Origin of the sequence: Marinobacterium sp. xm-a-127, assembly GCF_013283425.1 — a bacterium.
Lineage (GTDB): Bacteria > Pseudomonadota > Gammaproteobacteria > Pseudomonadales > Balneatricaceae > Marinobacterium_E.
Genome location: NZ_WBYH01000005.1, coordinates 1 through 115343, shown reverse-complemented (window position 1 = coordinate 115343; position 115343 = coordinate 1). Strand labels below are relative to the sequence as shown.

Annotated in this window: 106 protein-coding genes, 5 tRNA genes and 1 other RNA gene (1 of these 112 running past the window's edge); 80 read left to right on the top strand and 32 right to left on the bottom strand. The window is 49.3% G+C overall.

What is annotated here, in order from left to right; genetic code table 11:
- The 11 genes from XMA127_RS10155 to XMA127_RS10105 all read left to right on the top strand — a co-directional run.
- Nucleotides 1–142, top strand: the 3' end of a protein-coding gene (locus XMA127_RS10155) for a 3-hydroxyacyl-CoA dehydrogenase family protein (protein ID WP_217362098.1). Its footprint begins 698 nt before the window's first position; 142 of the gene's 840 nt are visible here — the last part of the coding sequence; the start codon falls outside the window, past its left edge; it ends in the stop codon at nucleotides 140–142.
- Nucleotides 143–249: 107 nt separating this feature from the next.
- Nucleotides 250–1878 (top strand): acyl-CoA synthetase, encoded by a 1629-nt coding sequence (locus XMA127_RS10150; protein WP_217362097.1) that lies wholly within the window; start codon nucleotides 250–252, stop codon nucleotides 1876–1878.
- A gap of 48 nt (nucleotides 1879–1926) precedes the next feature.
- Nucleotides 1927–2676, top strand: coding sequence for an electron transfer flavoprotein subunit beta/FixA family protein (locus XMA127_RS10145; protein WP_173482581.1), 750 nt, complete (start codon nucleotides 1927–1929; stop codon nucleotides 2674–2676).
- 13 nt (nucleotides 2677–2689) lie between these two features.
- Nucleotides 2690–3616, top strand: a complete 927-nt coding sequence (locus XMA127_RS10140; protein WP_173482580.1) for an electron transfer flavoprotein subunit alpha/FixB family protein — start codon at nucleotides 2690–2692, stop codon at nucleotides 3614–3616.
- A 74-nt stretch (nucleotides 3617–3690) separates the two neighbouring features.
- A complete protein-coding gene (locus tag XMA127_RS10135) occupies nucleotides 3691–5460 on the top strand; it encodes an acyl-CoA dehydrogenase (protein WP_173482579.1) in 1770 nt (589 codons plus the stop codon).
- A gap of 38 nt (nucleotides 5461–5498) precedes the next feature.
- A complete protein-coding gene (locus tag XMA127_RS10130) occupies nucleotides 5499–7127 on the top strand; it encodes an electron transfer flavoprotein-ubiquinone oxidoreductase (RefSeq protein WP_173495334.1) in 1629 nt (542 codons plus the stop codon).
- A gap of 250 nt (nucleotides 7128–7377) precedes the next feature.
- On the top strand, nucleotides 7378–7809 hold the full coding sequence (locus XMA127_RS10125) for a rubrerythrin family protein (RefSeq protein WP_173481720.1): 432 nt from the start codon (nucleotides 7378–7380) through the stop codon (nucleotides 7807–7809).
- Nucleotides 7810–7868: 59 nt separating this feature from the next.
- Nucleotides 7869–9209 (top strand): heterodisulfide reductase-related iron-sulfur binding cluster, encoded by a 1341-nt coding sequence (locus tag XMA127_RS10120; RefSeq protein ID WP_173494626.1) that lies wholly within the window; start codon nucleotides 7869–7871, stop codon nucleotides 9207–9209.
- Nucleotides 9210–9219: 10 nt separating this feature from the next.
- On the top strand, nucleotides 9220–9804 hold the full coding sequence (locus XMA127_RS10115; RefSeq protein ID WP_173494627.1) for a DUF3501 family protein: 585 nt from the start codon (nucleotides 9220–9222) through the stop codon (nucleotides 9802–9804).
- 127 nt (nucleotides 9805–9931) lie between these two features.
- Entirely contained in the window at nucleotides 9932–10930 is a 999-nt protein-coding gene (locus tag XMA127_RS10110; RefSeq protein ID WP_173494628.1) for an efflux RND transporter periplasmic adaptor subunit, read from the top strand.
- A gap of 1 nt (nucleotide 10931) precedes the next feature.
- Complete coding sequence (locus XMA127_RS10105) at nucleotides 10932–14012, top strand: efflux RND transporter permease subunit (protein WP_173494629.1); 3081 nt, start codon at nucleotides 10932–10934, stop codon at nucleotides 14010–14012.
- Nucleotides 14013–14092: 80 nt separating this feature from the next.
- Here XMA127_RS10105 and XMA127_RS10100 read toward each other — a convergent pair whose 3' ends face one another.
- The 3 genes from XMA127_RS10100 to xylB form a co-directional block, all read right to left on the bottom strand.
- Nucleotides 14093–14821, bottom strand: a complete 729-nt coding sequence (locus XMA127_RS10100; protein WP_173481725.1) for an SDR family oxidoreductase — start codon at nucleotides 14819–14821, stop codon at nucleotides 14093–14095.
- 42 nt (nucleotides 14822–14863) lie between these two features.
- Nucleotides 14864–15916 carry an aldo/keto reductase gene (locus XMA127_RS10095; protein ID WP_173482574.1) on the bottom strand — a complete coding sequence of 351 codons (1053 nt, stop codon included), beginning with the start codon at nucleotides 15914–15916 and terminating at the stop codon, nucleotides 14864–14866.
- A gap of 66 nt (nucleotides 15917–15982) precedes the next feature.
- Nucleotides 15983–17437, bottom strand: coding sequence for a xylulokinase (gene xylB / locus XMA127_RS10090; RefSeq protein ID WP_173482573.1), 1455 nt, complete (start codon nucleotides 17435–17437; stop codon nucleotides 15983–15985).
- A 272-nt stretch (nucleotides 17438–17709) separates the two neighbouring features.
- On the opposite strand from xylB, the gene XMA127_RS10085 reads away from it, so the two are divergent.
- From XMA127_RS10085 to spoT, 9 genes are all read left to right on the top strand, one after another.
- Entirely contained in the window at nucleotides 17710–19026 is a 1317-nt protein-coding gene (locus tag XMA127_RS10085) for a sugar ABC transporter substrate-binding protein (protein WP_173482572.1), read from the top strand.
- A gap of 101 nt (nucleotides 19027–19127) precedes the next feature.
- Nucleotides 19128–20006, top strand: coding sequence for a carbohydrate ABC transporter permease (locus XMA127_RS10080; protein WP_173482571.1), 879 nt, complete (start codon nucleotides 19128–19130; stop codon nucleotides 20004–20006).
- 1 nt (nucleotide 20007) lies between these two features.
- Nucleotides 20008–20841: a carbohydrate ABC transporter permease gene (locus XMA127_RS10075; protein WP_173482570.1), complete on the top strand. Its 834-nt coding sequence runs from the start codon at nucleotides 20008–20010 to the stop codon at nucleotides 20839–20841.
- Nucleotides 20842–20860: 19 nt separating this feature from the next.
- Nucleotides 20861–21874: an ABC transporter ATP-binding protein gene (locus XMA127_RS10070; RefSeq protein WP_173482569.1), complete on the top strand. Its 1014-nt coding sequence runs from the start codon at nucleotides 20861–20863 to the stop codon at nucleotides 21872–21874.
- A 9-nt stretch (nucleotides 21875–21883) separates the two neighbouring features.
- The gene (gene dalD / locus XMA127_RS10065; protein ID WP_173482568.1) at nucleotides 21884–23275 is read left to right on the top strand and encodes a D-arabinitol 4-dehydrogenase; all 1392 of its coding nucleotides are present in this window, start codon (nucleotides 21884–21886) and stop codon (nucleotides 23273–23275) included.
- Between the two features lie 33 nt (nucleotides 23276–23308).
- Nucleotides 23309–24232 (top strand): AraC family transcriptional regulator, encoded by a 924-nt coding sequence (locus XMA127_RS10060; RefSeq protein ID WP_173482567.1) that lies wholly within the window; start codon nucleotides 23309–23311, stop codon nucleotides 24230–24232.
- 65 nt (nucleotides 24233–24297) lie between these two features.
- Complete coding sequence (gmk, locus tag XMA127_RS10055) at nucleotides 24298–24915, top strand: guanylate kinase (protein ID WP_173494630.1); 618 nt, start codon at nucleotides 24298–24300, stop codon at nucleotides 24913–24915.
- A 65-nt stretch (nucleotides 24916–24980) separates the two neighbouring features.
- Nucleotides 24981–25193, top strand: a complete 213-nt coding sequence (rpoZ, locus tag XMA127_RS10050) for a DNA-directed RNA polymerase subunit omega (protein WP_173481728.1) — start codon at nucleotides 24981–24983, stop codon at nucleotides 25191–25193.
- 63 nt (nucleotides 25194–25256) lie between these two features.
- Nucleotides 25257–27383 carry a bifunctional GTP diphosphokinase/guanosine-3',5'-bis pyrophosphate 3'-pyrophosphohydrolase gene (spoT, locus tag XMA127_RS10045; RefSeq protein WP_173481729.1) on the top strand — a complete coding sequence of 709 codons (2127 nt, stop codon included), beginning with the start codon at nucleotides 25257–25259 and terminating at the stop codon, nucleotides 27381–27383.
- A 1-nt stretch (nucleotide 27384) separates the two neighbouring features.
- Here the strand turns inward: spoT and XMA127_RS10040 are convergent, their stop codons facing one another.
- On the bottom strand, nucleotides 27385–29292 hold the full coding sequence (locus XMA127_RS10040) for an ATP-binding cassette domain-containing protein (protein WP_173481730.1): 1908 nt from the start codon (nucleotides 29290–29292) through the stop codon (nucleotides 27385–27387).
- 67 nt (nucleotides 29293–29359) lie between these two features.
- Between XMA127_RS10040 and XMA127_RS10035 the strand changes: the two genes are divergently transcribed.
- Both XMA127_RS10035 and XMA127_RS10030 read left to right on the top strand, forming a co-directional pair.
- Nucleotides 29360–29827, top strand: coding sequence for a TIGR02444 family protein (locus XMA127_RS10035; protein ID WP_173481731.1), 468 nt, complete (start codon nucleotides 29360–29362; stop codon nucleotides 29825–29827).
- A gap of 93 nt (nucleotides 29828–29920) precedes the next feature.
- Nucleotides 29921–30613: an FKBP-type peptidyl-prolyl cis-trans isomerase gene (locus XMA127_RS10030; RefSeq protein WP_173482565.1), complete on the top strand. Its 693-nt coding sequence runs from the start codon at nucleotides 29921–29923 to the stop codon at nucleotides 30611–30613.
- 63 nt (nucleotides 30614–30676) lie between these two features.
- Here XMA127_RS10030 and rsd read toward each other — a convergent pair whose 3' ends face one another.
- Entirely contained in the window at nucleotides 30677–31144 is a 468-nt protein-coding gene (gene rsd / locus XMA127_RS10025) for a sigma D regulator (RefSeq protein ID WP_173481733.1), read from the bottom strand.
- Between the two features lie 72 nt (nucleotides 31145–31216).
- On the bottom strand, nucleotides 31217–32782 hold the full coding sequence (gshA, locus tag XMA127_RS10020; protein WP_173499168.1) for a glutamate--cysteine ligase: 1566 nt from the start codon (nucleotides 32780–32782) through the stop codon (nucleotides 31217–31219).
- Nucleotides 32783–32947: 165 nt separating this feature from the next.
- On the opposite strand from gshA, the gene XMA127_RS10015 reads away from it, so the two are divergent.
- The 3 genes from XMA127_RS10015 (at nucleotide 32948) to XMA127_RS10005 (ending at nucleotide 37155) form a co-directional block, all read left to right on the top strand.
- Nucleotides 32948–35218: an ATP-binding protein gene (locus XMA127_RS10015; protein WP_173499167.1), complete on the top strand. Its 2271-nt coding sequence runs from the start codon at nucleotides 32948–32950 to the stop codon at nucleotides 35216–35218.
- Nucleotides 35215–36576, top strand: a complete 1362-nt coding sequence (locus XMA127_RS10010; RefSeq protein ID WP_173488788.1) for a sigma-54 dependent transcriptional regulator — start codon at nucleotides 35215–35217, stop codon at nucleotides 36574–36576. The genes XMA127_RS10015 and XMA127_RS10010 overlap by 4 nt, the downstream gene beginning before the upstream one ends.
- A gap of 69 nt (nucleotides 36577–36645) precedes the next feature.
- Entirely contained in the window at nucleotides 36646–37155 is a 510-nt protein-coding gene (locus tag XMA127_RS10005; protein ID WP_173499166.1) for a hypothetical protein, read from the top strand.
- Nucleotides 37156–37165: 10 nt separating this feature from the next.
- Here the strand turns inward: XMA127_RS10005 and ilvA are convergent, their stop codons facing one another.
- Nucleotides 37166–38680 (bottom strand): threonine ammonia-lyase, biosynthetic, encoded by a 1515-nt coding sequence (gene ilvA / locus XMA127_RS10000; protein WP_173481738.1) that lies wholly within the window; start codon nucleotides 38678–38680, stop codon nucleotides 37166–37168.
- A gap of 127 nt (nucleotides 38681–38807) precedes the next feature.
- On the opposite strand from ilvA, the gene rpiA reads away from it, so the two are divergent.
- A complete protein-coding gene (gene rpiA, locus XMA127_RS09995) occupies nucleotides 38808–39479 on the top strand; it encodes a ribose-5-phosphate isomerase RpiA (protein WP_173482564.1) in 672 nt (223 codons plus the stop codon).
- A 60-nt stretch (nucleotides 39480–39539) separates the two neighbouring features.
- On the opposite strand, the gene XMA127_RS11980 is transcribed toward rpiA, so the two are convergent.
- The 3 genes from XMA127_RS11980 to XMA127_RS09985 form a co-directional block, all read right to left on the bottom strand.
- Nucleotides 39540–39662, bottom strand: coding sequence for a hypothetical protein (locus tag XMA127_RS11980; RefSeq protein ID WP_256368141.1), 123 nt, complete (start codon nucleotides 39660–39662; stop codon nucleotides 39540–39542).
- Between the two features lie 105 nt (nucleotides 39663–39767).
- Nucleotides 39768–42245, bottom strand: coding sequence for an ABC transporter permease (locus XMA127_RS09990; protein ID WP_173482563.1), 2478 nt, complete (start codon nucleotides 42243–42245; stop codon nucleotides 39768–39770).
- Entirely contained in the window at nucleotides 42242–42925 is a 684-nt protein-coding gene (locus XMA127_RS09985; protein ID WP_173482562.1) for an ABC transporter ATP-binding protein, read from the bottom strand. Before XMA127_RS09985 ends, XMA127_RS09990 begins: the two co-directional genes overlap by 4 nt.
- A 94-nt stretch (nucleotides 42926–43019) precedes the next feature.
- Between XMA127_RS09985 and XMA127_RS09980 the strand changes: the two genes are divergently transcribed.
- Nucleotides 43020–43628, top strand: a complete 609-nt coding sequence (locus XMA127_RS09980; RefSeq protein WP_254443080.1) for an arylesterase — start codon at nucleotides 43020–43022, stop codon at nucleotides 43626–43628.
- Nucleotides 43629–43676: 48 nt separating this feature from the next.
- Here XMA127_RS09980 and XMA127_RS09975 read toward each other — a convergent pair whose 3' ends face one another.
- Entirely contained in the window at nucleotides 43677–44261 is a 585-nt protein-coding gene (locus XMA127_RS09975) for a superoxide dismutase (RefSeq protein ID WP_173481742.1), read from the bottom strand.
- Between the two features lie 214 nt (nucleotides 44262–44475).
- Between XMA127_RS09975 and XMA127_RS09970 the strand changes: the two genes are divergently transcribed.
- On the top strand, nucleotides 44476–44760 hold the full coding sequence (locus tag XMA127_RS09970) for a hypothetical protein (protein WP_173499165.1): 285 nt from the start codon (nucleotides 44476–44478) through the stop codon (nucleotides 44758–44760).
- On the opposite strand, the gene nudE is transcribed toward XMA127_RS09970, so the two are convergent.
- Nucleotides 44761–45306, bottom strand: a complete 546-nt coding sequence (gene nudE, locus XMA127_RS09965) for an ADP compounds hydrolase NudE (RefSeq protein ID WP_173481744.1) — start codon at nucleotides 45304–45306, stop codon at nucleotides 44761–44763.
- Nucleotides 45307–45346: 40 nt separating this feature from the next.
- Between nudE and yrfG the strand changes: the two genes are divergently transcribed.
- The 7 genes from yrfG (at nucleotide 45347) to zapE (ending at nucleotide 51635) form a co-directional block, all read left to right on the top strand.
- Nucleotides 45347–46009, top strand: a complete 663-nt coding sequence (gene yrfG / locus XMA127_RS09960; protein ID WP_173499164.1) for a GMP/IMP nucleotidase — start codon at nucleotides 45347–45349, stop codon at nucleotides 46007–46009.
- Entirely contained in the window at nucleotides 46006–46386 is a 381-nt protein-coding gene (hslR, locus tag XMA127_RS09955; protein WP_173481746.1) for a ribosome-associated heat shock protein Hsp15, read from the top strand. The genes yrfG and hslR overlap by 4 nt, the downstream gene beginning before the upstream one ends.
- A 67-nt stretch (nucleotides 46387–46453) precedes the next feature.
- Nucleotides 46454–47332 carry an Hsp33 family molecular chaperone HslO gene (hslO, locus tag XMA127_RS09950; RefSeq protein ID WP_173481747.1) on the top strand — a complete coding sequence of 293 codons (879 nt, stop codon included), beginning with the start codon at nucleotides 46454–46456 and terminating at the stop codon, nucleotides 47330–47332.
- 186 nt (nucleotides 47333–47518) lie between these two features.
- The gene (locus XMA127_RS09945) at nucleotides 47519–49066 is read left to right on the top strand and encodes a phosphoenolpyruvate carboxykinase (RefSeq protein ID WP_173481748.1); all 1548 of its coding nucleotides are present in this window, start codon (nucleotides 47519–47521) and stop codon (nucleotides 49064–49066) included.
- 175 nt (nucleotides 49067–49241) lie between these two features.
- A complete protein-coding gene (locus tag XMA127_RS09940; protein ID WP_173481749.1) occupies nucleotides 49242–49523 on the top strand; it encodes a hypothetical protein in 282 nt (93 codons plus the stop codon).
- 34 nt (nucleotides 49524–49557) lie between these two features.
- On the top strand, nucleotides 49558–50040 hold the full coding sequence (locus tag XMA127_RS09935) for an Ivy family c-type lysozyme inhibitor (protein ID WP_173481750.1): 483 nt from the start codon (nucleotides 49558–49560) through the stop codon (nucleotides 50038–50040).
- 200 nt (nucleotides 50041–50240) lie between these two features.
- On the top strand, nucleotides 50241–51635 hold the full coding sequence (gene zapE, locus XMA127_RS09930; RefSeq protein ID WP_217362096.1) for a cell division protein ZapE: 1395 nt from the start codon (nucleotides 50241–50243) through the stop codon (nucleotides 51633–51635).
- A gap of 39 nt (nucleotides 51636–51674) precedes the next feature.
- On the opposite strand, the gene XMA127_RS09925 is transcribed toward zapE, so the two are convergent.
- A complete protein-coding gene (locus XMA127_RS09925) occupies nucleotides 51675–52631 on the bottom strand; it encodes a hypothetical protein (RefSeq protein WP_254443081.1) in 957 nt (318 codons plus the stop codon).
- A 137-nt stretch (nucleotides 52632–52768) separates the two neighbouring features.
- Between XMA127_RS09925 and trxA the strand changes: the two genes are divergently transcribed.
- The 5 genes from trxA to ybaK all read left to right on the top strand — a co-directional run bounded on the left by trxA (nucleotide 52769) and on the right by ybaK (nucleotide 57404).
- Nucleotides 52769–53095: a thioredoxin TrxA gene (gene trxA, locus XMA127_RS09920; RefSeq protein ID WP_173481753.1), complete on the top strand. Its 327-nt coding sequence runs from the start codon at nucleotides 52769–52771 to the stop codon at nucleotides 53093–53095.
- 180 nt (nucleotides 53096–53275) lie between these two features.
- Nucleotides 53276–54535: a transcription termination factor Rho gene (gene rho, locus XMA127_RS09915; RefSeq protein ID WP_173481811.1), complete on the top strand. Its 1260-nt coding sequence runs from the start codon at nucleotides 53276–53278 to the stop codon at nucleotides 54533–54535.
- 83 nt (nucleotides 54536–54618) lie between these two features.
- On the top strand, nucleotides 54619–56097 hold the full coding sequence (gene ubiD / locus XMA127_RS09910; RefSeq protein WP_173494634.1) for a 4-hydroxy-3-polyprenylbenzoate decarboxylase: 1479 nt from the start codon (nucleotides 54619–54621) through the stop codon (nucleotides 56095–56097).
- 77 nt (nucleotides 56098–56174) lie between these two features.
- On the top strand, nucleotides 56175–56909 hold the full coding sequence (locus tag XMA127_RS09905) for an NAD(P)H-flavin reductase (RefSeq protein WP_371731531.1): 735 nt from the start codon (nucleotides 56175–56177) through the stop codon (nucleotides 56907–56909).
- 15 nt (nucleotides 56910–56924) lie between these two features.
- Nucleotides 56925–57404 carry a Cys-tRNA(Pro) deacylase gene (gene ybaK, locus XMA127_RS09900; protein ID WP_173481756.1) on the top strand — a complete coding sequence of 160 codons (480 nt, stop codon included), beginning with the start codon at nucleotides 56925–56927 and terminating at the stop codon, nucleotides 57402–57404.
- A 22-nt stretch (nucleotides 57405–57426) separates the two neighbouring features.
- Here the strand turns inward: ybaK and XMA127_RS09895 are convergent, their stop codons facing one another.
- Entirely contained in the window at nucleotides 57427–59367 is a 1941-nt protein-coding gene (locus tag XMA127_RS09895) for an acetoacetate--CoA ligase (protein WP_173499163.1), read from the bottom strand.
- Between the two features lie 149 nt (nucleotides 59368–59516).
- Nucleotides 59517–61436: an FAD-dependent monooxygenase gene (locus XMA127_RS09890; RefSeq protein WP_173481758.1), complete on the bottom strand. Its 1920-nt coding sequence runs from the start codon at nucleotides 61434–61436 to the stop codon at nucleotides 59517–59519.
- A 180-nt stretch (nucleotides 61437–61616) separates the two neighbouring features.
- Between XMA127_RS09890 and XMA127_RS09885 the strand changes: the two genes are divergently transcribed.
- A complete protein-coding gene (locus XMA127_RS09885) occupies nucleotides 61617–62033 on the top strand; it encodes a MarR family winged helix-turn-helix transcriptional regulator (protein ID WP_254442855.1) in 417 nt (138 codons plus the stop codon).
- A gap of 58 nt (nucleotides 62034–62091) precedes the next feature.
- Here the strand turns inward: XMA127_RS09885 and XMA127_RS09880 are convergent, their stop codons facing one another.
- The 7 genes from XMA127_RS09880 to hemC all read right to left on the bottom strand — a co-directional run bounded on the left by XMA127_RS09880 (nucleotide 62092) and on the right by hemC (nucleotide 69599).
- Entirely contained in the window at nucleotides 62092–63870 is a 1779-nt protein-coding gene (locus XMA127_RS09880; protein ID WP_173499162.1) for a hypothetical protein, read from the bottom strand.
- Between the two features lie 166 nt (nucleotides 63871–64036).
- The gene (folD, locus tag XMA127_RS09875; RefSeq protein WP_173482549.1) at nucleotides 64037–64885 is read right to left on the bottom strand and encodes a bifunctional methylenetetrahydrofolate dehydrogenase/methenyltetrahydrofolate cyclohydrolase FolD; all 849 of its coding nucleotides are present in this window, start codon (nucleotides 64883–64885) and stop codon (nucleotides 64037–64039) included.
- An 81-nt stretch (nucleotides 64886–64966) separates the two neighbouring features.
- Nucleotides 64967–65467 (bottom strand): TIGR00645 family protein, encoded by a 501-nt coding sequence (locus tag XMA127_RS09870; RefSeq protein ID WP_173481764.1) that lies wholly within the window; start codon nucleotides 65465–65467, stop codon nucleotides 64967–64969.
- A gap of 10 nt (nucleotides 65468–65477) precedes the next feature.
- Nucleotides 65478–66707, bottom strand: coding sequence for a heme biosynthesis HemY N-terminal domain-containing protein (locus XMA127_RS09865; protein ID WP_173481765.1), 1230 nt, complete (start codon nucleotides 66705–66707; stop codon nucleotides 65478–65480).
- Nucleotides 66707–67906, bottom strand: a complete 1200-nt coding sequence (locus tag XMA127_RS09860) for a uroporphyrinogen-III C-methyltransferase (RefSeq protein ID WP_173482548.1) — start codon at nucleotides 67904–67906, stop codon at nucleotides 66707–66709. Before XMA127_RS09860 ends, XMA127_RS09865 begins: the two co-directional genes overlap by 1 nt.
- Nucleotides 67907–67918: 12 nt before the next feature.
- Nucleotides 67919–68683 carry a uroporphyrinogen-III synthase gene (locus XMA127_RS09855; protein WP_173481767.1) on the bottom strand — a complete coding sequence of 255 codons (765 nt, stop codon included), beginning with the start codon at nucleotides 68681–68683 and terminating at the stop codon, nucleotides 67919–67921.
- Complete coding sequence (gene hemC / locus XMA127_RS09850) at nucleotides 68667–69599, bottom strand: hydroxymethylbilane synthase (protein WP_173481768.1); 933 nt, start codon at nucleotides 69597–69599, stop codon at nucleotides 68667–68669. The genes XMA127_RS09855 and hemC overlap by 17 nt, the downstream gene beginning before the upstream one ends.
- A gap of 165 nt (nucleotides 69600–69764) precedes the next feature.
- On the opposite strand from hemC, the gene argH reads away from it, so the two are divergent.
- Nucleotides 69765–71162, top strand: coding sequence for an argininosuccinate lyase (gene argH / locus XMA127_RS09845; protein WP_173481769.1), 1398 nt, complete (start codon nucleotides 69765–69767; stop codon nucleotides 71160–71162).
- Nucleotides 71163–71223: 61 nt separating this feature from the next.
- On the opposite strand, the gene XMA127_RS09840 is transcribed toward argH, so the two are convergent.
- The gene (locus tag XMA127_RS09840) at nucleotides 71224–71736 is read right to left on the bottom strand and encodes a glycine cleavage system protein R (protein WP_173482547.1); all 513 of its coding nucleotides are present in this window, start codon (nucleotides 71734–71736) and stop codon (nucleotides 71224–71226) included.
- A gap of 93 nt (nucleotides 71737–71829) precedes the next feature.
- Between XMA127_RS09840 and XMA127_RS09835 the strand changes: the two genes are divergently transcribed.
- Nucleotides 71830–72747: an AEC family transporter gene (locus tag XMA127_RS09835; RefSeq protein WP_173482546.1), complete on the top strand. Its 918-nt coding sequence runs from the start codon at nucleotides 71830–71832 to the stop codon at nucleotides 72745–72747.
- 197 nt (nucleotides 72748–72944) lie between these two features.
- Here XMA127_RS09835 and XMA127_RS09830 read toward each other — a convergent pair whose 3' ends face one another.
- The 4 genes from XMA127_RS09830 to XMA127_RS09815 all read right to left on the bottom strand — a co-directional run bounded on the left by XMA127_RS09830 (nucleotide 72945) and on the right by XMA127_RS09815 (nucleotide 74261).
- Nucleotides 72945–73538 (bottom strand): 5-formyltetrahydrofolate cyclo-ligase, encoded by a 594-nt coding sequence (locus XMA127_RS09830; RefSeq protein WP_173482545.1) that lies wholly within the window; start codon nucleotides 73536–73538, stop codon nucleotides 72945–72947.
- Between the two features lie 5 nt (nucleotides 73539–73543).
- Nucleotides 73544–73722: non-coding RNA, 6S RNA (gene ssrS, locus XMA127_RS09825), on the bottom strand.
- Between the two features lie 51 nt (nucleotides 73723–73773).
- Nucleotides 73774–74055, bottom strand: coding sequence for a cell division protein ZapA (locus tag XMA127_RS09820; RefSeq protein ID WP_173482544.1), 282 nt, complete (start codon nucleotides 74053–74055; stop codon nucleotides 73774–73776).
- Nucleotides 74052–74261 carry a TIGR02449 family protein gene (locus XMA127_RS09815; protein ID WP_173482543.1) on the bottom strand — a complete coding sequence of 70 codons (210 nt, stop codon included), beginning with the start codon at nucleotides 74259–74261 and terminating at the stop codon, nucleotides 74052–74054. The genes XMA127_RS09820 and XMA127_RS09815 overlap by 4 nt, the downstream gene beginning before the upstream one ends.
- A gap of 187 nt (nucleotides 74262–74448) precedes the next feature.
- Here XMA127_RS09815 and XMA127_RS09810 point away from each other — a divergent pair, with 187 nt between their 5' ends.
- The 8 genes from XMA127_RS09810 to XMA127_RS09775 all read left to right on the top strand — a co-directional run bounded on the left by XMA127_RS09810 (nucleotide 74449) and on the right by XMA127_RS09775 (nucleotide 82291).
- Nucleotides 74449–75012, top strand: a complete 564-nt coding sequence (locus tag XMA127_RS09810) for a UPF0149 family protein (protein ID WP_173481775.1) — start codon at nucleotides 74449–74451, stop codon at nucleotides 75010–75012.
- Nucleotides 75012–76325, top strand: a complete 1314-nt coding sequence (gene pepP, locus XMA127_RS09805; protein ID WP_173482542.1) for a Xaa-Pro aminopeptidase — start codon at nucleotides 75012–75014, stop codon at nucleotides 76323–76325. Before XMA127_RS09810 ends, pepP begins: the two co-directional genes overlap by 1 nt.
- Entirely contained in the window at nucleotides 76318–77574 is a 1257-nt protein-coding gene (gene ubiH / locus XMA127_RS09800; RefSeq protein WP_371731530.1) for a 2-octaprenyl-6-methoxyphenyl hydroxylase, read from the top strand. The genes pepP and ubiH overlap by 8 nt, the downstream gene beginning before the upstream one ends.
- Entirely contained in the window at nucleotides 77567–78859 is a 1293-nt protein-coding gene (locus tag XMA127_RS09795; protein ID WP_173482541.1) for a UbiH/UbiF/VisC/COQ6 family ubiquinone biosynthesis hydroxylase, read from the top strand. The genes ubiH and XMA127_RS09795 overlap by 8 nt, the downstream gene beginning before the upstream one ends.
- A gap of 82 nt (nucleotides 78860–78941) precedes the next feature.
- Complete coding sequence (gene gcvT / locus XMA127_RS09790; protein WP_173482540.1) at nucleotides 78942–80045, top strand: glycine cleavage system aminomethyltransferase GcvT; 1104 nt, start codon at nucleotides 78942–78944, stop codon at nucleotides 80043–80045.
- 19 nt (nucleotides 80046–80064) lie between these two features.
- Nucleotides 80065–80454, top strand: coding sequence for a glycine cleavage system protein GcvH (gcvH, locus tag XMA127_RS09785; protein ID WP_173481779.1), 390 nt, complete (start codon nucleotides 80065–80067; stop codon nucleotides 80452–80454).
- A 77-nt stretch (nucleotides 80455–80531) separates the two neighbouring features.
- On the top strand, nucleotides 80532–81728 hold the full coding sequence (locus tag XMA127_RS09780; protein WP_173482539.1) for a class I SAM-dependent rRNA methyltransferase: 1197 nt from the start codon (nucleotides 80532–80534) through the stop codon (nucleotides 81726–81728).
- A gap of 146 nt (nucleotides 81729–81874) precedes the next feature.
- Nucleotides 81875–82291: a CBS domain-containing protein gene (locus XMA127_RS09775; protein WP_173481781.1), complete on the top strand. Its 417-nt coding sequence runs from the start codon at nucleotides 81875–81877 to the stop codon at nucleotides 82289–82291.
- A 15-nt stretch (nucleotides 82292–82306) separates the two neighbouring features.
- On the opposite strand, the gene XMA127_RS09770 is transcribed toward XMA127_RS09775, so the two are convergent.
- Entirely contained in the window at nucleotides 82307–82966 is a 660-nt protein-coding gene (locus XMA127_RS09770) for an HAD family phosphatase (protein WP_173481815.1), read from the bottom strand.
- 140 nt (nucleotides 82967–83106) lie between these two features.
- Here XMA127_RS09770 and rppH point away from each other — a divergent pair, with 140 nt between their 5' ends.
- From rppH to fusA, 25 genes are all read left to right on the top strand, one after another.
- Nucleotides 83107–83592, top strand: a complete 486-nt coding sequence (gene rppH / locus XMA127_RS09765; RefSeq protein WP_173481782.1) for an RNA pyrophosphohydrolase — start codon at nucleotides 83107–83109, stop codon at nucleotides 83590–83592.
- A 33-nt stretch (nucleotides 83593–83625) separates the two neighbouring features.
- Nucleotides 83626–85920, top strand: coding sequence for a phosphoenolpyruvate--protein phosphotransferase (ptsP, locus tag XMA127_RS09760; protein ID WP_173482654.1), 2295 nt, complete (start codon nucleotides 83626–83628; stop codon nucleotides 85918–85920).
- Nucleotides 85921–86730 carry a sulfite exporter TauE/SafE family protein gene (locus tag XMA127_RS09755; protein WP_173481783.1) on the top strand — a complete coding sequence of 270 codons (810 nt, stop codon included), beginning with the start codon at nucleotides 85921–85923 and terminating at the stop codon, nucleotides 86728–86730.
- Nucleotides 86730–87509: a prolipoprotein diacylglyceryl transferase gene (gene lgt, locus XMA127_RS09750; RefSeq protein ID WP_173481817.1), complete on the top strand. Its 780-nt coding sequence runs from the start codon at nucleotides 86730–86732 to the stop codon at nucleotides 87507–87509. The genes XMA127_RS09755 and lgt overlap by 1 nt, the downstream gene beginning before the upstream one ends.
- Before the next feature lie 14 nt (nucleotides 87510–87523).
- Nucleotides 87524–88375: a thymidylate synthase gene (locus tag XMA127_RS09745; RefSeq protein WP_173481784.1), complete on the top strand. Its 852-nt coding sequence runs from the start codon at nucleotides 87524–87526 to the stop codon at nucleotides 88373–88375.
- Between the two features lie 12 nt (nucleotides 88376–88387).
- Nucleotides 88388–88900: a dihydrofolate reductase gene (locus XMA127_RS09740; RefSeq protein ID WP_173482538.1), complete on the top strand. Its 513-nt coding sequence runs from the start codon at nucleotides 88388–88390 to the stop codon at nucleotides 88898–88900.
- Nucleotides 88901–88902: 2 nt separating this feature from the next.
- Nucleotides 88903–89868, top strand: a complete 966-nt coding sequence (birA, locus tag XMA127_RS09735; protein ID WP_173481786.1) for a bifunctional biotin--[acetyl-CoA-carboxylase] ligase/biotin operon repressor BirA — start codon at nucleotides 88903–88905, stop codon at nucleotides 89866–89868.
- Nucleotides 89858–90580: a type III pantothenate kinase gene (locus XMA127_RS09730; protein ID WP_173482537.1), complete on the top strand. Its 723-nt coding sequence runs from the start codon at nucleotides 89858–89860 to the stop codon at nucleotides 90578–90580. The genes birA and XMA127_RS09730 overlap by 11 nt, the downstream gene beginning before the upstream one ends.
- Nucleotides 90580–91221, top strand: coding sequence for a hypothetical protein (locus XMA127_RS09725; protein ID WP_173481788.1), 642 nt, complete (start codon nucleotides 90580–90582; stop codon nucleotides 91219–91221). Before XMA127_RS09730 ends, XMA127_RS09725 begins: the two co-directional genes overlap by 1 nt.
- Nucleotides 91222–91244: 23 nt before the next feature.
- Nucleotides 91245–91320, top strand: a tRNA-Thr gene (locus XMA127_RS09720).
- A gap of 17 nt (nucleotides 91321–91337) precedes the next feature.
- Nucleotides 91338–91421 (top strand) — tRNA-Tyr (locus XMA127_RS09715).
- Between the two features lie 17 nt (nucleotides 91422–91438).
- Nucleotides 91439–91513: transfer RNA gene (locus XMA127_RS09710), tRNA-Gly, on the top strand.
- Nucleotides 91514–91526: 13 nt separating this feature from the next.
- Nucleotides 91527–91601: transfer RNA gene (locus tag XMA127_RS09705), tRNA-Thr, on the top strand.
- Nucleotides 91602–91766: 165 nt separating this feature from the next.
- Nucleotides 91767–91842, top strand: a tRNA-Trp gene (locus tag XMA127_RS09700).
- Between the two features lie 62 nt (nucleotides 91843–91904).
- Nucleotides 91905–92273, top strand: a complete 369-nt coding sequence (gene secE, locus XMA127_RS09695; RefSeq protein ID WP_173481789.1) for a preprotein translocase subunit SecE — start codon at nucleotides 91905–91907, stop codon at nucleotides 92271–92273.
- 9 nt (nucleotides 92274–92282) lie between these two features.
- Entirely contained in the window at nucleotides 92283–92825 is a 543-nt protein-coding gene (gene nusG, locus XMA127_RS09690) for a transcription termination/antitermination protein NusG (RefSeq protein WP_173481790.1), read from the top strand.
- A 95-nt stretch (nucleotides 92826–92920) separates the two neighbouring features.
- Nucleotides 92921–93355: a 50S ribosomal protein L11 gene (gene rplK / locus XMA127_RS09685; RefSeq protein WP_173481791.1), complete on the top strand. Its 435-nt coding sequence runs from the start codon at nucleotides 92921–92923 to the stop codon at nucleotides 93353–93355.
- Nucleotides 93355–94050 carry a 50S ribosomal protein L1 gene (rplA, locus tag XMA127_RS09680; protein WP_173481792.1) on the top strand — a complete coding sequence of 232 codons (696 nt, stop codon included), beginning with the start codon at nucleotides 93355–93357 and terminating at the stop codon, nucleotides 94048–94050. Before rplK ends, rplA begins: the two co-directional genes overlap by 1 nt.
- A gap of 216 nt (nucleotides 94051–94266) precedes the next feature.
- Nucleotides 94267–94761: a 50S ribosomal protein L10 gene (gene rplJ, locus XMA127_RS09675; protein WP_173481793.1), complete on the top strand. Its 495-nt coding sequence runs from the start codon at nucleotides 94267–94269 to the stop codon at nucleotides 94759–94761.
- Nucleotides 94762–94803: 42 nt separating this feature from the next.
- Nucleotides 94804–95175 carry a 50S ribosomal protein L7/L12 gene (gene rplL, locus XMA127_RS09670; protein WP_173481794.1) on the top strand — a complete coding sequence of 124 codons (372 nt, stop codon included), beginning with the start codon at nucleotides 94804–94806 and terminating at the stop codon, nucleotides 95173–95175.
- A 178-nt stretch (nucleotides 95176–95353) separates the two neighbouring features.
- Nucleotides 95354–99454, top strand: a complete 4101-nt coding sequence (rpoB, locus tag XMA127_RS09665) for a DNA-directed RNA polymerase subunit beta (RefSeq protein WP_173481795.1) — start codon at nucleotides 95354–95356, stop codon at nucleotides 99452–99454.
- A 66-nt stretch (nucleotides 99455–99520) separates the two neighbouring features.
- Nucleotides 99521–103747: a DNA-directed RNA polymerase subunit beta' gene (rpoC, locus tag XMA127_RS09660; RefSeq protein ID WP_173481796.1), complete on the top strand. Its 4227-nt coding sequence runs from the start codon at nucleotides 99521–99523 to the stop codon at nucleotides 103745–103747.
- A gap of 112 nt (nucleotides 103748–103859) precedes the next feature.
- On the top strand, nucleotides 103860–104234 hold the full coding sequence (rpsL, locus tag XMA127_RS09655; RefSeq protein ID WP_173481797.1) for a 30S ribosomal protein S12: 375 nt from the start codon (nucleotides 103860–103862) through the stop codon (nucleotides 104232–104234).
- Between the two features lie 147 nt (nucleotides 104235–104381).
- Nucleotides 104382–104852 carry a 30S ribosomal protein S7 gene (gene rpsG / locus XMA127_RS09650; RefSeq protein WP_173481798.1) on the top strand — a complete coding sequence of 157 codons (471 nt, stop codon included), beginning with the start codon at nucleotides 104382–104384 and terminating at the stop codon, nucleotides 104850–104852.
- 106 nt (nucleotides 104853–104958) lie between these two features.
- Nucleotides 104959–107052, top strand: coding sequence for an elongation factor G (gene fusA / locus XMA127_RS09645; protein WP_173481799.1), 2094 nt, complete (start codon nucleotides 104959–104961; stop codon nucleotides 107050–107052).
- A gap of 48 nt (nucleotides 107053–107100) precedes the next feature.
- Here fusA and XMA127_RS09640 read toward each other — a convergent pair whose 3' ends face one another.
- Complete coding sequence (locus XMA127_RS09640) at nucleotides 107101–107685, bottom strand: hypothetical protein (RefSeq protein WP_173481800.1); 585 nt, start codon at nucleotides 107683–107685, stop codon at nucleotides 107101–107103.
- A gap of 6 nt (nucleotides 107686–107691) precedes the next feature.
- Complete coding sequence (gene hemL, locus XMA127_RS09635) at nucleotides 107692–108975, bottom strand: glutamate-1-semialdehyde 2,1-aminomutase (protein ID WP_173481801.1); 1284 nt, start codon at nucleotides 108973–108975, stop codon at nucleotides 107692–107694.
- A 180-nt stretch (nucleotides 108976–109155) separates the two neighbouring features.
- Between hemL and argC the strand changes: the two genes are divergently transcribed.
- The 3 genes from argC to XMA127_RS09620 all read left to right on the top strand — a co-directional run bounded on the left by argC (nucleotide 109156) and on the right by XMA127_RS09620 (nucleotide 111098).
- Nucleotides 109156–110190 (top strand): N-acetyl-gamma-glutamyl-phosphate reductase, encoded by a 1035-nt coding sequence (argC, locus tag XMA127_RS09630; RefSeq protein ID WP_173481818.1) that lies wholly within the window; start codon nucleotides 109156–109158, stop codon nucleotides 110188–110190.
- Between the two features lie 66 nt (nucleotides 110191–110256).
- Nucleotides 110257–110595: an iron-sulfur cluster insertion protein ErpA gene (gene erpA, locus XMA127_RS09625; protein ID WP_173481802.1), complete on the top strand. Its 339-nt coding sequence runs from the start codon at nucleotides 110257–110259 to the stop codon at nucleotides 110593–110595.
- Between the two features lie 62 nt (nucleotides 110596–110657).
- Nucleotides 110658–111098 (top strand): YtoQ family protein, encoded by a 441-nt coding sequence (locus XMA127_RS09620; RefSeq protein WP_173481803.1) that lies wholly within the window; start codon nucleotides 110658–110660, stop codon nucleotides 111096–111098.
- On the opposite strand, the gene XMA127_RS09615 is transcribed toward XMA127_RS09620, so the two are convergent.
- Together XMA127_RS09615 and XMA127_RS09610 are read right to left on the bottom strand one after the other, a co-directional pair.
- Nucleotides 111095–112180 carry an anhydro-N-acetylmuramic acid kinase gene (locus XMA127_RS09615; RefSeq protein ID WP_173481804.1) on the bottom strand — a complete coding sequence of 362 codons (1086 nt, stop codon included), beginning with the start codon at nucleotides 112178–112180 and terminating at the stop codon, nucleotides 111095–111097. The genes XMA127_RS09620 and XMA127_RS09615 overlap by 4 nt on opposite strands.
- A 1-nt stretch (nucleotide 112181) precedes the next feature.
- Nucleotides 112182–113555 carry an OapA family protein gene (locus tag XMA127_RS09610; protein WP_254442858.1) on the bottom strand — a complete coding sequence of 458 codons (1374 nt, stop codon included), beginning with the start codon at nucleotides 113553–113555 and terminating at the stop codon, nucleotides 112182–112184.
- Between the two features lie 205 nt (nucleotides 113556–113760).
- On the opposite strand from XMA127_RS09610, the gene tyrS reads away from it, so the two are divergent.
- A complete protein-coding gene (gene tyrS, locus XMA127_RS09605; protein WP_173481805.1) occupies nucleotides 113761–115056 on the top strand; it encodes a tyrosine--tRNA ligase in 1296 nt (431 codons plus the stop codon).
- The last annotated feature ends 287 nt before the right edge of the window (nucleotides 115057–115343 follow it).

Here is a 115343-nt window from a genome sequence, read left to right as displayed (position 1 = left end):
TTTGGACACCTGTCTAAGTATTTTGGATTTGATGTTTGTTGAGCTTAAAGATGCTCGATATCTACCTGCGCCTCTTTTGCGAGAAAAAGTGGTTGAGGGAGAGCTAGGTAAGAAAAGCGGAAAAGGTTTTTATACCTACTAAATTTAGGGAATTAACGCTGTTTAAGCTGCTCAAAGCGGTTTAAGCTGTGACGATAAACAGAATAAACGAGTGATAAAACTCGCATAAAATAAATGAGGGATAATCAGATGCACAACTCACCCTTTGAGACCAACCTTGATCAATGCTCTGCAAACTATGCAGCATTAACACCTATCAGCTTCCTTGAGCGTTCTGCGTTCATCTACCCTGATCGAACTGCAACAGTGAATGGCGCTGTTCGTCGTACTTGGTTAGAGACTCTCACACGTTGTAAGCAGTTAGCGAGCGCCCTCAATAAAGCGGGTGTTAAAAAGGGTGAGGCCGTATCAATCATTGCATCTAACCTTCCAGAGCATTTTGAATCGCACTTCGGTGTGCCGATGGCTGGAGCTGTTCTTAACTCGATTAACACGCGTCTGGATGCGGCAGCTGTTGCGTTTATCCTTCAGCACGCTGAAGCAAAAGTATTCCTAGTCGATAAAGAGTTTGGTGAATTGGCTACGGCTGCACTAGGCATGCTAGACAACAAACCGCTTGTGATTGGTATTGATGATGCTAGCTATGATGGCGGTGTGATGATCGGTGAGATGGACTACGAAGCGTTTATCGCTGGTGGTGATCCGGAATACGATTTCCCGCGCGTTACTGATGAGTGGAATGCGATCTCATTAAACTACACTTCAGGTACTACAGGTGATCCGAAAGGGGTTGTTTACCACCACCGTGGTGCTTACCTGAATGCTGCAAGCAATGCGTTATCTTGGGGTATGGAAATTCACGCATCGTACCTTTGGACTCTACCAATGTTCCACTGTAACGGCTGGTGTTTCCCTTGGACCATTGCCGCACAAGCGGGCGTCAGTGTGAGCTTGCGTCATGTCCGTGCCGATAAGATTTTTGAACTGATCAAAGAAGAAGAGGTTGGCTACTTCTGTGGTGCGCCAATCGTTCTTAATATGCTGAACTCATCTCCTGCTGAGATGAAAGCGGGCATCAACCACAAAGTTAAAGTAATGACCGCGGGTGCTGCTCCTCCAGCTCCAGTTATCGCTGGTATGGAAGCAATTGGTTTTGAGGTAACTCATGTCTACGGTCTAACTGAGACCTATGGTCCATGTGCTGTTTGTGCATGGAAAGATGAGTGGAATGAAAAATCACCTGCAGAAAAATCTGTGCTTAAAGCTCGCCAAGGTGTGCGTTCGCCAATGATGGAAGGCATGGTGGTTATGGATCCAGAGACCATGGAACTTGTGCCTAAAGATGGTGAGACCATGGGTGAGATCTTCATGCGAGGTAACCTTGTCATGAAGGGCTATCTGAAGAACCCATCAACTACTGAGAAGTCATTCAAAGGCGGCTGGTTCGCATCGGGTGATTTGGCGGTATGGCATGCAGATGGCTACGTGCAGATTAAAGACCGTTCGAAAGATGTCATCATCTCGGGTGGTGAGAACATCTCTAGTATCGAAGTTGAAGGTGTTCTTTATTCTCACCCTCACATTCAAGAGGCTGCAGTTGTAGCGAAGAATGATGAGAAGTGGGGCGAAACACCGTGTGCATTCGTCACTCTAAAAGAGGGTGCGCCAGAGGTAAGTGAAGCGGATGTGATCGAGTTCTGTCGTGAGCACCTAGCACGTTTCAAAGTACCTAAGAATGTTGTTTTCGGTCCGCTACCAAAAACGTCGACCGGTAAGATTCAGAAGTTCGTACTGCGCGATCAAGCAAACGCGCTGTAATAGAGTTTATGTAGAGTGGCCTTAGTGGCCATGTTTTGAGGAGTTAACATGAAAGCATTAGTCGCAGTAAAACGCGTTATTGACTACAACGTTAAGGTTCGCGTTAAAGCGGATAACAGCGATGTAGATTTGGCAAATACTAAAATGTCGATCAACCCATTCTGTGAGATTGCAGTTGAAGAGGCTGTGCGTCTTAAAGAAGCGGGCGTTGTTTCTGAGATCGTTGTTGTATCGATCGGCGACAAGTCTTGCCAAGAGCAGATGCGTTACGCAATGGCGCTAGGTGCTGACCGTGGTATCCAGGTTGAAGCGGAAGGCAAGCTTAACTCGCTAGACGTTGCGCGTATCCTTGCAAAAGTGAACGAGTCTGAGAACGCTGAGATTCTTCTTCTAGGTAAACAGGCGATCGACTCTGACAACAACCAGACTGGTCAGATGCTTGCAGCACTTCTAGATGTGCCTCAGGCAACCTTCGCATCTGAAGTGAAAATCGCTGACGGTAAAGCACAGGTAACACGTGAAGTGGATGGTGGTCTTGTCACTGTTGAGATGGATCTCCCAGCGGTTATTACGACTGACCTACGTCTAAACGAGCCACGCTTCGCGGCACTGCCAAAAATCATGCAGGCAAAGCGTAAGCCTCTAGATGTTAAAACGCTTGCAGATCTTGGCGTTGAGCTAACAAACAGCGTAGAGCTTATCTCTGTTGAGACTCCAGCAGAGCGTAGTGGCGGTATCAAAGTGGATTCTGTTGATGCGCTGCTCGACAAACTACGTAACGAAGCACAGGTTATCTAAGGGAGAGTTGATGATGAAAACGTTGATTATTGCTGAACACGACGGTCAGTCACTTAAAGGTGCAACTCTTTCTGCAGTGACAGCTGCAACTAAACTAGGCGCTCCTGTTGATGTGCTAGTGGTTGGTTCTTCTGTATCGGCAGCGGCTACTCAGGCGGCTTCAGTTGCGGGTGTGGATCGCGTCCTTACCTTTGAAGATGCAGCGCTTGAGCACACGCTTGCTGAATTCGTAGCACCTATCGCTAAACAGCTAGCGGGTGATTACACACACATCATTTTAGGTGCGAGCACTTTTGGTAAAGATTTGGCACCACGTGTTGCTGCACTTTGCGGTGTGAATCAGCTATCTGAAGTTATCGAAGTGATCGATGCAGATACGTTCAAGCGTCCAATCTACGCTGGTAACGCTATCGCGACTGTGAAGAGCAGCGACGCGCTTAAAGTGATGACTGTTCGTGGTACTGCATTTGCTGCTGCTGGTAATGGCGGTTCAGCTGCTGTTGAAGCGGCATCAGTGACTGTCCCAGCTGCGAAAGTACGTTTCGTAGGTGCAGAGGTGAGCGAATCAGATCGTCCAGAACTTGAATCTGCAGATATCGTTGTTTCAGGTGGTCGTGGTGTAGGTTCTAAAGAGGACTTCGCTAAGGTATTCGAACTTGCAGATAAGCTTGGTGCTGCAGTGGGCGCATCACGTGCTGCGGTCGACAGCGGCTTTGTGCCAAACGATATGCAGGTTGGCCAGACAGGTAAGATGGTAGCGCCTAAGCTATACATTGCTGTAGGTATCTCAGGCGCTATCCAGCACCTTGCAGGTATGAAAGAGTCAGGCACTATCGTTGCTATTAACAAAGATGAAGAAGCGCCAATCTTCGGCATTGCAGACTACGGTCTAGTGGGTGATCTACACGAGATCCTTCCAGAGCTAGTATCGAAAATCTAAATCAAACAAGGGCAGCCTAGCTGCCCTCTGTTTTTAAGAGCTTTCCAACGCTTTCCAAATCGGGAATCTATTCTATGAGTATCTATAACGCGCCTGCACAGGACACCGCTTTTGTATTGGATCAATTGGTTGAATTCGATCAACTTTGCCAGGCGATGGGCCTGGATGAAGTTAATCTTGAACTGGCCAATGTCGTCGTTGAAGAGGCGGGTAAGCTCGCATCTGAAGTACTGGCTCCGCTCAATGCAGTGGGTGACCAAAATGGCGCACGCCTTGAGGGTGACAAGGTTATTGAGACTCCGGGATTCTCTGATGCTTATCAACAATATATGGAAAACGGTTGGGCAACTCTGACAGCTCCTGAAGCGTTTGGCGGCCAGGGCTTGCCAAATGTTGTAGGTACGGCAGTCAATGAGTTGTGGCACTCGGCCAATATGGCGTTTGCACTCTGCCCGATGTTGACTCAGGGTTCGATTGAAGCACTGATCGCTCACGGCAGTGATGAGCTAAAAGATCAGTACCTATCGCGCTTAGTCAGCGGTGAGTGGACCGGCACCATGAATCTGACTGAACCTAACGCGGGTTCAGATTTAGCAGCCGTTTCAACCAAAGCGGTACCGAATGGCGATCACTACCTGATCTCAGGCCAGAAGATCTACATCACTTGGGGCGATCATCAGATGACCCCGAACATTGTGCATTTAGTCTTGGCGCGACTTCCAGATGCACCGGCCGGTGTAAAAGGGATTTCGCTGTTTATCGTGCCTAAGTTCTTGCTGGATGAGAACGGAGAGCCTGCAGAGCTAAACGATGCAAAATGCATCTCTCTAGAGCACAAATTGGGCATTCATGGTTCGCCAACCTGTACGATGAGTTTTGGCGATAATGGCGGTGCAGTAGGCTACCTGGTCGGTGAAGAGAACAAAGGCTTGGCTTACATGTTCACCATGATGAACCATGCACGTCAGTCGGTGGGTCTGCAGGGTTTGTCGATCTCTGAACGTGCTTATCAGCAAGCGGTTGCCTACGCGAAAGAGCGCACACAGGGCAGTCGTAAAGATGGTTCGAAAATCCCTATTATTGAGCATCCCGATGTGCGTCGCATGTTGATGGCGATGCGCTCGGGCTGTGAATCGATGCGTGCATTGGCCCTAGTTGCTGCTGCTGAGATTGATCGTTCGCACATCGAGGGTGATCAAACGGCGGCTAAAGCGCGTGTTGAACTGTTAACGCCGATCGTGAAGGGCTGGATGACAGAGATGGCCAATGAACTGACCTCTCTGAATATTCAGGTTCATGGTGGCATGGGCTTTATCGAAGAGGCTGGCGCGGCTCAGCACTACCGTGACGCCCGTATCTTAGCCATTTATGAAGGTACTAACGGCATTCAGGCACTGGATCTGATTGGTCGTAAAACCTTGAGCGATAACGGTGCAGCGTTAGCGGATCTGCTTGATGAAATGGCGGCTATTGAAGCCGATCTTCGAGCGTGCGGACTTGATAAGATGGCCAATCGTTTTGTGGCATCCGTGGCCCGCGCACGAGAGATTCGAGAGTTTATTCTTGATCGTGCTGCTGCCGATCGCAGCTTAATGGGTGCGGTCGCATTCGATTTCTTAATGCAGATGGGCTATCTCACCGGCGCCTACCTAATGGCAAAAGAGGCCATTCGAGCTAAAGCCTTAAGCGGAGCAGGTTCTGCTTACTCGGATGAGTTTTTGGCCGCTAAAGTTGCCACCGTGCGCTTTTATGCAGAGCACTACTTGCCACGAGCAGAAGCTCATGCACAAACGATTATGACGGGCCTTGATGCCGCATTTGTGCTGAGTGACGAACAGTTTTAATTTACATTTCAGTGATTGAGTCGTTTTAGGAGAGATCAATGGATTATGAAGTAATGGACTTTGATGTCCTAATTGTAGGTGCAGGCCCTGCGGGACTTGCAGCTGCTTGTAAGATCAAACAACTCAATGCTGATCTGATGGTCTGTGTTGTTGAGAAAGCGGCTGAGGTGGGTGGTCATATCCTGTCAGGCGCGGTGGTCGATCCTAAAGCGTTAACTGAACTCTTCCCAGATTGGAAAGAGCAGGGCGCACCCCTGGTCACTGAAGCGAAAACAGACGAAATCGTCCTTCTGAAAAACGAGATAAAATCGATTACAGTGCCTAACTTTGTGGCACCTAAAACGATGCACAACCACGGCTGTTACATCGCCTCTGTTGGCAATCTGTCACGTTGGTTGTCAGAACAGGCTGAAGCCTTGGGTGTTGAGGTGTTTCCTGGCTTCCCTGCGGCTGAAGTTCTTTATAACGAAGACGGCAGTGTCAAAGGTGTTCTCACCGGTGCGATGGGCATTGGCGAAAACGGTGAAGAGAAAGATAGCTACGTGCCGAGCATGGCGCTGCAGGCTAAGTTCACACTCTTTGCCGAAGGCTGTCGCGGTCATTTAGGTAAAGAGCTGATCAGTCAGTTCAACTTGGATGAGGGCAAAGATCCTCAGCACTACGGTCTTGGTATTAAAGAGCTATGGGATATCGATCCTGCGCAACATAAAGAGGGCTTGGTGATTCATGGCTCTGGTTGGCCATTGAGTGACGGTACAAGTGGTGGCTTCTTCCTTTACCATGCTGAGAATAATCAGGTCGTTGTGGGCCTAATCGTCGATTTGAACTACTCAAACCCTTGGGTCAGTCCTTTTGATGAATTCCAACGTATGAAGCACCACCCGAAAATCGCGCAGTACTTAGAGGGCGGTACTCGTGTCTCTTACGGTGCACGTGCCATTGCTAAGGGTGGTTACAACTGTCTTCCAGAGATGACCTTCCCTGGTGGTCTATTGATCGGTTGTGATGCCGGTACCTTGAACTTCTCGCGCATCAAAGGTGTTCACACGGCAATGAAGTCGGGCATGTTGGCGGCCGAAGCGGTAGTCTCTGCTATTGCTGAAGAGTCAAACACGGCAACCACATTTAATGATCTCTACAAAAACTCTTGGTTGTACCAAGAGTTGTACAGCTCACGTAACTTTGGCCCAGCTCTACATAAGTTTGGTCCAATTCTTGGTGGCGCTTTCAATACGCTGGATCAGAACATCTTTGGTGGTCGTATCCCAGTGACACTGCACGATACTCACGTCGACCATGAGATGCTGCGTCCAGCAAGCGAGTGTACGAAGATCGATTACCCTAAACCAGACGGAAAGCTATCATTCGATAAGCTTTCGTCAGTGTTTATTTCGAACACCGTGCATGAGGAGGATCAGCCTTGTCACCTACAGCTGAAGGATAGCAGTGTTCCTATCACCGTTAACTTTGCTCTGTATGCCGAGCCAGCACAGCGTTACTGCCCAGCCGGTGTATATGAAGTGCTTGAAGATGAAGCCGAACCACGCCTTCAGATTAACGCAGCCAACTGCCTGCACTGTAAGACCTGTGACATCAAAGACCCCACGCAGAATATTCGTTGGGTGGCACCAGAGGGTGGCGGTGGCCCTAACTACCCGAACATGTAAATCAGGCATTGGTTTAGCGGCCTGGTGAATTACTAATTAAAGAGAGCTTTTTAGCTCTCTTTTTCGTTTCTTAAAGAGACCGCTTTATGTTGCCAGCTTTAGGGTTGAAAGGTGAATAGGAAAGATCTATCAGCACCATAGAAAATTAAAATTAAGCCAATTTTGAGATCCTGGCGTATTTTTAAGTGAGACAAGAAATTTTCTTGTCCAAGCTCTGTTTAGTTAGCTAACAAAAATAGGAGAGAACATCATGGATCTCAAAGGTACTAAAACAGAAGAGAATCTAAAGGCAGCATTCGCTGGCGAATCAAAAGCAAACCGTCGTTACCTATATTTTGCCAACATGGCAGACATCGAGGGTGCTCCAGAAGTAGCCAACGTATTCCGTAATACGGCTGAAGGTGAAACTGGTCACGCGCACGGCCACATGGAATACCTAATCGATGGTGGTTCAGGTGACCCTGAAACTGGTCTAGCTGCAGGTAATGTGGCGGAAGCACTGGAATCTGCGATTGCAGGTGAAACTCACGAGTACACTGACATGTACCCAGGCATGGCGAAAGCAGCTCGTGAAGAGGGCTTTGACGAGATTGCTGATTGGTTCGAGACGCTTGCAAAAGCAGAACGCAGTCACGCTAATAAGTTCCAGAAAACTCTGGAAGCTTACAAAGCGGAAGCGTAATCAGCCTACGATAGGTCGGGCAAGCTGTTCGACCTATCGATCTTTGCCTGGAGAGTGTTATGAGTACAAAAAAAGAGGGCAACCTAGAAGCCCCAACACGCCATCCTCTGGATTGGAAAAATCCAACTTTTTACGACAAAGATGACCTTCACCAAGAGATGGAGCGCGTCTTTGATATCTGTCACGGTTGCCGTCGTTGCCTGAGTTTATGTGACGCCTTCCCAACGCTGTTTGATCTGATTGATGAAAGCGAAACTATGGAAGTCGATGGTGTTGCTAAAGAGGACTACAAGAAGGTTGTTGATCAGTGCTACCTCTGTGACATGTGTTACATGGCGAAGTGCCCTTACGTACCTCCACACCCGTTTGATTTAGATTTTCCGCATCTTATGCTGCGCGCTAAAGCGGTTGAGACCAAAGAGAAGGGTCTCCCCATGCGCGACAAGATTTTATCCAGCACTGACACCACCGGTAAGCTAGCCGGTATCCCCATTGTCAGTGAGACGATTAATACGGTTAACCATTGGAAGCCGACACGCAAAGCACTCTCTGCGACCTTAGGCGTTGACGAAGAGGCATGGTTACCTCCATTTGCAAGCAAGAAGTTACGCAGCAAAGCCAAGCCGAATGAGACTTTTGACGTTGTAGCGGGTGAACGCACACCCGGAAAAGTGGCACTGTTTGCGACCTGCTACATCAATTACAACGAGCCGGGTATTGGTGAAGATTTTATTGCCGTACTAGAGCACAACGACATTCCCTGGACCTTTGCTCAGAAAGAGGTCTGCTGTGGCATGCCGAAGCTAGAGCAGGGCGATCTTGAAGGGGTGGACTCGCTAAAACGTATCAATATCCCGCAACTGGCTAAGTTAGCCAAAGAGGGTTATGCGCTGACGTCGGCTGTGCCAAGTTGTACCTTGATGTTTAAACAAGAGCTGCCACTAATGTACCCGGATGACGAAGAGGTTAAGTTGGTCCAGGAAGCATTTTGGGATCCGTTTGAATACCTGATCGCACGTCAAAAAGATGGTCTATTGAAAGCGGAGTTTGAACAAGGACTAGGTAAAGTCTCTTACCATGTTCCCTGTCACGGTCGCGTGCAAAACGTCGGTAAGAAAACCGAAGAGATGTTGAAGCAGATTCCTGATACCGAACTAAAAACAGTAGAGCGATGCAGTGGTCACGCTGGCACCTACGGTGTTAAGAAAGAGTTTCATGAAAAAGCGATGAAGATAGGTAAGCCGGTATTCCGTCAGATGGCTGATTTTGATCCGGATTATATTTCGAGTGACTGCCCATTGGGAGGAGCTCACATCGCACAAGGTATCGATAAAAATCACGATAAGCAGCCAGAAAAGTCACACCCAATATCACTATTGCGCAAGGCTTATGGCATTTAAGGAGTAGAGTATGACCCAATTAGTACGCGACTCGTTAATGTCGCTGGAAACCTACCACAAAGAACGTCCTGAATTTCGTAAAAAGGCACTGGAGCACCGCCGTCGAAGAACGGTCTTTATTGGTCCCAACGTCACGCTTCAGTTTGAAGATGAGTTGACCATCCGCTACCAGATCCAAGAGATGCTTCGTATCGAGAAAACCTTCGATGAAGAGGGTATTCAAGATGAGTTGGATGCCTACAACCCGCTGATTCCTGATGGGACCAACCTGAAGTGTACACAGCTCATTGAATTTGCCGATCCAGACGAGCGCAAAGTGGCACTGGGTAAGTTGGTCGGGCTTGAACACAAAACCTATGTTCAGGTATTCGGCCATGAAAAGGTGTTTGCGATAGCCGATGAAGATTTAGAACGCAGTACTGAAGAGAAGACCAGTGCCGTCCACTTCATGCGTTTTGAATTAACTGATGAGATGATTGCGACACTTAAAGCGGGCGCGGCCCTTGCCGTTGGTGTGGATCACCCCAACTATCAGCACCATATAGATGAAGTAGACCCTGAAACTCAGGTTACTTTAACCGCTGATCTTAAATAGTTCTGATCCCTGAAGAGAGGGTGCAGTCGGCTACCCTCTCACTCTTTTATTTTGCAATGCACCATTCCTCGCTAGACTGCGTAGATATCGGTCTAGATCTTTAGACCATCCGTCACAATCGAGGTTAATGATGCGCTCCCTTCTTTTTGCTTTAGTGTTTGGCCTATCTAACAGTGTTCACGCAGCACCTGTGGTGTCGACCCAGTCTTTAGCGGACTTGGTCTACTACCCAACATTCTCAGCACCTGCTGAAGTGATCAGTGCCAATGATGCAGCGCTGAGTGCTGAACTCTCCGCACGTATTGTGAAGATTAATGTTGAGGTGGGTGATCGAGTGAAGCAGGGCGACTCACTGGTGAATTTAGATTGCCGTACCTACGAGAGTCAGTTGGCGACGCAAAAAGCGGTTTTGAGTGAGTTGCGCTCACAACGCCCACTTTTGAGTGATCAATACGAACGTGCCAAGACTCTGAACAAACGAGGCAATCTAGGTGACGATGCTCTGCAACAGCGTGAAACGGCGCTTACCTCATTGGATGCCCGCATCGATGTGCAAAACCGTCAGATTGAACTGGCTGGTATTGCGACTGAAAATTGTTCGCTGGTTGCTCCATTCGATGGAGTCATTGCAGCACGAATGGCTCAGCTAGGTGCCTTAGCCGCTCCCGGTATGCCTCTGCTTCAGTTGGTTCAAACGGATGGGGCAGAACTAGAAGCCAAAGTCGCCCCTGGAAAAGGGGTTGCTGAGAGCAAGGTGTGGTTTGAAAGCAACGGCCAATCTTTCGCGGTTGAGTTAAGAGCTAAATTGCCCATTATTGATCGTCGCGAACGCACGCAGACCTACCGTTTTATTTTTACTGAAGCGACGCCCGAGATTGGTGCAACGGGTCGTTTAACCTGGACCGCCAATCAACCGCACGTCTCCTCTGAACTGTTGGTTCGCCGTAAAGTGGATGGCGAATGGAAGCTTGGTCTGTTGCTTGAAAAGCAGGGTGTCGCACAATTCTTCGTAGTCGACAGTGCCATAGAGGGTCAGCCTGCGGCGGTTGATCTTCCCAAGGGGTCACAGGTCATTACCGAGGGTCGATTGCTCGCAGTCGAGGGCGAAGCGGTAGAGGTGCGCTGATATGTGGCAACGCTTCATTACTAACCATGTGCTAGCTAACCTGACCTTCTTGCTAGTACTGGCGGTCGGTCTGTTGAGTTATCAAGGACTGCCCCGTCAGCAAGATCCAACCATCAACTTCAACTGGATCATCGTCACCACACCGCTACCGGGTGCTACGGCACTTGATGTCGAGAGTAAGGTGACGGATCCGCTTGAAGATGCGTTACGTTCACTGGCCGATGTAAAGTTTGTTTCGAGTAATTCACGCGAAGGGATCTCTAGCATCCTAGTGCGCTTTGAGGACATCGATGATCGTACCTTCGATAAACGCTTAGCCGATCTGCGTCGTGAAATACAAAACACTGAATCTGAACTGCCGGATGCTGCGTTAGATTCACTGATTCTGGAGATCACCAGCTCCAATGCCTTCCCTGCCGCAACGGTGGCGGTGACCAGCTTGGCGGATGACGAGAACCTGCGTCTGCAAGCGACTCGTATCGACAAAGATCTGTCCCAGCTTAAAGGCGTTTCTCGCATCGACCCTGTGGCACTGCCTGACCCAGAACTGCAGGTCAATCTGGATGTCTCTGAACTGGAAGCCCTAGGCATTACCCCACAACAGGTTGCCAACACCGTTACTGCCTTCTTCCAAGATGAGGCGGCTGGTAACTTGGTACAAGGCGATCGTAACTGGTTGGTGCGTGTTGTCGGTACGGCCGCTGACCCAAGCTATCTGGCCAATCGACCGGTATTGGGGGCATCGGGAGAAGTGCCACTGTCACGTGTCGCCAGTGTCGAGCGCGCTCGTGAAGATTCTAGTTTCTTAGTACGTGTCGATGATAAACCGGCTGTGCTGTTGGCGGTAATGAAGAAAGAGGGTGCCAACACCCTGGAATTGGTTGAGCGTGTTCAGACCTACATGGATGAGCGAAATGCTCTATCGGTTGAGACCGGTGTCGAGATGGTCTTGATTGATGATCAGACCATTGCGACGCGCAAGTCGATCCAAATCATGGAGAACAATGCACTGATCGGTCTGATCCTGGTGTTGGTTGTGGCTTGGCTCTTCTTAGGTACACGCATCGCACTGCTCACAGCGATCGGCATCCCCTTTATTTTGGCAGCCACCTTCTGGGTACTGGCGGGACTGGGCGAAACGTTGAACGTCACCGTGCTGTTGGGTGTGGTGATTGTATTGGGTATGTTGGTTGATGACGCCGTCGTTGTGGTCGAATCGATCTACTATCGGCTACAGCGAGGATTTACTGGGATTGCCGCCGTTCAGGGTTCGTTGAAAGAGGTAGCGGCTCCCGTCACAGCGGCGGTACTGACCACCATCGCCGCTTTTTTACCGCTGATGCTACTGCCCGGTATTTTGGGCAAGTTCATGAAGGTTATTCCTATGGTGGTGTCGATCGCCCTAGCGATCAGTCTGATTGAAGCCTTTTGGATGCTGCCTGCCCACATTTTGGCGGCTAAGGTTGGGTTTGATAAACCGAGTCGAATTCAGCGTCTGCGTGAAACCATGACCCACCGCGTGCAGATCACCTATGTTCGTCTGTTGATCAAAGCGCTGCGCCGTCCGGTTCTCTCACTGATTGTCGCCGTATTGCCACTGATAGGCGCGGTCGGTGCCCTAGGCAACGGCTACATTAAGATGGATTTCTTTGCGGCCGATCCTGTCCGCCTATTCTATGTGAACGTTGAAATGCCGGCAGCGACGCCTGTCGCGAAAACGATGGAGGTGGTCTCACGTGTGGAAGAGCGTGTCCGTCAAAATGTGCGTGACGGGGAAGTGCGCGCCATCGCAAGCTATGCCGGTCAGATGTTTACCGAGACAGAGCCGCGTATTGGCGAGCAGTACGGCCAGATTCTTGTCGGTCTAAACCCTAAAACACCTGAACTGCGCACAGTTGAAGAGATGACCGATGCGGTGCGTGAAGATTTGGGTGACATTGCCGGTCCGATTCGCATCTCATTCTTGCGCCTATCGGGTGGTCCGCCTGCCTCTAAACCGATCTCGGTCAAGGTACGTGGTGATGATTACCAAGAGATTCGCGACGCTACCAACATTCTGATTGAAATTCTGAACAGTCACGAAGATTTCGTGGATGTTGAAGACGATGCGGCTCGTGGTCGTTATGAGTTGAGTCTGGAGTTAGACAGTGATGCGATCAATCGTACAGGTTTGAACCCTGCGGATGTTCGTCGCACCCTGCGCCTATTGGTCGACGGTGAAGTTGTCGCGAGTATGCGAGATGCCGGTGAACGCCTGGATGTTCGTGTTCGTGCTAATCCTGAGTCGCTACCCTCTCTTGAGCGTCTGCTTAGCTACCGTATTCCTGTTCCCGCGGGCGGTGCTATTCCTCTGTCGGAGTTGGTAATAGAGGAGCGTAAACAGTCGTTGGGTAACATTCGTCACTACAACTTCCGTCGTGCAATCACCTTAGAGGCTGACCTTCGCTCTGGCGGTATGGATACCGTACAAGCCAACGCCTTCTTGCTAGAGCGCTGGAAGGAGTACGAAGCGCAATATCCTGCCATCGATCTCGACTTCTCGGGTGAGTTGGATGATATCCAAGAGAGTATGGATTCGATTGCGATTCTCTTCTTGGTCGGCGTCGGCTTGATGTACCTAATATTGGGCACGCAGTTCCGCAGTTACTGGCAGCCATTAATGATCTTGGCGACAGTGCCACTGGCGTTTACCGGTGTTGTATTGGGCTTGATCGTGACGCAAAACCCGCTCAGTCTCTACACTATGTACGGTGTCGTGGCCTTAGCCGGTATTGCCGTGAATGCCGCGATCGTACTGATATCGGCCGCCAATGACCGAATTGGCAATGGCATGAGCCTGATGCATGCGACGCTTTATGCTTCGCGTCGACGGGTCATTCCGGTATTGATTACTACCCTGACCACCATGGCGGGTCTATTTTCGCTTGCAGCGGGTCTGGGTGGTAAGTCACTGATCTGGGGCCCAGTCGCCACCTCGATCGTATGGGGCTTGGGCTTCTCGTCTGTGCTAACGCTGTTTGTGATTCCGCTTCTTTATCGTCTGTCGATGCGAAGAGCGGTTAAGCGAATTTCTGAAAGCTGAAGTAGTTTTAACGCTAGCTCCAAGGTATGAAACCTGCCTTAGGAGCTAGCACTCGGTGCGAAGCGAAAATTACTCGCCCATCAGAGATCAAAATTCGTTGGAATGATGACCATGTCACGCACAGTCATATGACGTGGCCTAGTCAACATAAACAGCAACGCCTCTGCGATCTCTTCTGGCTCGATTAGGCTGCCATTGGCACGAGCCTCTTTTAATTTACCTTCCGGCCAGTCCGAGAGTAATCCCGTTGCCACAGGCCCAGGTGATACCGATCCAATACGAATGCCGTGCTTAAACATCTGACGTCGAGTCGTCTGAACAAAACAGTCGATCGCCCATTTTGATGAGGCATAAATAGGTTCCCATGGCGTCGGGTAGTGGGCTGCTAGCGAGCTGGTCACCAAAATGTCACCGGTCTCTCGCTCAATCATATGCGCTAACACAGCTTGTACGTTTTTCATCACCACATTGATATTTAAATTCAGCATTCGATCAATCTGGTCAGCGTCAGACTCCATGAGATCTCCGCCGACATAGAGCCCAGCGTTGGCGTGAAAGATATCCAGATGCCCAGTCATCTCCAGAATGCGTGGCACCATCTCTTTGCACTGTTCCGGATCGAGCAGGTCAATGACCAGTGGTAGAGCCTTATCCCCAAGACGACTGCAGATATCAGACAGCGCAGACTCGTTTCGATCGATAAAGATAACTGTGGCACCTTCATCCAGCATCGCTTTGGCACTGGCGAAACCAATGCCTGACGCAGAGCCTGTAACCGCGGCAATTTTGCCTTTTAATTGTTCGCTCATATCAATCTCTTATTTTGCATCGGCTATCAGGATAGCCGCCTCTTAAAAGGGTTGAGGGTAGCGCTTAAAGACAGCCGCTAACTCAGTTTGTAGCTCTTCAGACAGTAGCATATCAAAAGCGGCGATGTCCTCTTTTAGTTGATCCATTGAGGTCGCCCCAATAATGGTAGAGGTTACGCCATCAACCTGATCACACCATGCGAGTGCAAGCTGTGACGGGGTGTAACCAAACTGTTTGGCTAACTTGACGTACTCTGCAACAGCTTCATGAGCCTGGGGTGTATTCCGATGCAGGGCAGCGGGGTTTGAGATGCTCCAGCGGCTTCCTTTCGGCATTGCTCCATCAGCGTATTTGCCAGAGAGTAATCCTGATGCCAACGGTGACCAAGGAAGATAGGCGATCTCTTCGTGAACGCAGTTCTCGATCAAGTAGGGCCAATCTTTCGCATGCAACAGACTAAACTCATTCTGAATCGAGACCGGTTTGGGTAGGTCATGCTGTCGGCTCAGTTTTAGATAGGTGTTGATGCCCCAGGTAGTATCATCTGAGAGGCCGAAATGACGGATTTTTCCGTCACTTATGCATTGCGCTAAACCTTTAAGGATATCCAACATTTGAGCTTCATGTTCAGCCGCTTTAATGTCGCTAAACTTGAAGAAGTTCGGAGTATGCTTGCCAAAGTGAGGTGAAGTTCTGTTTGGCCAGTGTAGTTGATAGAGATCGATGTAGTCAGTCTGCAGGCGCTTCAATGAATTATCGACCGCCTCAATCACTGCCTTGCCTGTAATTGGGCCGCCGCTTCTTACCCAAGGTAACCCGATACCTGCGATTTTGGTGGCAATGATCATCTCGCTGCGACGGGATGGGTTTCGAGCAAGCCAGTTACCAATGATCTCTTCTGTTTTACCGTAGGTCTCTGCTGTTGGCGGCACTGCGTACATTTCGGCTGTATCAAAAAAGTTAATACCAACTGATAAGGCGTGTTCGATCTGTTCGTCGGCCTCCGCTTGGGTGTTCTGCTTACCCCAGGTCATTGTGCCCAAACAGATTCTTGAAACGCTTAATCCACTGGTTCCTAAACGGCTGAACTGCATGCTAACCCCTTCTAAGTTTTCGTTAATTCTAGATTGGTAAAGCCAAGCTTTACGCTAACATACTCTTTATAGATTCAGTGACTTAATTGCTGGGTAAAGAGAGCGGTAACGTTGATAGGCTGCTTCATATTGATTCAACAGAGTTGCATCTGGCTCAATGCGAGCTTCAATCTTAGGTTGAGTCAGTAGTGATTCAGGGCTAGCTTTCCGGTGAGCCAGCATTGCTAGACGTGCCGCACCGTAGGCGGCACCAAAATCCCCATCGGATGGAAGCAGCAGAGTTCTGTTCAGAATATTAGCCAGCGTCTGTAACCAAAACGTTGACCCTGAGCCGCCTCCTACCGCAATGATCTCGTTGACGCATGAGCCTGCAGCAATAAGAGCTTCAAGATTATCGCGAATAGCAAAAGCGACCCCTTCCATAACGGCTTGAGTCAGTAGCTTCTGGTCAGAACTGTGATCTAAGCCGATGAACATCCCCCTTACCTGCGCATCGTTATGGGGCGTTCGTTCACCCGAAAGATAGGGCAGAAAAGTGACGCTAGCAGGCCCCTTAGGCTCGGCCTCCAGTGCGGCATCAAGTTCTATTGCTGACTTGCCCGTTAGCCTGGCATACCAATTCAGTGCGTCGGTAGCAGAGAGTATGACCCCCATCTGGTGCCAAGTATTTGGGATGGCATGACAGAAGGCATGAACAGCGCTCTCTGGAAGTGGTTTAAAACCATTGGTCGCTGCAAATAGGACGCCGGAAGTGCCTAATGAGAGGAAGGCTTGGCCCTCATCAATAACGCCCATGCCGATAGCCGAAGCTGCGTTGTCACCTGCACCGCCGCCAATGATTACGTCGTTGCTCAAACCCCATCTGCTGGCTAACTCAGTACGTAACCTTCCTGCCGCTTCAGATCCCTCAACAAGACGAGGCATCTGATCAAGCGTCATTCCACTCAATGATAAAAGCTCTTCTGACCAACAGCGATTCTTAACATCTAGCCAGCTTGTTCCGGCCGCATCGGACATTTCAGAAATGTATTCGCCACTTAACCAATAGGCAATGTAGTCTTTGGGTAAAAGGACCTTGGCTACTTTGTTAAAAATCTCGGGTTCATTTTTTGCTACCCATACGAGTTTGGGTGCCGTAAAACCTGGGAAGACGATATTACCGGATATTGCTCGGAACTCCGGCATGGCATCTAGTTCAGCGGCCTCTTTGTAGCTGCGAGTGTCGTTCCAAAGAATAGATGGACGAAGTACTTCGCCCTCAGCATCCAGCAGTGTGGCACCGTGCATCTGGCCTGAAAATGATATAGCACGCGTTGCAGCAAGCTCTTCTGGGTGATGACTTTTCAGTTTAGTAATCGCTTCTTCACAGGCCGCAATCCAGTCGGCAGGGTCCTGTTCTGACCAACCCGGGTGAGGTCTTGAGACAGTGATCGAAGCAGTTTCGCTGCCCACAACCTGCTGTGAGTCATCCATTAACAGGGCTTTAACCCCAGAGGTTCCTAGGTCGAGTCCTAAATACATTTCAACTACCTACTATTTTTATTCCAAAAAATGCATTGGCTATATTCAACGTCGAAACTTTGCATTATTTGACGTATTTATAAACTATATTGCACTGGTTAACGCATATGCGAAATAGAATTGCAATAAAATACAATCATTGAGTTTTTTTGTATAAGTGTTTGAAAAAATCTAATGCTACTGTGTTGATCAGATGCTAAGGGTTATATTCGAATTTGCGAATAAAAGTACATTTAGTGTCAAAACAAGAAAAAAATCGACAGGAGTACGTCATGAAAGTAAAAATGCTCTCGGCTGCCGTTGCAGGTGCCGTAATGCTATCAACTCAAGCGTTCGCTGGATCACACGGCGGCACTGAGCTAGTAATCGCTACTGTAAACAACGGTCACATGATCGAGATGCAGAAGCTAACGCCTAAGTTCGAAGAAGAGACTGGTATCAAAGTTAAGTGGGTAACTCTTGAAGAGGGTGTTCTTCGTCAACGTGTTACGACTGACATCGCAACTAAAGGTGGTCAGTTCGATATCATGACTATTGGTATGTATGAAGCGCCTATCTGGGGTGAGAAAGGGTGGCTAGAGCCTCTAAATTTCTCTGCTGAGTACAACGTAGACGATATCCTACCAGCGATGCGCGGTGGTCTATCTCACGAAGGTAACCTATACGCTGCTCCGTTCTACGGTGAGTCGTCTATGGTTATGTACCGTAAAGACCTACTAGATAAAGCAGGTATCACTCTTCCATACAACCCAACTTGGGCAGATATGGAGCAGGCAATCGCTGCAATGCATGACCCAGAAAATGGTGTGTACGGTACTTGTCTTCGTGGTAAGCCAGGTTGGGGTGACAATGCTGCATTCATCACAACGATTGCTAACACTTTCGGTGCGCGTTGGTTTGATGAGAACTGGAAGCCACAGCTAGACTCTGCTGAGTGGAATGCTGCTATTAACTTCTATGTCGACCTAATGACTAAGTACGGCCCTCCAGGTTCAACAGCTAACAGCTTCAACGAAATCCTTGCTCTAATGAACGAAGGTAAGTGTGGCTCTTGGGTTGACGCAACAATCGCTGCATCTTTCGTATCTGATCCAGCCCAGTCAAAAGTAGCTGACTCAATTGCTTATGCACAGGCTCCAGTTCAGAAAACTAAACGTGGTGCAAACTGGCTATGGGCTTGGGCTCTAGGTATCCCAGCCTCTTCTGAGAAGAAAGATGCTGCAATGAAGTTCCTAGAGTGGTCTACATCTGCTGACTACATCAACCTAGTTGGTGAGACTAACGGTTGGGGCCGTGTTCCAACTGGTACTCGTGCATCGACTTACGCTAACGAGAAATTCCAGGCAGCTGCTAACTTCGCAAGCGCTGAGATGGATGCTATCAACAGCGCAAATCCATACGACTCTACCTTCGAGAAAACACCATACACAGGTGTTCAATTTGCTGCGATTCCTGAGTTCCAGGCTATCGGTACAGCGGCTGGTCAGCAGTTCGCTGCTGCTCTTGCAGGTGAGAAAAGTGTAGAAGAGGCGTTGGCTGCAGCACAGGCTTACGCTGACCGCGAAATGCGTAAAGCTCGCTACTACTAAGCAAGCTGTAATTTAGGGTTTCAGTATTCTTTTACCCTAAAAAGCCCCCAGCTAATCTTTAGCTGGGGGCACTTTTTCTGATCTATTTACGGTAATTTATTATGTCTTCGCAATCTCGAAGCAGTCGCTTAATGCCTCGGTTACTACTAAGTCCAGCTGTGATCACACTGTTGATCTGGATGGTCGTGCCACTGGCTTTGACGATCTATTTTTCGTCGATTTTCTATAACTTGATGCAACCAGATAGCACCGGTTTTGCTGGGTGGATGAACTACGAGTTCATGATCACCAACCCTGCATTCAGTGATGCCATTATCAATACCTTGGTTCTGCTTGCTTCGACAGTTGCTATTACTGTGATTGGTGGATTAGCGATAGCGCTTCTCATCAATGAAACATTCCCCGGGCGAGGTATTGTTCGTCTGCTACTTATTTCTCCGTTCTTTGTCATGCCAACCGTCAATGCACTTTTGTGGAAACACATGATGATGAACCCTATTTATGGTGTGTTGGCTCAAGTTTGGACATTTTTTGGGCTAACCCCGATCAACTGGCTTCAAGATCTGCCACTTTTTTCAGTCATCATAATGATCAGCTGGCAGTGGCTCCCTTTTGCCTGTTTGATTTTTATGACCTCACTGCAATCGATGGATCGCGAGCAGCTTGAAGCAGCTGAAATGGACGGTGCCAATTACTGGCAGAAATTCCGTTACATGTATCTACCTCACTTAGCTCGTCCGATCTCTGTTGTCATCATGATTGAAGTGATCTTCTTACTGTCTGTCTTTGCAGAGATCTTCACAACCACGAACGGTGGTCCAGGTACACAGAGTACCAACCTTGCTTACTTGATTTTCAATGAGGCTTTGCAGGCATTCGATATTGGTGTTGCATCAGCTGGCGCGGTCTTTGCCATCATCCTAGCGAATATCGTTGCGATCTTTTTGATCCGTATCATCGGCAAAAATCTGGAGAAGTAAGATGAGTACTAAAAAATCTAAATGGACTCCAGCCCTTATTGCTAGAACGGCAGCAGCTTGGGGTATTGCGTTGCTGCTCTTCTTTCCACTTATATTTATGGGCTTTACAGCGTTCAAAACAGAGCTGCAGGCTATCGCTGTTCCTAGTCTTTGGGCCTTTGAGCCGACACTGGAGAACTTCCATGTCGTTAACGAGCGCTCTGACTACGTCCAGTTTGCCTGGAACTCTGTGGTCACTTCGGTTGTTTCAACTGTCTTAGGTCTACTGATTGCTGCACCTGCTGCTTACAGTATGGCGTTTTCGCCTACCAAGGGCACTAATGGTCTGTTGTTGTGGATGCTATCAACTAAGTTTATGCCTGCAGTCGGTGCGTTGCTTCCGATCTATGTCATCTTCCAACAACTCGGTCTGTTAGATACCAAGACGGCTTTGGTCATCATCTTCACCATGATGAACCTGCCTATTATGGTTTGGATGCTCTACACCTACTTTAAAGATATTCCACACGAAATCTTAGAAGCTGCGCGTATGGACGGTGCTTCGGTTTGGCAGGAGTTTCGCCATGTGTTGCTTCCACTGGGTATTGGTGGTCTAGCCTCTACTGGCCTCTTATGTCTGGTACTGGCGTGGAATGAAGCATTTTGGGCGCTAAACCTCGGGGCAGCAGATGCTGGTACGTTGGCAACCATGATGGTCAGTTACTCAAGCCCTGAAGGCCTGTTTTGGGCGAAGCTCTCTGCAGCGTCCCTAATGGCTATTGCACCAATCGTTGTGATCGGTTGGTTCTCACAGAAACAGTTGGTTCAAGGCCTGACTTTCGGCGCCGTGAAGTAAGTATTTGGAGTTTTTACACATGTCATATTTAGAATTAAAAAACGTCGATAAGTACTACGGCGATGTACACGCGATCAAAGGGGTTAACCTTACCATCAACAAAGGCGAATTCATTGTATTCGTAGGTCCATCCGGTTGTGGTAAATCCACGCTGCTTCGCATGATTGCCGGTCTAGAAGAGATCAACGATGGCGATCTAGTGTTAGATGGCAATGAGATCACTCACCAGGCTCCATCTAAGCGTGATTTGGCGATGGTTTTCCAGTCATACGCTCTCTACCCACACATGACGGTTGAAGAGAATATGTCGTTCGCTCTGCGTATCAAAGGTGAAGAACAGTCGATTATTGATCAAAAGGTCGCTAAGGCTGCAGAGACGCTGAACCTAACGCCCTACTTGAAGCGCACTCCTAAGGAACTTTCAGGTGGTCAGCGTCAGCGTGTCGCGATCGGTCGTGCGATTGTTCGTTCGCCAAAAGTATTCCTGTTCGATGAGCCGCTATCAAACCTTGATGCTGCTCTTCGTGGTCAAACACGTGTAGAGATTGCAGAGCTACACCGTGATTTGAACGCGACTAGCATCTACGTAACACACGATCAGGTCGAAGCAATGACACTGGCTGATCGAGTGGTTGTCCTTCAGGGTGGTGTGATTGAGCAGGTCGGTACGCCGATGGAACTATACGAAGCACCTGCAAACAAGTTTGTTGCTCAATTTATTGGTCAGCCTCAGATGAACCTACTCTCTGCGAGTTACTTCAGCGGTATCTCTGCCGATGCGGTCGATGTGGGTGTGCGCCCAGAGCATTTCTCTATTGTGGATGCGGGACAAGGTGCTATTTCCGGTCAGGTTGAATTGATCGAAGCCCTGGGTAACGAAACACTGATTCATGTTTGCCTTGAAGGTAGTGGCGAGAAATTGATTGTTCGCCAGTATGAGCAGCCAAGCATCAAAGTTCGTGACTCTGTCTCAATCAATTACGACGCTTCTCACCTGCATCAATTTGATGCGAAGGGTGAGGCGATTCGCTGAGGTCTCGGTATGAGTAATACACAACCTAATATTAACCTGCATTTAGGCTTGGGCTCTTTTCATCGAGCCCACCAAGCGCTCTATTTGCAGTGGTTACATGATCTGGGTGATCAATCTTGGGTTCTAGCCGGGGGTAATATTCGTCCTGACATGGCCGATACGATTGCAGCCCTTCAAGCCTCGTCAGGTGCTTACACGCTTGAGACAGTGACGCCTCAGGGTGAGCGTGACTATAAGCGTATTGAGGCGATTAAACAGATCATTCCATTCGATGCTGAGCTCAATGGTCTGACAGAGGTCGCTGTGGATGAGAAGACAAAGATCATCTCATTTACCGTTACTGAAGCGGGATACTACCTAGACTCACAAGATCAGCTGGATCAAAGCTATGCAGACCTGGTCACTGACCTTAAAGGTGAGACAGTTGTTACGCTTTACGGCGCTTTGGCGCGTTTGTTAAAGGCTCGTTTAGCGGCGGGTGCAGGTCCTGTTACTCTAATGAACTGCGACAACCTTCGTTCGAATGGTGATCGCTTCATGAAAGGTTTCCTACAGTTTTTAGATCTGCGTAACGAGACAGAGCTAAAAGCTTGGGTCGAAAACAATACCTCAGCGCCCAATGCGATGGTGGATCGAATTACACCGCGCCCAACCGCTGATGTGGTAGAGCGTGTCAAAGCTGCGACGGGTATAGATGACAAATCTGCTCTGATGGGTGAGTCATTTATTCAATGGGTTATTGAAGATCACTTTATTGCAGGGCGTCCCGCTTGGGAGAAAGTCGGCGTAGAGATGGTTGAGGACGTAGGCCCCTACGAAGAGGCTAAAATACGCTGTCTAAACGCGACGCATAGCTGTATCGCTTGGGCGGGTACATTAGCCGGTATGGACTATATCCATGAAGGTACGCAGGATAAAGAGATCTGTCAGTTGGGTTATAATTATGTAACCGACAATGTCATTCCAGCGTTGCCAGACTGCCCGTTGGATTTGGCAAAATATCGTGATGTGGTGTTGGATAGATTCTCTAATCCGAACATTCAAGATACCAACGCACGAGTTGCCATGGACGGTTTTTCGAAGATCCCCGGTTTCATTCTGCCAACCATTCGAGATGGTTTAGAGCGTGGATTAGATCTAAAATCGGTCTCTATTCTTCCGGCTCTATTTTTAGCTTTCTTGATTCGTGAGCGTCGAGGGGATATCCCTTACACTTACGAAGATCAGCTAATGGATGCTGCAGTGGCTGACGCGATTGTTGGTGCAGAAGATCCGGTAAATGCTTTTGTTGCTGAGCGCCTGCTATTCAATGAGTTGGCAGGCAATGAGATTTTGTTGGCCGCAATGAGAAGCGCTTACCAACAGGTGAATGAATTTATTGAACGTCGGGAGGGGCGTTGATAATAAGCTGACGGAGTCAGCATCGAGGTGCATATGCAAACAAATGATTTGAAGGTCATTAGACCGCCAGAAAAAGAGAGTGATTTTCACCGTCATCCTGACCTCGGTTATGAGGAGCAGATTGATGAGGGCTTTATTCGCTTTTTGGAGCATGGTGCACCTCACCAGTTGATTCGTTGGCACTTTCATGAAGAGTATGAACTTCATTTGATCACCGAAACCAAGGGCAAAGTTTTTGTCGGTGATTACATTGGTCACTTCCAGCCGGGTCAGCTTGTCCTGACCGGGCCTCACCTGCCTCATAACTGGATCTCCACGGAATACCCTAACGGCCAAGATCATGTTGAAGTGCGTGACAAGGTATTGCAGTTCCGTCGCGAGCCTCTTGTGCGCAGTGCTGAATTGATTCCCGAAATGCGTTCTTTAATGAATTTCTTGGATCGTGCGGCTAACGGTGTCGAATTCTACGGTATCAGCGCTCAAGTTGAGGCGATGATGGATCGCATAAAAGTCAGCTCAGGTATGGATCGTCTGGCCAATTTCATTGAGTTAATGGCTGTTTTGGCTAAGCATGAAAACTACCGACTGCTCTCGTCTGTACAGTTGCAGAGTCGAGATGATCAACACCATCTCGATGAGATCAGTGAAATTGTTGGCTATGTCTCAGAGCACTACTCAACCAACTTCAACATGGCGGAAGTCGCTGAAAAGTTTGGTATGAGTGAGAGCCGATTCTCTCGCTATTTCCGTAAAGCTACAGGCAATACCTTTACTGACTTTGTCACGCGCATGCGTATCAACAAGGCCAGTCAGCTACTGCTCGATACGGATCAGTACATCTCTACTATCTGTTACAGCGTCGGCTTTAACAACGTCGCAAACTTTAACCGTAGGTTTATGGAAGTGCGCGGCATGACGCCGAGTGAATTCCGTAAAAACGGTAAGCTGCGTTACTGATCTATCCCTAAACAGACGCGCTGAGTTGTTATATTATTCGCGACTCAGTAATCAGGGTTTTTGTTATGCAAGCAGCTCAGGGCTTCCTCTACATCATTTCTGCACCCTCCGGTGCCGGTAAAACCAGTCTCGTTAAAGCACTGTTGGAGCGTGACGAGCGCATTCGTGTGTCGGTATCTCACACTACCCGTGCTGCTCGTCCTGGCGAGGAAGATGGTGTTGCCTACAACTTCGTTGATCTAACGGAATTTGATCGTCTGATCGAAGCGGGACAGTTTCTCGAGTACGCTGAAGTCTTCACCAATAAATACGGTACATCCAAAGGCTGGGTGGAGTCGCAACTGGCTCAGGGTATCGATGTGATTCTCGAGATCGACTGGCAGGGTGCTGAAATCGTTCGTCAAAAGATGCCCGAAGCGCGCTCTATATTCATTTTGCCCCCGAGTCGTGAGGAGCTTCTGCGTCGTTTGACCGGTCGCGGCACCGACAGCGACGAGGTGATTGCCGGTCGTATGGCGCAAGCTGAATCTGAGATGAGCCACTACGGCGACTTTGACTACTTGGTGATTAACGACCAATTCGACACTGCACTGGATCAATTGGCCGCAATATTTACCGCAAATCGTTTAGAAATGGTGGTTCAACAGCAGGCGCAGCAAAGTTTACTCGCTGAACTCTTGTAGAGAGCTGCCTAAACTCTGTACAATCGCCGGTTCGAATTTGTTACTACTCTTTAAAGAGGTTACTCATGGCACGTGTTACTGTAGAAGATTGCCTAGACAATCTTGATAACCGTTTTGAACTTGTAATGGTTGCGTCTAAACGTGCGCGTCAGATCGCTACTGGTGGTCAAGATCCTAAAGTTGAATGGGAAAATGACAAACCAACGGTTGTTGCTCTTCGTGAAATCGCTGAAGGTCATACAACTCGCGCTGTCCTTGACGAGCCAGTTCTAGACTAACTCTTCCAACTCTCTTCAAAGTGGGGCATCATCCTTATCATATTGTTTGTTAAGCGATAACTGATGCCCACTATAGACGCTCTATCTGAACGCCTTACCGAATATTTGGACTCCGATGAGATCCGAAAGGTAAGGCGTGCTTATTTTTACGCGGAACAGGCCCATGATGGTCAGCGTCGTAAAAGTGGTGAGCCCTACGTTACCCATCCCCTAGCCGTTGCCAGTGTTCTTGCTGAGATGCACATGGATCGCGACTGTCTAATAGCAGCCATGTTGCACGATGTCATCGAAGATACTGAGATCGATTTTGACGGTATCTCTGGCCAGTTTGGTGAAACCGTTGCACGAGTTGTTGATGGTGTCTCTAAACTGACGCATCTTGAGTTCGAGAGCAAAGCGGAAGCGCAGGCAGAAAACTTCCAGAAGATGGTCTTAGCGATGGCAGAAGATATTCGCGTCATCATCGTTAAGCTAGCGGATCGTCTTCACAATATGCGTACGTTGGGTGCTATGCGCCCAGATAAACAGCGTCGTATCGCTAAAGAGACTCTGGATATCTACGCACCGATTGCAGCCCGTTTGGGTATGCGTGATGTTCAGGTAGAGCTAGAGGATTTAGCGTTTAAATCTTTCCACCCGATGCGTGCTAAGTACATTCGCCGTGCGGTGGTGCAAGCGCGGGGGCAGCGTAAAGATATTATCTCTGAGATTCAGGAGGCCATTAATCGCCGCTTGAAACAGGAGGAGTTAGTCGGTGAAGTGACCGGCCGTGAGAAACACCTCTACTCAATCTATCGCAAAATGAAGAGCGAAAATCGCAGTTTTGCCAGCATCATGGATGTGTTCGCTTTTCGTATTGTTACGACATCTGTTGATAACTGTTACCGAATTTTAGGCGCAGTACATAACCTGTTTAAACCCGTACCGGGGCGCTTCAAAGATTACATTGCTATCCCAAAAGCAAATGGCTACCAATCGCTGCATACCGATCTGTTTGGTGCACGCGATATTACTATTGAGGTACAGATCAGAACCCATGAGATGGATGCCGTCGCTGCGCAGGGTATTGCCGAACACAGCCACTACAAACAGAGTGGCGATGGCAGCAGTGCCGAAGGCTCTTACAACCGTGCGCGCAAATGGCTACAAGGCCTGCTTGAAATGCAGCAGGCTGCCGGTGACTCGATGGAGTTCATCGACAGCGTTAAGAAAGAGCTGTTCCCAGATGAGGTCTATGTCTTCACTCCGAAGGGACGCATTCTTGAGCTACCGAAAGGGGCAACCCCGGTCGACTTTGCTTATGCGGTTCATACCGACGTGGGTAACTCCTGTATCTCCTGTCGTGTTGATCGACATCTATCGCCGCTGTCAGAGCCGCTGAAAACCGGTCAGACCGTTGAGATCATCACAACCCCACGTGCCCAACCCAATATGGCTTGGCTCAACTTTGTTGTGACCGGTAAAGCAAGGACAGCGATTCGCCACTTCTTGAAGAACCAAAAACAGCATGAGTCGATCGAGTTGGGTCGTCGCCTGTTGAACCAGTACTTGGCTCAATATGAGATCAGTGATCAACAGCTTGATCAGAATAAGCTGGACAAGCTGTTACAAGATTTGAACTTCGAGACTCTCGATGATCTGTTAGAAGATATCGGATTGGGTAATCGAATGGCTTACGTCATCGCTCAGCGTCTACAACCGACGGATGGTGAATCTGACGAACCAGAATCACTTATTGGTACAGACGGTAAACCGATCTCGATTCGGGGTGCAGAAGGCATGGTCATGCACTTTGCTCGCTGTTGTTACCCCATTCCTGGCGACAATATTGTCGGTAATATCTCGGCAGGACGTGGCTTGGTGGTGCACCGCTCTGACTGTCGCAACCTCAACGGTAAGCGTGACGAGACCACCAATCGCAACATCTACATCGAGTGGGGCGAAACAGGTGAGGATGAGTACACCACCGTTTTAGAAGTTCAGGTTGAATCACAACGAGGCATCATCGCACAGCTGGCGATGGCGGTCTCTTCAGTAGGCGGGAACGTCAATCAGCTACTGTCAGGCGAGAAAGATGGTCAGATGAATGCCGTTACCATTGAACTGACAGTGACCAACCGTGTTCATCTGGCGCGGGTTATGAAAAAGCTGCGTGCTATTAAGCAAGTGACCCGAGTGAGTCGAATTTAGCCTAGGCGTGCTCTTGTTCAAGCTCTTCGAGCTGCTCTTGAGTTTCAAACCACTCCAGCTCAACACCCTCTAATTCGCTTTTAGCTTCGGCCTGCTGGCTTAGTAGGGCCTTTAACTCATCTTTGCGTTGATCCGTATACAGATCCGTGTCGGCAAGCTGTGACTCTAGGGCTTCCAACGATTGATTGAGCTTCTCCATTTTCGCATCAAGCTTCTCAAGCGCTTTTCGCAAAGGGCGTAATTTAGAGCGTTTTTCAGCCTCGATGCGTTTCTGCTCTTTCCGATCGGCGGCGCTTTGTGAGCGGCCTTCCGATGCGATGACCGGTGAAGAGTCCTCTTGCCGTTGGGTCGCTAGCCATTTGTGGTAATCATCGAGGTCACCGTCAAACTCGGTCACTTTGCCCTCGGCGACCAGAAGAAACTGATCGACGGTGTTCGCCAGTAGATGGCGATCGTGGGACACCAAGATAATCGAGCCTTCAAAGTCCTGAAGGGCTAGAGTCAGTGCGTGACGAACTTCCAGATCCAGGTGGTTGGTGGGCTCATCGAGCAGCAGCAGATTGGGTTTGTGCCAAGCGATCAATGCTAATGCAAGGCGAGCCTTTTCACCGCCAGAGAAACGTCCAATCGGATCCAGTGCATCATCGCCACTGAAACCAAAAGAACCGGCAAACGAACGCAGTTGAGCTTCGGTTGCCTTAGGAGCAATACGCTGCAGATGCAACAGAACCGAGGCGTTCATATCCAGTGCTTCGAGCTGATGCTGTGCGAAGTAGCCAATCTTTAGATGCTCACCACAGGAGCGCTCGCCACTGATTAGAGGTAGATCTCCGACCAAGCTTTTGACTAGGGTCGATTTACCAGCGCCGTTTCTACCCAGTAGGCCAATTCGCTGACCGGGTACAAGACTAAGTGATACACCGTTAAGAATTTTACTCTGTTCGCTGTAACCCAGTTCCGTGTTGTAGAGATTCAGCAGGGGCGATGAGAGTTTGTCGGAACAGTCGAATCGAAAACTAAACGGTGAATCGATGTGTGCCGCGGAGATCATCTCCATGCGCTCTAGCTCTTTAATGCGGCTCTGCGCCTGTTTGGCTTTGCTCGCCTTGGCTTTAAATCGACGCACAAAGCTTTCGATGTGTGCTATTTGTGCCTGCTGCTTGTCGTAAGCGGCTTGTTGTTGCGCGAGTCGTTCAGCGCGCATGCGTTCAAAAGCGGAGTAGTTGCCTTTATACAGGGTGAGCTGTTGCTGATAGAGGTGTACGACTTGGTTAGCGGTTGCATCGACAAAGGCGCGGTCGTGCGAAATCAGAATCAGGGTGCCTGGGTATTGATTCAACCACTGCTCTAGCCAGATGGTGGCATCCAAATCTAAGTGGTTGGTCGGTTCATCCAGTAGTAGCAGTTCAGATCGGCACATCAATGCCTGAGCAAGGTTAAGACGAATGCGCCAACCACCCGAAAAACTCTGAACGGGTTTGCTAGCGTCATTAGGTGCAAAGCCTAAACCATTGAGTAGAGTGTGGGCGCGGGATTCGGCACGGTAGCCATCAATGGCATCCAGTTGTGCGTAAAGCTCACCTAACTCTGGGCTATGTTCCTGCTCGGCAATGGCCAGTTTGCTCTGCAGCTGGCGCAGCTCTTTATCACCATCGAGCACATAATCCAACGCGCAACGATCACTGCTGGAGACCTCTTGGGCCATATGCGCAATCTTGCCTGGAGCGGGTTTGTGTAGCTCCCCAGTGTCCTGAGATAACTCACCCAGAATTAGCTTAAATAGACTCGATTTACCGACGCCATTGGCACCAATAAGGGCGACCTTCCAACCAAAATGGATGTTTAGGTCGGCGTGGTCAATTAGGCGCTGGGCGCCACGTTGTAAACTGAGCTGTTCAAGTCGTATCATGGGCGGCAAGTCTATCACAGCAAGGGCCGTAATCCTCTCTGTTAGATTCCTTATATTTGGAGATATCGTGGTTCCTTCAGGATTAAAACTCGACAACCCTTTGTGGTCTTTCGCCCTAGAGATCTACCCGTCAGTCGCTAAGCCGATGCTATCGATTCAGTCGAAAGGTGGGCGAGTCAATTTAATGTTGGCCGCGCTCTGGTCGGCTTCTGAGCAGATCGAATGGCCTGATTCGGTTCCCGACGCTATTGAGGCGTGGCATCAAAAAATTTTGCCGATTCGGTCGCAGCGTATGTCGTTAAAACCTCAGCTTAATGACTACCCCGAACTTGAAGCCCTGTATCAGCATTTAAAAGGGGTGGAGCTGAACATGGAGCGCGTCGAGATAGCGATGCTTCATCAGTGGCTTGCGCCCAAGCCTAAAGCGATGAACCTGATAACAGCGCAATCTAATTTGGACAGAGTCTCAGCCGGCGTCAGTGATATTGATCAGGATAAGGATGCCGTTCTTCAACGCCTGAAACCGCAAACCTAATGGGTTTTAATCCTGCGGTGTATAGGTTTTAATGTTTCTTTCATCTCATTCAGAGACACTGGTCTCATTGATAACACGAATAAGGATTTTCCAATGAAAAAAGCGGTATTAGCGCTTGCTCTATCTTCTGCAATGCTAGCGACACCTTCTCAGGCGACTGAACTTACGACCGATGATCAAAAGTTGAGTTACGGCATGGGCTTGGTACTTGGTGAGCGTCTAATGGCTGATTTCGACTCTCTTGACTACGATCTACTGAGTCAGGGTGTTAAGGACATGTTCGAAGGCAACAAGCCGTTGATGACCATGCAGGAGCTGTCTGATGTGATGATGGCATTCCAAGCGAAAAAGCTAGAAGCTGAACAGGCGAAAGAGCAAGCACTAGCGGATGCTAACCTGAAAAATGGCCAAGACTTCATGGCAGAGAATGCTAAGCGTGAAGGTGTTGTCACTACTGATACGGGTCTTCAGGTAGAGATTTTGGAAGAGGGCGCAGGCCCTACACCAACAGCAGAAGATAACGTCAAAGTGCACTACAAAGGTATGCTGATCAATGGCCAAGAGTTCGATAGCTCTTACGGTCGTGGCGAACCAGTGACCTTCCCGCTGTCTGGCGTTATCAAAGGGTGGACTGAAGGTCTGCAGATGATTAAAGAGGGTGGTAAAGGACGTCTAGTGATCCCATCTGATCTGGCTTACGGCCCTGGCGGTGCTGGCGGTATGATCGGACCAAACGCGACGCTAGTGTTCGAAGTTGAACTGCTTGCGATCAATCCGGCTGAGTAAATTGCTCATATATAAAAGAGGCTGCCATTTGGGCAGCCTTTTTTGTTTCAGTGTCCCGCAAATTTAGCTAACGGCTTCGCGATGTGTCTCATGCAGCATGGCGATCATCTGATCCTCTAACTCAAATCGATCAGCCAAGGCTTCGCCCAGTTTAGAGACCTGTTCGCTGAAGTAGCGGATATCTTCAACGGTCGCTGCAGGCAGATCAGAGAAACGGTCGTTAAAATCGAGCGCAAGATCGGTTGAAATCTGAATCTTGGGAAGGAGTGCTTGAGCCTCTGCTAGTTGTGAATCGCTGAAGGCTTCTCCCTCTGCTACCAGCTGTTGGTAAACTTCAAAGTGTCCTGATGAGAGGTAGTCTACCAAGAGTTGGCAAAATTCACCCAGTCGCGCATCCAACTCTTCGCCCACTTGAGTATGGGGAATTTCCATTAGAATTCGAATTAACGCGGCACGTTCATCCAGCCAATGGTCAATAATGGTGCTGACACCGCCCCAGCGTTCACGAGCATCTTTGCAGTTCTCTAACATAACAAAACCTCCAACTGAGATTTCAGTCTATGCCGATCGATAGAGTGCTGGCAAGTGATAACTAAGTTCCACTTAGGAGGCTAGGTAGTGCTGAAGGAATTCATCAAAGGGTGCTTCATCTTGTGATTCAGCATCGCGCTGTTTGGCCAGTGACTGTTCAGCCTCTTCAGTTAGTCGATGTTTAACAGCTGGATCAAGCGGTTCGCGTGACAGGGTCTCGCGGTGCACCTGTCCCATTTTGAGCGTCCACTGTTGGAAGGTGAGTGAGCTCGATTTCAGCTCGCTAATAATTTTAGCTGAAGGAGTCAGCTGCGGATCAGCTACCAGTTCATACTGTTTCTGAACCGCTTGTTGATAGGCATTTCCGCCGTGGATCTGATCGAGTAATTCAGCGACCAGAGTCACCTGATCGAGGATGTCGCGAGCAAACTGCTCACGTGACACTTCGCCCTCAAGAGTCTCAAGCATCAGACCTGGGCGACGCCCTTCAGAGACAATCTTGTCTTTGTTGTGAGCTACCATAGCGCATTCAGTGCTAGTAAGTAGTTGCTCACCTGCAAATAAACAGGTTAACAGGAAGGCGTCCATAAAGAGGCTCTGCTGCAGATCGATACCAATCGGCAGCAGTGGGTTGATATCGGTGTTACGTACTTCGATGTACTGAACCCCTCGTTCCATCAGTGCGTGGACAGGTTTTTCACCGCTGAAGGCAACGCGTTTCGGACGAATGTCACTGTAGTACTCATTCTCAATCTGCAACACATTGGAGTTGAGCTGGCGATACTGGCCATCGACTTTAATACCAATCGCTTCATAGGGTTGGTGCGGTTGGTGTATCGCAGCCTGAAGAGAGTCTGAGTAGGTATCAAGATGGTTGAAGCAGACGTTCAGCCCCTCTTGGGCTCTGTTTGAATAGCCCAGATCACTCATACGCAGTGACGTTGCGTAGGGGAGGTAATAGGTATCATCGTCGAGAGGCTCTAGGTGGTGCTCTACAGAGTGCAAGAAATCTTTGCTGACAGCCGGTGATGCACCGAACAGGTAGAGCAGCAACCAGCTGTAACGACGGAAGTTACGAATCAGTGCAAAGTAACGATCGGAGGCGAAATCTTGGTCGCTAAGTTCCGAGTCGCACACCTGTTTCCACGCTGGCCAGAAGGCTTCCGAAATCGAGAAGTTGTAGTGAATGCCTGCGATGGTCTGCATCATCTTTCCGTAACGATGCTCAAGGCCCACACGATAGATGTACTTCAGTTGTCCAATGTTGGAGCTGCCGTATTCGGCAATGCGTATGTCATCTACCGATTTGATCGCACAGGGCATGCTGGCACACCAGAGCGATTCATGACCTAGTAAAGAGTAGGTGAATTGATGCAGTTCGGTCAGCTCTTTGAGTGAGTCGCGCACATCGGTGCTGACTCCGGTAATGAACTCCATCAGAGCTTCAGAGTAGTCGGTCGTGATCTGTCCATGGGTCAGCGTAGAACCCAGCGCGGCGGGGTGGTCTGTCTTGGCAATATGACCGGCACTGTCGATTCGAAGTGCCTCTTTCTCGATGCCGTGACCTAGATCACGCAACAGATGTTGATGACCGCTTGCAACGAGGCGATCCAGATTCTCTTTAACTGCTTGTAACACCTTGAAGCTTCCTTACTCTTGGTTGGCGAAGTATATCAGAGAGCCTTCAGAAACCACGAGGATTGCAGACGATTTAATTTCATATTCAACATCGGGGTTGTGGGATGCCCTGCAAGGTGGAAAAATCGATATCTGTTTATTTAAAACGCCTATACAGGATAGTCGATGCCCGAGCGTTATACGCCCAAACAGTTCTTACCTTTCCGACCCGAAGTGATTCTAGGTGTGCTTACGCTGTTTGTCGTCTCTTTGATCTACTTGACCCTGTTTACCCGTCAACAGGCATTAGAGGAGCTGCATCAGCAGGCCTCCAGTGAGCTTGATCGTTACCGAGTGTCAGTGGAGCAGAGACTGGATCGTTTTCGTAGCTTGCCCGAACTGTTAGCCGATCATGAATTACTGGCTGATGCGGTCACTGGCGCCGAAGAGGAGCGTGTTGGGCAGGCGAATCTCTATCTGCAACGAGCCGTTGATCTGGTCAATGCATTGGATATCTATGTGATGGACAGTGCGGGCTACACCAGAGCCTCCAGCAACTGGTTTAAAGAGACCAGTTTTATTGGGCGGAACTTCTCATTTAGGCCCTATTTCACCGATGCCATGAAAGGGCAGTCGGGGCGCTATTTTGCTTTGGGCAGTACGACGAATAAACGGGGCTACTACTTCAGTCACCCGATGCACCGCAATGGTGAAATCATTGGGGTTGTCGTCGTTAAGATCGACTTGGATCAGATCGAAGAGCGCTGGAACAACCCGGCCACCGAAGTGATGGTGTCAGATGAGGATGGCGTTATCGTTATCAGTACCGAGCCAGATTGGATGTTTAAGACACTCAGCCCGCTGTCAGATGAGCAGATGAAGCGGATAGCCGAAAGTCTTCGATACGGTGATCAGCCGCTTAATTCTTTGAATATTGCTAAACGCAGTGTGGAGGATGAGCAGTTTGAGATCATTACTGTGCTGCACAATGAGAGTGACAACCCTGCAGCATCGGCCGAGCTCGACACACGACAGTATCTGCTGTTGGCGGACCAGATCTCTAACACTGGTCTGACCGTTCGCCATCTCGCCAATCTGCAAACGGTTGAAGATCGCGTATTGGTGGTGCAGTTGATTACCACGATACTGGGTGTGTTGATCGTTCTGGCCAGTCTTGTGGCCTTTCAGCGACGCCGCATTCGCATTGAGCGTCAGCGCTATACTGAGCGTGAAAGCCGAGTTCGAAAAGAGCAGGAAGCGCGCATTGAAGGCGTGATTAATAATACTCAGGTTGGCCTCTCTCTGATCGATACAGAAGGTAAGATTGAGTACTTTAATCCGGTGCTGGAGAGACTGCTGGGGTATCGCTTGGATCAGATCATCGGCAAGCCGTTTCATGAGCTACTGTCGCCGCAGGATCAGTTACTACTGAAGCGCTATATTGAGTTAGAGGTCGCAACCCGTGAACAGCATCTGAAGCTGGAGGTGGATTGCCTCAACGCTAATGGTAGCGTTATCCCGGTTGAACTGACCCTCAGTAACATGGAGCAGAGTGGCCGTTATCACCTGATTGTCACCTTGGTTGATATCACCGAACGTCGCGAGCATTTACAGGCCTTACAGCGTGCACAAAATGAGCTTGAACGTCGTGTTGCAGAGCGTACTCAGGACCTTCAGGCCGCCAACAAAAAGCTATTGTCCGAGATCGAAAATCACCAGTTAACTCAGAACGAGTTGGTACAGGCGGCTAAGTTGGCGACCATTGGTCAGATGTCAGCCGGTATAAACCACGAGTTGAATCAACCACTGACGGCAATTCGCAATTACGCCGATAACGCCTTGAAGTTTCAGACACTGAATAATGCAGAACGAGTCACGAGCAATCTGCAGCAGATTGCCAATCTGACGCAGCGAATGGCCAACATACTGCACCCCCTGAAAGAGTTCTCGCGTAAGCAAGATCCGCAACAGAGTAGTGTGTCGCTGCGTGATCTGCGCGATGGGGCTATGTCTATCCTTTACGGGCAGTTAGAGCGTCAAAATGTTGAGATCACCTGGCCCGATAACTCGGATCAAATTTGGTTGAAAGCGGATCTTCTGCGTATGGAGCAGGTGATGGTGAATCTGATCAACAACGCTGCTCAAGCGATGGAGCAGAGTGAAGATAAGCAGATTCAGATTCGTACAGAGTTTCTCGGGGAGCAGATCGCCATCTCTGTATGCGATACCGGACCCGGTTTAAGTGATGAGGCGTTAGAGCAGATCTTTACACCATTTTTTACCACAAAAGAGCAGGGGCTTGGTTTGGGGCTTGGTCTCTCTATTTCGCAGCGGATTGTCGAGTCGCTTGGTGGTATGCTTAGCGCCCACAACTTACCCGAGGGTGGCGCCGAGTTTCGTATTCTTCTAAATAGGGCTCAACCACCCAGTGCACAAGCAACTAAGGAGTCCGAGTGACAGAGTCTAGAGCTGACGAGATTCAAGTATTACTGGTAGATGATGACGCCTACATCTTGGATTCGGCTGGGCAAACGCTGGAGCTTGAAGGTTACTCTGTGGTGACCTGTGATCGTGCTGAAAAGGCGTTGGGTATCATCAGTTCAGGTTGGTCGGGGATTGTCGTCACCGATATCAACATGCCGGGTATGACCGGTTTAGAGCTACAGGCTAAGATCAAAGCCATCGATTCTGATATTCCGGTCATCATTATTACCGGTCATGGCGACATCTCTATGGCGGTAACGGCGATCCGTGATGGCGCCTACGATTTCATTGAAAAACCCTTTGCCTCTGAGCTGCTGATTGATGTCGTACGTCGTGCGATCGAAAAGCGCTCGTTAACTCTCGAAAACCGAGCGCTTAAAGAGGAACTAGCCACTCACAACGCGGCAGGCCCTCGTTTAATTGGCGCCAGTCCGCGCATTCAACAGCTGCGTAATATTGTTCGAGCGGTTGCTGATACCCCTGCGGATATTTTGATTCACGGTGAGACCGGAGCGGGTAAAGATCTGCTAGCTCGCTATATCCATGAAAACAGCAGCCGTCGCGGGGCCAACTTTGTCGCCATTAACTGTGGGGCGGTTCCTGAAAACCTAATTGAGAGTGAACTCTTTGGCCATGAGGCGGGCGCCTTTACCGACGCCAAAAATCGTCGAATTGGTAAGTTAGAGCATGCTCAAGGTGGAACACTGTTCTTAGATGAGATCGAAAGCATGTCGATCTCTTTGCAGATTAAACTGCTGCGTGTGTTGGAAGAGCGTGTCATTGAGCGTTTAGGTTCGAACGACCCTATTTCACTGGACTTAAGAGTCATCGCCGCCTCTAAAGTGGACCTGCGTGAGGCTGCCGACCAGGGCGATTTCCGAGAGGATCTCTACTATCGACTCAATGTCGTTCGAGTCGATCTACCCGCCTTACGGGAACGGCGTGAGGATATTCCACTGCTGTTTAAACACTTTGCTCTGGTCGCCTCAGGTCAGTTTGGCCGTGAAGTCGAACCGCTAACACCGGAGCAGATTCAGCAACTTGTCGCCTATGATTGGCCAGGTAACGTGCGCGAACTGCGCAATGTGGCGGAGCGTTTTGTGCTACTCGGTGAGCTCAATTGCGGGGAAGCGGGCGAGTTGGAGAGTAATCAGAACACCGTAATGAGCTTGCCTGATCGCGTTGAGTACTTTGAGAAAACGTTGATTCAAACCGAATTGGCGCGTCATGCTGGCTCAATCAAAGAGACGCTGGCGGCCTTAGGTCTACCCAGAAAAACCCTATCTGACAAAATGCGTAAGTACGGTCTTGATAAAGCGGACTACAAATAACGCACCCGGTTGTCAGGACCAGACTATTCGTTATACTTGCCCGCTTGTTTGAATATAAGGCGACTCTCTATGTTGGGTTCAATTGCAGCTGTTTGGGGTATTGTTGGCGTTGTTGCTCTGTTGAGCAGTGCAATCTATCGCTTAGCACCTATGGCTTTGGAACTTCCGTTTGCTGAATTGAGTTTTGGCCATTGGGTGGCACTGGCTTTCTCGTTGGTCTTTATGGGCTTTGCCGAGGGATATCGCGGCTTCCAGCAAAACTTTTCACCTCGTGCCGCTGCTCGAGCGCGATACCTTCGTCACCATGTGACGCCTGCGCGTTTGGTACTCGCACCGCTCTTTTGCATGGGGTTCTTTCATACCACTAAGAAGCGCAAAATCGTCAGCTATTCACTGACCACTTTTATCATTGTGTTGATTATTGTGGTGCACTCTATCCCGCAACCTTGGCGCGGCATTGTCGATGCCGGTGTTGTACTGGGTCTAACGTGGGGAACCGTTTCGTTGCTGGTCTACGGAATGAAAGCGCTAACCAAAGAGGTGTTCGACGTCTCACCCGAGACACCGGAACACCACTGATGTTTTTCGGTTAACCTAGGAAGAGCTGGTAGGCTGGGTTGGTGGTCTCTTCAAACCAGGTGTAGCCCAACTCGTCTAAATACTTACGCACTTCAGAACGCTCTTTCTTAGGCACTTCCATACCCACTAAAACGCGTCCATAGGCAGCACCGTGGTTGCGGTAATGGAACATTGAGATATTCCAACGCCCACCCAGAGTATTTAGGAACTTCATCAACGCGCCTGGACGCTCTGGAAATTCAAAGCGGAAGAGCGCTTCGTCACCACAGGCATCAGGCTTGTGACCGCCAACCATATAGCGAATATGACTTTTTGCCACCTCGTTATCGGTAAGGTCTGTCACTTCATCTAATGCGTCGTTAAGTTCGGCCAGTAACTCTTCGCGACCATCGTTGTTTTTTCGGATTTGAACACCGGCAAACACCACGGCCGCATCGCTGTCGCTATAGCGGTAGTTGAACTCAGTGATGTTGCGATTCCCCAGCGTTTTACAGAACTGCTTAAAGGCACCTGGTCGCTCTGGGATTTTGGCCGCTATTAATAACTCACGTTTTTCACCGATCTCTGAACGCTCAGCAACATGACGCAGACGATCAAAGTTTACGTTGGCCCCTGAGTTGATGGCGATTAGATTTTTGCCGGTGCACTGCTCGCGCTCGACATAGCGTTTGAGGCCGGCAACCGCTAGGGCACCTGCGGGTTCTGACACCGCACGGGTATCGTCAAAGATATCTTTAATGGCCGCACAGATCTCATCCACGCTGACGGTGATCACTTCATCGACATGATCTTTACATATTTCCCAAGTGTGCTTACCGATCTGAGCTACGGCGACACCGTCCGCAAAGATGCCAACTTGTGGCAGTGTGGCACGACGACCCTTCTCCATAGCCAGTGCAAGACACGCGGACTCATCCGATTCAACGCCAATGATCTTGGTCTCGGGTCGAAGGTATTTTACGTAAGCCGCCACGCCGGCAATTAAGCCGCCACCGCCGACCGGTACAAAGATCGCCTCGATGGGGCCAGTATGCTGGCGCAACATCTCCATCGCAACGGTACCCTGTCCTGCAATGACATCGGGGTCATCGTAGGGCGGGATGTACGTTAAGCCTTTCTCTTGCTCTAGTTTGGCAGCATGCTGGCGCGCATCGTCAAAGGCATCACCGTGCAGAACCGCTTTTCCGCCCAAGCGACGCACGTTGGTGACTTTCACGTCTGGCGTAGTTTTGGGCATGACAATGGTCGCTTTAATACCAAGGTATTTAGCCGCATTTGCAACGCCTTGAGCGTGGTTGCCGGCCGATGCAGTAATAACACCGCGCGCCTTCTCTTCATCGGTCAGCTGGGCCATACGGTTGTAGGCACCACGAATTTTGAACGAGTAGACAGGTTGTTCATCCTCACGTTTTAGTAAGACTTTGTTACCTGTGCGCTCGGACAAACCAGGTGCGTCATCCAGTGCGGTTTCGACGGCTACGTCATAAACGCGCGCTTCGAGAATTTTTCGTATGTATCGCTGCATAGTGATCAAGAGCTGTTTTGCTTAAGAAATATGGATGCAAATGGTATAGACTCACTGCTATTGCGTCTAGATAGCCAGGCAAATGGCTGCTAAAACACCCGAAAATTGACTGTTTAGAGATGGATTGATGACTCAAGACGAAATGAAACAGGCGGTCGCACAAGCGGCACTGGATTATGTATTGCCAAAATTAAAAGCGGATTCGGTGATTGGTATCGGAACCGGCTCTACGGCTAACTGCTTTATTGATGCTTTGGCAGCACACAAAGGTGCATTCGAGTCGGCCGTGGCCAGCTCGGAAGCTTCTGCCGAGCGTCTGCGCTCACATGGCATTGAAGTGGTTGATTTGAACTCAGTATCAGGTATTGAGGTCTACGTCGATGGCGCCGATGAGTTCGATCCACACCTAAACTTAGTCAAAGGTGGCGGTGGTGCGTTGACTCGCGAGAAGATTGTCGCAGCAGCATCCAAAGAGTTTGTCTGTATTGTCGATCAGTCTAAGCAGGTTGATGTATTGGGCGCTTTCCCTCTGCCGGTAGAGGTGATTCCGATGGCTCGTTCTTACGTAGCTCGTGAGTTAGCGAAGCTGGGTGTGCAGCCTGAATACCGCCAGGGCTTTGTGACCGATAATGGCAACATCATCTTGGATGTTCACGATATGGAGATCCTCAATCCAAAAGGGCTAGAGCGAGAGTTGAACGACTTGGTGGGTGTTGTCACCAATGGTCTGTTTGCGCTGCGCCCTGCAGACCTTGTCCTGATGGCAACGCCAGAGGGTGTTGAGACACTGACTGTCTAAGTCGGAAAAGTACAGCCAAAAAAAGGAGCCATTAGGCTCCTTTTTTGTTGGTTGAGTGGCTTACCACTGAACAACCTGAGTCAATGCGATGCTGACTGGCATAGTGATCCAAGCAAGAGCAACTAGGTTGATTGCGATCCAGCCCCAGCCAGATTTGTCACGGAAGTTTTCGTCGTGTGCCATGGTTTTAAACCCTCAAATTTGTTGATGTAGATCAAAATTTGAGCGAATTCTACACATCTTTAATGAAAAATAACACTACTCCAATAGTGGAATTAGCCGTTGTTATTACCCATTGGATTTAAGAATGGCATAGCACTGCTCTATCTTAAGTGGAGCACGCAGCAGACTGGCTATCGCAATAAACGCGAAACTGGCCAGTATTGGCAGAGTGAGCCACAGCTCCCAGTGAGCAGAGAGCGGTATCTTCAACAAAAACTGATTCATGGCTGCCAAGGTGATCTCTGCACTGAACACAGCGAGTGAGCCACACACCAGACCCAAAAGACCAAACTCCAAGAGATCAAGCTGTTTGGTCTCAGTCGCTCTTGCCCCTAATGTTTGCAGCAGTGCCACCTCAGTTTTACGCTGTTCTAATGCTTGGAGCAGGGTGATAGTGACCAGAATAAGGCCAGTCGCCAGCGTCATAATCAACACAAAGGCCGAGCTTTCAGCGAGTCTTTCTAACCAGCCAGCGAGCTGTTTCATCAGTTGATCGATATCGATCAAGGTTAACGACGGGAATTCGCGAAGCAGTTCGTTCGCTTGTGCTTTGCGCTCCTCGGCCAGTTTAAAGCTGGTGATCCATGTGCCCGGATAAGATTGCAGTGCTGCTGGCGAGAAAATGACGTAGAAGTTGGGTTGGAAAGATTCCCACTTCACTTCACGCACACTGGTGATGACACCACTGACGGGTTGGCCACCGACGTCAAAGCCGAGCTTGTCACCCAGTTTAAGCCCTAGATCCTCCAGCATGTCCCGCTCGATTGAGATCTGGTGCTCGCTAGAGTCTGAATCCCACCACTCACCTTGGATGATCTGGTTATGCACCGGTGGTTGCTGGCGCCAGGTCAGGTTTAACTCACGGCGTAGAGAGTTATCCTTTAACTGCTCTTCGTTTAGCTGAGGTCTGATCGGTGCATCGTTAAGGTCCACTAATCGCCCGCGTATCATGGGATAGAGTTCGGTATCAATGTCGCGATCTGCCAAAAACTGATCGACCCCTGGCTTTTGCCACTCCTGGATATTGATTAAGAAGTAGTTCGGCACGTCTTCAGGGAATTGCGCTTGCCACTCTTTGACTAAGTCCTGACGAGCCACCCAGATAACGCTCAACAACATCAGTAACAGTACCATGACACCCGCTTGTAATCGGTGCCATTTACGTTGCTGACGCAAACGCATGATGAGCAAACGCCCAAGGGCAAGACGGTTAGCTAAAAAACGCCCGAGGCTATGCAGAATCAGTTGGGCCAACCAACCGAACAGCAGGCCACTGATACCCAGCATGATCAGTAAAACCGCAGCAGCGGCAGGCGCCGCCAAAAATAGCAGTAATACAGCGCTTAGCAGTACCAGACTGATGAGGTAGAGTCCCCAGCTTGCTTTTTGAGTCGTGTTTGTCTGGTCGCTTCGTAGTAGTTGTGCAACGGGCACCTTGGCCTGCTCCAGGGCTGGAGGCATGCCGAGTAGAAGTAGCATCGCATACCCCAACGCAGGGCCTATTAAGTAACTAGTCCACCGCGCGTTAGGGAGCGCTTGTGGAAGCAGACCGGATAGCCAGATATCGGCTAGGCCAGCGAGAAGAGCGCCAGCCATCCCGCCAATCACTGCGATAAGGGTTGCGGCTATGCCGAGCTGCCAAAAATAGAGCCTTACTAAGGCGTTGGGTGTTAACCCCATGCTTAAGAAGAGCGCGCTGCGACTCTGCTGGGCATGACCGAAGCGACGCAGTGCCAAAAGAATGGTCAGTGATGCGAGCAGTAGGGTCGTCAGTGAACTCAAACGAACATAGGAGAGGCCGTTAGCGAGAGCGTTACCGGTGACCGGTTGATCATTGATCAGTGACAGTATCCGCTCGTGGTTCTCCAGCGTCGGTTTTAGACGTGCCTCGTACGTTTTAAGCTGATCATTGTCACCACTGATCAGTAGACGGAACTCGGCTCTAGAGCCTGGGCCCAGTACCGCGCTCTTCTCAAGATCTTGCTGATTGACCAGAAGATGAGGGTTGAGTGTGTTGAAACCGCTACCTCTGTCGGGGGACTGTTTTAACCTGGCGGTAAGCACTAGATCGGCATAACCGAACTGCAGGGTATCTCCAATCAACAGACCCAGTTGATCAATAATGCGCTCTTCAGCCCATGCGGTTCCAGGCTCAGGTACCGCTACTTGCATAGGTGGATCAGTAATCACCTCTCCCCTGAGCGGGTAGGGATCAGAGATTACTTTGGCTGAGCTTAGGATGAGGTTGTCACCAGCACCGACCATGGTGGGGAATTGAATCACTCGGGTGGTGGTTAGCCCCAGCTCTTCAGCTAGGTCCGTGCGTTGTTCATTAATGGGTCGACTGGATCGAACGACCAGATCGGCCCCTAGCACTGAGGCACTCTCCCTGAGGAGGCCACTCTCTAAACGATCACTGACGATCGATAGAAAGCTGGTCAGTGTCACAGCGAGTAGAGCCGCAAGGATTAATACTCGCCACTCAATGGTGCGCAGTTGCACCCACAGCTGTCGCCTTGCGATGCGGGGAATGGCAGAACTCATGACAGCTCCTCGATAGCCCCATTACTCAGTTGAATTCGACGCTGACAGCGTTTTGCTAGCTCAAGGTCGTGAGTGATCAATATCAGCGTTGTGCCCTGTTGCTCGTTTAATGAGAAGAGCTGTTCAACGATTTGCTGCCCCGTCGCTTCATCGAGGTTGCCGGTAGGCTCATCGGCAAAGAGCAGGGCAGGGTTACCTGCAAAAGCACGCGCTATCGCCACGCGTTGCTGCTCGCCACCGGAGAGTTGTGAAGGATAGTGATCAGTTCGATCACCCAGCCCGACGTTTTGTAGCCATTCCGACGCTGTTGCCTCCGCGTTTTGCTGCTGGCGAATCTCAAGGGGTAGTGCGACGTTGTCCTGTGCTGTTAGCTCGGGCAGTAGGTGAAAGGATTGGAAAATAAAGGCAATTTTATCGGCTCTGAGTTTTGCTCGTTCTGCATCCGACAGTGACTCTAAAGGCTTACCTTCAAATTCGACTGTCCCAGAGGTGGCCGTATCCAACCCCGCAAGCAGACTGAGTAGCGTCGATTTACCGGCGCCAGATTTACCGATGATCGCTATCGTCTCCCCGGCATTAATGGTTAGGTTGAGATTGACGAACAGATCCAGTGTTCCGCTTCCGGTCTTAAACTGTTTTCCCAGCTGTTTTGCTTCAAGTAGAACGGAGCGGCTAGTCATGGTGTCCTCTTAATGATCCAATAGTCTTCTAATACCCTTACGACTATTATTAATTTTGGGTTTGTTACGTCGCTTTTAAAGGTTCGAGGTCGTTTTGTTAAAGAATTTCATACTGCACTTATTCATCGCTTTTTGGTTAGCGCTGCCGGTTAAGGCAGCGGATATTATGGTGTTGGGAGATAGCCTCTCGGCCGGTTATGGATTAACCCCGGGTGAAGGTTGGGTAGAGTTGATGGAACAGCGTTTGGAAAGTTCCGGTCTGACGTTATTAAATGCCAGTGTCAGTGGTGAAACCACAGCCGGGGGGCTGGCGCGACTTCCCGATCTGTTAGAGCTACACGAACCTAAATGGGTCCTGCTTGAGTTAGGAGCCAATGACGGTTTACGCGGTACTCCTCTGAATATTATTCAAACCAATCTTGAAGCTTTGGCCAGTAAGATTACTGAGTCAGGTGCAAAGCTGATTGTGATTGGTATTCAGCTACCGCCCAACTATGGTCCACGATACACCCGCGCTTTTTTTAATCTATTCCCCCAGCTGGCTGAAACATTTGATGCACCACTCGTGCCATTCCTGTTAGAGGGCGTGGCGACCGATTGGGATCTGATGCAGTCAGATGGCCTACACCCTAAAGCGGTCGCTCAGCCGATCATTCTTGAGACCGTGATGAGTGTTGTGGGACCGGAAATAGGCGTGCAGTAGACAATAAAAAAGAGAGCCGAAGCTCTCTTTTCAATGACGGGCTACTGATTAAGCCGCTAGGTTTGCGTTTGCAAAGTCCCAGTTCACAAGTGACCAGTAACCGTTTAGGTAGTCTGGACGTACGTTGCGGTAATCGATGTAGTAAGCGTGTTCCCAAAGGTCTACAGTCAGGATCGCTGTTTGACCGTTAGTCATTGGCGTGCCTGCGTTGCTAGTGTTTACGATCTCTAAAGAACCGTCAGCGTTTTTAACCAACCAAGTCCATGAAGAACCGAAGTTGTTAACCGCTTTGTCGTTTAGCTCTTCTTTGAACTTGTCGAAAGAGCCCCACTGAGCGTTGATCGCGTCAGCAATAGCGCCTGTTGGCTCACCGCCACCGTTTGGTGATAGGCAGTTCCAGTAGAAGGTGTGGTTCCATACCTGTGCTGCGTTGTTGAATACGCCGCCAGCTGGTGCCGTTTTGATGATCTCTTCTAGAGATTTACCTTCAAACTCAGTACCTGGTACTAGGCCGTTTAGCTTAACCACGTAAGTGTTGTGGTGTTTGCCGTGGTGGAATTCTAGAGTTTCAGCAGAGATGTGTGGTTCTAGTGCATCTTTTGCGTATGGCAGTGCTGGAAGTTCAAAGCTCATTTTATGCTCCAATCATTTCAGTTAGTCAGGGCATAAAAACCCTGGCGGTAAGTTAGTGGATGCGATCATATCACCTTTCGCCCGACTATTAATGGCACAAAAAGTAATGTCTTTAGATCACTCGGTTGTTTCGTATCTGCAACTAAAGATAGCTGAAATTATGTTCACCTCTGATTACAATGCGGCCATCTTGATCATTTACAAGGCTTAAAGCATGTCAAAGGTTCTGTTGTGGATCGCCGTTGTTATGGGCGCCATCTACATTGTTCGTGTTAACTACTTTGGATCCAAAACCTACGAACCGTTTATGAACGGTTGTCTGGTGTCAGGTGCCTCTGAAGCGCGCTGCAGCTGTCTAACCGATTATGTCCACGAGCGCTTTGACGACTTGGAAGTCGGTCGCATTCTGCGTAGTGATCGGTCTGATGCTGGTTTTTCTGAGCGCGTGGATGGCGTTATTGCAGCTGGTACGTTGGCCTGTAAGTCTGCGGATCAGTAACTACTGCTCGGCAAGCCATTGCTTGACCAGAAACAGTGCGGCAATGGCTCGGCCTTCATGAAAATCACTCTGCATCGCCAGTGTCTCGATATCCGCCAGTGGGTATTTCACAACTTCCAGAGGCTCTGGTTCATCACCTTCTAAACGACTCTCATAAAGATCCTGCGCCACAACCAGCGTCAGTGAGTTGCCCATGTAGTTGGGCACCGCGCTCATATTCCGGATAACCTGAAGTTGATTGGCAGCAAAACCAGCCTCCTCTTGAAGCTCTCGATTGGCTGCTTGTAGGGCATCTTCGCCGGGATCGATCACGCCTTTGGGTAGTGTTAAGACATAATCATCAAAGCCGGTCGCATACTCTCGAATCAGAACGATGTTCTGTTGGGCATCGATGGCAAGCACCATGACGGCGCCTCGGCCCTTGGATGCCAGACGTTCAAATCGACGCTCCTCACCATTGCTGAAGCGAAGGTCGACCTGCTCGACATGAAACAGTGCACTCTTCTCTGGCTTAGTGACCTTCAAAATTTCCGGTTTGATCGGCATACTGGTATCCAAATAACGTTTCCTAGAGTGTTCCCCGATTATGCTTCAATGGCAAGAGATAGACACCGTCTTCTTAGATATGGACGGCACCCTGTTGGATCTTCACTTCGATTCACACTTCTGGCTTGAGTTTCTGCCTGCTCGTTACGCAGAGATTCACCAAATCGATGTTGAAGAGGCTAAGAAATATATCCTGTCGAACATTATGGAGGAGCAGGGGACATTAAACTGGTACTGCTTTGACTACTGGAGCGAACGCTTTCAGCTTCCGATTGCTGAGTTAAAACATGAGGTGGCCGATAAGATTGGCTATCGCCACTCTGTGCCCGAGTTTCTTGCTTGGCTCAAACAGAGTGGCCGACGTGTGCTGATTGTCACCAATTCGCATCGGGCAGGGGTTGATTTAAAGTTCTCTCGTACCAATTTAGCGGATGAGGTGCAGGGTGTGATCAGTTCACACGACTATGGCTATCCGAAAGAGTCGCAAGCCTTTTGGGAGGCTCTGATGAAGCATGAACCCTTCGACCCTGAACGTACATTGATGGTGGATGACAGTCTACCGGTTCTACAATCCGCACATGATTTCGGCATCAAGCATCTGCTAACGATTGATCAGCCTGATCTGCAGATGCCCCCACGCGACATGAGTGATTGTGACTTTATGTCGATCAATGATTTTAATGAGGTAATGGTAAACGAATGAGTAGCGGTATCCGTCTAGATAAGTGGCTTTGGGCTGCCCGGTTCTACAAGACCCGAGGCATTGCCAAAGAGATGATTGAAGGCGGTAAGGTGCACTACAACGGGCAAAGAGCAAAGTGCAGTAAAGCGGTTGAGATTGGTGCCAAGCTTAAGATTCGTCAGGGCTACGACGAGAAAGAGATCGAGATCGTTGCACTCTCTGATCAACGTCGTGGCGCGCCAGAAGCTCAAAAACTCTACGTTGAGACTCAAGCCAGTATCAATAAGCGCGAAGAGAACGCAGCGATGCGTAAGCAGTTGGGCTCAGGGCCTGATGCACGACCGGATAAAAAGAGCCGTCGTGAGTTGTTGCGGGTTAAAGGTTATTTACGAGATTGATAGCTGAAACCTGCACCAATTCCGCGTAAAATCGCGCCCCAATTGTTAAATTATTATAGGTCTTCTGATGAGCACACCTGATCAAATTCAACGCGTCCTGTTTGATAATGCCGACGTGCGAGGCGTTGTTGTCGGTCTTGAAGAGAGTTTCCAGCAAGCGATTGCTTATGGTGACTACCCGGATGAGATTCGCCACCTGTTGGGCGAGATGTTGGCGGCGGTTGTGCTACTCAGTTCAAACTTGAAGATCGAAGGTCGTTTGTCACTTCAAGCACAGGGCGACAGTGGACTGCGTCTGCTTCTTGCTGAGTGCAACGATAAAGGCCAGGTCCGTGCGATTGCTCGTTTTGACGAAGAGACTCTAAAGCACGGCGAGCGTTTCGATCACTCCTTTGTTAATGGTCGCATGGCGCTGACCATGGAGCCTGAACAGGGTCAGCGTTACCAAGGCATTGTACCGCTTGAAGGGGCGAGCGTTGCCGAGTGTATCGAAGGCTATTTCCGCCAATCAGAGCAGCTACCCACGCAACTGATTCTGACCACCGATGGTCAGCGTGCCGCTGGCATGATGCTGCAAGTGTTACCGGCTGCTGGCAATGGTGATGAGGATTGGAATCACATCTCTACTCTGGCGCAAACCCTGCAAAACGATGAGCTACTCGAGTTGGATAACGAGACACTGTTGTATCGTCTATTCCACCAAGAGAGCGCACGTATCACAGATCCTGAGCCTTTAAGCTTCTCGTGTGACTGTTCACGTCAACGCAGTGCAGCCGCTCTGCAAACGATGACCGAAGAGGAGCTTCTGAGCCTTGCTGAAGAGCATAACGGTGTCGTATCAACAACTTGTCATTTCTGTAATCGCAGCTATGATTTTGATGCGCAAGACATTAAAGCACTGTTCCACAACGATGGGGCATTGAACGAGAGTGACTCGTTACACTAAAGGTTATCGATCTGGGGGTTTGTTAGAGCCCCCGGCTATGAGATAATCGCGCACCTACAAAAAGAGTTGGCCACGACCTTTCAAACCAACCACCAATAATATTATTTAAATTATTTTCCGCGTTCCGCCCTCTTTGAGGACGGTAACTTTTAGGTACAAATGGGTTAAAGCCCAAGGGATCAGTTGATGACTAAAGAGTCAATCGCAGAGAATCACCTTAACCTGACGCCTGCCGCGTTGGTTGAGGCTGCTATCGCACGCAATGAAGGCGTACTAGCAAACACAGGTGCACTTGTCGTTACTACCGGTAAGCGTACAGGTCGTTCACCAATGGATCGTTTCATCGTCCAAGAGCCAAGCACATCCGATGCCATCTCTTGGGGGCCAATCAACCGTCCATTCGACGCAGACAAGTTTGATGCATTATGGGCGCGTGTTGAAGCGTACATTTCTGAGCAAGAGTCTTTCACTTCTGAAGTGCATGTCGGTTCTGATCCAAGTCACTACCTTGCAGTGCGTATGACCACTGAAACTGCATGGCAAAATCTTTTTGGTCAAAATCTCTTCATCCGTCCAAGCGACTACAACCCTAAGGGTAAAGAAGAGTGGCAAATTCTTAACGCTGCTGGTTTCGAGTGTGAGCCAGAGCGTGATGGCACCAACTCTGATGGCTGTGTCATTCTGAACTTCGCACAACGTAAAGTGTTGATCGCCGGTATGCGTTACGCGGGCGAAATGAAGAAAGCGATGTTCTCTGTACAGAACTTCCTTCTACCTGAAAAAGACGTGCTACCAATGCACTGTTCAGCGAACATTGGTGAAGATGGCTCAACGACGCTCTTCTTCGGTCTTTCAGGTACTGGTAAAACAACCCTTTCTGCAGACCCAAGCCGTTACCTAATCGGTGATGATGAGCACGGTTGGGCGAAAGGCGGTGTCTTCAACCTAGAAGGCGGTTGTTACGCTAAGACAATCAACCTTAGCCAGAAAAACGAACCGATCATCTGGGATGCAATCCGTTTTGGTGCAATCGTCGAGAACGTTGTTCTAGACGAGTGTCGTGAAGCGGATTACAACGATGTCAGCCTGACAGAGAACGGTCGTTGTGCCTACCCGTTGAGCCATGTTGAGAAGCGTTCGGCGACTAATATGGGTGACGAGCCAGATAACATCGTATTCCTAACCTGTGACCTAACCGGCGTACTGCCTCCTGTCTCTATCCTGAGCAAAGAGGCAGCGGCGTACCACTTCCTATCTGGCTACACAGCGTTGGTTGGCTCTACAGAGATGGGTTCAGGCGGCGGCATCAAGTCGACCTTCTCAACCTGTTTTGGTGCACCATTCTTCCCGCGTCCACCAAGCGAGTACGCAGAACTACTGATCAAGCGTATCGAAGAGTACGGCTCTAAAGTTTACCTAGTGAATACCGGTTGGACCGGCGGTAGCTACGGTACAGGTGAGCGTTTCAGCATCCCAACGACTCGCGGCATTATCTCAGCGATCCAACACGGACACCTTAAAGATGTGGAAACTAAGCACATCCCTGGTCTAAACCTAGAAGTGCCTGTGACCGTTCAGGGTGTTGATGACAACCTACTTGTGCCACGTGATACTTGGGCAAACGGCGCCGATTATGATGCTGCTTGTGCCGATCTGACCGCACAGTTCGTTAACAACTTCGAAAAATTTGAAGGTGTTGATGAGAAGATCATTGCTGCAGGCCCTCAAATTTAAGAGGCTGCATGCAGTATAGAGAGGCGACCTAAGGTCGCCTTTTTTATTGCTGTGAAAACTAATTTCGAACTTAAACCTTGGGTACTCCATGTAAGAAACACCTGGCTTTGGCGGTGTAAGTTAATCTGTGATTCAATAGAAAAAAATATCAAGGGTTTAAAGGAGGGTCTGAACGATGTTAGATGAGGACTTAATCGCAGACTGGCTCGGACCTGTATACCAAATACTTCGTTGGCTTGGTTTTTCTGAAGCTTGGCACTTTGGTGGGTTGTTCATCTTCTTCGCTGTAGGCTTCATTGTTTCCATAAAATTCACGTCCAAAAAACCAGCCATAACTTTGAACCAATCTGAAATCGATGCGGTTCGCGAGGCAAAAAATAAGAAGGGGTTGTCAGGAATACTTGCAGCTTTCAAAGCAGGTGAACAAGTGGGCAGCAGAAACAAAAAAAATAAATGAGACTGATATCCACTCAGGACAGAGGGGCTCTTCTATGAACAATCAAATAGCAGCTGTGTTGAGCGTGTTAATGCTAGCGGTTCCAGTTCAAGCCGAAGAAAACCCAACGCGTGACGATTTCTCCGATGTATTAAAACAACCAATGCCTGACTATCTCACAGACGTGATCGACAAACCGGACTATCGGATGAAATGGAACGGTCTGTTTGAAGGCGAGGTTGGTGTAGATCAGTGGTTGGCTGAATACCTGGACAACGGTGCCGTGGAGCATCCAGTTGAGTACGTAGAGGAGGGCGGTTTCGTTTTTGAAATTTATAGTCTGTGTGAGCCTCACAACTGTTGGGGTAGCAAATTTACGTTTGTCGTCTCCAAAACATGCCCTCTAGTTCATGGGGTGATGACTAGTTTCGACGAAGTGACTCGCCAATTCGGCGTAAAGCTGAAGTTCTATGATGGGGACAAGCCAATTTATGTTCTGCCTCAGTTTGCAGACCTTTGCAGAGCTGAGCTCAAATAACTCTCGTTATCAACTATAGCCAAAAGGTTATCAGACCGATAAACAGATCTAATTTCATATTACTGAGGCTTGGGGGTAAATTTTAACTATCTAACAAACAGGAGAAACGCGATGAGTGGTTTCAATGAAAGACTTGATCATATATTGCCTACCATACCGTATTACTGATCAGATTCATGATGAGTACGGTTAGGAAGAATATGGCAGCACAACATTTCGTCACCCAGCAACCCCTATCGATAGGCCCCGTGACTGAGACCTATGAACGAATGGTGGATGCGGGGGAGGTGCAACGAGATGAGGCACAAGTCACACTAGCCGCAAAACTCGATGCTCTGCATGATTCGCTTGCCTTGCTACCGCCAGTCCCTGTGGGTTCTGATAAATCGATAGCGAGCAGTACTACTAGCAACAGCCCGCTTCCACTTGGACGATCTTTGGTCTCCGCTCAGTTCTCTCTTCGAAAGAAACTCAATTTGTGGTCTTTTAGTCCACCACCGCGCGGTATCTATATTCATGGTCCGGTCGGAGTCGGCAAGAGCTTTCTAATGGACCTCTTTTACGCGTCGGTTAAGGCTTCTATTACCAAGCGCCGCGTCCACTTTCATGAATTCATGCTAGACGTGCACCATCGCCTATTTGTCTTCAAACAGAAGCACCCACTAGATGATGTGATGCCTGTTGTTGCACAACAATTGGCACAGGAAGCTCAACTCCTCTGTTTTGATGAATTTCAAGTAACCGATGTTGCCGATGCCATGATTTTGAAGCGACTGTTTTCATTGTTATTGGATAGGAATGTCGTAGTGGTCGCCACCTCAAACCGCTCCCCGGATACATTGTATGAGGGAGGCATTAACCGATCCCTCTTTTTGCCATTCATAGACATGTTAAAAGACAGGTTCGACATTATCTCCATGGAGGATTCCGCCAGAGATTATCGACTCGAAACTCGAGCAGATGGTCATTCCTATTTTTGGTCAAACAAGGATGTACATGGCAATAACAACATTCAGTCGCAGCTTAAAGATATATTTGGTGGCACTGTATCGGGAACTGAGGACGAGGTCATTGACGTACGCTTCGGCCGCACCGTCCAGGTCAAACGACATAATGACCGGTGCGCCTGGTTTGATTTTTCCGAGTTGTGTCACCAGCCGCTTGGCGCGTCCGATTATATTTCCCTTTGCGACCGATTTCCGGTCCTCATCATCGACGGTGTTCCGCAATTAGACGTCAATCACCTTGACGAAGGGCGACGATTTTTGACCCTCATTGACCTGTGTTATGAATCTCGCACCCGCTTGGTGCTGGCAGCCAACGTCCCACTCGATGAACTGTTTGTCGATTTCTCAGCGCAAATTGAACGCAGCGATGGCAATGAAGAGTTGTTTGTTAGTGAAAAAGGGGGCAACTCAAGCTCCTTTGCGACGACCATGATTCGTTCCAAAGAGGGTGAAGATATGGAGTGGTCGGCAACGGGTCTAAATGGCGCGTCACTGGCAAAATTATCGGCCGCCAATGATCTAGCCTTCTCTTTTCGACGAGCCGCGTCTCGGTTGGTCGAAATGAGTGGTAAGGATTGGGGGCGGTAAAAACTTCAACGACTCAAAGCCGCCTCTCAGTTTTTAATATTACTCCTGCTTTCTCATGAAGAATCGATAGAAGGTTTGATCTGATATCAGAGGTAGTAGCCGCGTTAGTAGGGCAATGATAATCAGTGCAAAAGCCAATCTAGCCCAGAGTATGCCGTGCAGTTCTGCACCGGTTAGTGCGATCAGTAGGGTATCTTCAATCAGGCTGTGACACAGGCCAAGAAGGGCAAAAGAGGCAAAAATATCGCGTCCACTGATGGTGCCTCGCTCTGCTTCACGAATCAGTAATCCGCCACCATAGGCTAATCCCAGTGTCATCCCTATTAAGCTCATCGGTAGGGCTTCTCGTTTAATACCAATCAGTTTGAGAATCGGTCTAAGTAGATATTCGATGGCGCGCTCTAAACCCGTCACTTTGGCAATTCTTAGAACGGCTACCAAACCAAAAATGACGACAACGGTCCAAAATAGCATCTCGAGTTGTGCACTTAGCCACGCGGTCCAACTGTTGTCACCAATCTCTGGGGCAAAATCGAAGCTAACCAGCTGCTGCATGCTGGGCATATCTTGGTAGACCCAGTGCATACAGATCGCAAGCCCGAGTGCGCCGCCGATGCGAATTAGAATCATCGGCAATAATCGGCAACCCCCTCGATAGGTGATGGCGATCTCAACAATCAAGTTGTGCGCACCCAGCATCAGGATGCCCATCAACGTAATCTGCTCAAGTGTCCAGGCTTGTGAGTAGGTGAATAGGACAATTAAGCCTGCGTAGATGTTGGTGAGCAGCGTGGTGGCCCATACAATGCCGGCAATGGCTGGTAGACCTAGCCACTCCATAGGTGCACTGAGTGTGTCGGCTAAGAAGTCGGCTGCACCGATTAGCTCCAATAGGCGTACAATGACGATGGCTGGGATGAGTATTTTGAACAGGGTCAGGGTAACGCGAACACTGTCCTCTGTGACTTCACGCAGGTGTTTCATTAGTGGATTCATCACAGTTCTCGACATCATTCCCATTATTGGTGAGCAGATGCTATTATTGGGCAAGTTATTTTGCAATTTAAGGTTGATGTCTTGTTAAGACAAGTCTTGCAACCGCTTCGCGTAAAACGCATTGGAGATAAGAACAGATGAGCGAAAACATCCTAAACGTAACTGACGCAAGTTTCGAAGAGGACGTCCTAAAGGCTGAAGGTCCAGTACTGGTTGATTACTGGGCAGAGTGGTGTGGCCCTTGTAAGATGATTGCACCGGTCCTAGAAGAAGTTGCGACTGAGTACGCGGGTCGTTTGAAAGTGTGTAAGTTGAACATCGACGAAAACGCTGAAACCGCTCCTAAGTTTGGTATTCGTGGTATTCCAACACTGATGATCTTCAAAGGCGGCAACGTTGAAGCAACCAAAGTTGGCGCACTGTCTAAGTCGCAGCTAACGGCGTTTGTTGACGCAAACATCTAAATATTAGGTAAAAGGCGGGATATCCCGCCTTTTCTTTGTCTATTGGCTAGACAGCACCACCAACTGGTTATATATTAACTCCGTTGGTTGATTTCTGACCAACCCAAATAATCTTCTTCTAATTTCAATCATTCCTGTCTCGCGGCTCTCGTCGTGCACGACACTATTCATAACGAAAAAATGAACCTTACCGAACTCAAACTAAAAAGCATGCCTGAACTGCTCGATATCGCAGCAGAAATGGGCCTAGATAACCTTGCTCGTTCTCGTAAACAAGATGTCATCTTCTCGATCCTTAAGAAGCACGCCCGCAGTGGTGAAGATATTTACGGTGACGGTGTTCTTGAAATCCTACAGGATGGCTTCGGCTTCCTTCGTTCAGCGGACTCCTCTTACCTAGCTGGACCTGATGATATTTATGTATCGCCAAGCCAGATTCGTCGTTTCAATCTGCGCACGGGTGACACCATTGCCGGAAAGATCCGCCCACCGAAAGACAGTGAGCGTTACTTCGCACTGCTTAAAGTGGCTGAGATCAACTACGACAAGCCTGAAAATGCCAAGAACAAAATTCTGTTTGAGAACCTTACGCCACTCTTCGCTCAAAAGCGTCTGCGTATGGAGATCGGTAACGGTAGTACAGAAGATATTACCGCTCGTGTCTTAGACCTAGTGACTCCGGTTGGTAAAGGTCAGCGTGCATTGGTGGTTTCTCCACCTAAAGCCGGTAAGACACTGATGCTACAGAACATTGCTAATAGCATCACACGTAACAACCCAGAGTGTTACCTGATTGTTCTTCTGATTGATGAACGTCCGGAAGAGGTAACCGACATGCAGCGTACGGTGCGTGGTGAAGTGGTAGCTTCAACGTTTGATGAGCCGCCATCACGCCACGTACAAGTGGCTGAAATGGTGCTAGAGAAAGCGAAGCGTCTAACCGAGCACAAGAAAGACGTTGTCATTCTACTTGATTCGATTACCCGTCTAGCCCGTGCCTACAACACGGTTGTGCCTTCTTCGGGTAAAGTACTGACCGGTGGTGTCGATGCGCATGCACTTGAGCGTCCTAAGCGTTTCTTTGGTGCGGCACGTAACATCGAAGAGGGTGGTAGCTTGACGATCATTGCTACGGCTCTGGTTGATACGGGCTCTAAGATGGATGAAGTCATCTTTGAGGAGTTCAAAGGTACTGGTAACGCCGAAGTTCACCTGGATCGTCGCGTTGCTGAGAAGCGTGTCTTCCCTGCGATCAACATTCGTCGTTCAGGTACGCGTCGTGAAGATCTTCTTACAACAGAAGAAGAGCTCCAACGTATGTGGATTCTGCGTAAGCTGTTGGATCCAATGGAAGATGCGGCCGCAACTGAATTTGTCATCGATAAACTGAAGGACTTCAAGACCAACGAAGAGTTCTTCCTTTCGATGAAGCGTAAGTAATCAATCTGAGCGTTTATTTGGCTTAGTATTGAAACAGGGCGAGCATTTACCACTCGCCCTTTTTTGTTTTTGCCGAGGATTGTATGGCGACACCTAAGTACAGAGATCTGCGTGATTTTATTAGCCAGCTGGAAGCTCGTGGTGAGCTTAAGCGAATAACGCATCCTGTCGACCCCAATTTAGAGATGACAGAAATCTGTGACCGCACGTTAAAAGCCGGTGGTCCAGCACTGCTGTTTGAAAACCCGGTTGGTTATGACATGCCGGTATTAGGCAACCTGTTTGGTACACCTGATCGCGTTGCACTGGGCATGGGGGAAGAGTCCGTTTCGGCACTGCGCGATGTCGGTAAATTGCTGGCGCAACTTAAAGAGCCTGAACCACCCAAGGGCTTTAAAGATGCACTGGACAAAATACCGCTCTACAAACAAGTGCTGAATATGGGGCCTAAGGTAGTCAAAAAGGCGCCCTGTCAGGAAGTGGTACTTGAGGGTGATGCTGTCGATTTGGATCTGATTCCGATTCAAACCTGCTGGCCAGGTGATGCTGGTCCTTTGGTGACCTGGCCATTGGTCATTACTCGCGGCCCAAACAAAAAGCGTCAAAACCTAGGTATCTACCGTCAGCAGAAAATTGCTAAGAACAAACTGATCATGCGCTGGCTGTCGCATCGCGGTGGTGCGTTGGATTTTCTTGAGTGGAAGCAACAGCATCCAGGCGAGCCGTTCCCGGTTGCGGTGGCTTTGGGTGCGGATCCGGCGACCATTCTGGGCGCTGTGACACCGGTTCCCGATACTCTGTCCGAGTACGCTTTTGCTGGACTGTTACGGGGTGGGAAAACGGAAGTGACGTCCTGTATTGGTAGCGACCTGCAAGTGCCTGCTAGTGCAGAAATCGTATTAGAGGGTTACATCTACCCTGACGAAATGGCGGACGAAGGTCCGTTTGGTGACCACACCGGCTACTACAACGAGGTCGACAGTTTTCCCGTCTTTACGGTGGAACGCATCACGAAACGTGCTGATGCGATCTATCACAGTACTTACACGGGCCGTCCACCGGATGAACCGGCTGTTCTGGGCGTTGCATTGAACGAGGTGTTTGTACCGATTCTGCAGAAGCAGTTCCCAGAAATTGTCGATTTTTACTTGCCACCAGAAGGATGCTCTTACCGCATGGCGGTCGTCAGTATGAAGAAGCAGTACCCGGGTCATGCTAAGCGTGTGATGCTGGGGGTATGGTCCTTCTTGCGTCAATTCATGTACACCAAATTTGTTGTCGTTGTGGATGAAGACGTGAACACTCGTGACTGGCAGGATGTCATCTGGGCCATTACTACGCGTATGGATCCGGCTCGGGATACGGTGATGATTGAGAATACCCCGATCGACTATTTGGACTTTGCATCCCCTGTGTCTGGGTTGGGTTCCAAAATGGGATTGGATGCGACCAATAAGTGGCAGGGCGAAACGGATCGTGAATGGGGAGAGCCCATTACCATGGATGAGTCGGTGAAACGTCGAGTAGATGATATCTGGGCTGATCTTGGAATCGACGACTAAGTCCCCACTATTTAGTTACCTGACTAGAGTAAATTGTTAATTCACGCATCGCGTGGACTGTTATTTGGAGAGTGAACGTGGCAAGGAAAGTTACGACGATTTTATCGGCTGATCTGTTAAATAGGGATGTTTACCGTATCCGCCTTTTGCTTCCTGAGTCTGAGCAAGCGGGCGCTGAATTTAAAGCGGGACAGTATCTAGATATCTGCCTGCCAGACGGGAAAAAAGCTTCATTCTCTATTGCCTCGGCACCCGAGGCAGGTCGTGAATTAGAACTTCACATTCGCCATATGCCTGACAGTGAGTTTAACGATTCGATTGTCCAACATCTGCTGCATCAACCGAGCGTTGAAGTGGAGTTGGCGATGGGCGACTGCACCATCAATCTAGATGAGCTCAATGACGATCAGCCCATCATCTTTGCTGCCGCAAGTACCGGTTTTTCACAGGTGAAAAGCATTGTTGAGCACCTGATCGCCAGAGCGCGCAAAAATCCGATCCATGTCTATTGGGGTGCCCGGGTTGAAGAGGATATGTACCTCGAAGCGTTGCCGAAGAGCTGGGCAGAGCACCACGCCAACATTCACTTTATTCCTGTCGTTAGTGAACCAGATAAGAGCCCGGGTTGGAGTGGACGTACGGGCTTACTACCAGCGGCCATTGTGGAAGATGTTGACGACCTGACAAAAGCAGAGGTGTTCGCATGCGGATCGCCGGCAATGGTGTATGCACTGTTGGATGCTTTAGAAGAGCAGGGCTTTACTCAGAGTCAGATGAAATCTGACGTGTTTGCCTACGCTCCGCGTCCTTAATCATTAAATTCACCTATGACCCCTGCTATTGATGCTGCCAAAAAGGCAAAAATATCCTTCAATACGCATCAGTATGAACATGCACCCGGGGCCGCTTACGGCCTCGAAGCTGCAGATAAGTTAGCCCTCGACCCAGGTCAGGTTTTTAAAACTTTGATGCTTGAGACTGACCGAGGCCCAAATGCGCTAGCGGTCGCAGTCATACCAGTAGCAGCAACGTTGGATCTCAAAGCCGCAGCCAAAGCGCTAAAACAGAAAAAAGTATCGATGGCGGATCCTCAGGTTGCTCAGCGCTTAACCGGCTACTTGGTTGGAGGGATCAGTCCACTGGGGCAGAAGCGAGTTTTTGCTACCTTAATTGATCAGAGTGCCGAGTCTTTGAAGACTTTGTATGTCAGCGCTGGCAGACGTGGACTTGAGATTGAGTTGGCACCAACTGACCTGTTGAGAGTCACACAAGGTCAGTTTGCAGCGATTGCTAAGTTTAAAAATTAATTAGTTTGGGTCGTTTTAATTCCTAAACTCCTAACCCTTCAAACAGCTCTAACGCCTCTGGATTAGCCAGTGACTCTCTATTTTTAACCGGCTCGCCAACCAGCACGTTGCGTACTGCTATCTCAACGATTTTTCCGCTTTTGGTTCTCGGGATGTCCGTAACCGCTTTGATGATACCGGGTACATGTCTCGGCGTGGTGTTGTTGCGGATGGTGCGTTTTATCTCGGCCACTAGGTCGTCGGTGAGTTCCAGGCCGTCTGCGAGCACGACATAGAGCGCTACCACGACATCATCCTCTTTGGGTAACCCGACGCAGATGCTATCGGTGATTCCCGCGACCTTTTCGACTTGACGGTAGATCTCGGCTGTACCGATTCGGACACCGCCTGGATTCAATACCGCGTCAGAGCGACCGTGGATGATCACGCCCTTTCGTTTTGTCAGTTCAGCGTAATCACCGTGCGCCCAGATGTTATCGAAGCGTTCAAAGTAGGCTGCTTTGTAACGTTCACCCTGCGGATCATTCCAAAAACCGATGGGGCGGCTAGGGAAGGGGGCTGTACACACCAATTCACCCTTCTCCTCGAGCAAAGAGTTGCCTTCATCGTCATAAATATCAACGGCCATACCTAAGCCTCTGGCCTGTAACTCGCCTGAGTAGACGGGGAGGGTCGGCACACCCAACGCAAAGCATGAGACGATGTCGGTTCCGCCTGAGATAGAGGCCAGATGAAGGTCTTGTTTAACTGAGTCATAGATAAACTCGAAACTTTCCGGTGAGAGTGGCGATCCGGTCGAGAGTATCGATCTAAGCTGAGCAAAGCTGTGGTGCTGATTGGGTAAGTAACCGGCATTCTGAATCGCGGCTATGTACTTGGCGCTGGTGCCGAAGGCAGTGATCTCCTCTTGCTCCACGATGTCCCACAGTGCCGAGGCAGTCGGGTGGAAAGGGGAGCCATCAAACAGAACGAGTGAAGCACCAACTGCTAAACCAGATGCCATCCAGTTCCACATCATCCAACCGCAGGTTGTGAAGTACATTAACCGGCTGTCAGGGCCTAAGTCTGTATGTAGGGCTAGCTCTTTCATGTGCTGGAGCAGTGTTCCGCCAGCGCCATGCACGATGCATTTAGGAACTCCTGTCGTGCCCGATGAGTAGAGGATGTAGAGCGGGTGATCAAAAGGGAGTTCAACAAAATCGATGTCGCCGGCTTGGTCGTCCAGTGCCTCTGACCAAGGCTGTGCTCCCTTGATCCCCGTTAGATCGGGTGAATCATTCAGAAACGGGTAGACCACGACCCCTTCTACACTGGGAATGCGATCAACGATCTCCGGTAGTTTGTCGAGGTTGTTAATCTGTTTGCCTGCGTAGTGGTAGCCATCTACCGTAAAGATCAGTTTCGGTTCAACTTGCCCAAACCGGTCGACGATGCCATTGACACCAAAGTCAGGTGAGCAGGAGGTCCAAACCGCTCCCAGTGCTGTGGTGGCCAACATCGCAATGATCGCCTCTGGCGCATTGGGTAGGTAACCTGCAACACGATCGCCGGCGCCGATATTCATCTTTTTCAGGTAGCCCTGTACCGATGCAACCTGCTGAAAGAGCTCTGCATAGGTCAGCGTTCTGCGTTTGCCATTCTCACCCCGAAAAATGATCGCAATGCTGTCATCGCGACGTTTTAATAGATGCTTGGCAAAGTTGAGCTTGGCCCCTTCAAACCAACGGGCGTCACGAATTCCAATCCCGGTTTGTAGAACCTCTTGTGCTGGCTGACTGAACTCAATATCGAGAAACTGGCACACCGAGCCCCAAAACTGATCGGGCTGATCGATACTCCACTGCCACAGATCATCATAAGTCGACAGTGCCAGTGAGCACTGGTCGTTCACGCGGTTTTGGAATTCGGTTAAGCGTGCAGCTGCAATGCGTTGATTACTTGGCTGCCATAGCAGTTTAGACATGAGGTTACCTAGGGTTAAGACACTATAAGAACCTTAAGTTAAGGCGTTCATTCACTCAAGCGGAAAAACAGCGGAATTCACTTCGCGAAACCGTTGATGTGCGCAATAAAAAAGGCACCCTGAGGTGCCTTTGATCCTTGGATCTGAACTTAGTTCTGCTCAACAAAGATGTTGGAGAAGAAGTCGGCCAATTCGTCGGTTGCCGATAGTGGCAGTACGTGTGCGATGTACTGGTCTGGACGAACGACGATCATACAGCCTTGCTCACGATCGATACCGCGCATATCGAAGATGTCGCCATTACCTTTATGATCAACACAGAAGACTTTCTCATGATCCTGGATACCCAGCTTGCCCTTCTTAGGAATCAGTAGAGAAGGCATTTTATCGTAATCCAAGTCGTAGAATGTCTGCTGGAATACAGCGCGAACATCAATGACTGAATCGATGTCAGCACCTGACTTGGTGTACTTAACAACCGGTGAGTTGCTGTCGTTCTCTAACCAGTCCGCTAGCGTATGAATGGCAGAGCTTGAGCTGGTGTCGTTTTTGCCTGCAAATGCGTAGATTCTCCAACGAGCATCGGCCTGAGCTGCGTGACCAAGTTGCATGTGCTTAGCATCTGATAGGCGTAGAACCGGCGCTGAGTGGAAACGACGTCCAATCTCTTCTCCTGTTGCTAGTGCTTGGTAAGTTTGTGCACCGGTTAGAATTGATTCATCATATTTAACGGCCAGACCGCCGGTGAACTCCAGATTCTCTTTGAAGGCACGAACGAAACGAGGCTCATCGCCTTTATCCAGTTCAGACGTACCAGGAGGTGCCGACATGATGCGCGCCCACTCGTGGTCGGTCTCAACAAGACGTTTCGCTTCTGTCCAACGCTCTTTAGAGTAAGTGTGTAGTAGAGATGCGTCTGATTGACCAGTCAGTACGTGGACTAACTTCCAGCCTAGGTTGAAGGTATCTTGCATTGATACGTTCATACCCTGACCCGCTTTCGGGCTGTGCGTGTGACAGGCATCGCCCGCAGTGAATACGCGAGGGTTGCGAGTTGCACGCTCTTCATCAGTCACATCATCGAAACGGTCCGTCATGCGGTGACCAATCTCGTAAACAGACCACCAAACAACCTCTTTCACATCGATGCTGTATGGGTGCATGATGCGGTTAGCCGCTGCGATCGTGTCATCCGATGTGAACTTGCGGTTGGCAACGCGCTCATCTTCTTTTAGTTTATCCAGCTCCACGTACATACGGAACATGTAACCACCTTCACGAGGAAGGATCAGTACGTTGCCCTCAGTGGCAGAGGTGATCAAACATTTCTGGCGAACATCAGGGAAATCTGTGTTAGCTAGGATGTCCATTACACCCCAAGCCTGGTGAGCAGCATCGCCGTGCAGCTCGCCACCAATGGCGGTACGAACGTTAGATCGTGCACCGTCACAGCCGACCACGTAGTTAGCGCGAACAATCTTCTTCTGGCCTTTGTTTACACCGGTGTTCACCAGAGTCACTGTCACTGGGTATTCATCAAGAGATGGGTTTACTTCCAACGTCTCTACCGACCAGTTGTAATCTGGTTGCATACGCGTCGGTGAGTTATCCATCACCTCAAGGAACCACTGGTGGATGCGTGACTGGTTAACAATGATGTGAGGCATTTCAGATGAGTCATCAGCAACATCCTGTACACGGCCAATGCGTTGGATATTCTTTGGATTTTCTGGGTCTGGCATCCAGAAGTTGGTCTGGTTTACCCAGTAAGCTTCACGCTTAACGGCATCGGCAAAACCAAAGGCTTGGAACATCTCCATGGTACGCGTGTTGATACCATCGGCTTTACCTTTTTGGATATTCATTGGGCTTGGTTCAACGATCATCGTGCTGATCTCGGGGAACTGAGAGAGCTGAGCCGCCAGACAGAGGCCTGCAGGGCCTGTACCTGCAATCAGTACATCGACTTTTTCAGGAAGAATGGCATTAGGCGCGAATTCGCGACGGTTAGGTGCAGCATTTTTGCGATCTGGGTTACCACCACGGAAACCATCTTCGTAATATTGCATCACTAGACTCCTTATTATCTTCTGTCTCTTAGTGCGGCTCAGAGAACCTTGTTAGTAAGTATGCTTACTATTTGTGCTCATAGTGTAACCAAAGTTTTATGTGGTTGTAAACTAGTAAGTATACAAACTAGTTCTTTTCAAATAGGATGGAACAAACAGTAAAAAGTGTTGGAGAACGAGTTGTCCTACTACGAGATGCCTGGTCACCTGATACGTCGCTTAAGTCAGCAGTCGAATCAGGTGTTTCAAGATGAGATGAAGCGTATCGGTGCCGATGTCACGTCGGTGCAATTTGCCTCAATGCAGGCAATAGAGTTGCATGGCGAGATGGAGCAGTCACAGATCGCGCAGTCGATTCACTACGACAAAGCGACGATTGGAGGCGTGATTGATCGACTCGAAAAACGTGGTTGGGTAGAGCGTAAATCAAACCCCAAAGATCGACGCGCTAAATTGGTGACGCTAACCAAAGAAGGGCGTAAGGCTCTGGAGGAGATCACCCCAGTGGTTAAGGCGTTGCAGGATCAAGTGGTAGCCAATTTAAGCGACGATGAACGGGAGCTTTTTATTAAGTTGGCGCAAAAGGTTGTCTCTTAGTATTGACGGTTCGAGCCTATTAATGAGGGTCCGATAACGGCACATTTCGGGCATACGATTACTGAGGACGGGTATAAAATTTTATACCTTTCGATGGCTTGCCATTTTTAATAGCAACAGAGATCGATGATGCTCCTGAGAAGCCCAGCAGTCTTGCTGCTTCAGATTGCGAGTCATAAGTACCAATGTGACTCCCTGATTCACAGTCGTAGGCATATATCTTCTTTGGAGCGTTCGGTACTCTGATTGTCGGTGCTGGAATTTTATGACGCTGACTGATCGCTGCAATTTGTTCGTGAGTTAGATCTGAATATTGCCAATGAAACCCTCCTGCATGAGGTCGCTTTCCTCTGCATACAGACGTTATATGACTAGGGTTTACTACAAACCCTTCTTCAGCAAAGATTCTTGCCGCATCAGTTGAACTGTGAAAGTGGATATTAGCTTCAACGCAAAAGACAGGCTTCCCGTTTTTATTCGGCTCTGAGCAATTTTTTGCTTTGTTTCTTAAAATCGCCTCGGAGTCCCTGGACTCGATTTGCTCAGCAGTAAGCCACAAAAGTCCTCCAGACTGTCGGCGATGACCGCTAAGTGCCAAAGATACGTTTCGAAAACCTTCACGTGAAGCATCGGCAATAGTGTTGAAGCGTTGCTCGATCTCCAACGTCTTTGGATTAACCCCGACAACAGCCTTGGGTTGGTTTGCAAGATCTTTCGGTCGATCTGTTTTTACTTCAGCGAGTTTTGCTTCGATTCGATCAACAACCCTCTGCGCGGTTTCATAATCAGCTACTGTTTGCTCTAGCTGGTTTTTAAGTGCGTCTTCGACTTTCTGTCGTTGACTTAGGTACAGTAGTTCTGTGTCGCCGCTCCAGCGCTCGCCCTGTCTCATGCCCTTTTTGAATATGCGGAGGTCACGATAGTCGTAAAATTGTTCCAGAAGCATGCTCTCGAAGGTGTAGGCAGTCACTTCGTCCAGTTGAACGGCGTAATAAATCTCTTTTAAATACCATTTATACCGTTCATCCAGACTTCTTATAGTTACTCCTACCTTTAAGCTATCAATGCCAAAGACGTTTACGCGCATTATGCCAAGCCAAGTAGACTTGCCTCGAGATTTCTCTTCGATCAGTCTTTGAAGTCGCTGCGAGGTATACCCTGAATTTCTGCGTTTACATTCAGGGCACATATAAGAACCATTTCTGAGGGTGGTAATGTTTGTTGTGAATTTACCATGCAGGTCGCAAAGCATCTGAGCCTTGAAAGACCCAGCGGTCTGGTCTCTTGCAATTATGTGGATATGATCGGGTAGCTGTTCCTGATAAAGAGCAATCAGGTCTTCCGTTTCGTGCCTACGCCCAGCAATCGTAGCTTCTCGCGCACAGATCTCGCACCCGTGGAGCTTATTGTCCTTGAGGTAACTTACGGTTGTCTGCATAACAGTATTATGCCGTTTGCAACGAACTCGAGTTGGGGACCCTGCACTTTCGTAGGGATCTAACAACTCCAGATGATCAGGTAATTCATTTTCAATCCATTCAAGAATCGAGTCTTTATGCAATGCTATCCTAGCCTCGCTTTTAGCTCGTTTGCCACACTGGTGACATCCACCACCTTTTTGCGTCAAATGCTGAGAGGGTGTAGTAAAAAAATGACCATGCTCATTGCATATAATTTCTACTGGTTCTTTCTGGGTGGTGTATGTTGTGGATGCAGGGCCGTAGTCGAAAGCATTTCCCCACTTATCGACAGATTTGGCTCTCCATCGCTCAAAGTTTTTTATTCTTTTTTGCTCTGTAGCTTCTACGGAATATCGTCCAACCATCGTCACTTTCACTTTGAAGATTCAATTTAATGGTAACAGATACACTTATTTCTCAAACACGAATGTCTCAAAAGGGTCGTGAGCAGCCGTCTGCGTGGTGCCGATAAGTAACAAAAAGGAGAGCTATTGCTCTCCTTGTTTTCGTTGGTTAATAAATGCTATGAGTTGGCGTTAAGCTCTAGCTGGAGATCTTCTTCTCACCTGCTGCGACACACTGGAAGATCAGTGTGTTGATGGTCATAGGGCCAACGCCACCAGGTACTGGAGTCAAAGCAGCAACACGACCTTCTAGTGGTGCCAGTTCGATATCACCTACACCGCCTGGGTGGTAGCCAGCATCGACAACGATGGCACCATCTTTGATCCACTCTGCTTTAATGAATTCTGGGCGGCCAACCGCACCAACAACGATATCAGCCTGTTTGATGATGTCGGCTAGTCCTTGGGTGCGTGAGTGACAGATGGTCACAGTCGCATCTGCGTTTAACAGCATCATACCCATCGGCTTGCCTAGAATAGGGCTGCGACCAACTACGACAGCGTTCTTGCCTGAAAGCGGAATGTCATAAGCGTCTAGAAGACGCATAATGCCTTGTGGAGTTGCGGAGCCGTATGCCTCTTCTTGCATCGCCATGCGACCAAAGCCAAGACAGGTGACACCGTCTACGTCTTTCTCTAGCGCGATGGCATCGAAACAGGCACGCTCATCAATCTGTTCTGGAACTGGGTGCTGCAGCAGGATGCCGTGACAGTTTGGATTACTGTTCAGCTCTTGGATTTTCTCTAACAGCTCTTCGGTGGAGGTCTCTGCACCCATCTCAACCGTGATTGATTCCATGCCGATACGTTTGCAGGCATTCTGCTTCATGCGCACGTAGGTTGCTGACGCTGGGTCAGCGCCTACCAAAATAGTGGCTAATGCAGGCGTTTGACCGCCGCTTTTCGCTTTAAGGTTTTCAACGCGTGTAGCGAGTTCAGCTTCGGTTTTTTTAGCAACGGCGCTGCCATCAAGAATCAGTGTGGTCATGGTTTTCCTGTGGTTGGGGTCTAGCTAATTGAATTGTGCGGATTCTATCACTACTGATCGAATTTTGCTCGATCAGCTCTCTCATTTAGGGCTTTTGCGGGTGATCTTATCAAGCATGCCCATTGCCACTGCTGAGATAACAAAGGTTAGATGAATGACAACGTACCAGAGCAGTTTATCGTTATCGATGTTGCTCGCATTCATAAAGACCTTAAGTAAGTGGATTGAAGAGATGGCAACAATGGAGGCGGCGACTTTGTTCTTCAGAGAGTTGGTATCGAGTGTGCCAAGCCATTCGAGCTTTTCTGTCGATTCACGAATATCGAGGCGCGAGACAAAGTTTTCATAGCTGGTAAACATGACCATGACGATCAATCCCGAGACTAACGCGATATCAATAAGAGAGAGAATGATCAAAATGAGATCAGCCTCTGGTAGAACCGTCACATCGGTCAGGACGTGTATCACTTCTTGGAAAAACTTAATGGCCAATGCGACCAGGGCTAAGCTAAGTCCTAAGTAAATGGGCGCTAAAATCCAGCGAGTTGAATACATCAAGCGCTCAATAAAACGTTCAGCCACGGTGCAATCCTTAATGAGTTAAATGGTGTCGTGTCGTGCGATCCGCTTCCGACGGAGTTGGCAGTTGAAGCGGTGCGTTCTTGGAACTCAACAGTTGAGCCGCTTCGCGCTGTTCACCCAGCTGTAGGTAGAGCTCGGTTAGTTCGATCAACGTCTGTGCCTGATGGTTGAGTTCGAGTGATTTTCTGTAGTGCGTTAACGCGGCTCCCCATAACTGAGCGCGACGAGATAGACGTGCCAGAACCAGTTCTACCGCCGCATTGTCAGGCTGCTGTTTTAACCAGCCTTTAGCCGTTTTGATCATGGAATCTGGATCATCACAGGGCAGTTCGCTGAAGCGAACCGCTAGATCGTTATCCCAGTGTTTAGCTAACCACTTAATGATCTGCGAGCAGGCATCTGCTGTTTCGTTTAGGGCGGTTAGCTGGCCAATGTAAGCGCGGCGAACTTCTGGATCTTGTTGTGCTTCGTAACTCAGATCTTCCCAACACTGATCTAGCGCAGTACGAGACGTCTCTTCTAGATTGTTCAATTTAGAGAGAGCGGCTGTGCGTCTTAAAGTTTGTATGTCGCTGCTGTTTAAAACCTTGCGCTTTTGCAGGCTCGGTAGCATTGGCAGTAGCGCGTTCCAATCGCGTTTCGCACTCAGCAACGCCGCTTTTTCACGATCTACAGCGGTTGAGTTTGAGCGCTCTTTTGCAAGTCTGCTGAGCAGTTCGCCAGCCCTCTCATGGTGACCTGATTTAACGTCAAAACGTACCTGCTCGAGTTGAAGGCGTAACTCTGACTCAGGTGACTCTTTAGCCGCTTTGATAAGAATGCGGTGCGCCTCTTTTTCATCCCCTTGCTCTGCCGCGCATCGAGCCGCTTCTAAATAGAATAGGGCAGGAGTTCGACTGAGTTCTGCAGCTTGGATAAACAGGCGGCGAGCTTTCCATAGGTCACCATCCAGTTCCGCTTCCAGCGCTTGATTGGATTTTGTGCCGGCTTTTCTATCACCGCGCGCTTCGCTCCAGCGGCGGAGCTTCTCGGCAGGTGAGCGCCAATTCGAGAATAGATTGAATAGCCAGTGGGTCAATGTGAACAGCAGAACCACCGCGATCAGAAGCACCCACAGACTGGTCTCAATGGAGACCTGTTGGTAGGCAATCAAGACATATCCACTGTCTTTCATCATGGCCTGCCCGACCCAAGCACCTACTAATAGCAGGAGTGAGAGTAGGATTAAAAAGCGTCTCATTACTCTGCCTCCCTGCGCAGGTTAGCCATCTCTTTTTGATGCTGCTGCAGAGCCTTCAATGATCCCGAGATGTCCGGAATCGTTGGCGACACATTCAAGGTTGTCAGTTCCGCTAGGGATTGGATTAGAACACTGGTTGTGTAGTTATCCTTATCAAAGTACTGCATCAACAGAGACTGCGCGCGTGACAAGCTGGTTGTGAATATAGACTGCTGTTGACGTAATAGCGCCAGTTGCGCCTGTTCTAACAACATCTGGATATTTTGGCGAAGGTAGTGACCTTGATCCGGTGATAGGATCGGCTCTACTGGTTGATCGTGTCGTTGAATAACGATCAGTGACTCAAGTTTGCTGATCGCTTTGGCAAAACCGCTGGTGATGTTCTGCTGTGTCTCGGCATCAACCTGTTCAGTAATAACATTGTCGATCAGCTCAGGCAGTTGGCGTTGTTGCTCTAAGGTGAGTGTGGGTAAGTCTTTACTACGCTCAATCAGTGCTGCAACTCGAAGGTAGGTACCTTCTATGTCCAAATTGGGTACTGATTCGAGTTTCGAGATATCACTGGCAAGGCTTTGGCGCAGTGGGTATAGGCTGACATCATCCAGCTCTTTAAGAATGGTGTCGGTACTGCGCAAGAGGGCCAGTGCACCTTCGGCGCGGTTCTCCATCAAGATGCGTTGGTTCGCTAAGCGTAATAGATACTCAGCCTCAGCTAGGCGCCAGTCACTCTCTGATCGTTCACGACCGGCTTCGACCTGTTTGATGGCATCACTTAGGCGTTCTTGTAGAGTGGCGATTTCGGCCGTTTGTGCCACTTTTTCTGCTTGGATCTGTTGGAAGCTCTCAGTCAGCTCGGCAACTGCTGCATTGGCATCATTGACCGCTGCAGTGGCTTCCAGCTGTTGAGCGGCACTGCGCTGATTAAAGCGCTCTTCGAGTTGGGTGAGTTTTTGCTGGGCCAGGTAACCGCCAGCACCCACCGCCCCAAGAGCAACCAGACTGATGATCGTAGCTAGGATTGCTGACGCGCTTTTTTTGGCTGGGCCAGTCTCTTTTACATCTGAGGTCTCTTTCAATTCGGAGCTATCTTCAGCCTGATCGCTGGCCGTCTCTTCTACCTTTGACTCTACAACTTCAGCTTCGAGAATCTCGGCATCTTCTACTTGATCGATTTGATTCTCTTTATCGGAGTGACTCATCGCTCTATTCCTTTATTGAAATCGCTGCTCTAAGGCCGCGATCATGGCACTGTCATCAGCACCGTCTGCGACTGTGATATCGGTAAAACCTAAGGTATTTCCCAGATCGGCAACACGCTGACTGGGAACAAAAATGGGTGTATCGGCAAACATGCCCCACTCATCGGCAAGCTTCGCTAAATGCTCTAACGCTTCGCCACTACTAATGAGTATAGCGCCTGGTGCCTGTTTAAAACATTCTGAAAGTTCAGCGTCACTGTATTCAGGCATTTGACGTTGATAGAGACTGATCGTTTCGACCTTTGCACCACGCTCGGCTAAGGTCTCTTCTAGGAGTGTTCTACCGCCTACGCCTTTGAATATTAGGATTCGTTCTCCTAAAGGTTGGGCAAATGCAGGCAGTGTTAACAGGGCTTCTGAATCGAGTCCTTCATTAGTGGCGGCATGAATCTCATAACTGGCCAGTTCATCAGACGTCCCTTTGCCGATGGCGTGCCACTGCACCCCAATAGGCAGTTGAGGCCAGAGTTGATCGAGTAGGTCAATGGCAATTCTGGCCGCATTTCGGCTGACAACGATGACGTGTTGATAGAGGTCGAGATCCAGTAGTTTGCTTTGCAGACCAGGGGTGGATGGGTTCTCTAGATCTTCAGGAATGATCTCTAGAAGCGGCAGTGGAATAGGCGTAAAGCCTCTCTCTTTCAGGGCAGACGTTAGCGCGCCCTGCATGGCTGCCGGGCGCGTGGTTAGTACGCTGGGTTTAGCCGCGCTCGGCATACACCTGCTCTAGAATCTCACCGGCACCTGCTGCAAGGAGCTTTTCAGCTAACTCAATTCCCAAGGCTTCGGCACTCTCTTTGTGACCGCGAATCTCATCGCGCAATACCAGTGTGCCATCAGGGCGACCGACTAGGCCGCGTAACCAGAGTTGATCGCCTTCCAGTTCGGCATAGCAACCGATTGGAACCTGACAGCCGCCCTCAAGGCGTTTGTTCATGGCGCGTTCGGCAATAACACGAGCAGCCGTTTCGTCGTGGTTCAGTGGTGCTAACAGAGCCTGAGTCTCTAGATCATCCATTCGACACTCGATGCCGACTGCGCCTTGGCCACCGGCGGGAAGACTCTCGGTAGAGTCGATTTGATGTTTAATGCGATCTTTCAGCTCAAGGCGAATCAGTCCGGCTGATGCTAGGATAATGGCGTCATATTCACCGGCATCGAGTTTTCCAAGGCGGGTTTGAACATTGCCACGCAAGGTTTTGATCTCTAAATCAGGACGGCGTTCACGCAGTTGCACCTCGCGACGAAGCGATGAGGTACCCACCACAGCCCCCTGCGGCAGTTCATCAAAATGGTTGTAAGTGTTGCTGACAAACGCATCGGTGGGTGTTTCGCGCTCACAGATGACAGACAATCCTAGACCTTCTGGAAACTCCATCGGTACATCTTTCATAGAATGCACGGCGATATCGGCACGCCCTTCCAGCATGGAGACTTCTAACTCTTTAACAAACAGGCCTTTACCACCGATTTTAGCGAGAGGGGTATCCAAAATCTTATCGCCGCGGGTCACCATAGTAACTAGCTCAACGTTAAGATCGGAATGTAGCTCTTCAAGACGGGCTTTTACGAATTCTGCTTGCCATAAAGCGAGTAAGCTTTGGCGAGTCGCAATGCGGAGTGTGCGTGACATGAAACTTCCAAATAGAGATCTTTTTTTCGAATTTTCTAAGTGTATCAGATGTCTCTACTAAATTGAGCGTCCGGACGGGTTATTAGATCGGCTGAGAGTGCTATAATCGCGCCACTATTTTATGCGGTGTCATCCACCGAGACAGTTTCAAGAGAGGTAAATGAGATGAGTGATCAAACGAACCAGCAGTGGGGTGGTCGTTTTAGTGAGGCAACCGATGCGTTTGTGGCTCGATTCACAGCCTCTGTTGATTTTGATCAGCGTCTCTATCGCCAAGACATTCAGGGCTCTATTGCGCATGCACGCATGCTGACCAAAGTGGGTGTTCTGACTGAAGATGAGCGCGATGCAATCATTAAAGGTCTGGGTGAGATTCGCATTGAGATTGAACGTGGTGAGTTCGAATGGTCTGTTGCACTGGAAGATGTGCACATGAACATTGAAGCGGCACTGACTAAGAAGATTGGCATTACCGGTAAAAAGCTGCATACCGGACGTTCGCGTAACGACCAAGTAGCGACCGATATCCGCCTCTACATGCGTGATGAGATTGACCAGATACTGTCTGAAATCACGCGTCTGCAAGCGGGTCTTTTGGATCTGGCTGAGCGCAATGCTGACACAATCATGCCTGGCTTCACTCACCTGCAAACGGCACAACCTGTTACCTTTGGTCACCACCTGTTGGCCTGGTACGAGATGCTTTGTCGTGATTACGAGCGTTTTGCGGATTGTCGTAAGCGTGTCAATGTGATGCCACTCGGTGCCGCGGCTTTGGCCGGTACGACCTACCCAATCGATCGTCACTACACTGCAGAGCTTCTAGATTTTACGATGCCAGCTCGCAACTCATTAGATGCTGTGTCAGATCGTGATTTCGCGATTGAATTCTGTGCTGCTTCAAGCGTGTTGCTGATGCACATGACTCGTATGTCAGAAGAGTTGGTGCTTTGGACCTCTGCACAGTTCAACTTTATCAATCTTCCAGATCGCTTCTGCACCGGCTCTTCAATCATGCCACAGAAGAAGAACCCAGACGTGCCTGAGCTGGTACGTGGTAAATCGGGCCGTGTTTACGGACATCTGATGTCGTTGCTGACGTTGATGAAGTCACAACCGCTGGCGTACAACAAAGACAACCAAGAGGATAAAGAGCCTTTGTTTGATGCTGTCGATACGGTTCAAGGCTGTCTGCGCGCGTTTGGTGATATGGTGCCTGCGATTGAGGCTCGTCCTGAAGAGATGCGCGAAGCGGCTCGCCGTGGTTTCTCTACCGCAACGGACTTGGCTGACTACCTAGTGCGTGCAGGTGTTGCCTTTCGTGATGCCCATGAAATCGTTGGGCTGTCGGTGGCTTATGGTATTAAAACAGGCAAAGATCTATCCGATATGACTCTTGAAGAGCTACGTCAGTTCTCAGATCAGATTCATGAAGATGTCTTCGAAGTGCTAACCCTCGAGGGCTCGGTGGCCGCTCGTGACCATATTGGCGGTACGGCACCTAACCAAGTTCGATTGGCGGTTGCGGCGGGTCGAAACGAGTTGGCGCAACGCGCTGAGTAATATTCGGCTATCCTAAGCAAAAAAAACTGCCAACGGGCAGTTTTTTGGTTTTAGGGGCTCGTTATGCAAAGGTGATGTCGACCATCAGATCGGATGCGATCTCCTCAAGAGCTGCTTGTACGCTGTCTAAATCAACACTTTTCGGTACTTGCAGTTCACCTTTGGCTTTAAACAACAGCTCAGATGACATTGAGCCGGGTGTCAGTTCGGTTTCTAAACTGGCGACGTTAACGCCCAGTAGCGACAAGGTATTAGAGATGTCACGAACGATACCCTGTTTGTCATGTCCAACCAGATCAAGCGTCACGGTTTCATACTCGGTTGCACTCTCTTGACTGTTGCTGACTTCACAAGAGACGCGAATGCCTTGCTCTTTTAGGTCATCTAATGCGCGAGTTAAACCGTCCAAGTTTGCGGCAGGTACATCAGCCACTACAACGCCCGCGAATTTACCCGCCAGTTGCGATAGACTGGATTCAGACCAGTTGCCTTGGTGCTCTGAGATGGCTGCAGAGATAAGGTTTACCAATCCTGGTTTATCATCAGCAATAAAGCTGAGCACTAAAGATTTCATTGTTGTCGCTCCACAGATAGGATGCTCTAAAGCATGATCGTTACTAGGTTTGACTCAAAGACTAGCACTTTGTTTGGCAAGAGTGCATAACTGATGGATATTTTTGCGGCCCTCTGGCCTGTCTTCGCACTTCTGTTGTTAGGTGTGTTGATCAATCGGATCCAGTTCGTTGATCACAACTTTTGGAACGGCGCAGAGAAGATTATCTACTATCTCTGCTTCCCGGCTCTGCTAGTGACACGGCTGGCCGCGGCTGACTTTAATGGCAGTGAATCTCTGGTGTTGATTGAAGCGGTGCTGCTACTTTTAGCGCTAGGCTCGCTGTTTTTACTCGCATTGCAGAGGCTTTTCAGATTCAGTGCGGCTTCGTTTACTTCGGTTTACCAAGGCGGACTGCGTTTTAACACCTACATCACACTGGCTATTGCTGCGAGCCTGATTCCCGGTAAGGGGTTAGTGATTGCGGCGATCATCGCCTCCGTCATGATCCCTCTGCTCAATCTACTCTGTGTGTTGGTGTTTGCCCTCTACAGCGATAAACGCCCCTCTGTTTTAACTGTGTTGAAACAGATACTGAGTAATCCCCTGATTCTTGCCTGTCTGCTGGGTTTGGCGCTGAACCTCTCTAAGTTGGGCATACCTTCTCTTGTTACACCGGTGTTGGAACTGTTGGCTCAGGTTGCCTTACCGCTAGGTCTGTTGGCGGTGGGTGCGGGGATCAATTTAAAGGCGATGCGATCTTCAGGGTTACCGCTGATGATGGGCGTTGCTGCTCGATTAATCGTTATGCCTCTACTGGCAGTGGCGGTTGGTGCGATGCTTCAACTCTCATCAGAGTCGCTGCTGATTTTTATGGTGTTTGCGTCGGTACCAACGGCTTCAGCGGCCTATATTCTTGCAAAACAGCTGAATGGAGATGCACCCTTAGTTGCAAATATTCTCTCTGCACAGACTCTGTTATCGATGCTGACATTGCCGGTGGCGCTATCCTTGCCGAGCCTGATTTTGTGAATTGATATTAATTTTGAAATTTTTTTGAACTTATTTTGAACTTTTTTCTGATGCTGAGGTCTTACTTAATAAGCCTCCTAGTTTCAGTTCAAAATATGAAAATGAAACAATCTCCAGACCTATTACTGCTACTCACGGTTACCTTAGTAACCGGAGTTGCAGTGACCGGGTTGATCCAATCGATCTAATCTCACTCTTTAAGCAATATAGCGTCCCTTGTCAGTCGCAATGCCGTGCATTGGAACGTCCCAAGGTTGTATCGGTAGCTTCTCAACCTTTTGCAGGTCGTGTGCCACGCCAATGAGTTTAGGGCCGTGCATGAACCCTTTTTTCTGTGTGAATTCGAAGGTTCGATCGTAGTAACCGCCCCCCATGCCCATGCGTCCACCTTGCTGATCAAATGCAACCAGCGGCATCAGTACTAGATCCACTGCCCAGGCAGGAGAGTGTGAGCGCTTTAATTTTGGCTCCCAAATCTTGTAGCGATTTTGGTTCATTGAGGTGTTGGGTTGATATTGAGTAAACCAGAGTCGATTGTGTCGAACCGGATGCAGTACCGGCAGGTAGACCGATTTCTTAAGTTTCCAACACAACTTGATGAGCGGTTGAAGATCGATTTCACCATCGTTAGCTAGGTAAACGGCAATGCGTTTAGCGCGATGAAAGTAGGGGGCTTTTCTTAGTTGGTGAACTAATGAGAGTGCAGCACGCTTCTGCTGTTTACTGGAGAGCGCACGACGTGCTCGACGTTTCTCAAGACGAATGGTTTTTCTATCTTCGATACTGAGCATAGAGAAAAGACCCCAGGATGCCGGTGGTGTTCTTGGCCCTGAACCCGAAGGTTCAGAGTGGATACGAGTATAGATATATTAGGCTTTCCGCACGCGGACATGCTCACAATACCTATTCCCCGCATCCGGGAAAATGATTATCGGCTCGAGGGACTTGAACAACTGTCGAACATCCCAGGGTTGAGTTAATTATAACCCTATGAAGCCGCTATTAAAGGGTTTAAGACCGGAAAAACTATGAAAATTTTGCAAGCGTCGCGTCGATCTTATCGATCAACTGCTTGGATTCATCGTTTGAGCTCGCTTCGGCTTTTGATGAGTTCAAATTGTCATAACTCAGGTTGAGAGCCGCCATCACTGCGATACGTTCCATGCCCAGTAGTTTGCCACTGCTAGAGATCTCACGCATTTTCTCGTCCAAGTTTTCTGCTGCAGCAATAAGGCCTGCCTCAGCACCGGCTGGGCAGCTAAGTGTGTACTCTTTATCAAGAAGGGCAACGGTCAGTGTGTTACTCATGAGCTTTTCTCCAAAACACGAAGGCGATTTAGCATCGATTCAACACGACTACGGGTGCCCTCATGTATTTTGAGTAGCTGAGCACGCTCCTCTTTCAACTTCAGGTTCTGTGTCTGTAAGTGACGATTCTGCTCATCCAACTTTTGTACCAACTCGATCAATTGATCCACTTTGGTGGCGAGCGTTGATGGGTTTACTTCTGACATTGACTGCCTCGAACGTTTTGAATTCCGACCATATTAGCAGGCAGTTGCATTGGGTCAATGTTCTGCATAGCTCCAAAGGCCGCAAAGTGCTAGGATCATCCCCAATAAATGCTCTTGAAAGCGGTCGTCTTAAACGCCCTCTGAATAGCATCTGAACCTTTATTTCTACCGTAATAAGTGAGAGTCGATGAGCGCGCCAGATTTTGATCAACTAGCCAATTTAATGATTGAAGAGGGGGCTATCGCCTTTTCACCCTCTGAGTTACATGGCGCGATCGTTGGGCAGCTCACCGCCGCTAAACGTTTTGATAAAGCGAGTCTTGAGGCGTTTTGTGTCACTCAAATGGATATCACTCGTATCGCTCTTGAGAGCAGCAGCGAAAAGTTGATGGCACTCTACACCCAGATTTTAGAACAGCTGGAATCATCCGCTTTTGAGTTGGCCATTTTACTACCGGATGATGAGCAACCTCTGGCTGAGCGTGCAGAGCAGTTAGGCCTTTGGGTGACTGGGTTCCTAGCAGGTTTTGGCATGGCGATTGGCGATCAAGGGCAACATCTCTCTAATGATGCGCAAGATGGTCTTAAAGATCTGGTGCAAATTGCGCAAATTGAGGCGGACGGCCAGGCCGAAGAGGACGAGAATCTCCTGATGGAGGTGGAAGAGTACGTTCGTATGGCTGCCATGCTGCTATTTAGTGAATGTAATAAAGCGGAGTCTACTGAGTCTGATAAACCGGTAATGCACTGATGAAAATTGATCTCTCAATCTACAAAGAGCGTCGAGCTAAACTGCTCTCTGAGTTACCTGACAATTCGGTCATGATTATCGCTGCGGCCTCTTTGGTCAGCCGCAACGCCGACGCTGAGTTTCCGTTTAGGCAGTCGAGTGATTTCTACTACCTTACGGGATTTAATGAACCGGATGGTTTGTTGCTGCTTAAGCCAAGTTCAGATCAGCCGGTGGTACTCTTCTGTCAGCCACGTGATCCTGAAATGGAGATCTGGACTGGTTACCGAGCAGGTCCAGAGGGTTGCATTGAGACCTTTGGCGCGGATGCTGCATACAATCTTTCAGAGATTGATCAACAGCTTCCCAGCCTAATCGATGGCGTTGATCAGCTGTTCTACCCGTTAGCACGCGATGCTGCATTGGACTCCCGGGTAAAAGGTTGGATTCAGGATCTGGCTAAACGTGTTCGAGCGGGCGCTGAAGTTCCCAAGGCTTTGAGTGATTCAGATCCTATTTTGCATGAGATGCGTCTGTTTAAATCCGATGCTGAGATCGCCATCATGCAGCGAGCGGCCGATATCTCTGCAGAGGCTCATGTTAAAGCGATGCAGCAGTGCCGGGTTGGCATGAATGAGTACCAACTGGAAGCGATTATTCAGAGACACTGCATGGCTGAGGGTGCTCGTTTTCAAGCTTACACGCCTATTGTGGCGGCAGGGAAAAATGCCTGTATTCTTCACTATATCGACAACGATCAGCCCATTAATGAGGGTGATCTCATTCTGATAGATGCAGGTTGTGAATTGGATAACTATGCCAGTGACATTACCCGGACTTTCCCTGCTAACGGCCAGTTCAGCGAAGAGCAGCGTGCCATCTATCAGTTGGTCTTAGACGCCAACAAAGCCTGCATTGACGCGGTCAAACCGGGTTGTAATTGGGACTCTCTGCATCAGTTGTCTGTCGAAATATTGACTAAAGGGTTGGTTGAGCTCGGTTTGCTGTCGGGTGAGGTGGATCAGTTAATTGAATCGGGCGCTTATCGTCGATTCTATATGCACCGCATTGGGCACTGGTTAGGTATGGATGTTCATGATGTTGGCTCCTACCGTGTCGAGGGTGAGTGGCGAGAGCTTTCGCCTGGCATTGTTACGACCATTGAGCCGGGTCTCTACATCGCCCCCGATGATCACACCGTCGAAGAGCGCTGGCGCGGCATCGGTGTTCGCATCGAAGATGATGTTTTGGTAACAGAAGAGGGTGCGCGAGTTTTAACCTCTGCAGTACCCAAAGAGATTGATGAGATAGAGGCATTGATGCGCCGTGCATGAATCGCAGTTTGATCTAATCATTTGTGGTGGTGGCATGGTGGGCGCCAGTTTAGTCGCTGCGTTAACACCTTCTGCCAAATCCTTAGGTCTTAAGATCGCTCTTGTTGAGCAGAGCCCTATGCAGGCTAAGCCCAATCCTCAGTTTCAGCCCAGCTTTGATGCACGCTCTACCGCATTGGCTTATGGATCCCGAACCGCCTTTGAGTCTATGGGTGTGTGGGAGCTTCTCTATGAACACCTGACTCCCATCGATCGGATCCATGTTTCTGACCGAGGACGCTGGGGTCAAACGACCATGAGTGCTGAGCAGGAGCGCGTCGACGCACTGGGCTATGTTGTCGAGAACCACTGGTTAGGTCAGGTGTTAATGAGCTCGGTACTGGCCGCGCGCGATCAGGTCGAACTCTATTCGCCGGCAACCGTTGAATCGGTTGAGTGGGTGGAGGGTCAGCGTCATGTAGTGATAGATCAAGATGGTGAGTCGATAACCTTAACAGCACCACTGGTGGTCATGGCGGATGGTGGACGTTCTGAGCTGAGACAACGTATGGGTATTGAGTATCGCCAGACCCCCTATCATCAGCATGCATTGATTGCCAACGTCGAAATTGATCGCCCTCATGATGGCATCGCCTATGAACGTTTTACCGAAAATGGCCCCATTGCACTGCTTCCGATCGAGGATCACGAAGGGCGCCATCGAATGGGGTTGGTGTGGACGCTGTCTGACGATCAGGTCAATTCCCGCATGGGGCAGATCGATCAGCAATTTTTGGCCGATCTTCAACAAGCCTTTGGATATCGTGCCGGTCGCTTGATTGGAGTGGGTGAGCGATTCTCCTACCCACTGCATTTAACCTTGGCTGATGAGCAGGTTCGACGTGGTTTGGTGGTTCTTGGTAATGCCGCTCATGCTCTGCACCCCATTGCAGGTCAGGGGTTCAACCTAGCCTTGCGCGGTGTTTGTGAGTTAGCGGAGCGGATTATTCTGGCCAAGCAAGCGGGCCAAGATATTGGTGCATTAGCCATGTTGGAGGAGTTCATTGACGGGCGCCGAAAAGATCAAAGTCGTACGATCGGGTTTGGCGACTCTGCATTGAAAATCTTTAGCTCTACTAATCCTGCCCTCCGTTTGGGTCGAAGCTTGGCATTGCAAACCCTCGACTTGATTCCATCGGCGCGCACTCTATTGGCGAGGGCTGCGATGGGTTTGGATACTCCTGCAGCGAGGTTAAAGTCCAATGACTGATAAAAATGCTATTCGCTCAGTGGACGTTGCCATTGCTGGCGCAGGTATGACTGGCTTGGCTGCTGCGATTCAACTGGCGGATCTTGGTTTGAAGGTTGAGGTGTTGGATCAGTTTGGTATGGATCTGTCGACCATTGATGATCAGGCTGCTCAACTCATGCAGGGGGCTTTTGATTCTCGTGTGAGTGCTCTCACACTGGCCTCTGTCGAGTTACTGAAATCCTTGGGGGCTTGGTCGCATATTCTTAGCTGGCGAGCAGAACCCTATGAGAAAATGCATGTCTGGGACGGTGAAACGCGTGGCGAGGTCGATTTTGACTGTTTTGATATTCACGAGAAGCAGTTGGGCTTTATCGTAGAGAATCGCCTGGTTGTTTTAGGTCTATTAAAAGCGGCACTTGACCGTGCAAATCTTAAGCTCAATTTCGCCTCACGTATTAAAACACTGGGGCGATTCCAAGAGTCTAGTCGACTCATAGAGCTCGAAGATGGTGATCTTTTATCTGCACAGCTTGTGGTAGGTGCTGACGGTGCCCACTCAAATACACGTAAGCAGTTGGGTCTGGCTACTCATGAGTGGGACTATGGTCAGCACGCTGTCGTCGCAACGCTTGAGATGACTCGGCCTCATCAACACACCTGTTGGCAGCGGTTTACAGAGGATGGCCCTCTTGCACTGCTCCCTCTTAAGACCGCAAGCGCTCATCATGTCTCGTTGGTCTGGTCGACCTCGCCTAAACATGCAGCAGAACTATTAGAGATGGATCAGGATGCCTTTTGTGCAGCCGTCAGCTTTGGTTCGCGTGATGTGTTGGGCCGAGTGGCGTCGGCAACTGGTATTCAAAAGGTTCCGTTAAGACAGCGTCACGCCAAGCACTATGCTGTTGAGGGAGGAGTACTGATCGGCGATGCTGCACACACGATCCACCCGCTTGCAGGGCAGGGTGTCAATTTAGGTTTTTTGGACAGCGCTGCGCTCAACGACGTGATTGCTCAGGCACAGATGCGTCGTGAGCCGATCGGTGATGCGAAGGTGTTAAAGCGTTATGAGCGTTCAAGGCAGATGAGTAACCTGCGCATGAGCGCGGTGATGGAAGGGTTTAGGCGTCTATTTGCTCCACAACCAGCTCCGATCGAATGGGCGCGCAGTGTTGGTATGCGTCTTTTCAATCGCGTTGAGCCAATTAAGCAGCACATTATGTCAGAAGCGATGGGCCTTTCCGGCGATCTACCGACTCGGATGCGACGAGCAGCGTCGGCAAGCGTTGATCAAAGATTGAACTAAACCCATTTTAGGGTAAACTTCTTGTCCCTTTTTGAAACTCCGCAGAGAGGCGGAGTTTATTGATTGAATAACAGGACTGTAAATGGGACACAAAACTCCACTCTATGAGTTGCACGCATCAATGGGCGGTAAGCTTGTCGATTTCGGCGGTTGGGATATGCCATTGCACTATGGTTCTCAGCTAGAAGAGCACAATATCGTGCGCCAAGATGCAGGTATGTTCGATGTGTCGCACATGACCATTGTTGACGTATCAGGTCAGGAATCACGTAAGTATCTTCAATATCTTGTGGCTAATGATGTCGCGCGTTTAGAAGTTAAAGGTAAGGCGCTCTATACAGCCATGCTCAATGAGCAGGGCGGCATTATCGATGATCTTATTATCTACTTGATGACTGATAAGAGCTCTTCTAACGAGTGGTACCGCTTGGTGGTTAACTGTGCGACGCGTGAGAAAGATTTGGCCTGGATGGCGGATCGAGCGATCGGTTTTGATGTGACGTTAAATGAGCAACCTGAGTTGGCCATGGTCGCTGTGCAGGGTCCTAAGGCGCGTGCAAAAGTCGCTGCGCTTCTTGGTGGATCGCGTGAGCAGGCCATTAACGAACTATCGGTCTTCCAAGGGTTTGAGTCGGAAGGGTGGTTTATTGCCCGCACCGGTTATACCGGCGAAGATGGCCTTGAGATCATGGTGCCTGATGATGAAGTTGCTCAGTTTTGGTCTGCACTGGCTGAAGCGGGTGTCGCACCTTGTGGCTTAGGTGCGCGTGATACGCTTCGCCTGGAGGCGGGTATGAATCTATACGGCAGCGATATGACCGATTCTGTGACTCCGTTAGAGTCCGGCATTGCATGGTCGGTGGCGTTTGAACCATCTGATCGACAGTTTGTCGGTCGTGAGGTTCTTGATCAGCAAAAAGCGAATGGCGGCTACGATAAGTTAGTGGGCTTGGTGCTTGAAACAAGAGGTGTCTTAAGAGGGCATCAGCGTGTTATTGTTGACGGTGTTGGTGAGGGTGAAATTACCAGTGGTACATTCTCCCCAACCTTAGGCTTCTCGGTCGCTCTGGCTCGAGTGCCTGCCGGTACTGGTGCTGCTGCGAAAGTTGAAATGCGTGGAAAAGAGATCGACGTTCGAGTCGTCCGTCCGCCTTTCGTCCGCAACGGCAAAAAAGTTTTTGAATAATCAGATCAGGTGATAAAAGATGAGTAACGTTCCTGGCGAATTGAAGTATGTAAGCAGCCACGAGTGGATCCGTGTTGAGGGTGATGGCACTGTAACGATTGGTGTTACAGACCACGCGCAAGAAGCACTGGGCGATGTGGTATTTGTTGAGTTGCCTGACATCGATGCAGAGGTGTCTGCTGGTGATGACGCAGGTGTGGTTGAGTCTGTAAAAGCAGCATCTGATATCTATGCACCGGTTAGCGGTGTTGTCGTTGCGGTTAACGATGATCTTGAAGATGCACCAGAGATGGTTAACAGCGACCCTTATGGTGATGGCTGGTTCTTCAAACTTAAACTGACTGATGAGAGTGAATTGGATGACCTTCTAAGCGCTGACGAATACTCAGCTGCTTGCGAAGAAGAGTAATCTGATCTGACTAAAACCCCGGTTGGCTTGAAAGTTTCAATGCCAACCGGGGTATTTTTATTTTTGGTAATCGCTAGATGAAAGCAAAATCTTTAGTTCTACAGCAGGGTGCAGATCGCCGTCTTCGTGGCGGACACGTCTGGATCTACAGTAATGAGGTGGACAATAAAGCCTCACCCCTGAAAAATTTTGAGGTGGGAGAGCAGGTCCAGGTTGTAGATTCCCAAGGTCGCCCAAGAGGCAGTGCGATTATCAACCCCAATACCTTGATCTGTGGTCGTCTGTTTAGTCGTGATCCAGAGCAAGAGCTCGATCGCTCGCTGATTGTGCACCGTCTCAACATCGCACTGTCTTTGCGCGAGATGAGTTTTGATCAGCCCTGCTACCGCTTAGTGTATGGCGATTCGGACGGTCTACCTGGCCTAGTGATCGATCGATACTACGATATCTTTGTGATACAGATTTCGACGGCAGGGATGGAGAAGGTTCAGCATCATGTGATTGATGCCTTGAACAAGGTCTTTATGCCGGCCGCCATTGTGTTGCGTAATGACGGTAAGTTCCGTGAAACCGAAGGTCTTGAGGCCTACGTTGAGGTGGTTCAAGGTGAAGTCGGCGATCTGTCACCACTGTCTGAAAATGGCGTTAACCTAGTTGCACCCCTGTTGACGGGGCAAAAAACAGGTTGGTTCTACGATCACCGTGAAAACCGAGCACGTATGCAGACGATGGTGAAGGGTAAAAAGGTCCTTGATCTGTTCAGTTATGTGGGTGGCTGGGGTGCTCAAGCACTGGCTGCCGGCGCGTCTGAAGTGGCCTGTGTTGATGCGTCTGCAGGCGCACTGGAAGTGGCTGAAGAGAATGCGCGTCTACAAAATGCTCTGCCGAAATTTAGAGCTCTGCAAGGCGATGCCTTCGATATCTGTAAAACACTGGTAGCTGATAAAGAGCGCTTTGATGTGGTGATCGTCGATCCACCTGCCTTTATTATGCGCAAAAAAGACATTCGTAATGGTGAGCGTGCTTATGCACGTATCAACAACTTTGCGATGCGTCTGCTGAAGCGTGGTGGTGTGTTGGTATCGGCATCATGCTCAATGCACCTGCAGACAGACCGTCTAGTCGATACGCTACGGACCAACAGTCGTGAGCTGGATCGTCAGGGGCAAATTTTCGCACAGGGCTATCAGGGAGCGGATCACCCTATTCACCCAGCGATTCCTGAAACTGAGTATCTGAAAGCTTATTTCATGCGCTTATTGGCGAATGAGTGATCAGAATTTATGGAAGAGAAAAACGGAGCCCTAGCTCCGTTTTTTTGTGCCAGATCATTTGATTGATTATCTCTTAAGTCTGAGTGTGGAAAAAATTGGATTTTGAACCATAATGAAAGTGTGACTCTAATCAATAGGAGAGAGTAATGTTTTCCCAGAAACTGGTTTCAGATCTAATGGATGCTTCGGTCGTGCCTCTGCAAGAGTCTGCCTCTTTGGAGGTGGCGGTTGCCCACCTTGTTGATTCTAACTACCCGGGTCTGCCCGTTGTTAACACTGAGGGCAAAATTTCAGGATTCTTGTCAGAGCATGACTGCCTGCGCTACCTCATCTCAAGTAGCTACTATCTTGATGATCGCACCTGTGTCAGCGATATCATGTATCGCCAACCACTGACGGTCTCTCCTAAAGAGACGCTGTTGCAGCTGGCTGAGCGCATGGAAGGTGGTAAGCCTAAGGTTTACCCAGTCTGTGAAGAGGGTAAGTTGCTTGGAATAGTAACCCGTAAAAATGTGATGCGTGCACTTAATGACACGCTGGCGAATACCAAAAAATCCGCTTAAAACAGTTGCGTAGGATTAGCGGCGAAGATCAAGGATCGGCCAGCCGCGCTGCTGAGCTTCAGCTGTTAGTCGTTCGTCTGGGTTAACGGCTACGGCGCGTTCTACCTGCTCAAGCAGAGGTAGATCGTTGATTGAATCGCTGTAGAAGTGGCTGCCAGAGAGGTTGGCGTTGTGCTCTTTGAGCCACTCGTTGAGTCGGGTAACTTTGCCAGATTGGAAGCAGGGTGTGCCCGCTATTTTTCCTGTGTATGCACCATTGAGCTGTTCTGGCTCAGTGGCAAGAAACTCATCTACCTCTAAGCGTTTAGCAATGGGTCCTGTGACAAAGCTGTTGGTCGCGGTGATGATCATCAGCCTATCTCCCGCGGCGCGGTGTGTTGCTAAGAGCTCTTCAGCCTTAGGCAGGATGATCGGCTCAATAACCTCGGACATGAATTCGTTGTGCCACTGATCTAGTTGAGCTTTGCTGTGCTCTGTCAGTGGTTTTAACGCAAACTCGAGAAATTCGTTGATATCCATCGTACCCGCTTTGTACTGTTCAAAAAAGCGATCATTTGCGGCTCGGTAGGCGGTCTCATCAACAATGCCTTTTTGACACAAAAACTCCCCCCATGCGTGATCACTGTCGCCGTTGAGTAGGGTGTTATCCAGATCAAAAATAGCCAAGGGTTTCATAAGGTTCTCGTGTTTAGGATTCGCTGCAGAGAATACGGGTGTCTGAGCTGACTGGCAAGACACTGTGAATAGTCTATTTCTTAAAAGTTGGTACTGTGGAACAATAGGACCATAAGTTAAAGTTTTTTAAGGAAAACAAAGTGATCGATTCAGATGGGTTTAGACCGAATGTAGGTATCATTTTGGTTAACTCGCTGGGTCAAGTTCTGTGGGCGCGTCGTTGTGGTCAAGATGCGTGGCAGTTTCCACAAGGTGGAATCAATGCGGATGAGACCGCTGAACAAGCCATGTATCGTGAACTCCATGAAGAGATCGGCCTAACGAAAAAGGATGTGGAGATCCTCGGCGTTACCCGTGGTTGGTTAAGGTATCGTCTGCCAAAACGCATGATTCGTCGTAATCAGTTTCCACTCTGTATAGGTCAAAAACAGAAGTGGTTTATGTTGCGCATGTTGAGTCGTGACGAGGCAGTGAAAATCGACTGTTCGGACACCCCAGAATTTGATGGTTGGCGATGGGTGAGTTATTGGTACCCAGTAGGGCAAGTCGTCTCATTTAAAAAAGAGGTTTATCGTAAAGCGATGCGGGAGTTATCTCCTCGTTTGACACGTATCGTTAAACGCTAGACACACAATGTCTAAAAGGAGTCGCACATGAGCATGCTCGCTCGATTGCGTCAGATTGTGCAGGAAGTAGGCAGTGAGTCCGATCTTGAGTCGGTACTCTCCCTTACTGTGCGTCGCATTCGTGAGACAATGTCGACTGAAGTGTGCTCCATCTACCTAACCGATACGCAAACGAATCGTTATGTGCTTCGTGCCACCGAGGGTTTGAATCAGGACGCGGTGGGTAAAGTCTCTCTATCGTCGACTGAGGGTATCGTGGGTTTAGTCGGTTCTCGTGCAGAACCGATCAACCTTGAAGATGCCTTCACTCACCCTTCGTTTGTCTATCTACAATCGACCGGTGAGGAACGCTTCCACGCCTTCCTTGGTGTGCCGATTATCCATCAGCGTAAAGTGCACGGTGTGTTGGTTGTTCAGCAGCGGGAAGTTCGACGCTTTGATGAGTCTGAAGAGGCTTTCATGGTTACTCTGTCGGCTCAGCTCGCTGGCGTGATTGCCCATGCCGAGGCCACCGGCTCCATTCTTGATGTTTTTGCTGCCGCTAAACAGGATGATGAGCCTGTCACGGCGAAGCGTTTTGTCGGTATCGCTGGCGCACCCGGTGTCGCTATCGGTAATGTCTATGTGGCAACGCTCTCTGCAGATCTACGCAGTGTGCCTGACAAGCCGGCCAATGATATCCAGGCAGAACTGCAAGATTTCGAACACGCCCTGGTTCAAGTGCGGGAAGATATTCAGAAGGTCTCTGACTCTCTAGCGACGCGCCTGAGAACAGAGGAGCAGGCGCTCTTCGAAGTCTACCTCCGCATGTTGGATGACAATGCCATTCCAAGTGAAGTGCGAGCTAAGATTGAGGCAGGAAACTGGGCTCAGGGTGCGCTTCGGGAAGTTATTCAAGCTCATGTTAGGCAGTTCTCCGATATGGAGGACCCCTACTTGCGCGAGCGGGCAACTGACATTCGTGACTTAGGTCGTCGTCTGCTCTCGGCAATGCAACAAGAGGGGGCTGAACGGGTTCCTGATTTCCCAGATAACACGGTTTTGATTGCCGATGACCTTTCGCCGGCTATGCTCGGTTTGGTGCCTGAAGATAAGTTGGTCGGTATGGTGTCTGTGACCGGCTCTGGCTCCTCACATGCCGCCATATTGGCTCGTTCAATGGGTATTCCAACGCTGATGGGTGTGGTTGAGCTGCCCTATACCAAGCTTGATGGTCGTCAGGTTATTGTCGATGGCTACTCAGGCAGGATCTACGTTGACCCGACAGATGATCTGTTAGAAGCCTACAGCTCTATTCTCAAAGAGGAGCGAGCGATTGAGGCTAACCTGGATCAACTTCGCGACCTTCCCGCTGAGACACAAGATGGTTTCAATCAGACGTTATGGGTTAATACCGGTCTGACGGCAGATGTGGAGCGTGCGGTTAAACGCGGTGCTGAAGGTATCGGACTCTATCGTACAGAAATTCCGTTTATGATTAGGGATACTTTTCCTTCTGAACTAGAGCAAGCGGACAGTTACCGTCGTCAACTGGAAGCCTTTGCCCCCAAACCTGTAACCATGCGCACCCTAGATATTGGTGGTGATAAGGCGTTGCCCTATTTCCCAATTGAGGAAGAGAACCCATTCCTTGGTTGGCGAGGCATTCGTGTCACCTTAGATCATCCCGAGATCTTCCTTGTTCAGGTGCGTGCTATGTTGCGGGCATCTGAGGGGCTCAATAACTTAAGGATCATGCTGCCAATGATCAGCAGTGTTCAAGAGGTGGAAGCGGCGCTGGAGCAGATTAATCAGGCGTTCAACGAGTTGTTGGAGGAGGGGTTGGATCTTCAGAAGCCTGAGATTGGCGTCATGATTGAAGTGCCCGCTGCGGTCTATCAAATTGGCCGTTTTGCGCCTTTGATCGATTTTGTCTCAGTCGGTTCTAATGATTTGACTCAGTATCTGCTCGCAGTTGATCGCAATAATCCGCGTGTTGCTGATCTCTACACCACCTATCACCCATCGGTGTTGCAGGCACTGCAGTTGATTGCTAATGAGGCGCACAAATACCAGAAACAGGTCTCTATCTGTGGTGAGATGGCGGCCGATCCCGGCGGTGCGTTGCTGTTGATGGCGATGGGTTATGACGTGCTTTCAATGAACTCGACCAACTTACCTAAAGTTAAGTTGGCGATTCGCAGTGTTGAATATAAAGATGCAGCGTTGCTTTTAGGGCAGGTGATGAAAATGGATGAGTCTTCAGATATTCACCTATTGCTTCGTGAAACGCTTCAAAACGCGGGTCTGACACAGTTGACGCGTCCCGTTCTTCCAGGAAACGATTAGATGATAGAGACATTAATTACCTACCTAGTTCTAGGTTCGGTGGCTGGCGTTGTGGCTGGGCTCTTTGGTATTGGTGGCGGTCTTTTGATCGTCCCCGTTCTTATCTTTAGCTTTACGGCTCAGGCGATGCCAGAGGTCGTTGTGACCCACGCTGCAGTAGCGACTTCACTTGCAACCATTGTGGTTACCTCGATCAGTTCGGTACTGGCGCATAATAAACGCGGTGCGGTTCGCTTTGATCAGTTTAAGCCGCTCGCTGTCGGTGTTGCCGTTGGTGCTATGGTCGGTGTTTGGATCGCTGATCAGTTAAGTGGTGATAATCTTCAAATCATCTTTGGAGTTTTTGCCTGTATGGTCGCAGTGCAGATGGCTTTCGATTTGAAGCCGCGTCAGGGTAAAAGCACGCCTGAAAACTTAGAGTTGGGTGTTGCGGGTTCAGTCATTGGTGGAGCCTCCTCTATTTTTGGTATTGGCGGTGGTACCTTGACGGTGCCCTACTTGACCGCTCGAGGCAGTGAGATGCGTGAAGCAGTCGGCACTTCAGCCGCAGTCGGTTTGCCCATCGCGCTGTTCAGTGCTCTGGCTTATATCTGGGCCGGCCAAGATGCGGCGGGTATGCCTGCCTATAGTGTTGGCTACATCTATCTGCCAGCCTTTGTGGGCATTGCGATTGCCAGTTCACAGTTTGCTCGAGTCGGTGCGAAATTGGCGCACTCTCTGCCACAAAAACACCTGAAAAAGATCTTTGCCATCTTCTTAATGGTCATTGGTGTTCGTTTCTTGCTGATTAACTTGATGGGGTTGGCGTGATCTGGACTCATGATATTGACCCAGTTGCGGTCGGCTTTGGTGCGCTTCAAATTCATTGGTACGGCATTATGTACCTGCTCGCATTCGGTTCGGCCTATTGGTTGGGTACTGTTCAAGCAAAGCGAACCGGTCTATGGAGCGAAAAGCAGCTTTCTGATCTGATTTTTTATGGTGCTCTAGGTGTCATTCTTGGTGGCCGAGTCGGTTATGTCCTTTTCTACCACTTTGACTACTTCTTAGAAAATCCCCTCTGGTTATTCCATGTTTGGGAAGGGGGGATGTCCTTCCATGGTGGTCTGTTAGGGGTGGTTGCTGTCATTCTCTGGTTCTCTAAAAGTCAGGGTAAATCGCTTTTCGAGATCGGTGATTTTGTCGCCCCGCTCGTGCCTTTAGGTTTGGCTGCTGGCAGGATGGGTAACTTCATCGGTGGTGAGTTGTGGGGGCGTGCCACTGATCAGACCTGGGGTGTGATCTTTCCACGTGCCAACGACCTGTTAGCTAGACACCCTTCGCAGCTTTATGAGGCGCTGCTCGAAGGTATTGTTCTGTTCTCAATTGTCTGGATCTACTCAATGAAACCGCGCAAGTTGGGGTCGGTTTCAGGGCTCTTTTTGTTAGGTTACGGCCTTGCTCGTAGCGCTGTAGAGTTCTTTAGGGAGCCGGATGCGCATCTTGGCTTTATTGGGTTTGATGTTTTAACAATGGGTCAGTTACTCTCTCTACCCATGATTTTGATTGGGCTTTATCTGCTTATGCGCCCAGTTGCGTCGAAAAATTAATCTAAGGTTATTGGATGAAACAGTATTTAGAGTTGTGCCAACGCATCATTGATGAAGGCGTCTGGGTGGGTAATGAGCGCACCGGTAAGCGTTGTTTAACAGTGATTGATGCCAATCTTGAATATGATGTCGCGGGCAATCAGTTCCCGCTCGTCACAACGCGCAAGAGTTTTTACAAAGCGGCTATTGCTGAGCTATTGGGTTACCTACGTGGATACGATAGTGCGGCTCAGTTTCGTGATATTGGCTGTAATACGTGGAATGCTAACGCAAACGAGAATGGTGCTTGGTTGAATAATCCTGCTCGTAAAGGTGAGGATGACATGGGGCGTGTTTACGGAGTGCAGGGTCGTCAGTGGATGGCGTCCGATGGCAGCGTCACCGATCAGCTTAAGAAGATTGTTGATAACCTCTCTAAAGGGATCGATGATCGCGGCGAAATCCTGACCTTCTACAACCCGGGTGAGTTTCATCTTGGTTGTCTGCGTCCTTGTATGCATACCCACACCTTTTCGCTATTGGGTGATCAGCTCTTTTTAACATCCTATCAGCGCAGTTGTGATGTGCCGCTGGGCCTCAATTTTAATCAGGTTCAGGTCTATGTGTTGTTGGCGTTGATGGCCCAGATAACCGGTCATAAACCAGGTAAGGCGTATCATAAGATCGTCAATGCGCACATCTATGAAGATCAGTTGGAGTTGATGCGTGACGTGCAGCTTAAGCGCGAACCTTTCCCTAGCCCGCAGTTAAAGATCAATCCCGATATTAAATCGCTTGAGGATATCGAAACCTGGGTGACAACGGATGACTTTGAAGTGGTTGGCTATCAGTACCATGACGCCATTCAATACCCATTTTCTGTATAAGTAGGAGAGGTTATGAGATTAGCTTTAATCGTCGCTCAGGGTTTAAATCGCGTTATTGGTAATGACAATAAACTGCCTTGGTACCTACCTGAAGATCTGCGTTATTTCAAAGAGGTGACCATGGGTAAGCCCATTATCATGGGTCGCAATACCTTTGAGTCGATTGGCAAGCCTCTGCCAGGTCGTTTGAATATCGTCATTACACGAGATTCGAATTGGAGTGCTGAAGGTGTCAAAATCGTGGCAAGCCTAGAAGAGGCTATCGAGGTCGGTGAGGCACAGGCTATGATCGATGGGGTAGAGGAGGCTGTCATTATTGGTGGTGCTCAGATCTATGCACAATCGCTACCTCTTGTTGATCGTCTCTACCTGACACAGGTAGAGGCTGAACCCGAGGGTGATGCTCATTTTCCTGAAATTGACTACGGCCAGTGGCAAGAGTTGGGTCGTCAATCTTTTCCTGCCGGCGATCAGCCGAACCGCTACCCCTACGCATTCATCGTCTACGACCGCAGCGAGGCGTAACCGTGCAACGACTGTTATCGCTGCTGGCAGATGGCCAGTATCGCAGTGGTAACAGTCTGGCTGCGATTCTGGACATATCCTCATCCGCACTTCGAAAAGAGTTAGATAAACTCAGTGCTCTGGGAATCGCTATTCAATCATCGAGAGGGCGGGGTTATCGCATCAATGGCGGTCTAGATCTGCTTGATGAACAGTTTATCGCAAATGAGTTGTCCTCTCTTAACTATGACCGCATCGACGTTTTAGATTCGGTCGACTCGACCAATCGTGTTGCGCAAACCCATATGTCTGATGGCTGTCGCAAAGTGTTAGTGGCAGCTGAGTATCAGGGGCAGGGTCGAGGTAGACGCGGACGTCAGTGGGTGAGCCCTTTTGCGGCCAATTTGTATCTTTCACTGGGCTGCCAATTTAAAGGGGGCGCGGCAGCACTCCAAGGTCTAAGTTTGGCGGTTGGGTTGGCTGTTCAGCAGGCATTGAGTTCGCTTGCTGTGACAGGGGTGCAGTTGAAGTGGCCGAATGATCTCCTATTAGAGAAGCGTAAGCTGGGTGGGGTATTGATCGAGCTGGCCGGCGATCTGACGGGTGAGTGTTCTGCTGTGATTGGTGTTGGGATCAATGTGAAGATGCCGGACAGTGTCAATTCGAGCATTGACCAAGAGTGGTCGGATTTGGGCAACTACATGTCAGGTACGCTAACTCGTTCTCAGCTTTTGATTGAGATTGTCCGATCATTAACTCAACTGTTAAATGAGTTTGAAACAAAAGGTTTCTCGGCATACGCTCAGCAGTGGCAGGCGGTCCATGCATTCCAAGATTATCCTGTTAGGCTCTTAATGGGTCACGCTGAAGTGGAGGGTATTTGCCGAGGTGTGGATGCGCAGGGTGAGGTGCTAGTGGAGGTTGAGGGTAAGCTAAACCGTTACTCTGCTGGTGAGATTAGTTTACGAGGAGTTAACAGTGCGTCTTGAACTGGATATAGGCAACAGTCGAGTTAAGTGGCGCCTGGTATCAGATCGGGTTGAACGCGAGGGTGTGACCAGACTGGTTGATCCTCAATGGCCTGATGCATCGGTGGATGCTCTTTGGATTAGCTCAGTTGCGGCGTCAGAGGTTAATGAAAGGCTCTCCTCGGAACTGGAACAGCGCTATGGCTGTACACCAGAGTTTGCTCGTGTTTCGAAAGAGTGCGCGGGTGTGCGCTGTGGATATGAGGAGGTCTCTCGATTAGGTGTCGACCGTTGGTTGGTTTTGTTGGCTGCTTTTCAGAGAGGGAAGGGAGTGCCCGCGATACTGGTTGATGCCGGCAGTGCGGTGACCATCGATCTATTGACGGCAAATGGGCAGCATACAGGTGGATTTATCACCCCAGGTTACCAAATGCTGCAGAGTGCGCTGCTGGGGCAAACGGCAAACATCCGTTTTGAGCAAGAGGCTAGTGCTCAACCCTTTGGTGGAGTCGATACTGCTAGCTGTGTTTCATCAGGTGCGGAGTTAGTATTTGCCGGTCTGGCTCACTCTATTATGGCTCTAAGAGCAGATTTCAATGAGCAGGCGAGTGTTCTGTTAACCGGTGGTGATGCTCTTAAGCTTTTTGAATATATTAAGTCAGAACCTAGGGTTGAGTGTCTGCCAAACCTGGTGTTAGATGGATTGAGTTTGGCGGAGAGGGTGACACTTTAATGTTACGTTGGTTGGTGTTGTTAGTGCTTTTAGGGAATGCGCTGCTGTTTTTGTGGTACGCGCAAGAGTACCGATTTGCAGACACCGTCAGGCAGCCAGACATCAGGCCTGCCGCGCTTCGACTTCCCAATGAACTTGATGCAAGCGAGCAGTTAGTATTGCGTCCAAGGGAGTGTGGTTATTTTCAGCCTTTAGAGAGTGACTATGAGGCAGAGAGGTTGCTTATTCAGCTTGAAGGCTATGGAGTAGATCTCGCTTACGAAAAGATTCCTCCTGTTGCGCAAGGTTGGAAAGTTGAATTGCCCCTGCCAGCAGATGCCGATCGTCGTGTTGCCTTGCTCGATCAGCTGGCGTCACTGGGTTGGGTTCCCGAGAGTCGCGATGGTGCACTAGTGATGGGCGTCTATCCTGATGATGCTGCCGTCGATGAGTTGCGAAAGCAGTTCCCAGATGATTTGCAGAGCAAGTTGCGTAAAAAGGTTAACACCATTCAAAGTGATGCTTTTCGTGTGACTGTAAGCTACCTACAAGGGTTTGAATTTGATCAAGAATTGATCGAAATGGTCGCGACACAGTGGCCTGGCGCTCAATTTGAAAAAAAACCCTGCGAAGGGGTTGCAACGCTGAAACCTGATCAGTAAGATACGCCCCACTTCATTGCTGAGCCGGTATAGCTCAGTTGGTAGAGCAACTGACTTGTAATCAGTAGGTCCCGAGTTCGACTCTTGGTGCCGGCACCATTTCAGCAATAAGTACTGGTGGGATTCCCGAGTGGCCAAAGGGATCGGATTGTAAATCCGACGCGAAAGCTTCGATGGTTCGAATCCATCTCCCACCACCATTTCGATAGCTCCTTCGGCGGGTATGGTATAGTGGCTATTACCTCAGCCTTCCAAGCTGAAGAGGCGGGTTCGATTCCCGCTACCCGCTCCAATCGACGATATTCGCTCATGTAGCTCAGGGGTAGAGCACACCCTTGGTAAGGGTGAGGTCGGCGGTTCAAATCCGCCCATGAGCTCCATGACACATGTAAGGTAGATTAATTGTCTGCCTTTTTTTACGTCTTGGAGTAGGTGTCAGAGCGTTTTGAAGTGGGTTTTCAATACCGCATAGGCTGCTGAATTTCTTGGTTTTATCAGTTGAAACTGAGATTTTAGGCGGGTATAATGCGCGTCCCTTGTTGTATAGGGTAGTGGCTCAATTGGCAGAGCAGCGGTCTCCAAAACCGCAGGTTGGGGGTTCGAGTCCCTCCTACCCTGCCACCTTTTACAGGTGGTTTATATGCAGCAAATCTAGCTTAAGTGTTTGATTAGTAGAGGTTCTGGTGAACTCAAAAGTTTCTGACGACGTGTCTAAATTTGACAGCCTGAAGTGGCTTGTTGTTATTGCGATCGTTGCTGTTGGTGTGGTCGGTAACTCCGTCTACGCTAACGAGTCACTGCTCTATCGTGTGCTTGCGTTAGTTGCGCTCGCAATTGTAGCTGGCTTTGTTGCACTTCAAACGGCAAAAGGTAAAGCGTTCTTCCGTCTATTCAAAGAGGCGAAGAATGAGATTCGCAAAGTGGTATGGCCAACTCGTCAAGAGACGTTGCAGACGACCTTGATCGTTGTTGTGGCTGTATTGATTGTTGGTCTTTTGCTTTGGGGTCTGGACTCGCTACTCGGCTGGGTAGTGTCTGGCTTTATTGGTTAAGAGGTTTCTATGAGTTCAGAAAAGATGCGCTGGTACGTTGTTCACGCTTACTCTGGTTATGAGAAGCGTGTTCAGGCTGGTCTGCTAGAAGCGATCGAGCGTCACGGTATGGAAGATCTGTTTGGCGATATCCTTGTGCCAACAGAAGAGGTTGTAGAGATCCGTGATGGTAAGAAGCGTAAGTCTGAGCGCAAGTTCTACCCAGGTTATGTGCTCGTTAACATGGTGATGAACGACGAAACTTGGCACATGGTTAAGAGTACGCCACGTGTTCTAGGTTTCATAGGTGGTACGGCAGATAAGCCTGCACCAATTACTCAGCGTGAAGCTGATGAGATTCTACGTCGTGTAGAGAGTGGTGTTGATAAGCCACGTCCTAAGACGATGTTTGAAGCGGGTGAGATGGTGCGTGTTAATGATGGCCCATTCGCTGACTTCAATGGTGTTGTTGAAGAGGTTGATTACGAGAAGTCACGTCTGAAAGTGGCTGTATTGATCTTCGGTCGCTCAACACCGGTTGAACTTGAGTTCCGTCAGGTCGAAAAAGTTTAACGAAGGTTTTTAACGAACTGAGTGGCTGAAAGGCTGCTCGGTTTTTGTTGTGTAAAGGGGAGCCGAGAGGCGCTTGTACCCAAAGGAGTAGCTCAATGGCTAAGAAGATAGAAGCCTACATTAAGTTGCAGGTTAAAGCAGGTCAGGCGAACCCAAGTCCGCCAGTAGGTCCTGCGCTAGGTCAACACGGTGTGAACATCATGGAGTTCTGTAAAGCGTTCAACGCACAGACTCAATCGATGGAACCTGGTATGCCAATTCCAGTGGTTATCACTGTATACGCTGATCGTAGCTTTACGTTCATCACTAAGACTCCACCAGCTTCAATCCTATTGAAGAAAGCGGTTGGTCTTAAATCTGGTTCATCTCGTCCAAACACTGAGAAAGTGGGTACTGTTACTCGCGCTCAGCTTGAAGAGATTGCAACAATTAAAATGGCTGACCTTACTGCTGCGGACATGGATGCAGCGGTACGTACGATTGCAGGTTCTGCACGTCGCATGGGTCTAGTTGTGGAGGGTGATGAGTAATGGCTAAGTTGACTAAACGTCAAAAGGCGATCGCTGAAAAAGTAGAAGCGGGTAAATTGTACGCTGCTGCTGATGCTGCTCAGATTCTTTCAGAAGTTTCTGCTGTTAAATTCGCTGAGTCTGTAGATGTTGCGATCAACCTAGGTGTTGATCCGAAGAAATCTGACCAGGTTGTACGTGGTTCAAGTGTTCTTCCAAACGGTACAGGTAAAGAAGTTCGTGTTGCTGTATTTGCTCAAGGCGAAAACGCTGAGAAAGCAAAAGAAGCGGGCGCGGACGTTGTTGGTTTTGAAGATCTTGCTGAGTCAGTTAAAGCTGGCAACCTAGACTTCGACGTAGTAATTGCAAGCCCAGACGCTATGCGCGTTGTTGGTGCGCTAGGTACAGTGCTTGGTCCACGTGGCCTAATGCCAAACCCTAAGGTTGGTACTGTAACTCCAGATGTTGCTGGTGCAGTTAAGAATGCTAAATCTGGTCAGGTACGTTTCCGTACTGATAAGAACGGCATCATTCACGCGTCAGTTGGTAAAGTAGGCTTCGAGCCAAACCAAATCGCTGAAAACGTAGCGGCTCTACTTGCTGAGCTTAAGAAACTTAAGCCAGCGTCTGCTAAAGGCGTTTACGTTAAGAAAGTAACCCTGTCTACCACTATGGGACCGGGTCTACAGGTGGATGTTGCGTCACTAGACGCTTAATCCTCCAGCAAAGGTATTTGAGGGTCTTCAGACCTGTCTGACAGAGACGAAGACCGTCAAAGACCGCAGGTGATGCTATTGATTCTTCAGTGGCATCTTAATGGGCCAACCAGCCTGCGCAGACGGTGAGATTCCTCGGAATCATTTTAGCCGTACTCATGCCTCGCGTAAGCGGGGTGGTTGGTAAATATGTCGAAAGACAACCAGGAGTAAATTGTGGCAATAGGACTTGAACAGAAAAAAGCGATCGTCGCTGAGGTTCAGGAAGCTGCTGGCTCTGCATTGTCTGCTGTCGTTGCGGATTCCCGCGGCGTTGAAGTAGGCGATATGACTGCACTGCGTAAGCAGGCACGTGAAGCGGGTGTATGGCTTAAAGTCGTACGTAACACGCTAGCACGTCGTGCAGTAGAGGGCACAGCTTATGAATGTCTAGCGGACTCGTTCGTAGGTCCAACTATCATTGCTTTCTCTCAAGAGCACCCAGGCGCTGGCGCCCGTATCTTGAAAGACTTTGCAAAAGGCAATGACAAGTTTGAGCTGAAAACAGCTGCCTTCGAAGGCGAGATCGTTGATATCGCAATGCTAGCAAGCCTACCGACATACGACGAAGCACTAGCGAAGCTAATGAGCTGCATGAAAGAAGCAGCTGCTGGCAAGCTCGTACGTGCTATCGATGCGGTACGCGTTCAGAAAGAAGAGCAAGCAGCTTAATTGGCTGGTTGCTAAGTAACCGATTTAATAAAGGAATTAATCATGTCTCTGTCTAAAGACGATATCCTAAATGCAATTGCTGAAATGTCAGTAATGGACGTTGTTGAACTAGTTTCTGCAATGGAAGAAAAATTCGGCGTATCTGCTGCAGCTGCAGTAGTTGCTGGTCCTGCTGGCGATGCTGGCGGTGCTGCAGAAGAGAAGACTGACTTCGACGTTGTTCTAGCTTCTGCTGGCGATAAGAAAGTAAACGTAATCAAGGTAGTTCGTGCAGTAACTGGCCTTGGTCTTAAAGAAGCGAAAGAGATGGTTGACGGTGCACCTTCAACTGTTAAAGAAGGCGCTTCTAAAGAAGAAGCTGAGCAGATCAAAGCTGATCTTGAAGCAGCTGGCGCTTCTGTCGAGCTTAAGTAATAACTTGAGCTTGCTGCGCATTAAGCAGCTTTACGCTGCTTAAAAAGCGTATGGCTGGTGGCAAAAATGCCACCGGCCTTTTTCCGTTATTAGTAGATAGACTTTTTAACGGAACGAATTGCTCGATAATTTATCGAGTTTGGTTTCTCAACCTAGATGCACATGCTGGGGAACACTGATGGCTTATTCATACACTGAGAAGAAACGTATCCGAAAGGATTTCAGTAAACTCGGTCAGGTAATGGAACTACCTTACCTGCTCGCGACACAGCTGGATTCATATCGTAAGTTTCTAGAGGCGGGCGCTACTTCTGAAGGTCGCACCGAAGAGGGGCTTCATGCCGCATTCAATTCTGTATTCCCAATCGTTTCTTACTCTGGAAACGCTGCTTTGGAATACGCTGGTTATCGCCTAGGTGAGCCTGTCTTTGACGTAAAAGAGTGTCAGCAGCGTGGTATCACCTACGCAGCGCCACTACGCGTTAAAGTGCGTCTGGTGATCTACGATCGCGATTCGTCTACGAAAGCGGTTAAAGACATTAAAGAGCAAGAAGTTTACATGGGCGAAATGCCGCTCATGACTGAGAATGGTACCTTTGTTGTCAATGGTACTGAGCGCGTAATCGTATCGCAGCTCCACCGTTCACCTGGTGTATTCTTCGATCACGACAAGGGTAAAACACACTCATCGGGCAAATTGCTTTACTCTGCTCGAATCATTCCTTACCGTGGTTCTTGGCTCGACTTCGAGTTTGATCCAAAAGACTCTCTATTTGTTCGTATCGACCGTCGCCGTAAACTCCCTGCGACTATCTTGATGCGCGCGCTTGGTTTCCAAGCAGAAGAGATTCTAGATATCTTCTTTGACACGACTGGCTGGAATCTATCGAAAGATAAGATTCAGATGGATCTTATTCCTGAGCGCCTACGTGGTGAAACAATGAGCTTCGAGATCCTTACACCTAAAGGTGATGTGATTGTTGAAGCGGGTCGCCGTATCACTCCGCGCCACATCCGTCAGATGCAGAAAGAGGGTATGACTCAACTAGAGACTCCTGCAGAGTACCTAGTGGGCAAAGCTCTAGCTAAAGATATCGTTGATCCTGCTACAGGTGAAGTACTGCTTCCTTGTAACACCGAGCTGACTGAAGAGGCGGTAGCTAAGCTTCAAGAAGCTAAGATAGAACGTTTCGAAACGCTTTACACTAACGAATTGGATTGTGGTCCATTCGTTTCTGACACTCTTCGTATTGACCCGACTCGTAACCAGCTAGAAGCATTGGTAGAGATCTACCGCATGATGCGTCCTGGTGAGCCACCAACGAAAGAGTCAGCAGAATCACTATTTGAAAATCTATTCTTCTCTGAAGAGCGCTACGATCTTTCTGCGGTAGGTCGCATGAAGTTCAACCGCCGTCTTGGTCGTGAAGAGGAGACAGGTTCAGGCATTCTGTCTAAAGATGACATCCTAGATGTTATGAAGACACTGATCGAGATCCGTAACGGTAAAGGCGTTGTTGACGATATCGACCACCTTGGTAACCGTCGTATCCGTTCAGTTGGTGAGATGGCTGAGAACCAATTCCGTGTCGGTCTTGTTCGTGTAGAACGTGCTGTACGTGAGCGCCTAAGCATGGCTGAATCAGACAACCTGATGCCTCAGGATCTGATCAACGCTAAGCCAGTTGCTGCTGCCATTAAAGAGTTCTTTGGCTCGTCGCAGCTGTCACAGTTCATGGACCAGAACAACCCGCTTTCAGAAGTAACTCACAAGCGTCGTGTCTCTGCACTAGGCCCAGGTGGTCTAACGCGTGAGCGCGCGGGCTTCGAGGTTCGTGACGTACACCCAACTCACTACGGTCGTGTATGTCCTATCGAGACTCCTGAAGGTCCAAACATCGGTCTGATTAACTCGTTAGCTGTGTTTGCTCGTACAAACAACTACGGCTTTCTAGAGACTCCTTACCGTCGCGTTGTTGATGGTCAGGTAACAGACGACATCGATTACCTATCAGCTATTGAAGAGTCTAACTTCGTTATCGCACAGGCTTCGGCAACGGTGGATGCGAAGAACAAACTGACTGATGAGCTGGTCACTGTTCGTCACCTGAACGAAACAACTGTAATGCCTAAAGAGCGCGTACAATACATGGACGTTTCACCACGTCAGGTTGTGTCGGTTGCGGCAGCTCTTATCCCGTTCCTTGAGCACGATGATGCGAACCGTGCATTGATGGGATCGAACATGCAACGTCAGGCTGTTCCAACACTGAAGGCTGATAAGCCGCTTGTTGGTACCGGTATCGAGCGCAACATTGCTCGTGACTCGGGTGTCTGTGTGGTTGCTAAGCGTGGCGGTGTTATTGAATCTGTTGACGCAAGCCGTGTGGTTGTTCGCGTTAACGATGACGAAATTACTGCTGGCGATGCAGGTGTAGATATCTACAACCTAACTAAGTACGTGCGTTCGAACCAGAACACATGTATCAACCAGCGCGCAATCGTTAACCTAGGTGAGCAGGTATCACGTGGTGATATCCTAGCCGATGGTCCATCGGTTGACCTTGGTGAGCTAGCCCTTGGCCAGAACATGCGTATCGCGTTCATGCCTTGGAACGGTTTCAACTTCGAGGACTCGATCCTAATCTCTGAGCGTGTTGTTCAAGAAGATCGTTTCACTACGATCCACATTCAAGAGCTAACCTGTGTCTCTCGTGACACTAAGCTAGGCTCTGAAGAGATTACTGCGGATATCCCGAATGTTGGTGAATCTGCACTCGCTAAACTAGACGAATCAGGCATCGTGCACATTGGTGCAGAAGTAGGTCCTGGTGACATTCTAGTAGGTAAAGTAACGCCTAAAGGCGAAACTCAATTGACTCCTGAAGAGAAGCTACTGCGTGCGATCTTCGGTGAGAAAGCGTCTGATGTTAAAGACACCTCTCTACGTGTTAAGACAGGTACTGTTGGTAAGGTTATCGACGTTCAGGTCTTCACTCGTGACGGTGTTGAAAAAGATGAGCGTGCAATCGCTATCGAGCAAGCTGAACTTGCAAGCATCCGTAAAGACCTTGATGACGAGTTCCGCATTGTTGAAGTGGCAACCTTCGAACGTCTTGAGCGTACGCTAGTTGGCCTTAAAGCTGACGGTGGTGCTGGTCTTAAGAAGGGTCAAGAGATCACGTCTGAATTCCTTGCTGAACTTAAACACGATGAGTGGTTCAAGATTCGTGTATCTGACAGTGCAGCAGCAGAGATGCTTGAAGCGGCTAAGAAGCAGCTTGAAGAGCGTCGCGAAATGCTGGATAAGCGCTTCGAAGATAAGAAGAGCAAACTTCAGACGGGTGATGATCTAGCGCCTGGCGTACTTAAGATTGTTAAGGTGTACGTAGCAACTAAGCGTCGCGTACAGCCTGGTGACAAGATGGCAGGTCGTCACGGTAACAAGGGTGTTATCTCAGTTATCATGCCTGTCGAAGACATGCCTTACGATGAGAACGGTGAGCCAGTTGATGTGGTTCTAAACCCGCTAGGTGTACCGTCTCGTATGAACGTAGGTCAGATCCTTGAGACTCACATGGGTGCTGCAGCGAAAGGTCTTGGTCGTAAGATCAACACCATGCTGGAAGTTGAGCGTAAGAAGGCTGAAAAAGTTAAGGAAGTTCGTGAATTCCTTGAAGCCGTCTACAACGCACAGCACAGCGGCCTAGAGTGTGCTCGTAAAGAAGATCTTAAGTCATTCAGCGATGACGAGATCTTGGCTCTGGCTGACAACCTCAAAGCGGGTGTTCCACTAGCGACTCCAGTCTTTGATGGTGCTAAAGAATCTGAAATCAAAGCGCTGCTGCGTCTTGCAGACATGAATGATAGTGGACAGGTGGATCTGTTCGATGGTCGCACAGGCGACAAGTTCGACCGTCCAGTGACTGTTGGCTACATGTACATGCTGAAACTTAACCACTTGGTTGATGACAAGATGCACGCACGTTCAACCGGCTCTTACAGCCTTGTTACTCAGCAGCCGCTGGGTGGTAAAGCTCAGTTCGGTGGTCAGCGCTTCGGTGAGATGGAGGTTTGGGCACTGGAAGCGTACGGCGCAGCTTACACGCTTCAAGAGATGCTCACAGTCAAATCCGATGACGTGAATGGTCGTACGAAGATGTATAAGAACATCGTCGATGGCGACCACAGCATGGATCCAGGCATGCCTGAATCATTTAACGTGCTGATCAAAGAGATCCGTTCTCTCGGTATCGATATCGAGCTAGAGAACGAGTAAGGGCCTAATTGAACATCGGGCTGTATGCCAAGTGCTGCAGCCCCCTCCCGTGAGGAGCTATAGATAATGAAAGATTTACTTAATCTGTTGAAGACTCAAAGTCAGAGCGACGAGTTCGATTCGATCCGTATCTCTCTGGCTTCACCAGACATGATTCGTTCATGGTCTTATGGTGAGGTTAAAAAACCTGAGACGATTAACTACCGTACATTCAAACCAGAGCGTGACGGTCTGTTCTGTGCCAAGATTTTCGGTCCTGTAAAGGATTACGAATGTCTATGTGGTAAGTACAAGCGCATGAAGCACCGTGGTGTTATCTGTGAGAAGTGTGGCGTTGAAGTGACAATGACTAAAGTGCGTCGTGAGCGCATGGGTCACATCGAGCTAGCCTCTCCAGTTGCACACATCTGGTTCCTTAAGTCACTACCGTCTCGTATCGGCTTGATGCTAGATATGACCCTTCGTGACATCGAGCGCGTTCTCTACTTCGAATCATTTGTTGTGATCGATGAAGGCATGACTACGCTTCAGCGCGGTCAGCTAATGAACGACGAGCAGTACTTTGAAGCACTGGAAGAGTTCGGTGATGACTTTGACGCTCGTATGGGTGCTGAAGCGATCGGCGAACTTCTAAAGTCGATCGATCTAGAAGCTGAGATCTCAGTTCTTCGTGAAGAGATTCCTGCGACTAACTCAGAAACTAAGCTTAAGAAGATGTCTAAGCGTCTTAAGCTACTTGAAGCGTTCTACAAGTCTGGTAACAACCCAGAGTGGATGATCCTAAAAGTTCTTCCAGTTCTACCACCAGATCTACGTCCACTAGTACCACTGGACGGTGGTCGTTTCGCAACCTCTGATCTTAACGATCTATACCGTCGTGTGATCAACCGTAACAACCGTTTGAAGCGTCTTCTAGACCTTAACGCTCCAGATATCATCGTACGTAACGAAAAACGTATGTTGCAGGAATCTGTCGATGCGTTGCTTGATAACGGTCGTCGTGGTCGTGCCATCACTGGCTCTAACAAGCGTCCTCTGAAGTCGCTTGCTGACATGATCAAAGGTAAGCAGGGTCGTTTCCGTCAGAACCTTCTAGGTAAGCGTGTTGACTACTCTGGTCGTTCTGTAATCGTGGTTGGCCCATCACTGCGTCTTCACCAGTGTGGTCTTCCTAAGAAGATGGCTCTTGAGTTATTCAAGCCATTTATCTTCTCTAAGCTAGAGCTTCGTGGTTACGCAACTACGATTAAAGCCGCTAAGAAGATGGTTGAGCGTGAAGAGCCGCTTGTATGGGATATCCTTGATGAGGTTATCCGTGAGCATCCAGTTCTTCTAAACCGTGCACCGACACTTCACCGTCTTGGTATCCAGGCATTTGAGCCTGTTTTGATCGAAGGTAAAGCGATCCAGCTACACCCACTTGTGTGTGCTGCGTATAACGCCGACTTCGACGGTGACCAGATGGCGGTACACGTACCGTTGACGATCGAAGCGCAGCTTGAAGCTCGTGCTTTGATGATGTCTACCAACAACATTCTTTCGCCATCAAATGGTGAGCCGATCATCGTTCCTTCACAGGACGTGGTATTGGGTCTGTACTACATGACTCGTGAGCGCATCAATGCGCAGGGCGAAGGCATGGCATTCTCTGATATCAAAGAGGTTCAGCGTGCGTATGGTGCTAAACAGGTTCACCTACAGGCTCGCGTGAAGGTTCGTATCAACGAAACGATCCGCGACATCGAAGGTAACGAAGAGTCTCGCACTGCAATCGTTGATACGACAGTGGGTCGTGCAATGCTGTTTGATATCGTTCCAACGGGTCTTCCGTTCGAACTGATCAACCAGGCGATGAAGAAGAAAGCGATCTCGCGTCTTCTTAACGAGGCGTACCGTCGTTGTGGTCTGAAGGATACGGTTATCTTTGCTGACCAGCTAATGTACATGGGCTTCCGTCAAGCAGCGCTTTCAGGTGCATCGATCGGTGTTAACGATTTCGTTATCCCAGATGAGAAAGTGAACATTGTTGCTGAAGCCGACACTGAAGTGAAAGAGATCGAGCGTCAGTTCGCAGACGGTCTTGTTACTCAGGGTGAGAAATACAACAAGGTTGTCGATATCTGGTCTCGTGCAAACGAATTGCTTGCTAAGAAGATGATGGACAACCTGAAGTCTGACACAGTGATCAACGCTGAAGGCGAGCAGGAAGAGCAAGAGTCTTTCAACTCTGTCTACATGATGGCCGACTCAGGCGCACGTGGTAGTGCGGCTCAGATTCGTCAGCTAGCAGGTATGCGTGGTCTGATGGCTAAGCCAGATGGCTCGATCATCGAGACACCGATCACGGCTAACTTCCGTGAAGGACTAAACGTACTTCAGTACTTCATCTCGACTCACGGTGCTCGTAAGGGTCTAGCCGATACGGCACTTAAGACTGCGAACTCGGGTTACCTAACTCGTCGTCTAGTAGACGTTGCTCAGGATGTGGTTATCACAGAGCAAGATTGTGGCACTGAAGAGGGTCTAGTGATCCAGGCGCTAATCGAAGGCGGCGACGTAGTTGTTGGTCTAGGTGAGCGTGTTCTTGGTCGTGTTATTGCACAAGACGTTCTTGATCCACAGGGTAAAGATGTATTGATCCCTGCGGGTACATTGATGGATGAAGCTTGGGTAGCACGTCTAGATAATGACGATACTTACAGCTCGATCGATGAAGTGATCGTTCGTTCTGCTATTACCTGTGAATCACACCACGGTATCTGTTCAAGCTGTTACGGTCGTGACCTAGGTCGCGGTCACAAGGTTAACATCGGTGAAGCTGTCGGCGTTATCGCTGCACAGTCAATCGGTGAGCCGGGTACACAGCTTACCATGCGTACCTTCCACATCGGTGGTGCGGCATCACGAGCAGCTGCTGTCGATAACATCCAGGTTAAGAACGGCGGTGAAATTCGTCTACACAACCTTAAAACCGTTGAGCGTGCAGATGGCAACCTAGTCGCTTCTTCACGATCTGGTGAGATCGGTGTAACCGATGAGCACGGTCGTGAGCGCGAGCGTTACAAAGTACCTTACGGTGCAGTGATCAAAGCGAAAGATGGCGACACTGTCGAAGCAGGCGCAATCATTGCTAACTGGGATCCGCACACTCACCCAATCGTAACCGAGGTTGCGGGTCGCATTCAGTTCGCTGGTCTTGAAGACGGCATCACTGTTAAGCGCCAAGCGGATGAGCTAACAGGTCTAACTACGATCGAAGTATTGGATATCAAAGACCGCCCACAGGCAGGTAAAGATATCCGTCCAATGATCAAGCTTGTTGATGCCAAGGGTGAAGACGTTCTTCACGCTGGTACAGCAATGCCTGCACAGTACATGCTGCCACCTAATGCGATCTTGAACCTTCAAGATGGTGCAGATGTGGGTGTTGGTGACGTCCTAGCACGTCTACCACAAGAGGGTACTGTCAACAAAGATATCACCGGTGGTCTTCCACGCGTAGCGGATCTATTCGAAGCGCGTAAACCAAAAGAAGCGGCTGTGCTTGCTGAGATTTCAGGTACTGTCAGCTTTGGTAAAGAGACCAAAGGTAAGCGTCGTATTGTGATCACTCCAACTGATGGTGCGGATCCAATCGAAGTGATGATTCAGAAGTGGCGCTCGCTTAACGTCTTCGAAGGTGAGACAGTTGAGAAGGGTGAGGTGATCTCAGATGGTCCATCAAGTGCACACGATATCCTGCACGTATTGGGCGTAGAAGAGCTAGCTAAATACATCGTTTCTGAGATCCAAGACGTTTACCGTCTACAGGGTGTAGGCATCAACGACAAGCACATCGAAGTGATTGTGCGTCAGATGCTTCGCAAGGTAGAGATCCTAGATAGCGGTGATTCTGAATTCATTCAGGGTGAACAGGCTGAATTCGTAGATGTGACAATCGCAAACGAAAAATTGGTTGCTGAAGGTAAGCAGCCAGCTAAGTTTGAACGTGTGCTTCTAGGTATTACTAAAGCCTCTCTGGCAACAGAGTCGTTCATCTCTGCAGCGTCGTTCCAGGAGACAACTCGTGTCCTAACGGAAGGTGCAGTAACCGGCAAGAAAGATTACTTGCGCGGTCTGAAAGAGAACGTGGTTGTGGGTCGTCTGATCCCAGCCGGTACTGGTCTTGCATACCACAGCGAACGCAAACGCAAACGTATGCAGGATACAGAATCTAGCGTCACTGTAAGTGCTGAAGAAGTACAAGCAGCTTTGACTGAAGCATTGAACGCTTCAGTGGAAGATTCTGAATAATTTCAGAAGACGTTGACGAGAAGGGGTGGAATTGATTAAAATTTCGCCCCCTGAATGACTAGGGCTTCGGTCCTAGTCTTTTTGTTGTTTAACTAAACGTGGAGTTTGCTTAATGGCAACTATCAACCAGCTGGTGCGCAAACCACGTAAACGCGTTGTAGAGAAGTCTGATGTTCGTGCATTAGAAGCTTGTCCTCAACGTCGTGGCGTATGTACCCGCGTTTACACTACTACACCTAAGAAACCGAACTCAGCACTACGTAAAGTTTGTCGTGTTCGTCTTACTAACGGTTTCGAAGTTTCTTCATACATCGGTGGTGAAGGTCACAACCTACAGGAGCACAGTGTTGTTCTTATCCGTGGTGGCCGTGTTAAAGACCTACCTGGTGTACGTTACCACACTGTACGTGGTGCGCTTGACTGTGCGGGCGTTAACGACCGTAAACAGGGCCGCTCTAAGTACGGTGCTAAGCGTCCTAAGTCTTAAGTTCGTCTACTCTCTATGAGAGTCGGCGAAGCTGTTAAGCAGGACCTAGTCCGCGCTGGTAGCTAGACCGAGACGATAAGAGTAAGGGCAGGCTTAATTGCCTGAGTAACCTGAAGACCTTTTAAACGATTTATTGAGGGCTTATCCATGCCAAGAAGACGCGTCGCTGCAAAGCGCGAAATTCTACCGGATCCTAAATTCGGAAACATCACACTGGCTAAATTCATCAACCACTTGATGATTAGCGGTAAAAAATCTGTAGCAGAGAGCATCGTTTACGGCGCTCTAGCGAAAGTTGAAGAGCGTACTAAAGCAGATCCTTTGGAACTGTTTGATAAAGCGTTGGAAACTGTTCAGCCTATGGTCGAAGTTAAGTCTCGCCGCGTTGGTGGTGCAACTTACCAAGTACCTGTTGAAGTTCGTCCATCACGTCGTATGGCGCTTGCAATGCGTTGGCTGGTTGACGCATCGCGTAAGCGTGGCGAAAAAGACATGTCTCTTCGTCTAGCGGGCGAGCTACTAGACGCGGCTGAAGGTCGTGGCGCTGCGGTTAAGAAACGTGAAGACGTTCACCGCATGGCTGACGCTAACAAAGCGTTCGCACACTTCCGCTTCTAAGCGTTTTTATCTGGCGAAATGGTGTTATCATTTCGCCAGCTTTAAATTCGCTTTTTTAAAGCCTTCGTTTATGACGAGGGCTTTTTACGTTTCAGGAGTTTGATCAATGGCTCGTACTACCCCAATTAATCGTTACCGTAACATTGGTATCTGTGCTCACGTAGATGCTGGTAAAACGACAACAACCGAACGCGTTCTGTTCTACACAGGCATGTCACACAAGATCGGTGAAGTGCACGATGGCGCTGCAACCATGGACTGGATGGAGCAAGAGCAGGAGCGTGGTATCACCATTACCTCGGCTGCGACAACCTGTTTCTGGAAAGGGATGAATCAGCAGTTCGATGAGCACCGCGTTAACATCATTGATACTCCTGGGCACGTTGACTTTACCATTGAGGTAGAGCGTTCACTGCGTGTACTGGATGGTGCCGTTGTTGTGCTCTGTGCCTCTTCGGGTGTTCAGCCGCAGACTGAAACGGTATGGCGTCAAGCAAACAAGTACGAAGTACCTCGTATGGTGTTTGTGAACAAGATGGACCGTGCCGGTGCAGATTTCTACATGGTGGTTGATCAGCTTAAACAGCGCCTGGGTGCTGTACCAGTACCTATTAATATTCCGATTGGTGCTGAAGATGAATTCAAAGGCGTCGTTGACCTGATCAGCATGAAAGCGATCATGTGGAACGAAGCCGATCAAGGTATGACCTATGATCTGGAAGAGATTCCAGCTGATCTACAGGACCGTGCCGAAGAGCTTCGTGAAGAGCTGCTAGAAGCGGCGGCCGAAGCCAATGAAGAGTTGATGGATAAGTACCTTGAAGAGGGTGAGCTATCTATTGATGAGATTAAAGCGGGTCTGCGTCAGCGTACTCTGAATAACGAGATTGTTTTGATGCTAGCCGGTTCTGCGTTCAAGAACAAAGGCGTTCAAGCAGTACTCGATGCGGTTATTGAGTACCTACCATCGCCGACTGAGGTCAAAGCGATCGAAGGTACATTGGATGATGCTGCTGAGACCGTTGAAACGCGTGAAGCGGATGACAACGCGCCGTTCGCATCACTGGCATTCAAGATCGCTACCGATCCCTTTGTGGGAACCTTGACGTTCGTTCGTGTCTACTCAGGTGTGTTGGTATCTGGTGACAGCGTTTATAACTCGGTTAAGCAGAAGAAAGAGCGCATCGGTCGTATGGTGCAGATGCACGCTAACAGCCGTGAAGAGATTAAAGAGGTTCGTGCAGGCGACATCGCTGCGATGATCGGTCTTAAAGATGTGACCACAGGTGATACGCTGTGTGATGCTGACAAGAAGATCGTTCTAGAGCGTATGGAGTTCCCTGAGCCAGTGATCTCGGTTGCGGTTGAGCCTAAATCACAAGCGGATCAAGAGAAGATGGGCTTGGCACTGGGCAAATTGGCGCAGGAGGATCCATCCTTCCGTGTTGAGACCGATCAAGAGACAGGCCAGACCATTATTTCGGGTATGGGAGAGCTTCACCTAGACATCATCGTTGACCGTATGAAACGTGAGTTCAAGGTTGAAGCGAACATCGGTAAGCCTCAGGTGGCTTACCGTGAGAAGATCCGCAGCAGTGTTGTTGCAAACCACAAGTTTGCCCGCCAGTCAGGTGGTCGTGGTCAGTATGGTCACGTTGTCGTTGAGTTCTCGCCAAGTGATGACGAAGGGTTGGAGTTCATCAATGAGATCGTCGGTGGTGCGATTCCAAAAGAGTACATTCCTGCGATCGAGAAAGGTATCTCTGAGCAGATGAAGAACGGTGTTCTTGCGGGCTACCCATTGATCGGTCTGAAAGCGCGTCTTTACGACGGCTCTTTCCACGATGTCGACTCTAATGAGATGGCCTTCAAGATCGCCGCATCACAAGCACTTAAAAAGTACGCTATGGAAGCTGATCCTTGTCTTCTAGAGCCGATGATGAAAGTGGAAGTCGTGACACCTGAAGAGTACATGGGTGACGTGATGGGTGACCTTAACCGCCGTCGTGGTCTGGTTCAGGGTATGGAAGATACGACATCAGGCAAGGTGATTCGTGCTGCAGTGCCACTGGGTGAGATGTTCGGTTATGCGACCGATCTTCGTTCAGCATCCCAGGGTCGTGCGACCTACTCAATGGAGTTTGAAAACTACGCAGAAGCGCCGAAAAACATCCTTGATGGCATGTTGAACCGCTACTAATTGATATCAGTGATTAAAAAGCAGAGCCGGTTTACCGCCTCTGCTTTTTTATGCCTGTGAAGCTTTGGCCTTCAATCCTTTGGAGGCAAACAGAAGCGTCAAACTAAGGGCTAAGTAGAGTAGTAGATCAGAGGTGTTGGCTTTCCAGCTGAAAATAGCGATTGCCAGTAGAAGTGCAGCACTCAAAAACGAAGCTCGTTGGGATCTGATTTTGCTAAGAAAGGCAGCTGCTCCTAATGCACCTATTAGAACAATAGCCAACACCATAGCGTAACCTGCTCCGGCATCCATTCTACGGCAGAGCTCAAACAGGGCAATCAGTGCCAGTAGGTAACGCCCCCAGGTTTGCATGGTGAAGCTGCGCTGCACCGCACGTGCCAGCAGTGCGCTAGCCATCATAGGGGCCCCTGCATAGAGGGCCAAATTGTTCAGTATCCGAAGCAGTGTCGAACTGTCCATGGAGTCACTGGTCAGGGTGAAGCTGCCAATGAGTGCAATGATCATGCTCAGCAGTGAGAGTCGAGTGACTTTGATCTCACTGCTGCTATCGAGGTCATCTTGCGTCCCTCTGAAGAGGTAGAGCGTGCTAGCGATGGCTGCTAGCAACAGGAGTATTTGCCCCAACAGAGTCATCGTAGATTACCCCAGTTTCGCAAAGGCGCGGTCAGCCGCTGCAATGGTTGCGTCTAGGTCAGCCTCTGTATGAGCGGCGGAAAGGAAGCCCGCTTCATACGCTGAAGGTGCCAGATAGACTCCTTCGTCGAGCATGTGGTGGAAGAACTTTCCGAACGCTTCAACATCACAGGCGGTTGCATCACTAAACCCAGTGATGTTCTCACGATCGGTGAAGAACAGACCAAACATACCACCTACTGCGGTCGTGGTCACAGAGATGCCGTTTTTAGCCGCTACTGCCTTCAACCCTTCGGTGAGGTATTCTGTCTTCGCGCTTAACTCTTCGTACAAGCCTTCACGCTCCATCGCGGTTAGCATAGCAAGGCCGGCACGCATGGCTAGAGGGTTGCCTGATAGGGTGCCCGCTTGGTAAACAGGGCCCAGTGGCGCGATCTGATGCATGATCTCCAGTTTGCCACCAAAGGCGCCAACGGGCATGCCGCCGCCAATGATCTTGCCTAGAGTGGTAAGATCAGGTGTGACACCATAAAGCTCTTGTGCACCGCCGCGCGCTACGCGGAAGCCACTCATCACCTCGTCAAAGATCAAAACGGTTTCGTATTCATCACAGATGGCACGCAAGCCTTCCAAGAATCCTTCTACTGGAGGGATACAGTTCATGTTGCCAGCGACTGGCTCAACGATGATGCACGCAATCTCTTTACCCACTTCAGCGAAGGCCTGTTTGACACTCTCTAGGTTGTTAAACTGCAGTGTGATGGTGTGCTCCGCCAGTGCAGCAGGCACTCCAGGTGAGTTTGGTTCGCCCAGTGTCAGTGCTCCTGAGCCCGCTTTGACCAGCAGTGAATCGGAATGACCGTGGTAGCAGCCTTCAAATTTAACGATCTTATCGCGACCGGTGTAACCTCGCGCTAATCGGATGGCACTCATGGTCGCTTCAGTACCCGAGCTGGTCATGCGAACCATCTCCATTGAGGGTACAAGCTCACAAATTTTGTCTGCCATCTCTGTTTCGATTGCTGTTGGTGCACCGAAAGAGATGCCGTGGTTTAGGGCATCACGCACCGCATCGATCACAGGAGGGTAGTTGTGGCCAAACAGCATAGGGCCCCAAGAGCCGATGTAGTCGATGTACTGTTTGTCATCTTCGTCGAAGATGTAAGCGCCTTCGGCACGTTTAACAAAGACCGGTGTGCCACCGACACCTTTGAACGCACGAACGGGCGAGTTAACACCGCCTGGGATGTGTTTCTGGGCGGCTTCAAATAACTGTTCTGACTTAGACATCAACTTAACCTCGGTAAACATTTTTGACCATTATCCACAGCCAGCAAGGGAGTGTCAGTAGTACGCCTGAACAAATCCCTTGGATCGTGAATCTGGAGTTGGAAATCACTGTGGCGTATTATACAGCACCTGAATTCTTAAGACTCAGTCAGTATGGCTAACATGGAGCGTGGAACTATCGTGATTAAAGTAGGTATTGTGGGTGGCACGGGTTATACCGGCGTTGAACTGCTTAGACTGTTGGCCAACCATTCAGAAGTCTCTGTCGAGGTGATTACCTCCCGCTCTGAAGAGGGTATGCCAGTTGCTGATATGTTCCCCAATCTTCGTGGTCATTACGATCTAGAGTTTACCGTGCCAGATGTTGACCGCTTGGCCGCCTGTGATGTTGTCTTCTTTGCAACGCCGCACGGTGTTGCCATGTCGATGGCGCCGGCGTTAGTTGACCGTGGTGTGCGCGTGATCGATCTGGGTGCTGACTTCCGAATCAAGGATGTACCGCTTTGGGAGAAGTGGTACAAGCTGGACCACAGCTGCCCAGACCTGGTTGAGAAAGCGGTCTACGGTTTACCTGAGTTGAATCGGGAGCAGATTAAAGATGCGCAGTTAATTGCTTGTGCTGGCTGTTACCCCACCGCGACTCAGCTGGGCTTTTTGCCGCTGCTAGAAGCGGGTTTGGTTGATACACGCCGTTTGATTGCCGACTGTAAGTCGGGTGTATCCGGTGCCGGTCGTGGCGCCAGTGTTGGTACATTGCTGTGTGAGTCGAGCGAGAGTTTTAAAGCCTATGGTGTGCCTGGCCACCGCCACCTCCCTGAAATTCGCCAAGGACTCACTTGGGCGGCGGGTAAGCCGGTCGGTTTAACCTTTGTACCTCATTTGACGCCGATGATTCGTGGTATTCACGCGACGCTCTACTCTACGTTGAAAGACCCTGTTGATTCGGGTCTGCAAGAGCTCTTTGAAGCACGTTATGCCAACGAGCCTTTTGTCGATGTGTTGCCTGCAGGTTCTCACCCTGAGACTCGCAGTGTAAAAGGGTCTAACTTCTGTCGTATCAGCGTTCACCGTCCACAAGATGATGATACGGTCGTGGTTCTCTCAGTCATCGATAACTTAGTGAAAGGTGCTTCTGGTCAGGCAATTCAGATCATGAACATTATGTTTGGCCTAAAAGAGAATGCAGGCCTCACTAACGTAGCGTTGATGCCATAATTCTTGACTGTTTTACTTGGTTTTGTGAGAATTCACCCATTCCAATGAATTTTGAGGTGTGTATTCATGTCCGCTGATGCCGATATGATCTTTACTGACTCTGCTGCAAATAAGGTACGTACTCTGATTGAAGAGGAGCAGAACGATAACCTAAAGTTGCGCGTCTTCATTACTGGTGGTGGCTGTGCAGGTTTTTCGTACGGCTTCACTTTCGATGAGTCTGTGGCTGAAGATGATACTGTGGTTGAGAATGCGGGAGTGACCATGGTGGTTGATCCGATGAGCTTTCAATATCTTGTGGGTGCAGAGGTGGATTACAAAGAGGGTCTACAGGGTTCCCAGTTCGTGATCAACAATCCTAATGCAACAACGACTTGTGGTTGTGGTTCATCTTTCTCAATTTAAATGAATGCTATAGGCCAGCGGCTCCTAGCAAGAGTTGCTGGCTTTTTTATTAGGGGGCTATCATGAGTTACAAAGTGTATATGTCGGGTGAAATTCATACCGATTGGCGTGATGTGATTCGCCAAGGTACTGAAGCATTGGGTCTGGATATTACCTATTTGGCTCCGGTCACTGATCACCCTGCCAGTGATGCTGCCGGCGACCACTTGGGAGAGCAGTCAGATAATTTCTGGCGTGATCACCAGTCATCCAAAGTGAACCTAATTAGAACCAAAGGGATGATCGAACAAGCTGATCTGGTTGTGATTCGTTTTGGTGACAAGTATAAGCAGTGGAATGCTGCATTCGATGCAGGCTACTGTGCTGCTTTGGGTAAGCCTTACATTACTCTGCATGCAGAAGATTTGATTCACCCACTTAAAGAGGTTGATGCTCAATCTCTAGCCTGGGCCAAGACGAATGAGCAGGTAGTGGAGACGTTGCGCTACGTCCTTCAGCCTTAAGCGGGAAAGAGCGCGCCAAGGCGACGCTCACCGAAGGCGCCTGTCACAGCTGGGATATTCCCAGCTTTTTTGTTTTTGAAAGCCCAAGCTAGCCAAGCAAAGGCAGCGGCTTCCATGGCATCGGCTGACCAGCCTAATAGGTCGCTGGATATAATGGTGAAGTCAGGTAGGTGTGCTGTTAGGCGTTCAATCAAATGATCGTTTCGCGCGCCTCCGCCACATAGAATCAGTTGACAGTGGGTCAGCTTGGCCTGTTTTAGAGCGTCAGCAATGGTCACTGCGGTTAATTCAGTCAATGTCGCTTGAACATCTTCAGGCGGTAGCTGATCAAAGTCTGCAAGGTTATGATTGAGCCAGTCTAGATTGAAGGTCTCCCGACCGGTGCTTTTTGGGGCGGCTCTTTGGAAATAGGGCTCGTCTAACAGAGCGTCAAGCAAGGGTTGGTTTATATCACCGCTCGCCGCCCATGCACCCTCTGCATCAAAGTGAACCCCCTTATGTTGGTAGATCCACTGATCGATCAGTGTGTTAGCAGGTCCGGTATCAAAACCTTGAATATCTCCGTTTGATGTAAACAGAGAGAGGTTTGCAATGCCGCCAAGGTTCAAAAGGGCAAAGGGTCGGCGCATCTTCTCGGTTAGGAAATGATGGAAGGCAGGTACCAAAGGCGCTCCTTCACCACCTGCTGCAAGGTCGCGTCGTCTGAAGTCGGCAATGACATCGATTCCGGTCATCTCGGCCAGAATATGAGGGTTACCTGCCTGCAGAGTGCAGCCTTCGTCTGGTCTATGTCGTAGGGTTTGACCGTGGTAGCCAATAGCGTTGACCTCTTTAGGATCAATGCGGTGGTCATGCAGGAAGATCAGAATGGCTTCCGCAGCAAAAGTGGCCAGGTCCCTATCTAGGATCATCAGCTGATCAATCGATTGGGGCTGGCCAGTCATAAAGGGAAGAATGCGCTGCTTAAGTTCGTCAGAGAATTCGAAACAGCGAGAGTGCAGTAGTTGATACTCAGGTTCGAAGTAGCAAAGAGCGATGTCGAGCCCATCTAAGCTGGTGCCGGACATGAGGCCCAGAAACATTTTACTCTGCTGCACGACTCTCACTGGCAATCAGTTGCTCAATGGCCTTCTGCTGAAGTGAAGCAATCATATCGTTAGCCACTTTATTGAAGTTGGCACGCTCTTTCTTAGCAATCGGTTGTGCGGCAGGAAGTTTCACCGTCTGTGGGTTCTTATGGACCCCCGCAACTCGGAACTCATAGTGCAGGTGGGGGCCGGTTGCAGTGCCGCTCATACCTACGTAGCCAATGGTCTGGCCTTGCTTAACGCGTGAACCCTTTTTAACCTTGCTGTTGTATTTGCTCATGTGGCCATAGAGCGTCGTGATGTTGCCACCGTGTTGGATAATGACCGTACGACCGTATCCGCCTTTTGTACCGCGCCAAATAACTTTGCCATCCCCGGCTGCCTTGATGGGTGTGCCTGTTTTAGCAGCGTAATCAGTTCCTCGGTGAGGACGTTTTACGCCAAGCACTGGATGGTAGCGCTCGCGTGTGAAGCCTGAGCTGATTCGGCGGAAGTCGACAGGGGAGCGTAGGAAAGCTTTACGCATACTGCGGCCTTCCGGAGTGAAGTAGTTTACGTCACCGTTGGAGTCTTCATAGCGAACGGCGGCGAAAGTATCACCGTTATTGGTGAACTCCGCGGCAAGAATGTCGCCATCGCCAATTCTTTTTCCATCTAAATACTTCTCTTCAAACAGCACTCTAAACTGGTCGCCTTTGCGAATATCCAGAGCAAAATCGATGTCCCAGCCAAATACCTCGGCCAGTTTCATGGTGATGTTCTCAGATAGACCGGCGCTTTTGGCTGCAAGGTAGAGCGAGCTGGAGATCTCTCCAGTGACGAACCGCTGGCGCATCTCGGGTTCAAGTACTAGGGTCTCTTGCTGATAACCCGTATCCGTCAGCGAAAACTCAACTGACTCTAACAGGCTCTTTTCAATGCGCAGTGTGATGAGTTGGTTATCTTCAATGTGAAGACTGAGCGTCTGGCCAGGACGGAGCGCATTGAAGTGCTTGGTTTTTTTATCAGCCTGGGCAATCTTATGAACATCTTTAGCACCTAGGCCGGCACGCTTGAAGATTTTGCTTAGGTTGTCACCGCTTTTGACTTTAAAGCGTTGCCACTCAATAGCGGGTGGCTGTTCTGCCACTTCAGTGGTGGCTGAGGTTTGCTCATTGTGTTCTATAAGGGTTGAAGAGGTGGTTTCAGCCACCGGTAGTTGTGCTTCTGGAAGGGCTTTGGGTGAGATAAGTTCGATCTGAGATCGAGTGGCTTCTACCTCCGATGAAGGAAGTATCGAGAGCATCAAGGCGATAAACGACAGAGACCCAACAACGGCAAGGTGCATCTTAGGAAATCGCTTCGCTTTTCTGAAAATATTTTTAGCCAAACCTACAGCCAGATATTAGTTGAAACAGAGTGTTTGTCCCTTAGACAGTTAATTGTATAAAAGTTCCATCTAGATTCCGATAGATAAAGCGATTTAGCGATGATTTTAATCAAATGGATCCCTTATCAAATTTGTCTAACAGATGATCAATCGGTAGAATCTCGCCTCTCAAATTAAGACCGCAAACATCGGATTGAAACAAACCATGGCAAATATCAATTTAATCGCTGAACTTCAGTCGCGTGGACTTGTCGCGCAAATGAGTAGTGAAGATGAGTTAATGGAACACCTAGAGAAGGGTTCTGTAACGCTCTATTGTGGTTTCGATCCGACGGCAGATAGTCTGCACATTGGTAGCCTAGTGCCGCTGTTAACATTGCGTCGTTTTCAAGAGTATGGCCATAAGCCTTTGGCTCTTGTGGGTGGAGCAACCGGTTTGATCGGTGATCCGAGCTTTAAAGCACAGGAGCGAAAGTTAAACGATGATTCAACGGTTGCTGGTTGGGTGGATAAACTCAAAGCACAAGTGAGTCAGTTCATCAGCTTTGATAACGGCGATAACAGTGCCGAGGTTGTAAATAACCTCGACTGGACTCGAGGCATGGATGTACTGACCTTCCTGCGCGATGTGGGCAAGCACTTCTCTGTAAACTCGATGATTGCAAAAGAGTCTGTAAAACAGCGTATTGATCGTGAGGGATCTGGTATCTCTTTTACAGAGTTTACCTACATGATTCTTCAGTCTTTTGACTTCCAGCAGCTTAATAAGTCGCACGGTTGTACTTTACAGATCGGTGGTTCTGATCAGTGGGGCAACATTACTGGTGGTATCGAACTATCACGCCGTATGAATGGCAACCAGGTGTTCGGTATTACGCTGCCACTGGTAACCAAGTCAGATGGAACAAAATTTGGTAAAACCGAGTCAGGTACTATCTGGTTAGATGCGACTAAAACATCGCCCTACGCCTTCTACCAATTCTGGATGTCGACGGCTGATGCAGATGTTTACAAGTTCCTTCGTTACTTCACTTTCTTAGATGTTGAGAGAATTGCTGACATTGAAGAGGAAGATAAAGCAGCGACTGGTCGTCCTCAAGCGCAAGCGATTCTCGCGGAAGAGGTGACACGCTTGGTGCATGGTAATGATGCAGTAGAAGCGGCTAAGCGAATTACAGAGTCACTCTTCTCAGGTGATATTAGTCAGTTAAGTGAAGCTGACTTTGAGCAGCTTAAGCAAGATGGTCTTCCGGCGACACAGGTTCCAACGGATCTTTCGGATACACCGTTGACGACACTGTTGGTTGATGCGGGTATGGCGAATTCCGGTAAGCAGATCAAAGATGCACTGCAGCGTGACGCTGTCATCGTAAATGATCGTGCCTGTGGTATGGCCGATAATATGTCAGGCAACGAAATTTTCAGCTCTGAAGCAGGCCTATTTGGTAAATATTTCCTAGTCAAACTGGGTAAAAAGAAACACCACCTGTTTTATTTGTAAAAAAGTTAGTTTTTTTACAAAAAAGGGGTTGAATAAAAATCGGGTGTCGGTAATATACGCACCTCGCTTGAGACGAGTACTCAAGCAGCCGCCAAGAGATCGGTGGCACGCTCTTTAACAATTAATCAGGTAATGCGTGTGGGCGCTTGTTGAGGTTGAGCACAAAAGCTTAACAAGACAAGCAACCTATATGTGAATTCATTTAGCGTAATGTTTTTCTTGAGCAGATTTAGATGATCTTCGGATTGTCGAACTTTTTAACTGAAGAGTTTGATCATGGCTCAGAT

Bases quoted from the DNA above. Each gene is read 5' to 3' on its own strand.
- XMA127_RS10150 (WP_217362097.1), top strand. From the start codon at position 250: ATGCACAACTCACCCTTTGAGACCAACCTTGATCAATGCTCTGCAAAC.
- XMA127_RS10145 (WP_173482581.1), top strand. From the start codon at position 1,927: ATGAAAGCATTAGTCGCAGTAAAACGCGTTATTGACTACAACGTTAAG.
- XMA127_RS10140 (WP_173482580.1), top strand. From the start codon at position 2,690: ATGAAAACGTTGATTATTGCTGAACACGACGGTCAGTCACTTAAAGGT.
- XMA127_RS10135 (WP_173482579.1), top strand. From the start codon at position 3,691: ATGAGTATCTATAACGCGCCTGCACAGGACACCGCTTTTGTATTGGAT.
- XMA127_RS10130 (WP_173495334.1), top strand. From the start codon at position 5,499: ATGGATTATGAAGTAATGGACTTTGATGTCCTAATTGTAGGTGCAGGC.
- XMA127_RS10125 (WP_173481720.1), top strand. From the start codon at position 7,378: ATGGATCTCAAAGGTACTAAAACAGAAGAGAATCTAAAGGCAGCATTC.
- XMA127_RS10120 (WP_173494626.1), top strand. From the start codon at position 7,869: ATGAGTACAAAAAAAGAGGGCAACCTAGAAGCCCCAACACGCCATCCT.
- XMA127_RS10115 (WP_173494627.1), top strand. From the start codon at position 9,220: ATGACCCAATTAGTACGCGACTCGTTAATGTCGCTGGAAACCTACCAC.
- XMA127_RS10110 (WP_173494628.1), top strand. From the start codon at position 9,932: ATGATGCGCTCCCTTCTTTTTGCTTTAGTGTTTGGCCTATCTAACAGT.
- XMA127_RS10105 (WP_173494629.1), top strand. From the start codon at position 10,932: ATGTGGCAACGCTTCATTACTAACCATGTGCTAGCTAACCTGACCTTC.
- XMA127_RS10100 (WP_173481725.1), bottom strand. From the start codon at position 14,821: ATGAGCGAACAATTAAAAGGCAAAATTGCCGCGGTTACAGGCTCTGCG.
- XMA127_RS10095 (WP_173482574.1), bottom strand. From the start codon at position 15,916: ATGCAGTTCAGCCGTTTAGGAACCAGTGGATTAAGCGTTTCAAGAATC.
- xylB (WP_173482573.1), bottom strand. From the start codon at position 17,437: ATGTATTTAGGACTCGACCTAGGAACCTCTGGGGTTAAAGCCCTGTTA.
- XMA127_RS10085 (WP_173482572.1), top strand. From the start codon at position 17,710: ATGAAAGTAAAAATGCTCTCGGCTGCCGTTGCAGGTGCCGTAATGCTA.
- XMA127_RS10080 (WP_173482571.1), top strand. From the start codon at position 19,128: ATGTCTTCGCAATCTCGAAGCAGTCGCTTAATGCCTCGGTTACTACTA.
- XMA127_RS10075 (WP_173482570.1), top strand. From the start codon at position 20,008: ATGAGTACTAAAAAATCTAAATGGACTCCAGCCCTTATTGCTAGAACG.
- XMA127_RS10070 (WP_173482569.1), top strand. From the start codon at position 20,861: ATGTCATATTTAGAATTAAAAAACGTCGATAAGTACTACGGCGATGTA.
- dalD (WP_173482568.1), top strand. From the start codon at position 21,884: ATGAGTAATACACAACCTAATATTAACCTGCATTTAGGCTTGGGCTCT.
- XMA127_RS10060 (WP_173482567.1), top strand. From the start codon at position 23,309: ATGCAAACAAATGATTTGAAGGTCATTAGACCGCCAGAAAAAGAGAGT.
- gmk (WP_173494630.1), top strand. From the start codon at position 24,298: ATGCAAGCAGCTCAGGGCTTCCTCTACATCATTTCTGCACCCTCCGGT.
- rpoZ (WP_173481728.1), top strand. From the start codon at position 24,981: ATGGCACGTGTTACTGTAGAAGATTGCCTAGACAATCTTGATAACCGT.
- spoT (WP_173481729.1), top strand. From the start codon at position 25,257: ATGCCCACTATAGACGCTCTATCTGAACGCCTTACCGAATATTTGGAC.
- XMA127_RS10040 (WP_173481730.1), bottom strand. From the start codon at position 29,292: ATGATACGACTTGAACAGCTCAGTTTACAACGTGGCGCCCAGCGCCTA.
- XMA127_RS10030 (WP_173482565.1), top strand. From the start codon at position 29,921: ATGAAAAAAGCGGTATTAGCGCTTGCTCTATCTTCTGCAATGCTAGCG.
- rsd (WP_173481733.1), bottom strand. From the start codon at position 31,144: ATGTTAGAGAACTGCAAAGATGCTCGTGAACGCTGGGGCGGTGTCAGC.
- XMA127_RS10015 (WP_173499167.1), top strand. From the start codon at position 32,948: ATGCCCGAGCGTTATACGCCCAAACAGTTCTTACCTTTCCGACCCGAA.
- XMA127_RS10005 (WP_173499166.1), top strand. From the start codon at position 36,646: ATGTTGGGTTCAATTGCAGCTGTTTGGGGTATTGTTGGCGTTGTTGCT.
- ilvA (WP_173481738.1), bottom strand. From the start codon at position 38,680: ATGCAGCGATACATACGAAAAATTCTCGAAGCGCGCGTTTATGACGTA.
- rpiA (WP_173482564.1), top strand. From the start codon at position 38,808: ATGACTCAAGACGAAATGAAACAGGCGGTCGCACAAGCGGCACTGGAT.
- XMA127_RS11980 (WP_256368141.1), bottom strand. From the start codon at position 39,662: ATGGCACACGACGAAAACTTCCGTGACAAATCTGGCTGGGGCTGGATC.
- XMA127_RS09990 (WP_173482563.1), bottom strand. From the start codon at position 42,245: ATGAGTTCTGCCATTCCCCGCATCGCAAGGCGACAGCTGTGGGTGCAA.
- XMA127_RS09985 (WP_173482562.1), bottom strand. From the start codon at position 42,925: ATGACTAGCCGCTCCGTTCTACTTGAAGCAAAACAGCTGGGAAAACAG.
- XMA127_RS09975 (WP_173481742.1), bottom strand. From the start codon at position 44,261: ATGAGCTTTGAACTTCCAGCACTGCCATACGCAAAAGATGCACTAGAA.
- XMA127_RS09970 (WP_173499165.1), top strand. From the start codon at position 44,476: ATGTCAAAGGTTCTGTTGTGGATCGCCGTTGTTATGGGCGCCATCTAC.
- nudE (WP_173481744.1), bottom strand. From the start codon at position 45,306: ATGCCGATCAAACCGGAAATTTTGAAGGTCACTAAGCCAGAGAAGAGT.
- yrfG (WP_173499164.1), top strand. From the start codon at position 45,347: ATGCTTCAATGGCAAGAGATAGACACCGTCTTCTTAGATATGGACGGC.
- hslR (WP_173481746.1), top strand. From the start codon at position 46,006: ATGAGTAGCGGTATCCGTCTAGATAAGTGGCTTTGGGCTGCCCGGTTC.
- hslO (WP_173481747.1), top strand. From the start codon at position 46,454: ATGAGCACACCTGATCAAATTCAACGCGTCCTGTTTGATAATGCCGAC.
- XMA127_RS09945 (WP_173481748.1), top strand. From the start codon at position 47,519: ATGACTAAAGAGTCAATCGCAGAGAATCACCTTAACCTGACGCCTGCC.
- XMA127_RS09940 (WP_173481749.1), top strand. From the start codon at position 49,242: ATGTTAGATGAGGACTTAATCGCAGACTGGCTCGGACCTGTATACCAA.
- XMA127_RS09935 (WP_173481750.1), top strand. From the start codon at position 49,558: ATGAACAATCAAATAGCAGCTGTGTTGAGCGTGTTAATGCTAGCGGTT.
- zapE (WP_217362096.1), top strand. From the start codon at position 50,241: ATGGCAGCACAACATTTCGTCACCCAGCAACCCCTATCGATAGGCCCC.
- XMA127_RS09925 (WP_254443081.1), bottom strand. From the start codon at position 52,631: ATGAATCCACTAATGAAACACCTGCGTGAAGTCACAGAGGACAGTGTT.
- trxA (WP_173481753.1), top strand. From the start codon at position 52,769: ATGAGCGAAAACATCCTAAACGTAACTGACGCAAGTTTCGAAGAGGAC.
- rho (WP_173481811.1), top strand. From the start codon at position 53,276: ATGAACCTTACCGAACTCAAACTAAAAAGCATGCCTGAACTGCTCGAT.
- ubiD (WP_173494634.1), top strand. From the start codon at position 54,619: ATGGCGACACCTAAGTACAGAGATCTGCGTGATTTTATTAGCCAGCTG.
- ybaK (WP_173481756.1), top strand. From the start codon at position 56,925: ATGACCCCTGCTATTGATGCTGCCAAAAAGGCAAAAATATCCTTCAAT.
- XMA127_RS09895 (WP_173499163.1), bottom strand. From the start codon at position 59,367: ATGTCTAAACTGCTATGGCAGCCAAGTAATCAACGCATTGCAGCTGCA.
- XMA127_RS09890 (WP_173481758.1), bottom strand. From the start codon at position 61,436: ATGCAATATTACGAAGATGGTTTCCGTGGTGGTAACCCAGATCGCAAA.
- folD (WP_173482549.1), bottom strand. From the start codon at position 64,885: ATGACCACACTGATTCTTGATGGCAGCGCCGTTGCTAAAAAAACCGAA.
- XMA127_RS09865 (WP_173481765.1), bottom strand. From the start codon at position 66,707: ATGAGACGCTTTTTAATCCTACTCTCACTCCTGCTATTAGTAGGTGCT.
- XMA127_RS09860 (WP_173482548.1), bottom strand. From the start codon at position 67,906: ATGAGTCACTCCGATAAAGAGAATCAAATCGATCAAGTAGAAGATGCC.
- XMA127_RS09855 (WP_173481767.1), bottom strand. From the start codon at position 68,683: ATGCCGAGCGCGGCTAAACCCAGCGTACTAACCACGCGCCCGGCAGCC.
- hemC (WP_173481768.1), bottom strand. From the start codon at position 69,599: ATGTCACGCACACTCCGCATTGCGACTCGCCAAAGCTTACTCGCTTTA.
- argH (WP_173481769.1), top strand. From the start codon at position 69,765: ATGAGTGATCAAACGAACCAGCAGTGGGGTGGTCGTTTTAGTGAGGCA.
- XMA127_RS09840 (WP_173482547.1), bottom strand. From the start codon at position 71,736: ATGAAATCTTTAGTGCTCAGCTTTATTGCTGATGATAAACCAGGATTG.
- XMA127_RS09835 (WP_173482546.1), top strand. From the start codon at position 71,830: ATGGATATTTTTGCGGCCCTCTGGCCTGTCTTCGCACTTCTGTTGTTA.
- XMA127_RS09830 (WP_173482545.1), bottom strand. From the start codon at position 73,538: ATGCTCAGTATCGAAGATAGAAAAACCATTCGTCTTGAGAAACGTCGA.
- XMA127_RS09820 (WP_173482544.1), bottom strand. From the start codon at position 74,055: ATGAGTAACACACTGACCGTTGCCCTTCTTGATAAAGAGTACACACTT.
- XMA127_RS09815 (WP_173482543.1), bottom strand. From the start codon at position 74,261: ATGTCAGAAGTAAACCCATCAACGCTCGCCACCAAAGTGGATCAATTG.
- XMA127_RS09810 (WP_173481775.1), top strand. From the start codon at position 74,449: ATGAGCGCGCCAGATTTTGATCAACTAGCCAATTTAATGATTGAAGAG.
- pepP (WP_173482542.1), top strand. From the start codon at position 75,012: ATGAAAATTGATCTCTCAATCTACAAAGAGCGTCGAGCTAAACTGCTC.
- XMA127_RS09795 (WP_173482541.1), top strand. From the start codon at position 77,567: ATGACTGATAAAAATGCTATTCGCTCAGTGGACGTTGCCATTGCTGGC.
- gcvT (WP_173482540.1), top strand. From the start codon at position 78,942: ATGGGACACAAAACTCCACTCTATGAGTTGCACGCATCAATGGGCGGT.
- gcvH (WP_173481779.1), top strand. From the start codon at position 80,065: ATGAGTAACGTTCCTGGCGAATTGAAGTATGTAAGCAGCCACGAGTGG.
- XMA127_RS09780 (WP_173482539.1), top strand. From the start codon at position 80,532: ATGAAAGCAAAATCTTTAGTTCTACAGCAGGGTGCAGATCGCCGTCTT.
- XMA127_RS09775 (WP_173481781.1), top strand. From the start codon at position 81,875: ATGTTTTCCCAGAAACTGGTTTCAGATCTAATGGATGCTTCGGTCGTG.
- XMA127_RS09770 (WP_173481815.1), bottom strand. From the start codon at position 82,966: ATGAAACCCTTGGCTATTTTTGATCTGGATAACACCCTACTCAACGGC.
- ptsP (WP_173482654.1), top strand. From the start codon at position 83,626: ATGCTCGCTCGATTGCGTCAGATTGTGCAGGAAGTAGGCAGTGAGTCC.
- XMA127_RS09755 (WP_173481783.1), top strand. From the start codon at position 85,921: ATGATAGAGACATTAATTACCTACCTAGTTCTAGGTTCGGTGGCTGGC.
- XMA127_RS09745 (WP_173481784.1), top strand. From the start codon at position 87,524: ATGAAACAGTATTTAGAGTTGTGCCAACGCATCATTGATGAAGGCGTC.
- XMA127_RS09740 (WP_173482538.1), top strand. From the start codon at position 88,388: ATGAGATTAGCTTTAATCGTCGCTCAGGGTTTAAATCGCGTTATTGGT.
- XMA127_RS09725 (WP_173481788.1), top strand. From the start codon at position 90,580: ATGTTACGTTGGTTGGTGTTGTTAGTGCTTTTAGGGAATGCGCTGCTG.
- nusG (WP_173481790.1), top strand. From the start codon at position 92,283: ATGAGTTCAGAAAAGATGCGCTGGTACGTTGTTCACGCTTACTCTGGT.
- rplK (WP_173481791.1), top strand. From the start codon at position 92,921: ATGGCTAAGAAGATAGAAGCCTACATTAAGTTGCAGGTTAAAGCAGGT.
- rplA (WP_173481792.1), top strand. From the start codon at position 93,355: ATGGCTAAGTTGACTAAACGTCAAAAGGCGATCGCTGAAAAAGTAGAA.
- rplL (WP_173481794.1), top strand. From the start codon at position 94,804: ATGTCTCTGTCTAAAGACGATATCCTAAATGCAATTGCTGAAATGTCA.
- rpoB (WP_173481795.1), top strand. From the start codon at position 95,354: ATGGCTTATTCATACACTGAGAAGAAACGTATCCGAAAGGATTTCAGT.
- rpoC (WP_173481796.1), top strand. From the start codon at position 99,521: ATGAAAGATTTACTTAATCTGTTGAAGACTCAAAGTCAGAGCGACGAG.
- rpsL (WP_173481797.1), top strand. From the start codon at position 103,860: ATGGCAACTATCAACCAGCTGGTGCGCAAACCACGTAAACGCGTTGTA.
- rpsG (WP_173481798.1), top strand. From the start codon at position 104,382: ATGCCAAGAAGACGCGTCGCTGCAAAGCGCGAAATTCTACCGGATCCT.
- fusA (WP_173481799.1), top strand. From the start codon at position 104,959: ATGGCTCGTACTACCCCAATTAATCGTTACCGTAACATTGGTATCTGT.
- XMA127_RS09640 (WP_173481800.1), bottom strand. From the start codon at position 107,685: ATGACTCTGTTGGGGCAAATACTCCTGTTGCTAGCAGCCATCGCTAGC.
- hemL (WP_173481801.1), bottom strand. From the start codon at position 108,975: ATGTCTAAGTCAGAACAGTTATTTGAAGCCGCCCAGAAACACATCCCA.
- erpA (WP_173481802.1), top strand. From the start codon at position 110,257: ATGTCCGCTGATGCCGATATGATCTTTACTGACTCTGCTGCAAATAAG.
- XMA127_RS09620 (WP_173481803.1), top strand. From the start codon at position 110,658: ATGAGTTACAAAGTGTATATGTCGGGTGAAATTCATACCGATTGGCGT.
- XMA127_RS09615 (WP_173481804.1), bottom strand. From the start codon at position 112,180: ATGTTTCTGGGCCTCATGTCCGGCACCAGCTTAGATGGGCTCGACATC.
- tyrS (WP_173481805.1), top strand. From the start codon at position 113,761: ATGGCAAATATCAATTTAATCGCTGAACTTCAGTCGCGTGGACTTGTC.